The following is a 113,365-nucleotide window of genomic DNA, read 5'->3' as shown; positions in this document are numbered from 1 at the left end:
CGCTGCGCGATCATATCCGCGTCGCCCATCAGGCCCGCGACGAGGACGGAGAGCGGGTCACCGCCTTTTACGCCGATCATGGCATTCGCGCCGAGGTCAAACCGTTCTTTCAGGATGTTCCGCGCCGCATGTCCGACGCGCAGCTGGTCATTTCACGTTCGGGCGCATCCAGTGTCGCCGATATCTCGGTGATAGGTCGACCCTCGATCCTGATCCCGTTTGCCGCCGCCGCAGGCGACCACCAAACCGCCAATGCGCGCGGGCTGGTGCAGGCGGGTGGGGCGATCATGATTCCGGAAAACCTGCTTGACGTTTCCGCGCTGACCGACCAAATCACCGCAGTTCTGACAAACCCCGAAGCCGCACAAAAGATGGCCCATGCCGCCCTCTCGACCGGCGCGCCGGATGCGACCGAGCGTCTGGTGCATCTTGTCGAAGATCTGGCGCAGAAGGAGACTGCATGAATCCCGCAACCAAACTGCCGCAAGACGTAGGGCCGATCCACTTCGTTGGTATCGGCGGGATCGGGATGTCAGGGATTGCCGAGGTGCTTCTGAACTTGGGTTACAGGGTGCAGGGATCTGACCTGAAGGCCTCGAAGATCACCGACCGTCTGGCCGGTTTGGGGGCTGAAATCTTTGTCGGCCAGCGCGCTGAAAATCTGGAAAACGCTGCCGTTGTCGTGGTGTCCACTGCGATCAAACCCGGCAACCCGGAACTGGACGGTGCCCGTGCGCAAGGCCTGCCGGTTGTGCGCCGCGCCGACATGCTGGCTGAGTTGATGCGGCTGAAATCCAACATCGCCATCGCCGGAACGCATGGTAAGACCACGACGACCACGATGATGGCCGAGCTGATGGTAGCGGGTGACTTCGACCCGACCGTGATCAACGGCGGTATCATCCACGCCTATGGCTCGAACGCGCGGATGGGGCAGGGTGAATGGATGGTGGTTGAGGCCGATGAATCCGACGGCTCGTTCAATCGTCTGCCTGCGACCATTGCCATCGTCACCAATATCGACCCCGAGCATATGGAGCATTGGGGCGATTTCGACAGATTGCGCGACGGGTTCTACGAGTTCGTCTCGAACCTGCCATTCTACGGTCTGGCTGTATGCTGCACCGACCATGCCGAAGTTCAAACGCTGGTGGGCCGCATCACCGACCGCCGGGTGCGTACCTATGGCTTTAACGCGCAGGCTGATGTGCGGGCGGTAAACCTGACCTACAAGGGCGGCGTTGCCCATTTCGACATCCATCTGCAATACGAAGACACGGTGATCGAGGGTTGTACCCTGCCGATGCCAGGGGACCACAACGTCTCGAACGCGCTGTCTGCGGCTGCGGTTGCGCGCCATCTGGGTATGAAAGCCTCGGAAATTCGCGATGCGCTGGCCAATTTCGGTGGCGTCAATCGCCGCTTCACCAAGGTGGGTGAAGTTGACGGAGTCACCATCATCGACGATTACGGTCACCACCCGGTCGAAATCAACGCCGTGCTGAAAGCCGCGCGTCAGGCGACCGAGGGCCGTGTGATCGCTGTGCACCAGCCGCACCGTTACTCTCGCCTGTCCAACCTGTTTGATGATTTTTGCACCTGTTTCAACGACGCAGACGTTGTGGCCATCGCCGATATCTTCGCCGCCGGAGAAGACCCGATCGAGGGCGCGTCCCGCGACGATCTGGTGCAGGGGCTGATCCGCCACGGCCACCGCCACGCGCGCGCGTTATTAGACGAAAACGATTTGGAACGCTTGGTCCGCGAGCAGGCCCGCCCCGGTGACATGGTTGTGTGTCTGGGCGCGGGTACGATCAGCGCCTGGGCAAATGGCTTACCCGCGCGGTTGCAGCACAAACAGGCCGTTTGACGTAATAGACTTTCCGGTGACGCAACTTTAAAGTGTGGCGTCGCAACGTCCTTGGAAGGGGCAGCAGGTGTATTCAGTAGTGTTCGCATCCCTATGGGTCGTGGCTGCGACAATCGTGGCGATGCTGCCGATGCGGTTGCAGTTTCCTCCGGGCATTTTGCTGCTGATCTCTGCACCGGTGCTGATCGTCTGGCTTGGGTATGATTACGGCTGGTTCCTCTCGGTGCTGGCTTTTGCGGGGTTTGCGTCGATGTTTCGCAAACCGATCCAATACTACTGGCGCCGCTGGACGGGCAGAGAGGTCGAAGAATGAACTGGTCCATCGCCCTTGCTGCCTTGTGGGGGATTGCCGCAAACGTGCTGGCTATGCTGCCCAGTAAAGACCACCACTGGACGCGCGCCTATTTTCTGATCGCGGTCGGCATTCCGATTTTGGGCTACGTCACCTTGCAGAACGGTCCATGGATCGGGTTGCTCGTACTGGCGATGGGCATGTCGGTGCTGCGCTGGCCGGTAATTTACCTGACCCGTTGGACAAAGGCGAAAATGCAGGGCATGAAGGCGACCAACAAGTAACGGCCGCATTCAGGAGTCACTGCCATGGTCGACGTCGCCACTTTCGCGTATTTGCCACTCATCACGCTGATCCTCGGGACTTTGGCGGGCTTTGTTGCCGGGCGCTGGATCGGCGTCAAAGGTCTGCTGTGGCTGATCGGGCTGACCTCTGCCGTCTCGCTTGCGCTTATCGTGGCACTTGCAAGCGTTGGCACCGGTGAAGAGGAAAAGGCCTTTGGCCCCTTCATCTGGCTGACCGGAGCGGTGCTGCCCTTCTTATTGGCGGTTATCGTCGGTGGTGTCGGCGGGCGCAGCCTGGCTGCAAGAGCAAACACATGATCGACCTGCCCGATGTTCGTGGACGCCTGACGCAGGCCCGAGCGCTGAACGACCTGACCTGGCTGCGCGTCGGAGGCCCGGCGGATTACCTGTTTCAACCTGCCGATATCGAAGACCTGCAAGGTTTTCTGCGCGACCTGCCCACTGATGTTCCGGTCTTTCCAATGGGTGTCGGATCGAACCTGATCGTGCGGGACGGAGGGCTGCGCGCCGTGGTGATCCGGCTGGGGCGTGGGTTCAATAGCATTTCGGTTGAGGGCAACACTGTCACTGCAGGTGCCGCCGCGCTGGACGCGCATGTGGCGCGCAAGGCGGCGGATGCGGGTGTGGACTTGACCTTTCTGCGTACCATTCCAGGCTCAATCGGCGGAGCGGTGCGGATGAACGCAGGTTGCTATGGTAGTTACACCGCTGACGTGTTGCGCAAGGCGACCATCGTCACCCGGCAGGGAGAAGTGGTGGACCTGACCCCCGAGGACCTCAATTTCCGCTACCGCCAGTCTGATCTGCCGGAAGGCGCTGTGCTGGTTTCGGCCACGTTCGAAGGCCCCTCGTGTGATCCGCAGAACCTGCACGACCGCATGACGGCGCAGTTGCAGAAGCGCGACAAAACCCAACCCACCAAGGATCGCAGCGCCGGGTCGACATTCCGCAATCCGGCCGGGTTTTCCTCGACCGGGCGGGCGGATGATGTGCATGACCTCAAGGCGTGGAAGGTGATCGAAGACGCGGGAATGCGCGGGGCGACGCTGGGCGGTGCGCAGATGAGCCCGAAGCATTCAAATTTCCTGATCAATACCGGAGCCGCCACCGCTGCTGACCTCGAAGGTCTGGGCGAAGAGGTGCGAAAAAAGGTTTACGAAACAAGCGGCATAACGTTAGAGTGGGAAATCATGCGGGTCGGCGATCCGCTGAAAGAATAAAGCCCCAACCGTCAGACCATAACAGGCAATTAACGGCGACGGATCAAAGGCATAAACACAGCACGGACCACCACATAAGGTCCGGGGACATTGAGGCGCACGTTGGGTATGTCGAGCAGGACAAACCCCAAAGTGGCGGTATTGATGGGTGGCCCTTCGGCGGAACGCGAGGTGTCTCTCAGCTCTGGGCGCGAATGCGCAGCCGCCCTACGGGGAGAAGGCTTTGAAGTGGTTGAGCTGGACGCAGGTCCCGACCTCTACGCGCGCCTTTTAGAGATCAAACCGGATGTGGTTTTCAACGCCCTGCATGGCCGCTGGGGTGAAGACGGCTGCGTGCAGGGTCTGCTGGAATGGATGCGCATTCCCTATACGCATTCCGGCGTTCTGGCCTCGGCTTTGGCGATGGACAAGCAGCGCAGCAAAGAAGTGTTTCAGGTCGAAGGCCTGCCCGTTGTTCCCAGCGTGATCGTGCCCAAGGTCGAGGTGATCGAGGTCCACGTGATGGAGCCGCCTTACGTGGCCAAGCCCAACAACGAAGGGTCCAGCGTCGGCATTTATATCGTGCACGAAGGTTCGAACGGTCCGCCGCAGCTGTCGGATGAGATGCCCGAACATGTGATGGTCGAGAAGTATATTGCGGGCCGCGAGTTGACCGTAACCGTGATGGGTGACCGTGCCCTGACCGTGACCGAGATCATGACCGATGGCGGCTGGTATGACTACGACGCCAAGTACAAGCCCGGTGGCTCGTGGCATGTGCTGCCCGCCGACGTGCCGCAGGACATCTTTGATCTTTGCATGGATTACGCCTTGCGGGCCCACAATGCGCTCGGATGCAAGGGCGTCAGCCGCACCGATTTCCGCTGGGATGACAGCAAGGGGGCCGATGGGCTGTTCCTGCTGGAAACCAACACCCAGCCCGGCATGACGCCGACCTCGCTGGTGCCGGAACAGGCCGAGCATCGCGGCATGACGTTTGGCCAGCTTTGCGCGTGGATGGTGGAGGACGCCTCATGCAACCGCTGAGAGCCACCCGCGCGCCGGTGATCCACCGCTCGAAACCATTGGCCGGGCCGGATGCCGATTTCGCGTCGGGCGACCGCCACGAGGCTGAGCCGAAACTACGTCTGCGCGGTGCGAAGCTGTTCGGACGCAAATCACAACGGTTCGATCCCGCCCCGTCGCGGATGAGCTATCGCCTGCAGCGTTGGATGCTGACGCCGGGGGTTCGGCGTGGGCTGAAGGTCGGTCTGCCGATTGCGGCGGTCTGCGCTGCCATCGGGCTGTACTTCAGCGCGGAAGACCGGCGCGAGGCCGTGGTGGCTTATGTCAGCGACATCAAGACCTCGATCCAGCAGCGCCCGGAATTCATGGTCAACCTGATGGCGATCGATGGCGCAGGGACCAACCTGTCCGAGGATATACGCGAAGTTGTGCCGCTGGATTTCCCGATGAGTTCCTGGGATCTGGATGTCGAGCAGATCCGCGATACGATCACCGGGCTGGACCCGGTGAAATCCGCAACGGTCCGCGTTCGCCCCGGCGGTGTTCTGCAGGTCGATGTGGTCGAGCGAAAGCCGGTCATCGTCTGGCGCACGCGCAGCGGGATCGAATTGCTGGATGAAACCGGCGCCCATGTCGAACGGATCGCGTCGCGCAAGGATCACTCTCAACTGCCGCTGATCGCGGGCAAGGGGGCCGATGCGTATGTGGGCGAAGCGCTGCAACTGGTGACAACCGCACGGAGTCTGGGAACCCGGGTGCGCGGCCTGGTGCGGATTGGTGAACGCCGCTGGGATCTGGTTCTGGATCGTGGCCAGCGCATCATGCTGCCGACCGAGAAGCCCGTGCGTGCGCTTGAGCGCGTGCTGGCGGTGAACGAGGTGCAGGACCTTTTGGAACGGGACGTGGCGGTGGTGGACATGCGCCTGGGCCAGCGTCCGACCATCAGAATGACCAAAGCCGCCAGCGAAGACTGGTGGAATACAAAAGTGACAGTGGGTAACGGGCAGTAACGACCATGATGACCGATCTTTATCAGTCCCAACGGGCCATGCGGCAGATGCGCAGACAGGCGATGCAACGCGGTGTTGTCGCCATTCTGGATGTGGGCAGTTCCAAGATTGCCTGCCTTGTGCTGCGGTTCGACGGCACAGGTCGGTTGAGCGAGGATAACAGCATCGGCTCACTGGCTGGTCAGACCGGTTTCCGGGTGATCGGGGCGGCAACCACACGGTCGCGTGGCGTGCAGTTTGGCGAAGTCACCGCCATGCAAGAGACCGAGCGCGCGATCCGGACCGCTCTGCAAGCGGCACAGAAGATGGCTGATATCCGGGTGGATCACGTGATTGCCAGCTTCTCGGGCGCAAATCCGCGTTCGTACGGGTTGGATGCGCAGGTTGATTTGGAAGGTCAGGTCGTTAGCGAAGCCGAGGTCGGCCGCGTGCTGAACGCCTGTGACGTGCCGGATTACGGAGCCGGGCGCGAAGTGTTGCACGCGCAGCCGGTGAATTTTGCGCTGGATAACCGCTCGGGCCTGATCGACCCGCGTGGACAGATGGGGCAATCACTGGCCGTGGACATGCATATGCTGACCGTCGATGCGGTTGCGATCCAGAACATCGTGCGCTGTATCAAGCGCTGCGATCTGGAATTGGCGGGGATAGCGAACTCGGCCTACGTGTCGGGGATTTCAGCACTGGTCGAGGATGAGCAGGAGCTGGGCGCGGCCTGTATTGACATGGGTGGCGGCACCACCAGCGTGTCGATCTTCATGAAGAAACACATGATCTATGCCGATTGCGTCCGCATGGGTGGCGATCACGTGACCGCTGATATTTCGATGGGTTTGGGCGTGCCGGCGGCGGTGGCCGAGCGGATCAAGACCTTCAACGGCGGGGTGCACGCCACCGGAGCTGATGACCGCGACCTGATCGACATTGGTGGCGACACCGGCGATTGGGAGCATGACCGTCGCACCGTCAGCCGGGCCGAGTTGATCGGCATCATGCGCCCGCGTGTTGAGGAAATCCTCGAAGAGGTGCGCGTGCGTTTGGACGCTGCCGGGTTCGAGCATATGCCCAGCCAGCAGATCGTGCTGACCGGTGGCGGCAGTCAGATCATGGGGCTGGATGGCCTTGCGACCCGTATTCTGGGTCAGCGTGTCCGTCTGGGCCGTCCGCTGCGCGTTCACGGCCTGCCGCAATCGGCGACCGGACCGGGGTTCTCGTCGGCCGTGGGGCTCAGCCTGTTTGCGGCGCATCCGCAGGACGAGTGGTGGGATTTCGAAATTCCGGTCGATACCTATGCAGCACGGCCTTTCAAACGCGCGATGCGCTGGTTCCGTGACAATTGGTAAGCGGGCAGGGGTCGCGGCGGTGATTGCCCTGACCCCATTCGCCGTACAAGCACAAACCCGGATCACACCCGAGGCATTTCTGACCGCTGTGCAAGGTAAGACAGTCACATTCCATGACTACCCCAGCGGCTTTCTGGTGGGTGCCGAGGAGTTCCTCAGCCCAACTTTATCCGTGTGGCGTATGGAGGGTCGGGGCTGTGTTTACGGACAAATCACCACGCCGAACGGCCAGATCTGCTTTTTGTACGATGATGATGCGGATGGCGTGCCGGTCTGCTGGTGGCCCTTTCTGCACGAAGATCGCCTGATGGTGCGACTGGCCAGTTTCAGTCGCCGCGAAATTCAAGAGGTGCGCAGCATCACCGAGGACGGTTTGAATTGTCCAAGTACCCCAATTAGCTAAAGAAACGGGTTGCGGCCCGTCGTTTTATCCCGCAAGATATCCACAAGGCCCGTCAGAGGCCCTGCGGCAGGACCTGAGCAGTTTTCCGCACTTTGAAAATCGATGGACTCTCCAAGTGACGTGCATGTCGGCTACGGCGCACGCGTTGCTTGCTTTGTGGTGGACTGAGTTTTTTCCGCAACATCTGGCGTTCAGCGCGAAATGCCGTTGGTGACTGCCTTATTTCCTCCATATTTTGTGGAATTTGACGATTTTTGGCGTGACCTTTGCGGTTTGGGTCGATAGAATTGTAAGCGGTTAGGTAAGAAAAACACCGCTTTGGCGGGTCAAAAAAACAGGCGGACAGAGCATGACATTGAATCTTTCGATGCCCGGGCACGACGAACTGAAGCCTCGGATTACAGTATTTGGCGTTGGCGGTGCAGGCGGTAACGCTGTCAACAACATGATTGAGAAACAACTGGATGGCGTTGATTTTGTGGTCGCCAACACTGACGCGCAGGCGCTGCAGCAAAGCCAGTCCTCGGCGCGGGTGCAGCTGGGTGTGAAAGTCACCGAAGGTCTGGGCGCCGGTGCACGACCCACCGTAGGTGCCGCAGCTGCCGAAGAAAGCATCGAACAGATCGTCGATCACCTAGCAGGCGCACATATGTGCTTTATCACCGCCGGTATGGGCGGCGGCACCGGCACAGGTGCGGCTCCGATCATCGCACAGGCGGCCCGTGAATTGGGCGTGCTGACCGTGGGCGTTGTCACCAAACCCTTCCAGTTTGAAGGTGCCAAGCGGATGCGTCAGGCCGAAGACGGCGTTGAATCGCTGCAAAAGGTCGTCGATACGCTGATCATTATCCCGAACCAGAACCTGTTCCGGTTGGCCAACGAGAAGACGACTTTCACCGAGGCGTTCTCGATGGCGGACGATGTTCTGTACCAGGGTGTTAAGGGCGTGACCGACCTGATGGTGCGTCCGGGCCTGATCAACCTCGACTTTGCCGATGTTCGTGCTGTGATGGACGAAATGGGCAAGGCGATGATGGGCACCGGTGAGGCCACCGGTGAAGATCGTGCGGTTCAGGCGGCCGAGAAGGCGATTGCCAACCCGCTGCTGGACGAAATCAGCCTCAAGGGTGCCAAGGGCGTGTTGATCAACATCACCGGTTCGCACGACCTGACCCTGTTCGAACTGGACGAAGCCGCCAACCGCATCCGAGAGGAAGTAGACCCGGAGGCCAACATCATCGTAGGTTCGACCTTGGATACGGCAATGGAAGGCGGTATGCGCGTATCGGTTGTCGCCACCGGCATCGACGCCAGCGAGAAAACCGAAGACGTACCGGTCGCACGTCGCCCCATGTCGGCACCGTTGACACGTACCGTTTCGGCAGAAGAACCGCAGCAGGAAGAGCCCCCCGCCGTTGCGGCCGAATTTGCCGAGCCCGCACCGCAGCCTGAAGTCAACCGCGAACCCTCGCTGTTTGAAACCGCCGAGGAACCTGCGCAGCCGCAGTTTCAGCCTCGGGTAGAACGGGACGACGACGGTTTGCCGCCCCCGGCGTACCAGCCGCGTGTTGCCGAATTCGAGCCAACCCCGGAACCGGTTGAACCCGCGCCCGAGAGCTTTGTTGCACCACAGCCGCAGGCCGCGGCAGGTACTCCGTCCCCCGAGGCGTTGCAGCGTCTGCAGGCCGCTGTTCAGAACATTCCGGCAGCCGAGCGTGGCCATCCCGCGCCTCGCCCGCAGGCCCATCAACCGGCCCCGGCACCGCAGGCAGATGCGCAGGATCGTCCCCGCTTTGGCTTTAACCGCCTGATTGATCGGATGACTGGTCACGCCGCAGATACCCCGGCTCAACCGATGCGCCAACAGCCTCCAATGCGCCAAGCTGACGCTACGGCACCTGCGCATGACGAGGCCGACCCCGAGCAGGACCGCATCGAAATTCCGGCCTTCCTGCGCCGTCAAGCCAACTGATTACGGTAACAATAATATGAAAGAGGGCCACCATTTGGTGGCCCTTTTCTTTTTAATTACAAAGACTTAAAGGCATGTAAGCAGCCTTTTGCCGATCTGTTACATTCATGTTTCATTCAGTTACAAAGAGTGAGTTGAGCCTTTTCTCTACCTTCCTTAGTTGAGTGACCAACACGGACCGAAAAGGCCGGAAACCACTCATCGAGGTTCACCTTGCAACATACGCTCAAATCTCCGATCACGTTTACAGGCGTCGGGCTGCACAGCGGCAAGCCTGCGACGATGGTCCTGAAGCCGGCAGCCGCCGGTCACGGCATCTGGTTCAAACGGACGGATATTGAGCTGGGCAATGCACTGATCCCTGCGATCTATGACGTGGTTGAGCGGACGCCGCTTTGCACCCGCTTGGTGAACGAAGCAAGTGTCTCGGTTTCGACTGTCGAGCATATTATGGCCGCGCTGGCGGGTTGTGGCGTGCATAACGCGCTGATCGAGATCGATGGTCCCGAAGTTCCGATTATGGACGGTTCGTCGATCGATTTCGTACGCGGCATCATGGGCAAGGGCGTGCGTCGTCAAGCCAGCCCGGTTCTGGCCTTCGAAGTTCTCAAGCCAGTGACCGCGTCGCGGGAAGGTGCCAGTGCGTCGATTACGCCTGCGGACGGGTTGATCATCGATTTCCACATTGAATTCGAAGACGGCGCGATTGGCAGCCAGACCAAGAGACTGGACATGCGCAATGGTTCATTCGCGCGTGAGCTCAGCGATTGCCGCACGTTCTGCCGCCGCACCGACGTTGAAACGATGCGTGAAAACGGCCTTGCCTTGGGCGGTACGCTGGAAAACGCTGTTGTCGTACAAGGTGATGACGTACTGACCCCTGGCGGTTTCCGTCACGCGGATGAGGCTGTACGTCACAAGATGCTGGATGCTCTGGGTGACCTCTATCTGGCGGGTGGTCCGATTCTGGGTCATTTCACTGGTGACAAATCTGGTCATGCCATGACTAACACGTTGCTGCGCAAGCTGTTTGAAACTCCCGGCGCTGTACGCCCTGTGCTGTGCACCCCGGAACAAGCCGCGCGCCTGCCGGGGCAGGGGCTTGTTTGGGACGAAATCCCTGAAGTTGCCTGATTAGATCAACTCTGTCGACAATTCCGCCAACAGGCCTACTAAGGCGTTTTGCCTCGGAATTTTATATGCTAAACCGAAGCCCAATCCGGGGCTTACCCCGATAAGCAATACGACAAGGATAGGCGGAATGGTTGGCACCAAAGCGGCAGTCAGAATCGCAGGCGCGATTGTTCTGGCAGCAGTTTTGACGGCTTGCGGCAACAGAGGCGCAGACCGCAATCAGAACCTGGAAGGCTTTACGCCAGAACAGATTTACACACGTGGTGAGTACGAGCTGTCGCAGAATCGCTCGGATGATGCAGCGTGGTACTTCTCGGAGGTGGAGCGTCTGTATCCCTATTCCGACTGGGCAAAACGCGCGTTGATCATGCAGGCGTTTTCGTTCCACACGGACAAGAACTACGAAGAAAGCCGCGCTGCCGCGCAGCGCTATATCGACTTCTACCCGACGGACGAAGACGCAGCCTATGCCCAGTACCTTCTGGCGCTCAGCTACTATGACCAGATTGACGAAGTTGGTCGCGATCAGGGCCTGACCTTTCAGGCGTTGCAATCATTGCGGACGGTGATCGAGGTCTATCCCGACAGTGAATATGCCACATCGGCCGTGCTGAAATTCGACCTGGCTTTTGACCATTTGGCTGGCAAAGAGATGGAGATCGGGCGCTATTACCTGCGTCAGGATCACTATACCGCGGCCATCAACCGGTTCCGCGTTGTGGTCGAAGACTTCCAGACCACCACCCACACCGCCGAAGCACTCTATCGCCTGATCGAGGCGTATCTGTCATTGGGTCTGGTGGATGAGGCGCAATCGGCCGGTGCCATTCTGGGCTACAACTACCAATCGTCGGAATGGTACGACGCGGGCTACACGCTGCTGACCTCGCGTGGGTTGGAGCTTAAGAGCCGCGGCAACAACTGGCTCAGCCAAATCTACCGCCAGACGATCAAAGGTGAGTGGTTGTAATCGCCATGGCTACAGGCGTGGGACGCTAAGACCCGATGCTGCGCGCCCTTGATATCCGCGACATGCTGATCATTGACCGGCTGGAACTGACGTTTCAACCGGGCCTGAACGCATTGACCGGGGAAACCGGCGCGGGCAAGTCGATCCTGCTGGATTCGCTGGGTTTTGTGCTGGGCTGGCGTGGACGGGCCGAACTGGTCCGTCAGGGGGCGGCCCAAGGTGAGGTGATCGCCGAGTTCGAGCTGGGCCCCGATCACGCCGCCCATGCGGTTCTGGCCGAGGCTGGCCTTCCCGGTGGCGAGGAACTGATCCTGCGCCGTGTCAATACAGCCGAGGGCCGCAAGACTGCTTGGGTCAACGACCGGCGCTGCTCGGGCGAGGTGCTGCGGGCGCTGTCCGAGACGTTGATTGAACTGCACGGCCAGCATGATGATCGCGGGTTGCTCAACCCGCGCGGTCACCGGGCGATGCTGGATGACTATGCCGGGGTGGGGAATCATCTTGCTGCTGTACGTGTTGCGTGGACTGAGATGTCACGCGTACGAAAGGCTCTGGCTGAGACCGAGGCGACGCTTGCCTCTATGCGCGCCGAAGAGGAATTCCTTCGCCACGCCGTTGCGGAACTGGACAAATTGGATCCGCAACCCGGCGAGGATGCCGAACTGGATGCGCGCCGCCGGATGATGCAGGGGGCCGAACGTATCCGCGATGACGTGGCCCGCGCCTTTGATCTGCTTGGCGGGGACGGGGCCGAAGGGGCCATGTCCGACGCCGTGCGTTGGCTGGAAGGTGTGTCCGACAACGCGGGCGGGCAGCTAGAGGAACCTATCGCAGCACTAGGCCGCGCCCTGATCGAATTGGGAGAGGCGCAGGATGGTGTGAATGCCTGCCTTCAAGCTCTGGATTTCAACCCGTCAGAACTTGAGGCCGCCGAAGAACGCCTGTTTGCCATCCGCGCACTAGCGCGCAAGCATGACGTGGCCCCGGACGATTTGGGGTCGTTTGCCGATACGTTGCGTGACCGGTTGAACCGGCTGGACGCGGGCGATGCGAATCTGGCGGATCAGCGGGCCGCGGTCGAGGCTGCTCAGGCCGCTTATGACAAAGCCGCCGCCGCGCTCAGTGCCACGCGGCAGCAGGCTGCCGGACGACTGGATGCTGCGGTGATGGCAGAACTCGCGCCGTTGAAAATGGAGCGCGCGGTGTTTCAGACTGAAATCACCGCCTCCGATCCCGGCCCTGAAGGCACTGATGCTGTGGCCTTTACTGTCGCCACCAACCCCGGTGCACCGTCCGGCCCGCTAAACAAGATCGCTTCGGGCGGTGAACTCAGCCGTTTCCTATTGGCGCTCAAGGTCTGTTTGTCTGGTGACGACAGCGCGCGGACCATGATCTTTGATGAAATCGACCGTGGCGTTGGTGGGGCGACGGCCGATGCGGTGGGGCGTCGTTTGGCGTCGCTGGCGCAGGGGGGGCAGGTTCTGGTGGTAACGCATTCGCCGCAGGTAGCCGCCCGTGCAGCGCACCATTGGAGGGTACAGAAACAGGTTACGGAGGGTCAGACATTGTCCACCGTGATCCCGCTGGCCGACCCCGACCGCGTGGACGAAATCGCCCGTATGGTCGCCGGGGATACCATCACTGACGAGGCCCGCGCCGCCGCGCGTGCTTTGCTTGACGCCTGACGCTTTCGAGTGCTCAAACCGTCGCGATCCTACTTTTATAAGGGCGCTCCGTGGCTTACTAAGGGAAAAGACTTGATCCCCGAGGGCCAATGACCCAATCGACCCGCACCGTTCTGCGCAACCAGCTTAATCAGGCTTTGGCCGCGATGAAGGACGCGTGGCGGGTGATGCGGAGGCGCGGTCCCAGTCAGATCCAGTTCTGGTTCATCGCGCTGGCCATCGGGGTCGCGGCGGGGTTCATGGCGCTTGGGTTCCGCAAGGCGATCCGGGCGCTGCAGGCCTATGTCTATGATACCGAGGACATCCTGCTGCTGCACAGCCACGCCGAGAAACTGCCTTGGTTTTTAATCCTGATCACACCGATCATCGGCGGCCTGATCGTGGGTGTGATCCTGCACAAATTCACCGATGATGGGCGGGTACGCTCGGTTGCGGATGTGATCGAGGGCGCCGCGCTGACAGATGGCCGGGTCGAGGGTAAGGCGGGGATTGCGTCCTTCTTTGCCTCGCTGATCACGCTCAGCACCGGCGGGTCGTCTGGGCGAGAGGGGCCGGTGGTGCACATGGCTGGGGTGATCTCGACCTGGGTTAGCGACCGCATCCACGCCGATGGCATTACAGGGCGCGACCTGCTGGGCTGCGCGGTGGCAGCGGCGGTTTCGGCCAGCTTTAACTCGCCCATTGCCGGTGCGTTATTCGCGCTTGAGGTTGTGCTGCGCCACTTTGCCGTACATGCCTTTGCGCCCATCGTCATTGCCTCGGTGGCCGGAACAGTGATCAACCGGCTGGAATACGGCGACGTTACTGAGTTCATTCTGGAAACGCCCGGATCGCTGCAATTCTATGTGGAACTGCCTGCGTTTCTGATCCTCGGGCTGATCTGCGGGCTGGTGTCGCTGCTTTTAATGCGCTCGATATTCTTCGCCGAGGATATCGGCAACCATATCCAAAGCCGTATGTCCCTGCCGCGCTGGCTGCGCCCGGCGGTGTCCGGGGCAATGCTGGGCCTGCTGGCGATCTGGTTTCCGCATATCATCGGAGTCGGGTACGAAACCACAATTCGGGCACTGACCGGAGATCTGACCCTGACGGTTGCGATCCTGTTTGCGGTGATCAAGACGGTGGCGCTGGCGATTACCATGGGCGGGCGCATGGGGGGCGGTGTGTTTTCACCTTCGCTGATGATCGGAGCGCTGACCGGGCTGGCTTTTGGCCTGATCGCCACCGGGCTGTTGCCGGATGTCTCCGGAACCCACACGCTTTATGCCTTTGCCGGTATGGGCGCCGTGGCCGCCGCTGTGCTGGGTGCACCGATTTCCACCACCATGATCGTCTTTGAACTGACCGGAGATTGGCAGATCGGGCTTGCCGTGATGGTCTCGGTTTCAATGTCAACGGCGCTGGCCTCGCGCCTTGTGGATAGGTCTTTCTTCCTGACACAGCTGGAGCGCCGCGATGTGCATCTGGCCGCAGGACCGCAAGCCTATCTGCTGGCGATGCTGCGTGCCGGCGCGGTGATGCGGCCCATCGGCGATGCGAAGTCGATCAACCGGGACGAGGCGCTTGAGCTGATTGAACAGGGCCTCTGCGTGCAAGCCAATGCTACGCTGGAAGCGGCGATGCCCTATTTCGACCGCGATGACATCCCGTGCATTCCTGTCGTCACCATCGAAAGGGATGGCAGCGAAAATCCGGTGGGCGCGCTGTATCACATTGACGCTCTGAAGGCCTATAACCGCGCACTGGCGGCCACTGCAGCCGAAGAGCATTCCTAGCCGCGATACACCGTCGCCGTGTCGCCCAGATAATTGTCCCAGGCGAACCAGTACGAGATGTGGCCTGCAACCCGCGGAAGCCGGGTGCCGTTCGACCCGATCAGGGCCTCTTCGGTCAGGGTCCATTTCTGACCGGCCTGATCCACAAGCCCGCCGTCTGAGGCTTTGAACTGGTGCGATTTCCTCTCATAGGCGCGGACGGCGCGCTTATCGGAATTGCCGATCAGGACCAGAGGTCGATTGGCAATCGCGTCGTTGATCACGCGGGTTTTGCTGAACGCCCTCAACGGCCAGGCCCGCGCTGCGCCGAATTGACGGATGGCAAAGACGTAGTCTTTCTGTCGATGATCGGATTGATCGACCAGCGCCGGGAACATCAAATCCGGCGAGGCAAAGTACTCATTGTAAACCACCCCTGATCCATAGTTGCGCCGGTGCCCTGTTTTCAGCGACAGGACACGGGTTCCGGGGTGCGAGGCCTTCCAGCTTTGCCATGTGGTGATCACCACGGGGCGTTGTTTCAACTCTATCCCGCTGCCCACCAGTGGCCCCACAACGGGCTTGCCGGTGTACTGGTTCCAAAGCGAATGGGTCTCGCGGTCAAACATCAGCTTGTTCGAGCGGTACAGGAACCCAGAGGAACCGAAAACCAGTGGTTTGCGCCGCCCCGTAACCTGGGTTTCGAACAAAATGCCCGAGCCGCAAAGTGTACAATAAGCCAACGCGACCGGCACGCCGCCAATCACCTCGTTGAACATTTCGTGCCAACCCATGATGCGCAGCGGATAGGCGCGTTCATCCCCGTTGATCGTGACGCCAAAGACCAGATCGTCCTCTTTCAGATAATCGGCCCGCGCGGCTGTTATCAGCGTCGGGTTGTCCAGAGACGGGATGCCGTCCTTGCGCACACCGCCCCACGTTATCTCCTCCAACCGGATTTTCATCTTGTCCCGCTGCAGGTACTCGGAGCGCAAGAAGTCGTCGAAATTCTGGTCGATGCCCAGCAGCACTTCGCGCTTGAACGGGATCAGCGAAGGGTGGGGAACCAGTTGCGGATTCCTTTCCTGCCACAGCATCCAGTCGAACCAATCTGTTCCGATGTTTTCACCAGTCAGGGATTGCATAACCTCGACGATTTCATCGCTACGCCGCCGACCAAAGCGCATGCCAGTGATCAGGGCCGGAACCACATCTGGATTGCCGCGTTGAACAAGAAAAGCCATGCCTTGTTCAAACTCGGCGTTGCTGCCAAACAGAGTTGATCTGACGGCTTCAAGCACTGGGTCCTCTTGCGCTGAAAGTATGCTGGGAAAAACGGCCCCGGCCCCCAGCATTCCAGTGAAACTGCGGCGTGTGATCGACATGGCATCCTCCGGTGGTATCCATGTCCAGTGTGCACCGGCTGCCGATCACTTGCATGAAACAGGTGCGTGAGGTTCCGCCCAACGTTCACGTTTTGAGTGCCTCTTTTACAACGCCACGTCTGACTCATTTCGTTTTCACAACCTACCTATCTCGCCCAAAAACAAACAGCGAGTTGAAGTTTGGGGGTTCTGTGTGTCACTCATCAAAGAGCAAACCGTACGGAAAAAGTAACGGAAGCGGAGTCTAATTAAGCGCTATTGGAAGAACCAATTGGCTGCTTCTACTGTTGCTGCGGCGCATTTACTGACAGCGTTAAGAAACTGGGTTCTTTGCGATAGGCTTATCCCGGACTCACAATTAGGATGAACTAGCTATTCACCATCTTCTTGTACTTGTTGTACGTGGGTTTAATTTTGTTACCGTTCGCGATCTTGCCCAGATCAAGTTTATGAAAGTCATTCTGGTCGCGGTGGTCGCTGCGCCACACCTGCCCGTCTTTATCAATCACATGCCGCCAGCAGTTTTTAAGAACTTCGTCTGCTTTATCTTTGCCAGTCCAATGCCAAACGGTCTCGTAACAAAGAGTACCTTTTGAAGTTACGTACCACTTTCCGTCTGTATAACTGACCGCGGGATCGCTTGGGTCGTCGTCCCAAACAGCCTGAAACTGGCCGCCTGAACCCCAATAAGAACCTCCTTTGCTCCAATTCCAGGTCTTGCCCAGGTAAATGTCGATAACCTGTTGAGGATCTGCGTTTTTTGCACCGCTTGGCTTACTTTCGCTGAATGCAGAAGTTGCGAGCAGGGTTGCACCAAGTGCGGTGACCAGTAATGAGTTGAGTTTCATAGTCATACCTTTCAAAACGAAATAAATGCATAACTATTGCAAGTGATTCAAATCTGATCAAGCTTCAGAAGAGAACCGAGGTGCCCCGGTTGCATCTTCCTCGCCTTGTTCGGTGCGGAAAGGAATTTCCAAACTGCCATACGTACACAGACCGTAAGACACGAGAAAGTGCGCCGTCAAAGTGCTAAGAACAAGGACTTTTATGGTCGCCTGAAGGCTGGCCTAAACGTCCAAACGCTGTCGTTGAAACGACTGCTACCATCGGACTTCAACCCTAAAGTTGCTCAATCTTCACGGATTCGATCGGGTAAAATGCCACATAGCCTTTGATTTCGGCCATGTTCGGGATCGGATCCTCATAACTCCAAGCTGCGTTCTCGGTTACCGAGGATTTGTTGACGATTGAGAAATGCGTTGCGTCTCCTTTATGCGGGCAATTCGTAACCTTGTCGGTTGCGTCCAGAAACGCCATCGCGATATCCGAGCGGGGAAAATAGATCACCGGGGTCAGATCACCTTCGGTCAATTCCAGTGCGCCAGTACTTTCGCCCAGAATGGCACCACCTGAACGAACGCTCCATTTGCCCGGCGCCTTGCGGATTGTGATCTCAACCATTTCTCTTTCCTCGTCTCTTCTGGGCCTCTCCTCTGCCCGGTATATGTAACAGTCCGGTGTCAGAGCGGCGCGGTTGCGGCATCCAACCACAGTTGAGCGTCATCGCCCAGCCTTGGTCTGATTTTTTCCGCAACGTCGCGGTGATAGGCGTTCAGCCAGTCGCGCTCTGCCTTTGTCAGGATCTCGGTCGTTATCAACCGCCGGTCGATAGGTACATAGGTCAGGGTGCGCCAGTTCAGCATTGCGCGTTCCGCGTCACCACCCGGCAAGGCCGGGGCTTCTTGCACGACCACTAGGTTTTCGATGCGAATGCCAAACGCGCCCTCGCGATAATACCCCGGTTCATTCGACAGGATCATGCCGGGTTGCAGGGGTACGTGGCTGACTTTCGACAAGCGTTGAGGGCCTTCGTGGACGCTCAGATATGTACCCACACCATGGCCGACACCATGGTTGAAGTCCTGTCCCGCAGCCCAAAGCGGCGCCCGCGCGATACCTTCGATATCGCGCCCAGCCAAGCCAACGGGCCAGCGTAGCATGGACAGATTGATCATGCCTTTGAGCACGCGGGTGAAACAGGCTTTTTCTTCGTCACCCACCTTGCCGATGGCAATGGTGCGGGTGATGTCAGTGGTGCCGTCCAGATATTGCCCACCGCTGTCGAGCACGAGTATATGCCCGTCTTCAAGAAGGCTGTCGGTCTCTTCGGTCACGCGGTAATGCATGATAGCACCATTGGGTCCGGTGCCCGCTATGGTATCGAAAGAGATATCCTGCAGCGCGTTGTCCTTGCGGCGGTTCTCTTCCAGACGGGTCACCACCTGCGTCTCTGTCAGGGTTCCCGGCGTCTGTTCGTCCAGCCAAGACAAAGTCTCGATAACAGCCACCGCGTCGCGCAAATGCGCCTCGGCGCTGCCGGCTATCTCGGCTGCGTTCTTACAGGCTTTGGGCAGGGCACAAGGATCGCCGCCATCTACCATCCTGTCCTGCAGCACATCGGCTACGGCTTGGGGCAGGGTGCTCAGATCGACCTGTACCTGACCGTCTAACTCAGCGATCGCATCCAGAAAACCATCTGGCGCGTGAACATGAACTTGCTTGTCCAGAGGCACAGCCACCTTTTCCTTGGCCATGAACAAATCTACCTTCCCTTCCGCATGCAGTATGGCAAATCCGTGCGCCACTGGGTTATAGCCGATATCCGAGCCGCGAATATTCAGCAGCCACATGATCGAGTCCGGCAGCGTAATCACTGCTGCAGTGCAGTCGGCCTCACGCAGAGCCTCTGACAGACGGGCGATCTTGCTGTCTGCGGTTTCCCCGGCGAATTCGATCGGATGCGCCTTTATCGGGTTCATCGGTGGGGCGGGTTGATCTTCCCACACCCGATCCACCAGATTGTCACAGCGGACCAGTTCGATGCCACTGCCGGTCAGGTCCTTCTGTGTGCTCGTGATCTGACCTGCGGCATGAAGCCAATGGTCAAAACCAACTTTGCCGCCATCGGGCAGTTGCTCTTTCAACCACGCGCTCAGGCTGACTTCGGGCCACGGTACGGGAGTGAAATCTGCCGCGACCTGTGCCTTGACCTGAGTTCGATATCGCCCGTCTACAAACACCCCTGCGATGTCGGCCAAAGCGACGCAAAACCCGGCCGACCCTGTGAAACCAGTCAGCCACGCAAGGCGCTCATCACGTGGGGCAACGTATTCGCCCTGATACGCGTCTGATCGCGGGATCAGAAACCCATCCAATCCCTCGCGCGCGATCTCTTTACGCAAGGCAGCCAACCGTGGCGGCCCCTGTTCCGGGCGCGCGGTTACCTCAAAGGACTGAAACATTTCCTAATTCTCCCAAATCGGGCTTACCCCTTCATCTTTTTGGAAAATACTCCCGCCGGAGGCAAGGCCAGCTTTAGCTGGCCCTCTTCATTCCCATCACGCGAGCCCGCGCCCGCGGGTCGCTGTCGAACAACGCCGCCAGTTGCTCGGTCATCGCACCCGCCAGTTGTTCGACGTCAGTGATCGTCACGGCGCGGTCATAGTAACGAGTCACATCATGGCCGATCCCGATCGCCAGCAGTTCCACCATCTTGCGTTTCTCGACCATGGCGATCACGTCGCGCAGGTGTTTTTCCAGATAATTCGCGGGGTTGACGCTGAGTGTTGAATCATCAACCGGCGCACCATCCGAGATCACCATCAAAATCTTGCGCTGTTCGCGCCGCGCCATCATCCGGCGATGTGCCCATTCAAGCGCTTCGCCGTCGATGTTTTCCTTCAGCAGACCTTCTTTCATCATCAGGCCCAAATTGGGTCGCGCCCGCCGCCAAGGTGCATCAGCGCCCTTGTAAATGATGTGACGCAGATCGTTCAGACGTCCCGGTTGCTGCGGACGACCGTCGTTCAGCCATGCCTCACGCGCCTGACCACCTTTCCATGCACGGGTGGTAAAGCCCAGAATCTCGACCTTCACATTGCAACGTTCCAGCGTCCGGGCCAGAACGTCCGCACAGATCGCAGCAATCGAGATCGGACGACCCCGCATCGAACCGGAGTTGTCGAGTAACAGCGTCACCACCGTATCCCGGAACTCTGTGTCCTTCTCGACCTTGAAGCTGAGCGGCGTGGTGGGGTTTGCGACAACGCGCGCCAGACGACCGGCATCCAGTATGCCTTCCTCGCGGTCGAACTCCCAAGACCGGTTTTGCTGGGCTTGCAAGCGGCGTTGTAGCTTGTTTGCCAGACGGCTCACCGCGCCTTTCAACGGTTCCAACTGCTGATCCAAATAGGCGCGCAGCCGTTCCAGTTCGGCCGGTTCCGCCAAATCCTCGGCCGCAATCTCTTCGTCATAGGTGCTCAGATACACTTTATAGTCCGGATCGGCCTCGGACGCAGGCGGAGGGGCAGGGGGTTCCAGAGGAGCCTCGCCTTCCGGCATTTCGGCCTCTTCACCCATCTCATCTTCGGCCATCTCGTCCATCGAGACCTGTGCCTGAGATTGATCCTGCTGCTCTTCCTGAGTTTGCTCTGGGGTTGCGTCGGCGTCCTGTTCGTCCTGATCGTCCTCACCGGTGCTATCAGGATCGGGCTGTTCCTCGGCGTCGTCTTCGGCCTGCTCTTCCTGCTCGTCATCCAACTCGTCGGGGTCATCCCCCAACTGGTCGCCATAGCCCAAATCCTTAATCATCTGACGGGCGAACTTCGCAAACTCTGCCTGATCCGAGAGGATATCGTCGAGGTTTTCCAGCGTCCCGCCAGCCTGTTCCTCGATGAATCCACGCCACAGATTCATGATGTTCTCGGCCGCAGGCGGCAGATCCCGTCCGGTCGCCAGATGGCGGATCAGATAGCCCGCCGCAACCGCCAAGGGCGCATCTGCGGGCTGTTTGCATTGGTCATAGCCGCGGCGCAGCGCTTCATGCCCGATTTTGACATCGATATTGCTGGCCGTTCCGGGCATGTCCCGCGCGCCCATCGCTTCGCACCGGGCAACCTCCATCGCTTCGTAAAGGTCGCGCGCCATGTCGCCCGGAGGCGCATAGCGCAGGTGCGTAGCATCGTCGTGGTATTTGCGCTGCAATGCCAGGGCATCCGCTGTTCCGCGCGCCAGCAAAACCTCTTCGCGGGTCATCCGACGGCTGACCTGAGGCAGACGCATCGACTCGCCCGAAAGGCCTGACGGATCGACCGTGTATGAGACGTTCAATTCGGGATCGTCGGCCATCACCTTGGTGGCCTCGGCCAGAGCCTTCTTGAACGGATCAGCGGGGTTGTCGTTGGGTTTGGTCATGCTTTGATAAATCACATTCGTCTTCACTTTTGCAAGCAAGATCAGCCTCGGTAAAGGCGTGCGGGTACAGGTCCGTTTTGGGGTGATTTCCAATGTGTGATAGAATTAAGGAATACTCTTTTTTTGATCATTTTTTAGTGGAGGGATAGATGGCCAATTTTGCTGTATCGTCACTCGCGTATGGCGCAAATATGAGAAGTTCCGCTGGCTTCGGAAACAACATTATAGGTTTTTTACCGGAAGCAACGCCGGTAACCCAAACTGGCCCTCAGCAGGGTGACCGCTGGATACCCTGTAAAGTTGAAGTGGACAGTGTCGTGAAAGACGGATTTGTTTCCAAAAACGTTTTGCGAGATGCAGTTTCAGACCCACGGGAAAAGCTGGTACGCACCGCGGTGGCAGAGTGGTTGCGATTTGACCGGGGCAAAGGAAAAGAATTCCAAACACCTTTTTTCAAGTTCGTCGGCGAGTATTGGGACAACTTAAACATGGATTTTGACGGTTTGGACCGAGGGTGGCCTTGGTCCGCCGCTTTCATTTCGTGATGTATCCAGCAAACAGGTGACTACGGCGACTTTAAGCAAGCTGCCGCACATTCACGCTATGTTCATCAGGCAATCCGTCGGCGGGAAAACAACGAAAATGGCTCTTTCTGGGGATTCCGCTTAAATGAGCACAAGCCGCAGATCGGGGATCTTGTCTGTATGGCACGTGGTAGTTTCAGCGCGACTTACGATCATGCAAAAGTCCACGACCGTTTTGCCAGTCACTGTGATTTTGTGATCGCGGTACGTGCTGACCATGTTTCGACCCTGGGAGGTAATGTTGGTCACACGGTCAAACGCAAAACGTTTCGAACAAACTCAAGCGGTTTCTTGCGACCAGAGCAGCGGCTGTATGCAATCATGAGGAATAATTTGTGAGTTCAAGTGTAAGAGCGCGGGCAACGATCGCAGCTCTGGTACTTCTATTGGCCGTGGTTTTTTATGCTGTTCCTCGCGAAGTGACACGCACAGCTAAGCCCGATGAAGAACCTTGCCCTGGTGTTCTAATCGTCGATCAAAAAGCTGTGGCGCTGCGCGCCCGACCAACAGGTTATTCTCGTCGATTAACCACATTAGAGCCGGGAGAGGTTTTGTACCTCTGTGACCAAACATCGGAGTGGTACGGAGTTGTTGCACCGATGGACGATAAACAATGCAAAGAGCGTAGTTCAGGCCAAAATGCACTGCCCCAACGCTGTCAGTCAGGTTGGGTTCGGCAAATCGAAGTTGGCTTTGCAGCGGGTTAGCCTGCGCTGGGATGATCAGAGCAACTGTTAACCCAAGCTGACACTCGCCGCGCTTTCCGGCAGCTCTTCGTCAAAGCAACGCTGATAGAACTCGGCCACCGTCTGGCGCTCCAGCTCGTCACATTTGTTCAGGAAGGACAGGCGGAAGGCATAGCCCACGTCGCGGAAAATCTCGGCATTTTGGGCCCAGTTGATCACGGTCCGGGGGCTCATCACCGTGGACAGGTCGCCGTTCATGAAGGCGGTCCGGGTCAGGTCGGCGACTGTCACCATCTGGCTGACTTTCTTGCGACCTTCGGCGGTGTTGTAATGCGGTGCTTTCGACAGGACGATCATAGTCTCGGCGTCATGGCTAAGGTAGTTCAGCGTCGACACCAGCGACCAGCGGTCCATCTGTGCCTGGTTGATCTGCTGGGTGCCGTGATAGAGGCCGGTCGTATCGCCCAGACCTACGGTGTTGGCGGTAGCGAACAGGCGGAAATTCGGGTTCGGTGTGATGATCTCGTTCTGGTCCAGCAGGGTCAGTTTGCCGTCATGTTCCAGCACACGCTGGATCACGAACATAACGTCGGCGCGGCCAGCGTCGTATTCGTCGAACACGATGGCGACGGGATTACGCAGAGCCCAGGGCAGGATGCCTTCATGGAACTCGGTGACCTGTTTGCCGTCGCGCAGTTTGATGGCGTCCTTACCGATCAGGTCGATCCGGCTGATGTGGCTGTCGAGGTTCACGCGCACTGCGGGCCAGTTCAGGCGCGCGGCCACCTGTTCGATATGGGTCGATTTACCCGTACCGTGATAGCCTTGGATCATCACGCGGCGGTTGTGCGAAAATCCTGCGAGAATCGCCAATGTGGTCTCGGGGTCGAACTTATAGGTCGGGTCGATCGCAGGAACACGGTCGCTGCGGTCAGCAAAGCCTTTGACTGCCATATCGGTATCAATACCGAACACGTCCCGAACCGAGATATCTTCGGTGGGTTTTGCGTTGATGTCGATCGATCCGTCAGCCATGCGCCTTGTCCTTATCCTTTGCCCCGCTCGCCGGGTTTGAACCCGTGTGTGGTGCAACATATTGCGGGCAAGGGCAAGGGAAAGCCGCGCGTGCCGCGGCTTAGGCAAATCTTTCTTTGAAACTGGCCTTATCGGTGCGCTTTGATCAGTCGAGAATCGCGTCCCGCACCCGGATCAGGCTGCGTTCGTCGACAAAGCGTGGGGTGGATTGCATGTAATCCCGGAATGCTTGCCCATAACCCTGAAGTAGCCAACGTTCCTCGTTCAGAACGAAAAGGAAGTAGATTACGAACAGCGTCGCCGCCAAACCCAACGTCATCCACGATCCACTGGCGACACCCAGTCCAACCGTAGCCAGCACCGAGGTCACATATTGCGGATTGCGCGAATAGGCATACATCCCGCCGGTCACCAACCCGTCGCTTTCGCAATAGGTGTTGTCGAGACCCAGAAAGCGATAGCCCCACAGCGTGATCCCGAAAGACAGCAGCATAACCGGCACGCCGATCACATACCGCAGCCAGTGACCCCAGCCATTCATCCAGACCTCGGACAAGGCAAAAACAACAGTGGCTCCGCAAAATAGCCGAAACAGACCAAAGGCCGTGTGATGCCGCCAGCCGCTGGCGCTGGGCCACAGACCCAGATGCGGTAGGCGCAGGTTCAGGGCGAGGTATCCGCTCAGCAACAGGGCCGAAACGATAGCAATCGGAAGAGAAATCGCATGCACGAGGGAAATGAGATGTTCCATATCACGTTCCATTGGGGCAGGTCAGGTACGGTTCCGATATGGGCCGCCACATCGGCCCATGAGAGAGGCCGTAACAAGGGTTTGTAACAAGGTGAGGACGGTACAGAGGGGGGGCTAAAGTGCCGAGCTTACTGTTCCGTGGTCCAGTCGACGTTGTTTTCTATAACGCTGGCCACAGCCAATGCCTTCTCTGACAGGTCCTTCGGGGTGTTTTCGCCAAACGCTACGCGGGTGACCCTGTCGTACAACGCTTTGGATGTATAGAACGCAAAGGCTTTCGAATTACCCGGGCTTTCCCAAAACGCAGTGATCCAGACGGATTCGCGACCCGGAATGCAACTTGCGCACCAGTCGTGCCAAAAACGCTGTACCAATACTGCGTCCGGTGTCTCGGCAACCTGTTCGAACAGCGTCTCTACGGGCCAACCGGCCAGACCAAACATGCAAACAGTGTCGTCGAGATAGCAATTGTCTCGCTCAATCTCGCGTTTGAGATAGGCACGCTGAAACCGATCCAAAACCTGCCATTCATCGTGGGACCAATTGTTCGGGTTGCCGGTTTCAAACCGGTTTAAGCTGACCTCCAGCCCGACGCTGGCAAGGTCTTCGTCCACGGCCAAAACTTCGAGTATCCGCGGCAGGAGGTAACCCCATGTCGCCTTGGAAATGCCCTTCGGATCATACGCGGCGAAAAACCAGTCCTGCAAGTAGTGAAGAGGAAGTTCGGAAATCGACGGGATGAAAAAGTCGGCCTCGATATCCGCTTCCATGCAGCAGCCTTCACAGACTTCGATATTGGTCGGTTTCGTATAGGCAAAAAGCCTGTACGCATCGCTGATGATGTCAGAAAACGGATGATCCGGCGGTATCTTTGCCTTCAGCGGTTTTTGCCGTTTGCGTGCCATGGCTTTCGCATCCAAAGGGGGGCGATACCGCTTGTTTCACCCCGCACGGTACAAAATCCGTTTTGTTGCGTAGAGGCTTGCCAGATTTACTTAAAGTTCCGACTGTCCTTGATCTGATCCCAGGCCCAAACAACCTCTTGCAGCTGTTCTTCCTGCGAGCGGTCGCCGCCGTTCATGTCCGGGTGCAGCACCTTGATCAGTTTCTTGTAGGCCTTACGAACCTCGGCTTTGGTCCAACTGTCGTTGGCCTCAAGAATCTCGATCGCGCGGCGTTCGGTGGGGGGTAGACGACGACCTCCGCCGCCCGAGGTGCGGCCCTTGTTCTGCGTGCTGTTTGCGCCCAGAACCTGATGCGGGTCCTCAATGCCCAGACGCGCCCACGCGCGGGCCTCGGGGTCACCCATGGGTTTGGTTTCACGCTCCCACACTTTGTCCTTGGAGCGCTGTGCGTTCAACTCGGCCTCGGTCGTGCCGTCAAAGAAGTTCCACTTCTGGTTATATTCGCGCACGTGCTGCTGGCAGAACCAGAAGAAATCATCCAGAACATCCGGCGCTTTCGGTGCGCGGAACTTGCCCGGCTCGTTACAGCCCTCATGGTCACAGATTCGGACCGAGGTTTCAGACGCGCCCGACATCCCCCGACGCCCGCGCGGGTTCTTTTTCTTGGCGCTGGAGACGGACATATCGAATCCGAAAGGGTCTGATTTCGTCATGCTGTGATCCTTAAGAACGCATCTTCTCGACTCGGAGGCAGCAGTTTAATCTAAGCAGCCGAAAGTAGAAGAGGGGGACGGCAAAAATTTTGCCGTTGAGCGAAAAAATGAGCGTAACAGACGAAATCCGAACCTGCCTGCAGGCTGCCTTTGATCCGCGCGAGCTTGAGGTTGTCGATGACAGCGAAAGCCACCGTGGCCACGCGGGCTATCAGGACGGGGGCGAGAGCCACTTTAACGTCCGCATCCGCGCCAAAGCGTTTGAAGGCCAGTCCCGAGTCGCCCGTCACCGCGCTGTGCACAAGGCGCTGGGCGACATCGTGCCGCGCATCCATGCGTTGGCGCTGGATATCGGGGTTTAGGCGCCTCGGTGCGCCTACTGAGCGAAGGTAATAACTTCTGTTGTCCTCCGAGCAGTCGCCGCAACTTTCTGGTTCGGAAGCTGTCTTAGGTCATGCGCATTTCTGGTGCTTTGGAATGACGGGTTATGCGCGTATTGGCGGCCAGTATTGGCCGCTTATTCCGAACGCGTGTCAGGTTTTTCGACTTCTGCCCCTTTCAGCGACATGGGCGGGTCTTTCGCCTCTTCCGCGATAGGGGCGGGTGCGATAACGGCATCGGGCCCTGGGACCGGGCGCGCCTGAGCTGCCTCCGTAGTTGTTTCCGCAATATTCAATGCTTCATCCACCTCAGCCGGCCGCCGGAAAACCAGAACATTGCGCCAGTTCACGGTCGAGCTGGTCAGGCCCGCGCGTTCCTCGCTGGGCAGCAGTTCGGCGCGCTGGTATTCCCAGCCGTCCTGAGCCATCTGGTTCAGCACCTGTTCGATCGATACGGCAAACCGGCCTTCTGCGGTTTTCTCGCCCTTGGCTTTGATGCCTTTTTGCGGGGCGGGGACAACTTTGTATTCGTAGCGCTGCATCGGACCTTCCTGGGTGTCGGTTCCCGGCAATCTAACATGCTGGTGATTTTGGGAAAGTCATCATTGCGCCGAAAGCGCGGGAAAAGAAAAACGGCGGGGTTTTGCGCAAACCCCGCCGCTAGCAATTCTTGCTCTGATCGGACTATGAGCCCAGCTTTTGGCTGACCAGTTCGTTTACAGCCTTCGGGTTGGCCTTGCCGCCGGTGGCTTTCATCACCTGACCGACGAACCAGCCCGCCAGCTTCGGGTTCACCTTGGCCTTTTCGACCTGCGCCGGGTTGGCGGCGATGATCTCGTCCAAAGCAGCTTCGATGGCGCCGGTGTCGGTGACCTGCTTCATGCCGCGTTCTTCGACGATCTGCGCCGGGTCGCCGCCTTCGGTATAGACGATTTCAAACAGATCTTTGGCGATCTTGCCCGAGATGGCGTCAGAGGAGATCAGGTCGATAATTACGCCTAGCTGCGAAGGTGAGACCGGCGACTCGGTGATATCGTGGTCTTCTTTCTTCAACCGACCGAACAACTCGTTGATCACCCAGTTGGCGGCCAGTTTGCCGTTTCGGCCCTTTGCGACCTCTTCAAAATAAGCAGCTGATTCCACCTCGGCAGTCAGGACCGAGGCGTCATAATCGGTCAGGCCGAATTCGCTGATGAACCGCGCCTTTTTGTCGTCAGGCAGTTCGGGCAGCTTGGCAGCGATGTCATCGACCCATGCCTGCTCAATCTCCAGCGGTAGCAGGTCGGGGTCGGGGAAATAGCGATAATCATGCGCTTCTTCCTTGGATCGCATCGAGCGTGTCTCACCCTTGTCCGGATCGTACAGGCGTGTTTCCTGATTGACCTTACCGCCACCTTCGACGATGGCGATCTGACGGCGGGCTTCGACTTCGATCGCTTGCTGAATAAAGCGCATCGAGTTCATGTTCTTGATCTCACACCGCGTGCCCAAATGCGAGAAGTCCTGCGTCTCCTGATACTTCTCATAGGCACCGGGCAGGCAGATCGAAACGTTCACGTCCGCCCGCAAGTTGCCGTTCTGCATATTGCCGTCGCATGTACCGAGATAGCGCATGATCTGACGCAGCTTGGCGATATAGGCGGCGGCTTCTTCGGGACCGCGGATGTCGGGGCGGCTGACGATCTCCATCAGACAAACGCCGGTTCGGTTCAGGTCGACAAAGGACATATGCGGGTCCATGTCGTGGATCGACTTACCGGCATCCTGCTCCATGTGGATGCGTTCGATGCGGACCATGCGCGCGGTGCCATCGCCCATCTCGACCAGCACTTCGCCTTCGCCCACGATGGGGTGGTACAGCTGGGAGATCTGATAGCCCTGCGGCAGGTCAGGGTAGAAATAGTTCTTGCGGTCGAAGGCCGACTTCAGGTTGATATCCGCCTTCAGGCCCAGCCCGGTGCGCACCGCCTGTTCCACGCAATATTCGTTGATGACCGGCAGCATCCCCGGCATCGCCGCGTCCACAAAGGCCACGTTCGAGTTCGGCTCGGCCCCGAATTGGGTCGATGCGCCCGAGAACAGCTTGGCGTTGGACGAGACCTGAGCGTGCACCTCCATCCCGATCACCAGTTCCCAGTCGTGCTTGGCCCCGGCAATGGTTTTGGGTTTGGGCATTTCGTATGTCAGGTCGAGCATGGCGCGCCTCATTTCCGCAGAAGTCTAAGCCTGCGTATTAGGCCCGGCTGGGGCGAGGGGCAAGGGGGAATCAGTTCTCGGACAGGCGCAGGCCAGACGGCGTGAAGGTCACGTCGATACCGCTGCGCAGTTCTTCGCGGAACAGATCACCAATGGCGCGCAGGGCTTGTCGTTGGCCACGGGCTGCAAACCGTTCGGCCGAGTTGATACGGACCGAATTGTTGAATCCGCTCGCGGCATGCGCCCAGATCAGGGGATGCAGCTCGGTCATGTGGTCGCGGATCAGCCAATGCGCGGCTTCGTGAATCTGCGAGCGGACCAAGTCGGCCTTGTCGTTCAGACCCAACCCGTTCTGGATCGTTATGGCGCAATAGGCGGACAGCATGTTGACTGTCTGCTGATCCGGGCGGCGGTGCAGGATGTCATGCAGGCCTTCCAAGAAATACTCGACGTCCAGCCGGGCGCAGGCCTCTTCATCCAGCGCGATTGCGTCAAACTGCACCCAAGTGTATCCGCCAGCCCCCCAGATGTCTTGAGTGCGGGCAGCGTTGCGCAGGGCCTGAACCTCAAGCTCTTCATAGCTGCCGAACCAGCGCGGCAGTAGATGCGAGCCCATTGCACGCATGTGCCGTTGATTGTGTGGGTCCAAAGAGATCAATCGTTCGTATTCATCCGCCACGCGGATGTTGGCTTTTCGCTGACCGGCCAGCAGGGCACAACTGGCTGCCGCCACCACGGGACTGTCAGGCAGGGCTTTGCGGCATTTGGGCAATAGCGCAGAGGCCCGGTCAAAGTGTGCGGCACAGCGCGACCGGTGTAGCGGAGGTAGCGTCGCATCCGTTGCTGTTCCGCGCCACGCCCAAGCCAGGTCAATGTGCGCCAGCGCGACCACAAGCGTGATCATCGGGTCATTGGGCTGCGCACGCATTTCGTCTTCCAGTTCGGAAATTCCGCCCAGCAGGTCATATTCGGACAAAGCTTTCCCGTCTGACAGAGCGTGTTCCACTGCCAGAACCACATCTGATCGGGCACCGAAGGCAAGCAAGTCTGCAACGGGCATTCCATCAGGTGCGGTCGCACGGGACTTGTCTGCAACGCGCATCTGTCGGGACAATTCGGCCCAACGGTCCTGTCTGACCAATGTGCGCCCTTGTTCAATGGTATCGCGGCCAATCACGTCCCCGGCGCAGGTGTTTGCAAGCGGAATGTTCAGCTGCCCCTTGTCGGGAATTGAAGCCGTCGCGGCGCAATCGTCAGTGCGCACGTCCTGCGTGAATTGACGGGAAGGCAAAGAAGAACGGGCTTGTCGTGCCCTAAAAAACCGAAACATGGCAAAACTCGAAACCGTAACAAACAACTAGTCTGGCTTGAGATTTTTAAGGAGATTCATCTCAAATTCAAGTTTTTTGCGCTGTGCACAGGCGGAGGGCGGGTGAATGGTGCCCTTAAAAGCCCATTGTTTCAGAAAACGCGGAAATGATGCCGCTCGACCCGGAAACCGGCGTTTTGGAAGACGGTTTCGAGCTCGTTGTGGGGTGGTGTAGCCTCATCCGGCAGTCGAATCCGCTTGCCGGACTTTAAGACCAGTGAGATGCGCACCGAGAAATCCCAGCGGGTGTCGAACCGGAAATAGTCGATGTCGGACAGAACGATCTCGGCCTCGCGACTGCCCGAGAACCACTGTATCCGGTCGTGATCCAATGTCATCCCAGCGCGCGTAGCTTGCACGACGTCCCACAAGGCGGGCAGGGTGGACAAGCCGAGAAGCCCGACCAGCCACCACGCCGCGTCAAAAAAGATCAGCAGTGCCGCAAGTGCCGCGTAGACGCAAATCAGGATCAGGACCGTGCGCGGCGTTCGATTCTGGCGCGTGAAAGTGAACGGGGTCATGCGCCGAGGATACGTGTCACCATCTCCGTAGTGTCGCGGGACAAATCCGGGGTGTTGGCGATACGGGTCAACTGGGTCCGGATCAGGTTCTGACGCTCGGCGTCATAGCGCTTCCATGTCTGGAATGCCGTGCACATCCGCGCCGTTGTTTGCGGATTGATCGGATCCAGTTGGATCAGCCAGTCTGCCAGCAAGGTGTAGCTTTCGCCGTCCGCGTGATGGAAACCGGCGTGGTTCATTGCCAAAGCCCCCATAACCGCGCGGAACCGGTTCGGGTTCTTCCAGTTGAAATCGGCGTGCTCTGTTAGGGCTTGCGTGATCTTCGCCGTGGTCTCGGGGGCCGCCGTAGTCACCTGCAGGCTGAACCATTTGTCCATCACCAGCCGATCATTTTGCCACTGATCGTAGAACGCACTCAGCTCCTGCTGGCCTGTGCCGGCGCGTAGCAGGCAGGACAAAGCTGTCAATTGGAGTGTCATGTTGTCCGCTGCAGCGAAATCTTCTGCTGCTCGCGCACCGCCATCCAGCCGAGACGTCAGGTGCAGCGCTGCACCACCAAGCGCGCGCTTGCCCGCCTGATCGGCATCGGGGCTGAACGGCGCATCAATCAGGGTTTCACTAAGCAGACGCGGCAACAGGTCCTGAACATGCTGCGCAGTTGCCTGCCGCAAGGTTTCCACCGCCCTCCAGATCGCCATCGGGTCAGGGGTTTCGTTGCTTTCAAACAACGCCGCTGCCAGTTCAGACTGCGAGGGTAGCCCAAGCATCAGTGCGCGATAGGCCGGGTCCAGATCGCCGTCGCGCAGAACGGCCAAAATGCCATCCAGATAATCGTTGCCGGGTGCGCTGTCGTTCCGGATCATGCGCAGCAGCGTGTCCTGTGCCAGCGAACGCCCGGCCTGCCAGCGGTTGAACGGGTCGGTGTCGTGTGACAGCAGAAAAGCCCGTTCGGCATCGGTGTGATCGTGTTCCAGAATGACCGGAGCCGAGAAATCGCGCAGGACCGAAGCCACTGGTTTGGCGGCGAGACCGGAGAACTTGAAGCTCTGTTCGGCTTCGGTCAGTTCCAGAACTTGGGTCGCATGTACTTCATCCCCGTTGGGACTCAGCAAACCGACCGCGACCGGGATGACCTGTGGCAACTTTTCAGACTGGCCGGGGGTCGGGTCGGTGCGCTGGGACAAGGTCAGTGTGTAAGTTCCATCCTCATAATCCTCGGCTATTGCCACGCGCGGCGTGCCCGACTGGCTGTACCAACGTTTGAATTGCGTCAGGTCGCGACCGGTCGTGTCTTCGAACACTTTCAGCCAATCCTCGATGGTGCAGGCCTGCCCATCATGGCGCTCGAAATAGAGGTCGAGCGCCTGCGCATAAGCCTCATCCCCGACCAGCCGTTTCAGCATGCCGATGACCTCGGCACCCTTTTCGTACACTGTCGCTGTGTAGAAATTGTTGATTTCCTGAAAACTCTCAGGCCGGACAGGGTGAGAAAGGGGGCCGTTATCCTCGGGGAATTGGCGTGCACGCAGGTCGATAGCGTCTTGAATGCGTTTGACCGGGGCCGAGCGCATGTCGGACGTGAACTGCGCATCGCGGAAGACTGTCAGGCCCTCTTTCAGACACAGCTGGAACCAGTCGCGGCAAGTAATGCGGTTTCCGGTCCAGTTGTGGAAATACTCATGCGCGATGATCGCCTCGATCCGTTCGAAATTGGCATCGGTCGAGGTTTCAGGGCTGGCTAGAACGGCAGAAGAGTTGAAGATGTTCAGCCCCTTGTTCTCCATCGCGCCCATGTTGAAGTCATCGACGGCAACGATGTTGAACACGTCCAGATCGTATTCACGTCCATAAACGTCCTCGTCCCATTTCATCGATTTCTTCAACGCCTCCATGCCGAAGGTACATTTGCCCTCGTCGCCGGGGCGCACCCAGAGGTTCAGTTCTACGTCGCGGCCAGACATGGTGGTGAACTGACCGGGATGGGCGATGAGATCACCCGCTACCAGAGCAAACAGGTAGGCGGGTTTGGGCCACGGGTCGGTCCATTCGGCCCAGCCTTCGCCCTTGCCTGTGGGGTTGCCGTTGGACAGCAGCACCGGAAGGTCTCCGTTGATGCGTACGGTGAAGGTAGACATCACGTCAGGGCGATCGGGGTAATAGGTGATCTTGCGGAACCCTTCGGCCTCGCATTGGGTGCAGTACATGCCGTTCGACATATACAATCCCTCAAGCGCGGTGTTGTTGGCAGGGTCGATCTCGACCACGGCTTCCCAGACAAAGGGCGCATCGGGGACGCTTGCTGTCAGACCCTTGTCGGTGACCTCGGGTGTGATTTCCACCCCGTCAATAACTGCACGGACTAGGATCAGGTCTTCGCCGTGCAGGAAAAAGGTGCGATCCGTGGCCTCGGGGTTTGGCCGAAAGGCAATGCGCGAGGTGACACGGGTGGCATTTGCAGCCAGATCAAAGGTCAGATGCACGCTGTCCACCAGATAGCCGAACGGCGTGTAGTCTTTCAGGTAGATCGTCGTGGGGGCAGCGTCGCGCATCTGGGGCCTCGCATCAGTTGGTTCGGGCGCGACGTTAGGGGCTTCGCCAAGGGGCTGCAACCGCGGCTTCATTGCCTTGTCGTTTTTGAAGCAGCTTCGCACAAAGCCAAAGGGTTTAAACGTGGCGTCGAAAGTTGCTTATCGGAAACATTCAGCCTAAATGCTGACGGCATACAACGGCGCACAATGGCGGAGAGACACCAAATGAGCAGCAGACAGGTACGCAGAGGACTTAAGGTCGATACGGTTCTGGCCGAGTTTATCGAAGACAAGGCCCTGCCGGGAACCGGTGTTACAGCCGATACGTTCTGGGATGGCCTGTCGCGGATGGTTGCCGAGCTCGGCCCGAAGAACCGCGCCTTGCTGGCCAAGCGGGAAAAGATCCAGGGACAGGTCGATGCCTGGCATCTGGAGCGTAAGGGGCAGGCGCATGACCCAGCCGCCTATCAGGCCTTCCTGCGCGAGATTGGATATCTGGTTGATGAAGGCGCGGATTTTGAAATCGAAACCGCCAGTGTCGACCCCGAGATCGCTTTGATCCCCGGTCCGCAATTGGTTGTTCCGATTACTAACGCCCGCTTTGCGCTGAACGCGGCCAATGCCCGCTGGGGCAGCTTGTACGATGCTCTGTATGGCACCGATGCGATGGGTGATCTGCCTGCTGGAAAAGGCTATGACGCGGCGCGCGGAGCCCGCGTGATTGCGTGGGCCAAAGGGTTTCTGGACGATGCTGTGCCGCTGGCCACCGGGTCTTGGGCGGATGTATCCGAGGTTCGGGTTGAGAATGGTGTCCTTGTGCCCGCGCTGGCGGATGCCACACGTTTTGTTGGCTTTGGCGGGGCGGCGGAGCAGCCGGAATTCGTGCTGCTGAAGAACAATGGCTTGCACGTCAAAATCGTGATTGACCCCTCCAGCGAAATTGGAGCCTCCGATCCGGCGGGTATCGCGGATGTTCATCTGGAATCCGCTCTGTCCACCATCATGGACTGCGAGGATTCGGTTGCCTGTGTCGATGCCGAAGACAAGGTGGTGGCATACGGCAACTGGCTGGGCCTGATGAAAGGCGACCTGAACGAAGAAGTCAGCAAGGGCGGCCACACCTTCACCCGAAAGCTGGCGAGTGACGTTGACTACACCACCGCCAATGGTGAGCAGGCCACCCTGAAAGGTCGCTCGTTGATGCTGGTGCGGAATGTGGGCCACCTGATGACCAACCCGGCCGTTCTGGACAGTGAGGGCAATGAGATCGGCGAAGGCCTGATGGATGCGCTCTGCACCACTCTGATCGCCATGCATGACTTGGCTCGCGAAGGCGGCAACTCGGTCACCGGATCGGTCTACGTGGTGAAGCCCAAGATGCATGGGCCGGAAGAAGTGGCGTTCTCGGTCGAGATTTTCGATATGGTCGAAGACATCCTCGGCCTGCCGCGTAACACCGTGAAGCTGGGTATCATGGATGAGGAACGCCGCACTTCGGCTAACCTCAAGGAATGTATCCGTGCCGCTAAATCGCGCGTTGCCTTCATCAACACCGGATTCCTCGACCGGACCGGGGACGAGATTCATACCTCGATGGAGGCTGGCCCGATGTTGCCCAAGGGCGACATCAAAAACACGCCGTGGATTGCGTCTTATGAAGATCGCAACGTCGATATCGGTCTGGCCTGCGGCCTGAAGGGCAAGGCGCAGATCGGCAAGGGTATGTGGGCGATGCCCGACCGGATGGGCGATATGCTGGACGCAAAGATCGGCCACCCACAATCTGGTGCCACCTGCGCGTGGGTGCCGTCTCCGACCGCTGCGACGTTGCACGCGACGCATTATCACAAGATCGACGTTCTGGCGCGTCAGGACGAGCTGGCCGCCGGTGGTGCCCGTGGCACGCTGGAGGACCTGCTGACCATGCCGCTGCTGGGGGGGCGTAACCTTGGCGATGAAGAGATCACGCGTGAGATCGAGAATAATGCGCAGGGCATTCTGGGCTATGTCGTGCGCTGGGTTGATCAGGGCGTGGGCTGTTCGAAAGTGCCAGACATCAACGATATCGGCCTGATGGAAGATCGCGCGACCTGCCGGATTTCCAGCCAGGCGTTGGCCAACTGGCTGCACCATGACATTGTCTCGGAAGAGCAGGTGATGGCGGCGATGCGCAAGATGGCCGCAGTGGTGGATCGTCAGAATGAAAACGACACGTCGTATTCACCGATGGCACAAGGTTTCGACGGTATCGCCTTTCAGGCCGCCTGCGATCTGGTATTCAAAGGGCGGATTCAGCCCTCGGGCTATACCGAGCCGGTTCTGCACGCCCGCCGTCTGGAACTGAAAGCCAGCCTTTAACCTCACAGAACGAGAGGACACATCATGGAAGTTACTCTGCGCAAAGCCCGCACGATCATTCGTAAAACTTTGGAAAAAGGCCGCGAGATGGAGTTGAAGCCTCTTTCCATAGTCGTTCTGGACGCAGGCGGTCACGTCATCGCGTTCGAGCGAGAGGATGGCGCAGCCCCCGGTCGTTTCGCGATTGCGCACGGCAAGGCCTATGGCTCGATCATGTTGGGTATGGCGGGCTCCGCGCAAATGCAGCGGGCCGAGGCGCAGGCCTATTTCATGGCCGCTGTGAACGGCGTCTATGGCGGACAAGTCGTTCCGGTTCCGGGCGGCATTCTTCTTCGGGACCGCAAGGGAGTGATCATCGGGGCGGTTGGTGTAACCGGCGATACCTCGGACAATGATGCGACCGCAGGACTGACCGGAATTGAGGCAGCGGGCCTGACTGGAGAAACCTGATCTCGACCGGTTTTTGCTGATGAGAAATGGCGAATTCAGGATGAATTTCCTGAGTTTTACTTGATTGCCGAAAAAAAGTTCCGGTTTTTCACTAAAAATCAGAACGATATGTGCGTGATTGAACACGTCCTTGCGCTGTCATGCAGGGCGTGTTCTGTTGCACGTTTTCTTCGCTGCGGATAGCTTTCTTGTTAACAAAAAACAGCAAGGAATACGGAATGTCTCGACCTGTCGTCGGTATCATCGGCAACTCTTACCTCATGAACGATGAATACCCGACGCATGCGGGTGGTACGATGAATTCCGAGGCAGTGGCCAACGTTTCGCATTGTCTGCCGCTGCTGATCCCCTCTGATCCGCGCTATGTCACGGTCGAGGAATTGCTTGAGGTCTGCGACGGCTTCCTTCTGACCGGTGGGCGCCCGAATGTGCACCCCGAGGAATATGGCGAGGATGCCACAGAAGCGCATGGTGAGTTTGATCGGGCACGTGATGCGATCACCCTGCCTCTGGTTCGGGCCTGCGTGGAACGCGGTCAGCCCTTCATGGGCATCTGCCGAGGGTTCCAAGAGGTCAACGTGGCGATGGGCGGGACGCTTTATCCCGAAATCCGCGATCTGCCGGGCCGGATGAACCACCGGATGCCACCGGACGGGACGCTGGAAGAGAAATTCGCCCTACGCCACGTGGTGTCCCTAGACGAAGGTGGCGTATTTCACCGTCTTTTCGGCGCGCCTGAGGTGATGACCAACACGCTGCATGGTCAGGGTATTAAAACTGTTGGGCAGCGCGTCGTGATCGACGGGCATGCACCTGACGGCACGCCCGAGGCGATCTATATCAAGGATGCCCCCGGATTTACATTGTCGGTGCAATGGCACCCTGAATGGGACGCGATCAACGATCCTGTTTCCCGACCTCTGTTCGAGGCGTTCGGTGCAGCCGTACGTGCTTGGGCAACGGGATCGGACGCGGATTTGATAAAGCAAACAGCGTAAATTTGGCGCCGGCCCGAGAGGGGGGACCGGACCGGCGCATTGCGATCAGACCAGCAGGTTGAACTGGTTGATCAGCGGTAGGCTGCGGGCGCGTTCGCCGGTCAAGTCGAACAGCGCATTTCCAAGTGCAGGCATCGATGGCGGCGTCCCGGGTTCACCGGCACCACCCATATGACGGTTGGTTTCCAGCACGCGCACTTCGACCTGCGGCGCCGTGTGCATGCGCAGCGCGTCATAGTCGGGGAAGTTGAATTGCTCGACCTCGCCCTCAGCAAAGGTGATCTCGCCGTAGCAGGCTGCCGACAGGCCATACATCAAGCCGCCGAACATCTGTGCCTTGACGTTTTCCGGGTCCAAGGCCAGCCCCATGTCACAGGCAATCCATGCCTTGTTGATGCGGATGGTGCCGTCTTCGTCGACCACTTCGATCACCTGAGCGACCGGGGTGCCGAAGCTGTAGGTGAAGGCCACGCCTCGGCCAACACCATCCGGCGTCTGACCGGTCCAGCCTGACATCTCTTTCACAGCTTCCAGACAACCCGCCGAAGGTGCGTGTTCGGATTTCATCAGTTCCAGCCGGAATTCCAGCGGGTCCTGACCGGCGGCATGGGCCATCTCATCCATGAAGGTTTCGTGGAAGAACCCGTTGTGGCTGTTCCCGACCGAGCGCCAGAACCCGACGGGGACGTCCAGCTTCGCGATGTGGCCGCTCATGCGATAGTTCGGTACCGCGTAGGGTTGGTTAAAGAAGCCTTCGACCAGCACTTTGTCCGGGCCAGCGCCGGGCATGCCCGTGTAGCGACCGACCGCCTGTTGAGTTGGGGATTGCGACGCAACCTTGCCGTCGATCAGAACTGCCTTTCCGTCCTGCACCGCGCCGCGCATCCGGGCAATTGCGCCGGGACGAAAATAGTCATGGCGCATGTCTTCTTCGCGGCTCCATGTGGTCTGCACCGGAGTGCCGGGCATCGCCATGGCAACCATGGTGGCGATTTCGCCAAAGTCCAACTCCCCCCGGCGGCCAAATCCACCGCCCAGATAGGTGGTGTGGATCTGCACGGCTTCGGTGTCCAAACCTGCAGTATTCGCGGCGCGGAAGCGGATCAGGGTCGGGGCCTGATTGCCGCACCACAGTTCCAGCGCGTCGCCGGTATAAAGCGCGGTGGCATTCATCGGCTCCATCGTGGCGTGGGCCAGATAGGGCACTTTGTATTCCGCAGTGATCTCGGTCGCCCCCTCGGGCGTGACGGTGACATCGCCGTCATCTCGCATGGTTGTATTTGGGGCGTCATCAAAGGCTTCGGTAATCTTGGCAAAGATGCCGTCAGTTTCTGGTGGATAGGGGGCGTCACCCCAATCCACGTCGATGGTCTCAACCGCCTGATTGGCCAGCCATGTGTTGTTGGCGATGACCGCAACGCCGGTGCCCAGATCGACGATCTTCTCGACCCCTGGCATGGACTTTGCAGTGCTGTCGTCAAAGCCGTTCATCGCGCCGCCCAGCTTGGGGTTCATGCGTAGGGCAGCGAATTTCATGCCGGGCAGGCGAACATCGACACCAAATTCGGCCGTTCCTGTTGCCTTTTCAACCATGTCCAGTCGCGGTTGGGTCTGGCCTAGATAGCGCCACTCGGACGGATCACGCAGAGGTGCCTCGATCGGCTCAAGTTTGGCAACATCAGTGGCCAGTTCGGTATAGGGGATTTTGTCGCCGTCCGGGGCAATGACATGGCCTGAGGCCGTTTTCAATTCGCTGCGATCAACACCCAACCGGTCTGCCGCAGCCTGTTTCAGCGTTTCGCGGGCCGAAGCTCCGGCCTGACGCATTCGCTCGAACCCGTCTTTCATCGAGGTCGATCCACCGGTGACCTGTAGGCTCAGCACCTTGCCGATCACACCTAACGCCTCGCCCAGATTGTGCTGGAAGTCCGAGATGTCGTAACCCTTGTTGGGCAGGCTTTCCCCCATCAGGGCTGTGTTGTAGTACGCCGCTGCCGCAGGGCCGTGCAGAACGGTGATCTGATCCAGATCCACATCCAATTCCTCGGCGATTAGCGCGGCCCAAGTGGTTTTGACGCCCTGTCCCATCTCAGCGCGCGGGGCAAAGAGGGTCACGCCGTTCTGGTCGATCAGAACAAACGGGCTCAGCGCCGCCTGACCCTCGCCGGGTTTCAGCGGGTTCGCGGCGGGGCGGTTGACGTAATAGGCACCGAACGCCACGCCGCCGACAATCGCGGCGGAGCCGATCAGGAAGGTGCGGCGGAGGATTTTTCCAACAGAAGCCATCGGTTATGCCTCCTTCAGCTTGCCAGCCGCGTCATGGATCGCAGCACGGATACGGGGGTAGGTGCCACAGCGGCACAGATTGCCTTGCATGGCCTCGTCGATTTCTTCGTCCGAAGGGGCAGGGTTTTCCGCCAGCAACGCAGCGGCCTGCATGATCTGACCCGATTGACAGTAGCCGCATTGCGCCACCTGATGATCGACCCAAGCCTGTTGGAGCGTCGTCATAGCGTCGGGCGATCCCATCCCCTCGATCGTGGTCACATCGCCCCAGACATCCGAAAGCGCCACCTGGCAGGACCGCACGGCCTCACCATCGATATGCACGGTACATGCACCGCAGGCAGCGACGCCGCAGCCGAACTTAGTTCCGGTCAGGCCGACCTCATCCCGCAGCACCCATAGCAGGGGAACGTCTTCGGGCAGGTCAACTTGATGTTGCTTTCCGTTGATCTTCAGGGCGGTCGCCATGGCGCACCTCATCTAGCTGTGGCTGGTTTCTGACATAATTGTCGCAAAGTGTCAGTATGTCAATTGACAAAATAAACAAAAACTGTCACCACTTCAGGCATGACGGAAACAGTTGACGATTCACGGCAAAAGGCGATCCTGAACTCCGCTTTTCAGGCCTTTGCCACTTATGGATTTCGAAAAACCTCAATGGATGACATAGCGCGCGGGGCGGGAATGTCCCGGCCAGCTGTGTATCTGCACTTTAGGAACAAAGAGGCGATCGTCAGCAAACTGACCGAATTTTACTACGCTGAAAAAAGCGTGGCAGTCGCCGAGGCTCTGGCGACACCGGGATCGGTGCCCGAGGTTCTAACCCGCGCGATACAGGCCCAGACCGAGGGGATGGCGGCGATTTTGGCTTCGCCTCACGGGCTTGAGATTCTGGACAACACCAAGTCCATGGCGGTCGAGATCATCTCGGAAGGTGAGGCGAGGCTGGCGGGCCTTTATGCCGATTGGTTGACGCAACAGGCGCAAGCTGGACGGGTGCGTCTGTTGGCCGATGCGGCTGAGATCGGTCGGACGATCACAGCCACGCTCAAGGGGCTCAAACTGATCGGGGCAGGGGCTGAAGTCTATGAACAGCAGGTCGCGCAGGTTGCGGCGCTGATCGGAGCGGGGTTGGAGGTCAGGTAACCCGCTGGCGCACCTTGTATTCCGGTGCGTCCCACAAACGGTTCTGCATGATGTCAGTCAGGATTTCGACGGCGCGTTCCGCATCCTGTTCGTCTATATAAAGCGGCGTGAAGCCAAACCGCATGATATCGGGTGCGCGAAAATCTCCGATCACGCCGCGGGCAATCAAGGCCTGCATGGCGGCGTATCCATCAGCAAACCGGAATGAGACCTGACTGCCGCGCAGATTCGGATCGCGCGGGCTGGCCAGTTCCAGCTCGGGGCAGGAGGCTTCGACGCGGGCGATGAACAACTCGGTCAGGTTGATAGACTTGGCGCGCACATCCGCCATGTCGGCCATGTCCCAGATATCCATCGCTGCCGACAAAGCGGTCATTTGAATGATCGGAGGGGTTCCGACCCGCATCCTCTCGATCCCGCTGCCGGGACGATAGTCCAGATCAAAGGCGAAGGGCGCTTCGTGCCCCAACCAGCCCGAAAGGGCGGGGCGCACGTGGTCGGCCAGACGCGGGGCGACATATATGAAGGCAGGCGCGCCAGGGCCTCCGTTCAGGTATTTGTAAGTACAGCCCACCGCGAAATCGGTGTTACAACCGGAGAGGTCCACCGGAATTGCGCCTGCGGAATGGGCCAGATCCCAGACAGTCACCGTCCCGTTGGCATGGGCCAGTTCGGTCAGCGCTTTCATGTCGTGCATCCGGCCGCTGCGATAGTCGACCTCGGTCAGCATCAGGACGGCGACGTCTTCGGTGATGTGAGCGGCCACGTCCTCGGGTGCGACAACCCGCAATTCGTAATCCGGCCCAAGCGAGCGCAACAGACCATCCACGATATACAGGTCGGACGGGAAGTTGCCGCTGTCCGACAGCACGACCTTGCGGTCCGGACACAGTTCAAGGGCCGAAGCCACGGCTTGGTACACTTTGATCGACAGAGTGTCGCCGGTCACGACCGTGCCGGGCTCTGCGCCGATCAACCGACCGATACGGTCGCCCAGCCCGGTCGGCAGTGCCATCCACCCGGCTTTGTTCCAGCCGGTGATCAGCATCTGACCCCATTCCTTGACCAGCATGTCATTCACCCGGTCGCTGGCGGCGCGTGGTAGCGGACCCAACGAGTTGCCGTCTAGGTAAATGACGCCCTCGGGCAGATCGAACATGGCTTTGGTCGCGGCAAAATCGGTCATCTGGAGCTCATCCGTTTGTGTCACGGTACGGTGGTTGTCTTCGGCCTATCCGATCCGCAATTGCCTGTCCATTGATGCGACATACTGAGCTTTTGCCAATCTGTTCCGAAAGCGATAGGAAAGCGCCCAGAAGCGACACAGCTTTACGTTTCGTCAACTGCGGGGAATGAACATGCGCCGGATCGACATACCGCCTGTCTGGCTTGTCGGGTTTGCTTTGCTGGCTTGGCTTCAGGCGCGCCATTTTTCACTGGGGCTGTCCCTGGACAGCGGCCTGACAGATCTGCTGAGCGGCATCCTGATTGGTGGCGGTATCTTGTTTGCGGTGCTGGCAATTGTCGAATTTCGCCGCCACAAAACAACGGTCATTCCACATGAAACGCCTTCGTCGCTGGTGCAATCAGGCATTTACACCCGCAGTCGCAACCCGATCTATGTGGGCGATGTTTTGATCTTGGCCGGTCTGGTTCTGCGGTTTGATGCAGTGCTGTCTCTGGTTTTGGTTCCTGTCTTCGTATGGGTGTTGGAACGCCGCTTCATCCTGCCGGAAGAAGACCGCCTGCGCCGTACGTTTCGCGCGGATTTCGCCCGGTACGAACGTAAGACTCGCCGGTGGATTTAGAATGGCCAAGATCATGACACCACGTAACGATTGCTGCGCTTGCGAAATAATGTTGCGCAGGATACATGTTTGCTGAACGAACATAACCGACCACGCGCTCGGATCGAGTGAGAATTAGGGGGACTGCCAGTGAAGATAGGCACACCAAAGGAAATACTGGACGGTGAAAACCGGGTCGCAATGACCCCGGATTCGGCCGTGCAGTTGCAGAAACTGGGCTATGAATGCGCCATCGAAAAAGGGGCTGGTGCTGCTGCCGGCTTCTCGGACGAGGCCTATGAGGCCGCAGGCGTCGAGATCGTAAAAACCGCTGCGTCGCTGTGGAAAAACTCTGACATCATTGCCAAAGTTCGGATCCCGACTGAGACCGAGCTGAAGCGTCTGACCAAAGGCAAGACCTTAATTTCATTCTTCAACCCGGCGGGCAATGAAGAAGGGATGGAACTGGCCAAGTCCAAGGGTGCCAACGTCATCGCGATGGAGATGGTGCCACGGATTTCCCGTGCCCAGAAGATGGACGCGCTGTCCTCGATGGCCAACATCGCGGGTTACCGCGCGGTGATCGAGGCAGGTAATAACTTTGGTCGGTTCTTCACCGGTCAGGTGACGGCGGCCGGTAAGGTGCCGCCCGCCAAGGTGTTGATCGTCGGCGCCGGTGTGGCCGGTCTGGCGGCGATCGGGACCTCGACTTCGCTGGGTGCGATCACCTACGCCTTCGACGTGCGCCCGGAAGTGGCCGAGCAGGTCGAATCTATGGGGGCTGAGTTCGTCTATCTGGACTTTGAAGAAGACCAGCAGGATGGCGCAGCGACCGGTGGTTACGCCTCGGTTCAGTCCGAAGAATTCCGCAATGCGCAGTTGGCCAAGTTCCGTGAACTGGCGCCTGAGATGGACATCGTCATCACCACGGCGCTGATCCCCAACCGCGAAGCGCCCGAGCTTTGGACCAAGGATATGGTCGAAAGCATGAAGCCGGGCTCGGTCATTGTTGACCTTGCGGCGGAAAAAGGCGGCAACTGCAAGCTGACCGTACCGGATGAGAAGATCGTGACCGACAATGGCGTGACCATCATCGGCTATACCGACTTCCCCAGCCGGATGGCGGCGCAGTCCTCGTCTCTGTACGCGACCAACATCCGCCACATGATGACTGACCTGACGCCCGAGAAAGACGGTCAGATCAATCACGACATGGAAGATGACGTGATCCGCGGCGCGACCGTGACCCATGAGGGTGAGATCACCTTCCCGCCGCCGCCGCCGAAAGTGCAGGCAATCGCGGCGCAGAAAAAACCGGAAGTCAAAGAACTGACCCCGGAAGAGAAAAAGGCGCAAGAGATAGCCGCCTTCAAAGCGCAGACCAAGCAGCAGTTTACGCTGCTGGGTGTAGGTGGCGCGTTGATGCTGTTGGTGGGGCTGATCGCTCCGGCCAGCTTCATGCAGCACTTCATCGTTTTCGTGCTGGCGATCTTCGTGGGCTTCCAGGTGATCTGGAACGTCTCGCACAGCTTACATACTCCGCTGATGGCGATCACCAACGCGATCTCGTCGATCATTATCGTTGGGGCTTTGATGCAGATCGGATCGGGATCGTTCCTGGTCATCCTGCTGGCGGCGCTGTCCGTCTTCATGGCCGGGATCAACATCTTCGGCGGCTTCCTCGTAACCCGGCGCATGCTCGCCATGTTCCAGAAATCTTAAGGAGGCCGGGCACATGGAATTTGGCTTCACTACTGCCGCCTACGTCGTTGCGGCTGTTCTGTTCATCCTTTCGCTCGGTGGTCTGTCGAACCAGGAAAGCGCCAAGCGCGCGGTCTGGTATGGCATCGTCGGCATGGCGCTGGCGGTCTTTGCCACGCTGGTCGGTCCGGGTTCGGGCCTGTGGCTGCTGTCGCTGCTGCTGATCATCGGCGGCGGTCTGATCGGTCAATATGTGGCGCAGCGCGTGCAGATGACCGAGATGCCGCAGCTTGTGGCTGCGATGCACTCGCTGGTCGGTCTGGCGGCTGTATTCGTAGGCTTCAACGCACATTTTGAGATCGGCAACGTGGCGCAGGTCATGGCCATTGCCGACAGCGCGAAAGAGGCGGACCTGAGCGATCTGGGCGCTTTCGCCAAGCTTATCGCCAAGAAGACATCCGCCGAACTGGCGATCCTGCATGTCGAGCTGTTCCTGGGCATCTTCATCGGTGCGATCACCTTTACCGGCTCGGTCGTGGCTTATGGCAAGCTGGCCGGTAAGGTGACCTCGGCGGCGACCAAGCTGCCGGGCGGCCATGCGCTGAATGCAGCGGCGGCTGGTCTCTCGCTGATCTGCCTGATCTGGTACACCGCATCGGGCGGCTTCTTCCCGCTGTTCCTGATGACGCTGGCGGCTCTGTTCATCGGCTATCACCTGATCATGGGCATCGGCGGTGCCGACATGCCGGTGGTTGTGTCGATGCTGAACAGCTACTCGGGCTGGGCCGCGGCGGCTATCGGCTTCTCGCTGGGCAACGACCTGCTGATCGTGGTTGGTGCGCTGGTGGGCTCGTCCGGTGCTATCCTGTCCTACATCATGTGTAAAGCGATGAACCGTCACTTTGTCAGCGTGATCCTGGGCGGCTTTGGTGGCCCACAGGGTGAGCAGATGGCCGTGGAAGGTGAGCAGGTTGCCATCGACGCCGACGGCGTTGCGGCTGCTCTGAATGACGCCGACAGCGTGATCATCATTCCGGGCTACGGCATGGCGGTGGCGCAGGCACAGCAGTCGGTCAGCGAACTGGTCCGCAAGCTGCGTGCCAAGGGCAAAGAGGTGCGCTTTGCGATCCACCCCGTTGCGGGTCGTCTGCCGGGCCACATGAACGTTCTGCTGGCCGAGGCGAAGGTGCCGTACGACATCGTTCTGGAAATGGACGAGATCAACGACGACTTCCCGGATACGGATGTGGCTATCGTGATCGGGTCGAACGACATCGTGAACCCTGCGGCACAGGAAGACCCCAACAGCCCCATCGCCGGCATGCCGGTTCTGGAATGCTGGAAGGCCAAGCAGGTGTTTGTATCGAAACGTGGTCAGGGCACCGGGTATTCGGGCATCGAAAATCCGCTGTTCTTCAAAGAGAACACCCGCATGTTCTACGGCGATGCCAAGCAATCGCTGGACAAGCTGCTACCGATGATCGACTGATCAAGGCTGCAACCAACATCAAAGGCGCCCCACCCGGGCGCCTTTTTTCGTTTTGCTGTAGGCTGTGGGTGCAGGAGGTGAATTATGGAGAAAGTGAACGGCATAGGCGGCGTGTTTTTTCGCGCCCGTGATCCTGAAGCGTTGAGCAAGTGGTACGAAACGCACCTTGGCGTCAATCACTACGACCCGGTGCCCTGGAAGCAGCGTGAGGGGTACACGGTTTTTGCCCCATTCGCGCAGGATACAGAGTATTTTGGACGAGCCGAGCAGCAATGGATGATCAATTTCCGTGTCAATAATCTGGCCGCCATGATCACACAATTGCAGGCCGCCGGGATCACGGTTGAAACCCGAGAGGAATGGGACAGTGAGGTTGGAAAATTTGCTCGCATTCACGACCCTGAGGGCAATCCGATCGAGCTGTGGCAGCCAAATCAATGACATAGCAGAAGTGTATACTTTTGTATTCATGTAAGTATATGAAATAAAAAGAGAATTGATGTATTTCCGGTGTCCCGTATAGTGCCGGGATGAATCGGAGCCCTGTATGACGCCCATCGACGACCATCCCCTGCGCTATGCTTTGGCCAATGAGCTGCACGCACGCCCTTTTCCAGTCGCAGGAACGCCGTGCACCGTGGCCTTTCTGGCAATCAAAAAGCCCGAGGCCGCGGCAGCACGGGATCGGGATGAGGATCTGGCCCATCTGATCAACCTGTTGGATCGGCATGGCGCGCAACACCCTCAACCTCAGGCCACTCACTACGCAGGACAGATCGGTCGCCATTGGTTGAAATGGGAACAGCATACCGAGTTCGTGACCTACACCGCGATCACGCAAAACGTCAGTGACCGGCCTTTTAACCCGGCTGATTTCGAGGTTTTTCCGCCTGATTGGTTGATGGCCAGCCCCGGCCAGAGAGTGACCTCGGCGATGATCCGAGTGGTCGAACGGCGAGAGGATGACTCGGTTCAGGCGGCTTTGGCGGATTGGTTCGAGCCCGAAAGCCTAGCTGTGGCGCGGGTTCTGGACGACGCGGCTATTTGCGCTTGCGACTTCCGCATCGATCCGGCTGGTCACATGCGGTTTGCGCTGTTTGTGACCAAGGGTTCTGGGCGGCGCAGGACCGGGCGTATTATTCAGCGCCTGTGTGAGATCGAGACCTACAAGGCGATGTCAATGCTGGGGTTCGCGCGGGTCAAACAACTGACTCCCCGCATCGGCGAGTTGGACAGCAGGCTGACCGGGTTGATGGGGCAGATGACCGACAACTCGGCCCATCCGGACCAATTGCTGCCCGATCTTCTGTCTACCTCGACCGAACTGGAAACTCTCTCGGCCCAGTGTTCTTTCCGGTTCGGGGCCACAGGGGCATATGAGGCGATTGTGAACCAACGGATCGAAGTGCTGCGGGAGGAGCGATTCGAGGGCCGTCAGAGCTTCGCCGATTTCATGATGCGCCGTTACGATCCAGCCATGCGCACAGTGAAGGCCACGGAACGACGCCTGCAGGCACTGTCCGATCGGGCCATTCGGGCCGGGGAACTGTTGCGTACGCGGGTAGACGTGGAACGTAGCGCGCAGAATCAGGCGCTGTTGGAAAGCATGGATCGCCGCGCCGATCTGGCCCTGCGTTTGCAGCACACGGTCGAGGGGCTCTCGGTCGTGGCAATCAGTTATTATGCGGTCTCGTTGGCCAGTTATGTGCTGTACCCGTTGACCAAAGCTGGGATCAGTAAGGGGATGTTGACTGCCGCAGTGACGATCCCGGTGGTTCTGGCGGTTTGGTTCGCGATCCGACAAATCCGCAAACGGCTGGAGTGATCTGCATTTGCCAATCCGCCCCCAACCTGTAGAACAGGGGCGAGTGACGCTGTCTTCAAAGGAAACCCGGTGATCGGACTTGTGGCCGCGTGGCGGGCCGTGGCTGCCATGTTCATCCTCAACGGTGCGCTGTTCGGCATCTGGGCGTCTCGTATCCCCGCCGTGCGCGACCGATTGGACCTGACGCATGAGGCGCTGGGCTATGGCCTGTTGTTTATGGCCGCGGGGGCAGTGTGTTCCTTTCCGGTGACCGGGCGGTTAACCGACCGGTTTGGCGCCGTTGCGCTGACGCGGGTCATTGCGGTTCTCTACACGCTGTCGCTGATCCTGCTGGCCATGGCGGGCGGGTTCTGGACGCTGGCGGCGTTCCTGTTTGTGTTCGGGGCCTTTCATGGCTCGATGGACGTGGCTATGAACGCCTGGGCTGCCGAGGTGGAACTGGCCTACCGCAAGCCCGTCATGTCCTCGTTCCACGCGATGTGGAGTCTTGGGGCCGGGCTGGGCGCGCTCAGCGGATATGGCGCGGTGCAGATGGGGCTGACGGTTATGCAGCACTTTTTGCTGGCTGGTGGTGTCGTCGTGGCCTTGGCGCTGGCCCTGTCCTGGGTACGCTGGTCGTCCCGCAAGGCGGCGTCGCATGGGGGCGCTGTTCTTGCCTTGCCCTCTGGCGCGCTGATCCTTGTGGGCTTTACCGCCCTGTGCGGCGCATTGGGCGAAGGCGCCGTTGCGGATTGGAGCGCGATCTTTCTGCGCGACGTGACCGGAGCGGCGGAAAGTGTCGCGGCCCTCGGGTACGCAGTTTTTTCCGTGACAATGGTGGCTTTCCGTTTGGCCGGGGGCTTTGTGATCTCACGCTTTGGCCCCGTTGCAACCGCCCGATTCGGTGGCGTTTGCGCGGCGTTGGGCGTACTGGGGGTTGTTTCGGCAGGCGAGGCTGGGCTGGCACTCGCGGGGTTTGCGCTGATGGGCGTTGGTTATGCCGTCATCATGCCGCTGGCCTTTAGCCGGGCCGCCAGTGATCCGCACGTACCGCCTGGGCGGGCCATCGCCAGTGTGGCGACACTCGGTTACGGAGGGCTGCTGATTGGCCCGCCGCTTATTGGGTTTCTGGCAGAGATGCTTACATTACGACTGGCGTTCACGGCTTTGCTGCCTTTGGCCATTCTGATTGTCCTGTTAGCAGGCGCGCTGCGGCCTGCGCCTTTGGATTGACGCCAAAAATGCACGCCGGGGTGAACCTCGGTCACAAGAACAAAATGGGAGATGACCATGCCGATCAAAAATCGCTTCGCCGAGTTGCAAGGTGAAATCACCGAATGGCGCCGCGACATTCATGAAAACCCCGAAATCCTGTTTGAAACGCATCGCACAAGTGCACTGGTCGCGGACAAACTGAGGGAGTTCGGATGTGACGAGGTTGTGACGGGCATTGGCCGCACAGGTGTTGTCGGTGTCATCAAGGGCAAGGTCGATACGGGCGGCAAGGTGATCGGACTGCGGGCCGACATGGACGCGCTGCCGATCCTTGAGGCGACGGGGCTGGACTATGCCTCAAAGACCGAGGGTGCGATGCACGCTTGTGGCCATGATGGGCACACGGCGATGTTGCTGGGGGCGGCGAAATACCTCTCGGAGACGCGGAATTTCGATGGGACGGTTGTGGTGATCTTCCAGCCAGCGGAAGAGGGCGGCGGCGGTGGCCGCGAGATGTGCGAAGATGGCATGATGGACCGCTGGGGTATTCAGGAAGTTTACGGTATGCACAACTGGCCCGGTCGGCCCGTGGGCAGTTTCGCCATTCGTCCGGGCGCGTTTTTTGCTGCCACCGATCAGTTCGATATTACATTCGAAGGCAAAGGTGGTCACGCAGCCAAGCCGCATGAAACTGTCGATACCACAGTGATGGCCGCACAGGCGGTATTGGCGTTGCAAACGGTTGCGGCGCGCAATGCGGATCCGGTCGATCAAGTTGTGGTCTCGGTAACGTCCTTTGAGACCTCGTCCACTGCCTTCAACGTGATCCCGCAAACGGTGCAGTTGAAAGGGACTGTTCGCACGATGAGCCGAGAGATGCGCGATCTGGCAGAGAAACGCATCAAGGAGATTTGCAACGGTGTGGCTGCGACATTTGGTGGGGCCGCCGAGGTGACATATTACCGAGGCTATCCGGTGATGGTGAACAGTGACGCGCAGACCGATTTCGCCGCTGATGTGGCACGCTCCGTATCGGGCAGTTGCGATGAGGCGCCGTTGATCATGGGGGGCGAGGATTTTGCCTTTATGCTCGAAGAACGTCCCGGTGCGTATATTCTGGTCGGCAATGGCGACACGGCGGCGGTGCATCATCCCGAATACAATTTCAACGACGAGGCTATTCCGGCTGGGTGCAGTTGGTGGGCAGAAATTGTTGAGCAGCGGATGCCTGCGGCTTGACGGACAGGGCGGGGGCTCTGCCCCCGCACCCCAGGATATTTTTAGCCAGATGAAGTTGGATCTCGGTCAGACAGGCTGAGTTGGCTGCAGAGCGTTTCGACGATTGCATCCAGCGCGGATTTTTGCGTGTTCACGCAGGATTTTGCGGCTTTGCGTGCTGTATCCAAGGCGTTTTGGTCCGACAGCCAGGTTGCTACGGCGGCGGTCAGGTCTTCGGCGGATTGGACTTGCAGCGCTCCTCCGGATTCGATCAGCGGGGCAAAGGTTTCAGCAAAGTTGAAATAGCCCGTGCCAGTGATCACGGCGGCTCCGGCTTGGGCAGGTTCGAACGGGTTATGGCCGCCGATCTCTTTTAAGGAACCGCCCAGAAACACGACGGGACAGAGGGCGTACCAGGTGCCGGTCTCGCCCAAAGTGTCCGCCACGTAGATTTGTGTTTCTTCGGCGATCTGATCTCCGGTTGACCGGAGCGCTGCGTTTTGTCCAGCTTGCTCAATCAGCGCGACCACGTCTTTGCGGCGCTCGGGGTGGCGGGGGATCAAAAGCAACAGCAGATTGGGCCAGCGTTTGAGCAATTCCGCATGAGCTGCCAGAACGATTTCCTCTTCCCCCGCATGGGTGGAACTGGCGATCCAGACGGGGCGATCTCCGATCTGTGCGCGGATGTCCGATAGCGTGGGCTCATCCACGGGCAGCGGGTCGGACATTGCCTTCAGGTTCGTGCCGGGCTGAACTCTTTCCACGCGTGCGCCCATGTCGATCAGGTTTCTGGCCGTCTTGTCGTTCTGCGTCAGGAACAAGCGGAAGTGGTCGAGAATGAAGCGTGCCGTGTCGGGGCGTTTCTTCCAACCTTCAACGGATTTGTCCGAAAGGCGGGCGTTGAGCAGGGCCAGCGGGATGCCACGGGTCGCGCCTTCGACGATCAGGCGCGGCCAGATTTCGCTTTCGACAAAGATACCGGCATCGGGGCGCCAATGAGCCAGAAATCGCCGGACAGGGCCGGGCATGTCGAGGGGCGGGTATTGGTGGCGCGCGCGGGGCGGCATGCGCTTTTCGATCAGTGCGGCCGAGGTGGGGGTGCCCGAGGTAATCAGAAACTCGGCATCGGGTAGACTCTCGCCTAGCCGTTTGATCAGGCTAATCACCGACAAGGTTTCGCCGACACTGGCTGCGTGGAACCAGATTAGACGACCGTCGGGGCGGGGCAGGCTGGCGTGGCCTAGGCGTTCTTGCTGTCGGATTGCGGGTACATCGGCGGCCTGCAGCTTTTTTCGCACCGTGCGCCAGACGAGCGGACCAGCAACGGCGGTCAGGCCGCAATACAGGTGATAGAGCAGTGTCGACCGACCCGGTTGATCCGGCATGTCAGCCGCCCGTGTGGCTCATGTGACGGCTCATCTGGCCATCAACCGCCTGACGGGAATAGTCGAAATCATGGCCCTTGGGCTTGAGGTTGATCGCCGCGCGGATTGCGTCTTCGAGCGGTTGCTCGGTGTCGGGATGATCACGCAGAGCGCCGCGCAAGTCGGCCATGTCCTCTTGGCCGAGGCACATGAACAACTCACCGGTGCAAGTCAGGCGCACGCGATTGCAGCTTTCGCAGAAGTTATGCGACAGCGGCGTGATGAAACCGATTTTTTGGCCGGTCTCCTCCAGCCGTACATAACGTGCGGGGCCACCGGTGCGCTCGGCCAGATCGGTCACGGAATAGTGGTTTTCGTATTCCTTACGCACGTCTTTCAGCGACCAGTATTGGTCCAACCGATCCTCGTTGCCGATATCGCCCATGGGCATGACCTCGATCCAGGTCAGATCCATGTCACGTTCGGCACACCATTTTGTGATGGCGGGCAGTTCTTCTTCGTTGAAGCCCTTCAGGGCCACCGCGTTGATCTTGATCCGCAACCCGGCCTTTTGTGCAGCATCAATGCCGTTCAATACCTGATTCAGGCGACCCCAGCGGGTGATCTGGGCAAATTTATCTTCGTCCAGCGTATCCAGCGAGATATTCACCCGCCGCACGCCCGCTGCATAGAGATCATCGGCAAAGCGGTGCAGCTGCGAGCCGTTGGTGGTCAGCGTCAGCTCTTTCAACGCGCCGCTGTCCAGATGCCGGGTCATGCTGTTGAAAAAAGTCATGATATTGCGGCGTACAAGGGGTTCGCCACCGGTGATGCGCAGTTTCTCAACACCCATTTTCACGAAGGTGGTGCACATCCGGTCCAGCTCTTCCAGCGTCAGCAGGTCTTTCTTCGGCAGGAACTTCATGTCCTCGGACATGCAGTACACACAGCGGAAATCGCAGCGGTCCGTGACGGATACGCGGAGATAGGTAATCGCACGGGCGAACGGGTCGATAAGCGGAGCAGTCATGCGATATAGGTAAAGCCGGGACATGTCTGCGACAAGGGCGAAGTTTCCTTTGCGCTGGTACAGATGCGCGCAGGGCGGTAGGCTGTCGCCATGAGATATACGCTTTTGACTTTGTGCGTTCTGGTCGCGGGATGCGACACCGTACGATCGACGACAGACCGTGTGTTTGGGGGTGACGAAAAGCCCGCCGAGGCCGAAGAGGTTGTGGTCGAAACGCCGGTTGAGTCGGAACCCTTGCCGGCCACTGCCGCCGGTTGGGTCGGGGCAAAGACCACCATTGCCGGGTTGGGTGACCCGACGACGCCGGGCCGTTGGCTGCAGACGCCGCTGGTTGATACCGAATTCACCGGTCGCGTGGTTGTGCCGAAAACCGGATCGCAGGCTTATATTACCTTGGTTCCCGCGCCGGGGCCGGAGGGTGGCGGCAGCCGATTGTCGCTGGACGCAATGCGAGCCTTGTTGTTGCCGTTCGACGAGTTGGTTGAGCTTGAGGTCTATTCCAACTGATCTTTCAGGTATTTCCCGGCTTCGCGTCGGGCAAAGGGTTTCAATGCCTCGCCGTGTGAGGCCAGAAAGGAAATCACGCGATCCGGGTCGTGTTTCGACAATTCACGCAGCCACCATGCAATGGCCTTTTGGATGAACCAATCGCGGTCAGGGACATAGCCCGCCGCCCAGCCAAGGATACGGTCGCGCCGCGCCAGATCGTCGGGTTTGGGGTGGTTCTGTTTCGTCCACGGGAGCGTGGCCACCAGTACCCCGCGTCGCGCCCACATGTCATCGGACGTCGTCCAGACTTCGACCTGATCCAGCCGGGACGGATCGGCGGACAGGCGTTTCTGCATAGCCATGCAGGCGTGATCGGCCACCGCCCATGCATCGAAATCCGGCAGCCAGCTTTGCAATAGTTCCCAGACCGCGTCATCGGGGCGAATGCGGGCCTGTGTCAGCAGTTTGGCTGCGGCCAGACGGCCCTCGTGGATGTTGGTCTGCCAGAGTGCATCTGCAAGTTCCACGCGCGCAGCCACGTCCAGTTCCTGACGCCAGGCTTTGGTCAGGTCATTCAACATCGGATTTCCGACGCCCAGATAAGGACGATCGGCCTTGTGATAAGCCGCCATCTGCTCAGCGCGCTCGGCATCCGCATGCGCCTTGATCTGTTCCAAATAGGTGCTCAACATCGTACTAGTCGGCGCGGGTTGGTTTGCCGTCGATGGTCTGCTGGTTCTTTTCCACCCAATAGGCGCGGATATCGTCGTCCGACTTGCCGTCCACCCATTTCTGCATGGTGTCCCGATCGGACTGATACTCCATGAACGGCACCGCATAGCCGCAAGAGGTCTGAACCAGATCAATCTCCAGGTCATAGATCTGTCGCGCGCTGCGGTGGTCTGGGAATAGATCGGCCAGCTCATCCCAGCCCGCGTCCCCCACGTGCAACGTGCGCGCGGTCCCATAGGTGCGCAGGATCAGAGGGCGGGTGGTGAAGGAGCACCACATCAGCGTCATGCGATTGGTTTCCAGCAAATGACCAGCGGTTTCATTTCCGCTGCCGGTCAGGTTCATCCAAACAATCCTGTTCGGTCCCAGAACACGCAGCGAATCCATTCCCTTGGGCGAAATGTTCACCCGCCCGTCAAGTGCCGCAGTGCCGACGAAGAAGATGTGCTGATCTGCGATGAACTTGCGCTGGGTTTCATCCAGTTCTGGGAATTGCTTGGCCATGCTTCACTCCACCGTGACGGATTTCGCCAGATTGCGTGGCTGGTCCACATCCGTGCCCTTGGCCACCGCCGTATGATAGGCCAGCAACTGCGCTGGAACCGAATAAAGGATCGGGGCAAGGCTGGCGTGGATGTGGGGCATTCGGATCGTGCTCCAGACACCGTCTTTGGCGTCGGCAATGCCTTCATCGTCCGAAACCAGAATGACCTTGCCCTTGCGTGCCATCACCTCTTGCATGTTCGAAACGGTCTTGTCGAAAACCGCATCGCGTGGGGCCATGACGATCACGGGCATATGCTTGTCGATCAAGGCTATGGGGCCGTGTTTTAGTTCGCCTGATGCATAACCTTCGGCGTGGATATAGCTGATTTCCTTGAGTTTCAGCGCACCTTCCATGGCCAGCGGGTACATCAGGCCGCGGCCCAGAAACAGCACGTCGCGCGCCTCAGACAGGCGTTGGGCGGATTTCTTGATGGCCCGGTTCTGATCTAGCGCAGCGTTGAGGGCCGTCGGCAGCCCGCGCAGCGCAGCTGAGTGATCGGCCAGTTCTTCGTCGGTCATGGTTCCCCGGTCCGCTGCGGCCTTGAGTGCCAGCATCAGCAAAACGCTCAGCTGGCAGGTGAAGGCCTTAGTCGAAGCCACACCGATCTCAACCCCGGCGTGGATCGGCAGAGCCAGATCGCTTTCCCGCGCGATCGAGCTTTCAGGAACATTGACAACTGATACGATTTTGTCAGCTTTGCCCTCGCAATAGCGCAGAGCGGCCAGCGTATCCGCGGTTTCGCCCGACTGGCTGACGAACAATGCTGCTGTGCGGTCGGGGATCGGAGGTTCGCGATAGCGGAACTCGCTGGCGATATCGACTTCGACGGGAATCTTAGCCAGTTGTTCGAACCAGTATTTTGCGGTCAGACAGGCATAAAAGGCGGTGCCACAAGCAACCATGGTCAGGCGGTCAAGATTGGCGAAGTCCAACTCACCTGGCAGGACGACTTTGCTCGCACCGGTAGGCAGGTAGGACCGGATCGCTTCGGCCACCACCACGGGTTGCTCGGCAATCTCCTTGGCCATGAAGTGCTTGTGACCGCCCTTGTCGGCCCGCGTCTGATCCAGTTTGATCTTGCGGGTTTCACGGTTGGCCAACTCTCCGGCCTCGTTGCGGATTTCCAGCGACGTGCGGGTCAGCACCGCCCGGTCGCCTTCTTCAAGATAGGTTATGCGGTCAGTCAGCGGTGCCAGAGCAATCGCGTCCGAGCCCACGAACATCTCGCCATCCCCATGCCCGATGGCCAGAGGTGAACCTTTGCGGGCAGCAACAATCAGGTCGTCCTCTCCATCGAAAAGAAAGGCAAGCGCAAAGGCGCCCTGGAGGCGGTCGATTGTCTTAAAAGCTGCGTCTACAGATGAAAATCCACTGTTAAGGTAGTGCTCGGCCATCAAAGCCACGGTTTCGGTGTCCGTTTCAGTAACGAAATCAACGCCGTGTTCAGCCAGTTCCGCCCGCAACTCGCGGTAATTCTCGACGATGCCGTTATGTACGACTGCCACAGGGCCAGCTTTGTGAGGGTGTGCGTTCGTGACCGAGGGTGCGCCGTGGGTTGCCCAACGAGTGTGCCCGATCCCGGACTTTCCGCGCAGCGGGTTATGTACCAGAAGATCGCTTAGATTCACCAGTTTGCCTACGGCCCGGCGTCGCCCTAGAGCACCATTGTCAATGGTCGCGATGCCAGCGCTGTCATACCCGCGATATTCCAGTCGTTTCAAAGCCTCGACCAGAATTGGGGCGGCTTCATGCTGTCCCAGTACACCTACAATACCACACATGAATTACGCTCCTTTATCTTTGCGCGCTTTTTTCGCCTTCAACATTTCAACCAATTTTTTTGCATAACCCGGCTTGTTGCCTTGCCGTGCGCGACCCATGGCCAATGCATCGGGTTCAACGTCGCGCGTCACAACAGTTCCCGCCGCCGTCATCGCACCATTGCCCAGAGAAACTGGTGCCACCATCAAGGTATTTGACCCAACAAAGACATTCTCTCCAATGACCGTACGGTGCTTCAATACGCCGTCGTAATTGCAGGTAATTGTGCCTGCGCCAATATTCGAGGCTGCACCTACCGAGGCATCACCGACATAGCTGAGATGATTGACCTTGGCACCTTCGGCGATTTCTGAATTTTTGATCTCGACAAAATTCCCAATGCGCGTGTTTTCACCCAGTTCGGCACCTGGGCGCAGGCGGGCAAAGGGACCTACGATCGCACCGCGACTGACGTGGCAGTCTTCAAAATAAGAAAAAGACCGGATCGTTGCGCCGCTTTCGATTGTAACGCCGGGGCCAAAGACAACATTGGGTTCAATTACCGTATCTCTACCAATGACAGTGTCGGCTGCCAGATAAACGGTTTCGGGGGCCATAAGTGTGACACCAAGCTCCAAAAGAGTGGCGCGGGCGCGGCTCTGAAATTCGGCATCCGCTGCAGCCAGATCAGCCCGCGAGTCCACGCCAAGAGTTTCGGATTCGTCGCATTTGATAGCGGTTGCTGTCAGGCCTCTTGCATTGGCTATCGCTACAATTTCAGTGAGATAAAATTCACCTGACGCATTTTCATTGCTGACCTGGTCAATAAGATCGAACAACAGCTTGGCATCACAAGTCAGCAGACCGCTATTGGTGAAGCGAATAGCCCGCTGTTCTTCATTGGCTTCCTTATATTCGACGACCTTTACCAACTTGTCACCATCCATAATTAGACGGCCGTACCGGGGTTGCACTTGGGCAATGTCGAACCCCAGCATCACCAGATCGTGTGAGGCGCGGGCTTCGATCATGCGTTGTAGGGTATCGGGTTCGATAAAAGGTGTGTCGCCATACAAAACGATTACATTGCCTTCGAAATCGGACAGAGCATCGCGTGCCTGCATGACAGCATGGGCGGTGCCCAGTTGTTCTTCCTGGCGGACAACGATTGCGGATTCGTCCTCTGCGATTGCGACTTTCTCAACTGCTTCTGCACCGTGCCCGGCTACAATCACAGTGCGTTCCGGTGATAGGCTAGCCCCGGCGCGCATGGCGTGAACCAGCATGGGGGTTTGGGCAATGGGATGCAGAACTTTGGGGATATCCGAATGCATCCTGGTGCCTTTTCCAGCGGCAAGGATGACAAGGGCAATGCTCATGAAATCGATTTCTCTTTGTGTTTTGTTGCCGTCCGTTTTATCCGCTGAGGTCAAAGGCGCAAGCGGTTCAGCCATCAAACAAGATTGCCGTTTGCAACACGACACGGCAAAAACCCGCCGAGGCAGGAGGCACAATGCGCACGGTAATCTTCGATCTGGACGGAACTCTGGCCGATACGTCTGGTGATTTGCTGGCCGCGGCGAACCACTGTTTTCGCCAGATGGGACACGGAGATGTGCTGGTGCACGAAGAAGACGCCGCGGTTGCGCTGCGGGGCGGGCGGATGATGCTAACGCATGGGCTCAAGCGGGTAGGGGCCTATGACGAGGAGACCGTCCACGCTTACTATCCGACGCTGCTCGAGGCGTATTCGCAGGCCATCGACACCCATACGCAGTTCTACCCCGGCGCACTGGACGCGGTCGAGGTTTTACGGACCGCAGGCTACGGTGTGGGCATCTGCACCAACAAGCCTGAGGCACTGGCCCATCAGTTGCTGACCCAGATGGGGGTGCGGGATGCGTTTGCCTCTCTGATCGGCGCCGACACGCTTCCGGTGCGCAAGCCGGACCCGGAGCCTTTGCGTGAAGCCGCGCGCCGGGCGGGTGGGCATCCGGATCTGTGTGTGCTGATCGGAGATTCAGATACCGACCGCAACACGGCGCGTGCGGCTGGGGTGCCCTCGGTTCTGGTAACATTCGGCCCGTCCGGCGATGACATGGCCGCGTTGGAGCCCGAAGCCTTGCTGCATCACTTCGATGATCTGCATTCAGTGGTCGAAGGGCTGATCGGTGCGGCTGCGTGATCCCTTGACCCTAGACCCGTGCAGCGTCAGAACAAGCTTATGACCGAGACATTTACTGGCAGCTTCACCCAGCAGGAACCTATCCCCGAAGAGGCGATTGAGGCGGCAATGGCCGTGCTGCGCCACGGGCGACTACATCGTTACAACGTCGCCCCTGGAGAGTTGGGGGAGACCGCTCTGTTGGAACAGGAATTTGCGGCGCAGATGGGGGCAAAATACTGTCTTGCGGTGTCCTCCGGCGGCTATGCACTGGCGACGGCGTTGCGGGCGGTCGGGGTGCAGCCCGGCGATCTGGTGCTGACGAACGCCTTCACGCTGGCCCCGGTCCCAGGGGCGATTGCCTCGGTCGGTGCGCGCCCGATCTTTGTGGGCGTGACCGAGAGCCTAACCATTGATCTGGACGATCTCGAGGCCAAGCTGGATCAGGCGCGGGTGCTGATGCTCAGCCATATGCGCGGGCATCTGTGTGACATGGATCGGCTGATGCAGATGTGCGATGCTGCGGGTGTCATCGTGATCGAGGATTGCGCCCATACGATGGGTGCCGCGTGGCGCGGGCAGCTTTCCGGTAGGCAGGGGGCAATCGGGTGTTATTCCTGTCAGACCTACAAGCACGTCAATTCCGGTGAAGGCGGTTTGCTGATCACCGATGACGAAGAATTGGCGGCCAAGGCGACGATGCTGTCTGGGTCGTATATGCTGTATGAACGCCACCTTGCCGCGCCGGGGCCTGAGGTGTTTGAACGCATCAAGTACACCACTCCGAATGTGTCTGGTCGCATGGACAATCTGCGCGCTGCTATTCTGCGTCCGCAACTGAGGGATTTGGATCGGCAGGTTCGGCGTTGGAATGAGCGATACGATGAGATTGCGGCAGGATTGCGCGGAACGCCGGGTCTGACCATTGTCGAGCGCCCCGAGGAAGAAACCTATGTAGGGTCGTCCATCCAATTTCTGTTGCTTGACTGGTCGCCGGAGCGCATTGCCGAGGTGATCCGACGTTGTGCCGTGCGTGGGGTGGAGCTCAAATGGTTCGGTGGGGCCGAGCCGACTGGGTTTACGTCCCGCTATGACAGTTGGCGCTATGCGGACAGTGCGCCTATGCCAGCCAGTGATCGCATTCTGGCAGGTATCATGGACATGCGTGTGCCACTGACCTTTTCGCTGGAGGATTGCTGCCTGATTGCGCGCATCATTCGGTCCGAGGTTGGTGCGGTCTATCAATCCTAATCCAATTGAGTGCATCTGCGGTGCACGCTCTTTTTGACAGCCGCCCTTTGGGGCGGCTGTCCGCATTTTGGGTGGGCGAGTCGATCAGGGTCGTTGACCAGATGCAATCCGGCTGATATCAGTTTATTGAACGTGTGTTCATTTATGCGAAGGAGGAGATCGCGTATGTTCACGGCCACAATGCAATTTGATCTGGGCGAAGACGTGAATGCCCTGCGTGAGATGGTGCATCGCTGGGCGCAGGATCGGGTCAGGCCGATGGCGGCCGAGGTCGACAAATCCAACGCTTTTCCCAATGAGTTGTGGAAAGAGATGGGCGATCTCGGGTTGCTTGGGATCACGGTGTCTGAGGAGTACGGCGGGGCGGGGATGTCATACCTGGCCCATACTGTTGCGGTCGAGGAGGTCGCGCGTGCCTCTGCCTCGGTTTCGCTGTCTTACGGGGCGCATTCGAATCTGTGCGTCAACCAGATCAAGCTGAATGGAACCGATGAGCAGAAGGCGAAGTATCTGCCGCGCCTGATCTCAGGCGATCATGTGGGTGCTTTGGCTATGTCCGAGGCATCTGCGGGATCTGACGTGGTGTCGATGAAATTGCGCGCGGAAAAGCGCAACGATCATTACCGGCTGAACGGCAACAAGTACTGGATCACCAACGGGCCGGACGCGGATACGCTGGTCGTCTATGCCAAGACGGACCCGGAGGCGGGATCAAAAGGAATCACAGCCTTTCTGATCGAGAAAGAGATGAAGGGATTTTCGACCTCTCCCCATTTCGACAAGCTGGGAATGCGCGGATCGAACACGGCTGAGTTGATTTTCGAAGACGTCGAAGTGCCGTTCGAAAACGTTCTGGGCGAAGAGGGCAAGGGCGTGGCGGTTTTGATGTCGGGGCTGGACTATGAACGCGTCGTGTTGGCCGGGATCGGAACGGGCATCATGGCGGCCTGCCTGGATGAGATCATGCCCTATCTCGCCGAACGCAAGCAATTCGGCAAACCGATTGGCAGTTTTCAACTGATGCAGGGCAAGATCGCAGACATGTACACCGCGATGAATTCGGCCCGGGCCTATGTCTATGAGGTTGCCAAGGCGTGTGATCGTGGGGACGTGACCCGTCAGGACGCGGCGGCGTGTTGTCTTTACGCCTCGGAACAGGCGATGACTCAGGCACATCAGGCGGTGCAGGCGATGGGTGGAGCCGGGTTCCTGTCGGATTCCGCGGTCAGCCGGATTTTCCGAGATGCCAAGCTGATGGAGATCGGCGCGGGGACCAGCGAAATTCGTCGGATGCTGATCGGTCGGGAACTAATGAGCGAAATGCTGTGACGGAAAAACGCCCCGCAGACGAGGGAGCCGCGGGGCGTTCTTTCAAAGGATCAGAAGCGATGAACGTAGGATACGCCAACCAGCCAAGGGTCGATCTCGGCCTCGCCGATCTTGGTCCCGTTCAGCTTGACATCAGAGTCGATATCGAACCAGCGCACGTTCAGACGGATGGCGCCGTTTTCGGTGACCATGTAGTCCAAACCAGCTTGTACGGCGACACCGAGGGAGTTTTCGATTTCAAGCCCGGGCAAGTCTTCATCGAAGAAGATGGTGTAGTTCAAGCCCGCACCAACATAAGGTTTCCAGACGCTGTTGGTTGGGAAATGGTAGTTCAGAGACAAGGTGGGCGGCAGATGCTTGACGCTACCAATGTCGAGGCTTCCGCCCAAGGTAATGTCATGTTTAAACGGTGTGGCAGCGAGCAGTTCGATACCCAGGTTGTCTTGGATGAAGTACTCAGCCGTAAAGATCGGGCGAGTGTCCGCATCGACATCGACATCCAGGCCAAGGGCAGTGCCATTGTCGGATTTCGGATCAAGGTAGCCAACACCAATACCAAGGGTCCAGTCACCTTTGTTCTGGGCCATTGCGGGGGCGGCAAGCGCGACAAGCGCGGTGGAGAGCGTCAAAGCGGCGAGTGTTTTGGTCATTTTATGGCCTTTGGGTTTGTTGATGGAGCGGTTTTGCCGAACAACGAAGCCGTCAACTCTGATCTGCATCAAATTCCTGCGAGCCTGACAAAGTGTGGCCGGTCGAAAAATGTCATGAAAACAGGGAGTTTTGCGCATGCGTCCCGTTGGTGACATACCGGGTATGCGGGAATCGGGGGGCTGGGAGATCCCCAGCCGGCTCAACATGGCGCGTCAATGCCTAGCGCATCCCAGCGATACTACCGCCATCTATGACCTGACTGCAGGTTCCAACGATGTGGTCACATACGGCCAGCTTGGGCGCATGACCGACGGGATAGCGCGGGCGTTGCAAAAACAGGTTCGGCCACAAGACCGTGTGGGGGTTTTGCTCAGTCAGTCGCCGTGGTGCGCCGCAGCCCATCTGGCGATCTGGAAGCTTGGTGCAATTTCGGTGCCACTATTCAAGCTGTTTAAGCGCGATGCGCTGGCTTCTCGTGTTGGGGATGCGGGGGCAGAGGTGGTGCTGACGGATGAGGAAGGCGCAGCATTGCTGGGCGATCTGGCGGAACCGATACGGGTCGATCAGATTGCACCGTCCGATAATCCGCTACCCTTTGCCGATACCGGTCCCGAGGACCCGGCGGTCTTGATTTATACCTCGGGTACGACCGGCAGCCCGAAGGGTGCATTGCATGGGCACCGGGTTTTGACCGGGCACCTGCCGGGTGTTTCGATCAGCCATAACCATTTGCGGGACGGTGACTGCCTGTGGACACCAGCTGATTGGGCCTGGATCGGAGGGCTGTTTGACGTGCTGATGCCAGGCCTGGCGCTGGGCATCCCCGTGGTCGCGGCGCGGCTTGAGAAGTTCACGCCCGAAGCCTGCGCCGATGTGATCGCGCGCGGCGGGGTGCGGAACGTGTTCTTCCCGCCCACGGCCCTACGGATGTTGAAGGCGGCGGATCAGAGCCTCCCGGGCCTGCGTTCGGTTGCATCTGGCGGTGAACCTCTGGGGGCTGAAATGCTGGCATGGGGACAAAAGGCGTTTGGCCTGACGATAAACGAATTCTACGGCCAGACCGAATGCAACATGGTCGTGTCGTCTTGTGCCGAGGATTTCCCGGTGCGCCCCGGCTGTATCGGCAAACCGGTGCCGGGGCATGAGGTGGCGGTGATCGACGAAGACGGTCAGCCGACCAACGAGGAGGGCGATGTCGCCATCCGGCGTGGCTCGGCCTCGATGCTGCTGGAATACTGGAACCGGCCTGAGGCTACAGCCGAGAAGTTCCGTGGTGACTGGCTGATCACCGGAGACCGCGGCGTATGGGAGGGCGACTATCTGCGTTTTGTCGGCCGCGATGATGACGTGATCACCTCAGCCGGTTACCGCATCGGCCCTGCCGAAATTGAGGATTGCCTGCTGACCCACCCGGCGGTGGCAACGGTGGGCGTGGTCGGCAAACCCGACCCGCTGCGGACCGAGCTTGTGAAGGCCTATGTGGTGTTGAAACCGGGGGCTGAGACCTCGGAGCAGGAATTGCAGGACTGGGTCAAAGACCGTTTGGCGCAGTACTCCTATCCGCGTGAGGTGGCATTCTTGGAGGAGTTGCCGATGACGGTGACCGGGAAGGTGATCCGCAAGGAATTGAAGGCGCGGGCGGCGGGGGAGGTTGCATGACAAAAGAGGCTGAGACATTCGGTTTTCCTGTTTTCCAGATGATTGATCAAATGGATGTGCAGTTCTATCGTGAGTTCGATCCTTTCTACTTTTGGACCGTTGCAGAATGCGTCCATTCGGCGAAACACGCGTCAATCCGTGTGGTCGATACAGGCACTTCAGAGATACTAAGTGACCATGCTCTAATGAAAAGACTGGAGCGGTCCAGGGAAAACTACGTAAATTACTCGTCTTACCTTGTCAGAGCGCTGCGCTATTTCTGCTCAGAAACTCTAATGCTCTTGTTGTTTTCGGAGGTCGGAAAAAATCCCTTTGCGAGAGTGGCCTCAGTGATGCGAGGCGATCGGCTAATTGACCCCATCAGAAGTATCGCGCAGGGGGAAATACCAAAGGAGCACACTGTCCATTTTGGAGGCGAGATATTGTCCTTTGAAGAATGGATTTCATTTAGGGCATTCGGCTCACCCGATTACCTGAAGAACTATTCGGACACCTCCTTGTTTGAACTAGTCAAGGAAGAAGCGGTTTTGGTTTCTGAAAGAGGCGCCATCAACGCATTTAAGCACGGCAAAGCTGTATCTTTCGGAAGCGGTCTCTCATTGTCTATTGCTGATCATGAGGGGGATTACCAAGCGCTCAATGATAACATTGATGGTTTAAATTGGGTGGATTGGTTTGAAGATCGGAAAAAGAAACTGTTTTCAATATCTTTCAATACAGAAGCTCTAGTGCCCGAAATGGACAAGAAGCGAATTTTTGCGACTGGTTTGTTGATGGATGCAATCGTTGAAGTTTGCAAAGCTAAGATAAGTGGCGAGGACAACGTGACAGTCCAACTTCCATGCGAATTTCCACAGGATTCAGCCGTCAAACGCCAAAAGTTCAAGTTTAGTTTGGGCAGCAAGGACAAGTAATGAAACTCACATCCAAAGCCATATCTACCTCCGAGGGCTTCAAGGCAAACCGAACAGCCCATCTTGACGCGCTGGCGAAAATCTCCGCCGCTGCCGAAGCGGCTCGCATGGGCGGTGGTGAGAAATCCCGCGCGCGGCATGAATCTCGGGGCAAGATGCTGCCTCGGCGCAGGGTGGCGAACCTGCTCGATCCGGGGTCTTCGTTTCTGGAAATCGGCGCAACGGCGGCGCATGGGATGTATGGCGATGTCGCCCCCTGTGCCGGGGTCATCGCAGGCATTGGCCGGGTGCAGGGGCGTGAGGTCATGGTGGTGTGCAACGACGCCACCGTGAAGGGCGGTACTTATTATCCGATGACCGTCAAGAAACACCTCCGCGCGCAGGAGATTGCCGAGGAAAATCATCTGCCCTGCATTTATCTGGTCGATAGCGGCGGCGCGAACCTGCCCAATCAGGACGAGGTCTTCCCCGACCGCGACCACTTTGGCCGTATCTTTTATAACCAAGCGCGCATGAGCGCGAAGGGGATCGCTCAGATCGCCGTTGTTATGGGCTCGTGCACGGCGGGCGGAGCTTATGTGCCCGCGATGTCGGACGTGACGATCATCGTGAAAGAACAGGGCACGATCTTTCTGGCCGGGCCGCCTCTGGTCAAGGCCGCGACGGGTGAGGTCGTCAGCGCCGAGGACTTGGGTGGCGGCGACGTCCACACCCGCCTGTCCGGCGTGGCGGATTATCTGGCCGAGGATGACGCCCACGCGTTGGCTTTGGCGCGGCGGGCAGTCGGGTCGCTGAACCTGCGCAAGCCGCAGACGGTCGATTGGGCTAGCCCCGAAGATCCGGCTTATGATCCCGATGAAATCCTCGGCGTGGTCCCTGCTGACCTGCGCACACCCTATGACATACGCGAGGTGATTGCGCGTCTGGTCGATGGCTCTCGGTTCGATGAGTTCAAGCCTCGGTTCGGCGAGACGCTGGTAACTGGTTTCGCCCATGTCAAAGGCTGCCCGATCGGGATCATTGCCAATAACGGCGTGCTATTCTCCGAAGCCGCGCAGAAGGGCGCGCATTTTGTCGAGTTGTGTTCTCAGCGTCGAATTCCGCTCGTTTTTCTGCAGAACATCACAGGCTTTATGGTCGGTCGGAAATACGAAAACGAAGGTATCGCGCGGCACGGTGCCAAGATGGTGACCGCAGTGGCCACGACGAATGTGCCGAAGGTTACGATGCTGGTCGGCGGGTCCTTCGGGGCTGGTAACTACGGCATGTCGGGGCGGGCTTATCAGCCGCGGTTCCTATGGACCTGGCCAAACTCGCGGATTTCCGTGATGGGTGGAGAACAGGCTGCGGGCGTTCTGGCCACCGTCAAACGTGACGGGATCGAACGGCAAGGCGGCACGTGGTCCGCCGAAGAAGAGGCTGAGTTCAAGCGCCCGACGCTGGAAATGTTCGAGGAACAGTCCCATCCGCTCTATGCCTCGGCCCGGTTGTGGGACGATGGCATCATCGATCCGCGCAAAAGCCGCGATGTGCTGGCGCTATCGCTGAGCGCGGCGCTGAACGCCCCGATTGAGGAGACACGCTTCGGCGTGTTCAGGATGTAATGAGCATGGTTTTGAAAGATGTGCTAGCCCGCTACCCCGGCGCGCAAACCTTCAAATTTGGTGACAGTGCCAAGATGAGCGCAGAACTGCTCGGGTTAGTTCGTACGGGTAAGAAAACAGCAACCTGTGGTGCGCTGCGCGATTATCCTGAAGGTAGCCCCGAAACACCGGTTGTCGGACGGCGCGATATCGCTTTGGAATGGGACGACAGTCCGGCTGTGGTGATCGAAACACTCGAGGTCACGATCTGCCGGTTCTGCGATATGAATGAGGATTTTGCTCTGGCAGAGGGCGAAAATGAAACCCTTGAAGGATGGCGCGAGGATCACCGCAGGTATTTCGAACGCAATGGCGGGTTTGATCCTGAGATGGAGCTGCTTTGCGAGCGGTTCTATCTTGTCGAAGATTTGGCAGTTGAGGGATAAGACATGTTTAACAAAATCCTGATTGCCAACCGGGGTGAGATCGCCTGTCGCGTGATGGAAACCGCTCAAAAGATGGGGGTGGCCTGTGTTGCGGTTTACTCGGACGCGGATGCTACGGCCAAGCATGTGCAGATGGCGGATGAGGCCGTGCATATCGGTGCGGCGGCCCCCGCAGAGAGTTACCTGAAAGGTGACGTGATCATTCAAGCGGCGCTGGAAACGGGCGCGCAGGCGATCCATCCGGGTTACGGTTTTCTGTCCGAAAACCCCGAATTCGTGGACGCGGTTGAGGCTGCAGGTCTGACCTTTATCGGCCCCTCGGCGAATGCGATCCGCCAGATGGGCCTCAAGGACGCGGCCAAGGTGGTGATGGAGCAGGCGGGCGTGCCCGTCGTGCCTGGTTATCATGGCGACAATCAGGACCCCGAGCATCTGGCCGGGGCGGCAGACACGATCGGCTATCCGGTCCTTATCAAGGCCGTAGCTGGAGGTGGCGGCAAGGGGATGCGTCTGGTCGAACGTCCCGAGGATTTTGCCTCGGCTCTGGACAGCGCACGCAGCGAGGCTCGCACTGCCTTTGGCAATGACGCAGTGTTGGTCGAGAAGTTCGTCGCCAAACCCCGCCATATCGAGGTACAGGTATTTGGCGACGGCACCCATGCCGTGCATCTGTTTGAACGCGACTGCTCGCTGCAACGGCGGCACCAGAAAGTGATCGAAGAAGCTCCGGCTCCCGGCATGACGTCCGAAATGCGCGAGGCGATGGGGCAGGCGGGCGTGCGCGCGGCTGAGGCGATTGGCTACAAAGGGGCAGGGACGGTTGAATTCATCGTAGATGCTTCGGAAGGGCTGCGCCCGGATCGTTTCTGGTTCATGGAGATGAACACGCGCCTGCAGGTCGAACATCCGGTCACTGAGGCAATCACTGGCGTTGATCTGGTTGAATGGCAATTGCGGGTCGCCTCGGGTGAGACGTTGCCGAAATCGCAGGACGACTTGGTAATCAATGGCCATGCTTTTGAGGCCCGGCTTTATGCTGAGGACGTGCCAAAGGGATTCCTGCCTGCGACCGGCACACTGACGCATTTGCAATTCCCGCAAGCGTGCCGCGCCGACAGCGGCGTGCGCGCGGGGGATACGATCAGCCCGTGGTACGACCCTATGATTGCCAAGGTCATCGTCCACGGCCCAACACGCGCTGTCGCGTTGGAGCAATTGCACCGCGCCCTGTGTCAGACCGAAGTGGCGGGCACCGTGACCAATCTGGCTTTTCTTGGCGCGCTGACCAGGCATCAGGGATTTGCGGCAGGGGATGTGGATACCGGACTAATCGGCCGGGATTTGGACGGGCTGACACAGGACGCCTCAGCCTCTGCTGCAACATGCGTGGCCGCCGCGATGACGGCGCTGAGGCTGGTCGAGACTTCTGACGAGACAGGCTTCTCTCTGTGGGCCCCGTTGCATCGAGCCGTGCAGTTGATGGCTGACGAGATGATTGATCTGGATGTGCAGGTTGAAGGTCCAAACCGGCAGGTATGGCAGGTCGGTGAGGAAACCCTCATCGCGGAACGCAGCGGTGGGGCTTGGTCGATTGGTGGTGCGCCCATGCCGCGCGTTGTGGTGGCAGGATCACGGATCACCGTGTTTGATAACTATGGGCGGGCTTTCAATGTCGTCGACCCTCTGGACCGTGACACCAGTGCAGCTGGCGATACCAATGCGATCGAAGCCCCCATGCCGGGGCTGGTGAAAGCAGTGTTTGCCTCGGTTGGGCAGGCGGTGAAAGAGGGGGATCGATTGGCCATCTTGGAGGCCATGAAGATGGAGCATTCGCTGCTGGCTGCCCGTGATGGGATAGTGGCCGAGGTTCTGACCGACGACGGTGCGCAGGTTGAGGCTGGCGCCGCCTTGGTTCGGTTGGAAGAGGAGTAGCCTGTTCCTGCGCTGCTTCGCGTGGCACAGTCGGGTCAACATGTTGGAAACGAAACCGGGAGGAGCGCTGCAATGGACGAACGGGTCGAGATTTTCGAGGCGGGGCCACGCGATGGCCTGCAAAACGAACAGCGTGAAATTCCTGTGTCCGAGAAGGTCGCCCTGATCGACTGCCTCAGCCGTGCCGGGTTCAATCGGATCGAAGTGGCCAGTTTCGTCTCACCCAAATGGGTTCCGCAGATGGCGGGCAGTGCCGAGGTTCTGGCTGGGATCAACCGAGCGGACGGGGTGCGCTATGCCGCGCTGACGCCGAATATGCGCGGGTATGAGGACGCACTAGCGGCCAAAGCGGATGAGATCGCAGTGTTTGCCTCGGCCTCCGAAGGGTTTTCGAAAGCCAATATCAATGCCACGATTGAAGAATCCATCGATCGGTTCACTCCGATCCTCGAGGCTGCCCGCCATATTGATCTGCCCGTGCGCGGGTATGTCTCTTGCGTGACCGACTGCCCCTATGACGGCCCGACCCCGCCCGAGAAGGTGGCCGAGGTTGCGGACCAGCTGTTCGCGCTTGGCTGCTATGAGGTCTCGTTGGGCGACACCATCGGACAGGGGACGCCGGATACCATCGCGCATATGTTGTTGGCCGTGCGGGAGCGTGTGCCTGTAACTCGGTTGGCGGGCCACTTCCATGACACCAATGGCCGCGCCATCGACAATATTGACGCCGCGCTGGCGCTGGGCGTCCGGACCTTCGACTCGGCAGTCGGAGGGTTGGGCGGTTGTCCTTACGCGCCGGGTGCCTCTGGCAATGTCGCGACCGAGGCCGTCGTCGCACATCTGGAGCGGCTGGGATATCAGACCGGTATTGATCTTGCAGCTGTCGAAGAGGCCGCTCAGATGGCCCGAGCAATGCGAGCGGAGTAAAGGGCGATGTTCGAAACAATCTCGGTGACGCGGGATGCACGCGGTGTGGCGACTCTGACGCTCGACCGTCCGGAAAAACACAACGCGATGTCGGCGCAGATGATTTCCGAGCTGACAGAGGCGGCGACGCAGTTGGGGGCGGACGAGACGGTCCGGGTCGTGGTTCTGACCGGTGCAGGTAAAAGCTTTTGTGCCGGAGCCGATCTTGGCTGGATGCAGGCCCAGATGGCCGCCGATCTTGAAACGCGATTTACCGAGGCGCGCAAGTTGGCCGAGATGTTGCAGGCTCTAAATACGATGCCAAAGCCTTTGATCGGAGCGCTTCAAGGCAATGCTTTCGGAGGCGGGATCGGGCTGACGGCAGTTTGTGATGTGGCGATTGGTGCAGACGGGATAAAGATGGCGCTCACCGAAACACGGTTGGGCCTGATTCCGGCAACAATTGGCCCCTATGTCATTGCCCGCATGGGCGAGGCCAGGGCGCGGCGCGTGTTCATGTCGGCCCGGGTGTTCGATGCGGCCGAGGCCGTGGACCTCGGACTATTGGCGAAAGCCGTTCCTGCCGCCGGTCTTGGCGATGCCGTTGAGGCCGAAGTCCAGCCCTACCTGTCCTGCGCGCCGGGGGCCGTGGCGTCGGCCAAGGATCTTGTGCGGGCGCTGGGCCCGCGCATTGACGACGCCATGATTGACCAAACGATCCGGGCGCTGGTCGAACGATGGGAAACCGAAGAGGCAAGCGAAGGCATCGGCGCCTTTTTCGACAAACGAAAACCTGCATGGAATACTCAGGTTTAGGGCCCCGCCAGCGCAAAAACAGATTCGCTAAAATGCCATTTTTTCCATTTGTGGAAGCAAGTGGAATATTAAGCCCCTGCGCGTTTGTGTTCGGTTGACCCTCTGACCCGGCACGGATAGAGAATGTCCAGTCAACACGCCAATTGACGGCGCGTCCCTGGGGGGTATGCGCAGGAAAGGAGCTATTCGTGGAAGACCTGCTGCGGGAGTACCTCCCGATTCTGGTGTTTCTGGCCGTTGCCGTGGGCCTTGGAATCGTACTGATTCTGGCTGCTGTGGTAGTAGCCGTCCGCAATCCCGACCCTGAAAAGGTCAGCGCATATGAGTGTGGATTCAACGCCTTCGACGATGCGCGGATGAAATTCGACGTCCGATTCTATCTGGTTTCGATTCTCTTCATCATCTTCGATCTGGAAATCGCATTCCTGTTCCCGTGGGCCGTCGGCTTCAAGGACATCAGCGACGTGGGTTTCTGGTCCATGATGGTGTTCCTGGCGGTGCTGACCATCGGCTTTGCCTATGAATGGAAGAAAGGGGCCTTGGAATGGGAGTGATGACGGGTGCAAACACCGCTGGCGTCGATAAAGAAGTCGCCACCCAGGCCCTGAATGCCGAGCTGCAGGACAAAGGCTTCCTGCTGACCTCGACCGAAGACATTATCAACTGGGCGCGTACCGGTTCGCTGCACTGGATGACCTTCGGTCTGGCCTGCTGCGCGGTTGAGATGATGCACACCTCGATGCCGCGGTATGACGCGGAACGGTTTGGTATCGCACCGCGCGCGTCCCCGCGTCAGTCGGACGTGATGATCGTGGCCGGTACGCTGACCAACAAAATGGCCCCGGCGCTGCGCAAGGTTTACGACCAGATGCCCGAACCGCGCTATGTGATCTCGATGGGGTCCTGCGCGAATGGCGGTGGATATTATCACTATTCCTATTCCGTGGTGCGTGGCTGTGACCGGGTTGTTCCGGTGGACATCTACGTGCCCGGATGCCCTCCGACGGCTGAGGCGCTGCTGTACGGTCTGATGCAGCTGCAACGCAAAATCCGCCGCACCGGCACCATCGTACGCTGAGGAGAGGGCAGATGAGCGAAGCACTCAAGGAACTCGGCGCCCAGCTGGAACTGAAACGGGCTGATTGCGTTCTGTCCTGGGATGTGACCCATGGTGAGCTGAACGTCGATGTGGCCCCGTCGAACATTGTGGAGTTCGTGGAATTCCTGCGGTCTGACCAGAATTGCAAGTTCTCGACCCTGGTGGACATCACCTGTGTGGACTACCCCGAACGCGCCAAGCGATTCGACGTGGTTTATCACTTCCTGTCGATGTACCAGAACCAGCGTATCCGCTTGCGGGTGTCGATACGCGAAGAAGACATGGTGCCGTCGATCGTGGATGTACACCCCTCGGCCAATTGGTTCGAGCGTGAGGTGTTCGACATGTTCGGCATTCTGTTCTCGGGCCACCCGGACCTGCGGCGCATCCTGACCGACTATGGTTTCCGCGGCCATCCGCTGCGCAAGGATTTCCCGACCACCGGCTACACCGAAGTACGCTATGACGAGGCGCAAAAGCGCGTGGTCTACGAGCCGGTCAGCCTGGTGCAGGAATACCGGCAATTCGATTTCATGTCCCCATGGGAAGGTGCGAATTACATTCTGCCGGGGGATGAAAAACAGGAGTAGTCATCATGTTTGAGTTCCTGATCTGGATTGTCCTGGTGGTGGCGACGGTCGTACCGATGACCAAGCTGCTGCCGCATTTCGGGATCAACAAGAACTGGGCGTTTGCATGCATCATCTCTCCGGTCGTGATTGTCCTGCTATGGATGATGGCGATGAAGCTGCAAGAGATGGAGCGACGCTGACATGATGGGCGAACTGATCATTCTGGGCGCATTGGGCGTCTTGCTTGCAGGGGCCGCTGCCAAGGCGGCTGAAGCCGAAAAGGTCCGGGTCCGGGCCGAGGCGAAAAAGAACAAACGAGGGCGTTGATGGACGGCTCAAGATACGATGACGGCAGCACGGACGCGCTGAGCGGAGAACAGAAGATCCGCAACTTTAACATCAACTTCGGCCCGCAACACCCTGCGGCGCACGGTGTTTTGCGTCTTGTGCTTGAGTTGGACGGTGAAATCGTCGAGCGTTGCGATCCGCATATCGGCCTGCTGCACCGTGGCACCGAAAAGCTGATGGAAAGCCGGACGTATCTGCAGAACCTGCCGTATTTCGACCGACTGGATTACGTGGCACCGATGAACCAGGAACATGCCTGGTGTCTGGCCATCGAAAAGCTGACCGGGGTTGAAGTGCCGCGCCGTGGGTCGCTGATCCGGGTTCTGTATTCCGAGATTGGGCGCATCCTGAACCACCTGCTGAACGTGACTACGCAGGCGATGGACGTCGGCGCGCTGACCCCGCCCTTGTGGGGGTTCGAGGAACGCGAAAAGCTGATGGTGTTCTATGAGCGTGCCTGCGGTGCCCGCCTGCACGCCGCCTATTTCCGCCCCGGCGGGGTGCATCAGGACCTGCCGCCCGAGTTGTTGGACGATATCGAGACATGGAGCCACGAGTTTCCTGCCGTTCTCGACGACATCGACGGGTTGCTGACCGAAAACCGCATCTTCAAACAGCGCAATGCCGATATCGGCGTCGTGACCGAGGATGACATCCAGAAATACGGCTTCTCGGGCGTGATGGTACGCGGGTCGGGTCTCGCATGGGATCTGCGCCGCGCGCAGCCTTATGAATGCTATGACGAATTCGAATTCCAAATCCCGGTTGGTAAGAACGGCGACTGCTATGACCGATACCTCGTCCGCATGGAAGAGATGCGCCAGTCGCTGCACATCATCCGCCAGGCCATCGCCAAGCTGCGCGACTGCCCCGGCGATGTTCTGGCTCGTGGCAAAATCACCCCGCCGAAGCGCTCGGACATGAAGACCTCGATGGAAAGCCTGATCCATCACTTCAAACTGTATACCGAAGGCTTCCACGTGCCCGCGGGTGAAGTCTATGCCGCCGTTGAGGCCCCCAAGGGCGAGTTCGGCGTCTATCTGGTCGCCGACGGCACCAACAAACCCTACCGTGCCAAACTGCGCGCGCCGGGCTTCCTGCACCTGCAAGCCATGGACCACGTCGCCGGAGGGCACCAACTGGCCGACGTCGCCGCCATCATCGGCACCATGGACGTCGTATTTGGAGAGATTGACCGCTAATGCTCCGCCGTCTTCATCCCGAACAACCCGAAAGCTTTGCCTTTACTGCTGCCAACCAGCAATGGGCCGAAGCGCAGATTACCAAATACCCCGAAGGCCGTCAGGCCAGCGCGGTTATACCGCTGCTGTGGCGCGCGCAGGAACAAGAGGGCTGGCTGAGCCGTCCGGCGATTGAATCTGTCGCCGACATGCTGGGCATGGCCTATATCCGCGTGCTTGAGGTTGCGTCGTTCTACTTCATGTTCCAACTGCAGCCGGTTGGTTCGGTGGCGCATATTCAGGTTTGTGGTACGACCTCCTGCATGATCTGCGGGGCAGAAGACCTGATCGCAGTCTGCAAGGAAAAAATCGCAGCCAAGCCGCATGAACTGTCCGCCGATGGCAAGCTGAGCTGGGAAGAGGTGGAATGCCTCGGCTCTTGCACCAACGCGCCAATGGCGCAGATCGGCAAGGACTATTACGAAGACCTGACCGCCGAGAGCTTTGGCAAGATTGTCGACGATCTGGCGGCGGGCAAGGTGCCTACCCCGGGTCCGCAGAACGGGCGTTATGCGGCGGAACCCCTGAAAGGTCTGAGCAGTCTGGCCGAGTACGAGGCCGGGAAGCCTCAGTACAACGCAAGCGTCGAACTGGCGACGGATCTGAGCGACACGGTCAAGCGGATTGACGGAACTGAGGTTCCGATCCTGACCCCTTGGCTGGGCAAGGATGGCAAGCAGGCCGGTGCCTCGACCGCTGCGAAACCTCCGAAAGCGCCCGAAACGCCGAAACCGGCTGTGAAGCAGGCCGCGGAGGCCAAAGCCAAACCGGAACCGGAAGAGGCCAAGGAAGACCAGCCCGAAACGCTTACCGAGGCGCGGGATGGCAAGCCGGATGACCTCAAGATGCTGAAAGGCGTGGGGCCGAAGCTGGAAGAAACGCTGAACGAGCTGGGGTTCTACCACTTCGACCAGATTGCTGCATGGACGCCTGAGCAGGTGGCTTGGGTAGATGCGCGTCTGAAGTTCAAAGGTCGCATCGAACGCGATGGCTGGATCGAACAGGCGGCCAAGCTTGCGGCGGGTGAAGAAACCGAATTCGCCAAACGTGCCAAGGAAGACGGCACTTACGAAGACTAAACGACGGTGCCCATCCGGGGCATCCAAGGTGAGATGGACAAGGACAAGGAACAGGCCATAGCCCGAAAGGGCCGACATATCGGCATCGTCATCGCGGTGACGATGGTGATCTGGCTTGCCATGAACATGTTCATCGGCCCCGCAATGGGACTGACGGCGCGCCATGCGCTGTTTTTCGATCTCGCCGCTCTGGCAGGATTTATCTATGCGGGCGTCAACATATTTCAACTCTGGCGCATGCGTCAGGACAGCTGAAGGTAACACGCGATGCTGAAGGATCAGGACCGGATCTTTACCAACATCTACGGGATGCACGAGCGCACGCTGAAGGGCGCGCAGGCCCGGGGGCATTGGGACGGCACTGCTGGCCTGATCGAAAAGGGCCGTGACTGGATCATCCAAACGATGAAGGACTCCGGTCTGCGGGGCCGCGGTGGTGCGGGCTTTCCGACCGGTCTGAAATGGTCGTTCATGCCGAAGGAAAGCGACGGTCGTCCGGCTTACTTGGTTGTGAACGCGGATGAATCCGAGCCCGGCACTTGTAAAGACCGCGAGATCATGCGCCATGACCCGCATACGCTGATCGAGGGTTGCCTGATCGCGTCCTTCGCGATGAATGCGCATACCTGCTATATCTACCTGCGCGGTGAATACATCCGCGAGCGTGAAGCGCTGCAGGCTGCGATTGATGAAGCCTATGACGCAGGTCTTTTGGGCAAGAACGCTGCTGGTTCGGGGTGGGATTTCGATCTGTTCCTGCATCATGGAGCGGGCGCGTATATCTGCGGTGAGGAAACCGCCCTGATCGAAAGCCTTGAAGGCAAGAAGGGTATGCCGCGGATGAAGCCTCCGTTCCCGGCGGGCGCAGGACTTTATGGTTGCCCGACCACGGTGAACAATGTTGAATCCATCGCCGTTGTACCCACCATCCTTCGCCGTGGCGCCGATTGGTTCGCGGGCTTCGGTCGCCAAAACAACGCAGGCACCAAGCTGTTTGCGATCTCAGGCCACGTGAACAACCCCTGCGTCGTTGAAGAGGCGATGTCGATCCCCTTTGAGCAACTGATCGAGACCCATTGCGGTGGTATCCGAGGAGGCTGGGACAATCTTCTGGCAGTGATCCCGGGCGGTTCGTCGGTGCCGTGTGTGCGCGGTGAGAACATGCGCGACGCGATCATGGATTTCGACCATTTGCGAAGCGATTTGGGCTCGGGTCTGGGTACGGCTGCGGTGATCGTGATGGATAAGTCAACTGATATCATCAAGGCGATCTGGCGGCTGTCGAAATTCTACAAACACGAAAGCTGCGGTCAGTGCACGCCATGCCGCGAAGGCACCGGCTGGATGATGCGCGTGATGGATCGTCTCGTGCGCGGTGAAGCTGAGTTGGAAGAGATCGACATGCTGTTCGACGTGACCAAACAGGTCGAAGGCCACACGATCTGCGCGCTCGGCGATGCAGCTGCCTGGCCGATCCAGGGCCTGATCCGCAACTTCCGTGAAGAGATCGAAGATCGCATAAAAGCGCAGAAGTCGGGTCGCATGGGCGCGATGGCGGCGGAGTGAGCTAGATGGAGGTTTTCGCAGAATACAGCCATGCAGTCGCGTCGGTGGTGCTATTCACCCTCGTCGTGCTGTTCCTGGCCCCGTTCTCGGCCCTGGCCAAGCAGGGTAAGGGATTGGCCCCGGGGGCCACGCCCGAGCAGGATTATTCCGACAGGGCCTATCGTTTGAACCGGGCCTACTTGAACGGAACCGAGACGCTACCGGCTTACCTGACGGTGACAGTCGCGGCGATCCTGATGGGGGTCAACCCGTTTTGGGTGAACCTGCTGGCCTCGATCGCGCTGTTGGCGCGTCTGGTAATGCTGTTCGTGCATATTCGCGGTATCGGTCAACCTCACAGCGGCTTGCGGTCGGTTCTTTATGTCGTTGGTTGGGCATGCATGTTCGTCATGGGCCTCATGGCTCTGGTGGCGGCGTTCTGATGATGGTTTGGGGAAAATATAGGACGTTCGGCCTCAGGCACCTTAACAGTCGCGTTGCCCTCCTGAGTGCAGTTTTGGGGCTTGCGGCGGTATCGGCCTGCGGGATTGCCACTCCGTCCGAAAATCGAGTTCTGTTTGACGGTCAGTCGTTTCGCGCAAAGGCGAAACCCGTCGATAAAAAAGTATCACCCGCTGATTTCACTGTCGTTGTGAATGGTGTCTCTGCTTCGTTGGACGGCGCGCGGGAAGCTGGGCGGTTCGAAGGCACCAAATTCTGCATCAAGAACTTTGGCTCTTCCAGAATCAATTGGAAAGTCGGTCCGGATACCGATCCACAGAACCTGCGTATCAGCGACGACAAACTGACATTTGCGGGAACCTGCCAACGGCCATGACGCGTGTTTTTGCATATCAGGCCAAGAAGCGAGGGGTGTTATTGCATAGCGCTCCGCGTGCCCTTCGTCTTGGGTCTCCCAAGACGAAAGGGCTTGCCATGTCTGGTATGAAAACGCTCGCATTGATCTCGGTATTGGCTCTGCCGACCCTTGCCGAAGCCAAACCGCCCTTGCGCGAAGTCAAAGAGATCGACGACGAACTCTATTACATCGCCATCGCAAACGAGATCTCAGAGTATTGCCCGTCGATCAGTGGACGGCGTCTGAAGGCGATTGGTGTGATGTGGGGCCTGAAATCCAAAGCGAACAATCTGGGATACTCGGACACTGAGATCCGGGCCTACGTGGACTCCGATACCGAAAAGGACCGGATGCGCGCCAAGGGCGAGGCGTATCTGGCACAAAACGGTGTCACGTATGAAAATCCGAACTCTTTCTGCACGTTGGGGCAGAAGGAAATCGAAAGAAACAGCGCCATTGGCGTGTATTTGAGGGCGAACTAGACCATGTCTGACCTCCGCAAAGTGAATATCGACGGGCAGGAAATCGAAGTCGATGGTGCGATGACCCTGATCCAGGCCTGTGAAGAGGCCGGGGTTGAAGTGCCGCGTTTCTGCTATCACGAACGACTGTCGATTGCCGGGAACTGCCGGATGTGTCTGGTTGAGGTTGTGGGCGGCCCGCCGAAACCTGCGGCCTCCTGCGCCATGCAGGTGCGCGATCTGCGTCCGGGGCCGGAGGGGCAGGCCCCGGTGGTCAAGACGAACTCACCCATGGTCAAGAAGGCCCGCGAAGGGGTGATGGAGTTCCTACTGATCAACCACCCGCTGGACTGCCCGATCTGTGATCAGGGTGGCGAGTGCGACCTGCAGGATCAGGCAATGGCTTATGGTCTGTCGGGCTCGCGCTTCAAGGAAGCCAAGCGCGCGGTTGATGATCTGGATCTGGGGCCGCTGGTTGGCACCGCGATGACCCGCTGCATCAGCTGCACCCGTTGTGTGCGCTTTACCACCGAGGTCGCCGGGATCACCCAGATGGGCCAGACCGGGCGCGGTGAGGATGCCGAGATCACCTCGTATCTGAACCAGACGCTCGACTCGAACATGCAGGGCAACATCATCGACCTGTGTCCGGTTGGAGCGCTGACTTCAAAGCCGTACGCCTTCACCGCGCGCCCTTGGGAACTGACCAAGACCGAGAGCATTGACGTGATGGATGCTCTGGGCTCGAACATCCGCGTGGATACCAAGGGGCGCGAAGTAATGCGGTTCCTGCCGCGCAACCATGACGGCGTGAACGAAGAGTGGATCAGCGACAAGACCCGCTTTGTCTGGGACGGCCTGCGTCGTCAGCGTCTGGACAAGCCTTATGTCCGCGAAAACGGCAAACTGCGCCCGGCTTCGTGGCCCGAGGCGTTGACCAAAGCCGCCGAGGCGCTGAAAGGCGCTGAGAAGCCTGCCGGGATTGTGGGCGATCTGGCCCCGGTCGAGGCCGCGTTTGCGCTGAAGCAGATGATCGAAGAGCAGGACGGTGTTGTCGAATGCCGTACTGACGGCGCCAAGCTGCCAGCGGGCAATCGGGGCGCCTATGCCGGGACTGCCGCGATCGAAGACATCGACACCGCAGAACGTATCCTGTTGATCGGAACCAACCCGCGCGACGAAGCACCGGTTCTGAACGCCCGTATCCGCAAGGCGTGGGCGCATGGGACCGAGGTCGCTCTGGTTGGTCCGACGGTGGATCTGACCTTTGAATATCACCACATGGGTGACGACCGCGCGGCACTGCAGAAAGTCGTCGACATGGGCGGCGATGATGAGATCAAGGGCAAGCGCTCACTGGTCATCGTCGGGCAGGGCGCATTGCAAGAGGCGGATGGAGCGGCGGTTCTGGCTGCTGCGCAAACCATTGCGACCAATACCGAAAGTGGTTTGATCGTTCTGCATACTGCTGCTTCACGCGTTGGAGCAATGGATGTGGATGCTACCAACGAAGGCGGCATGGACGCCGTCAGCGCCGCGGACGTGATCTTTAACCTCGGCGCGGATGAGGTCGAAATCGGCGATGGTGCCTTTGTGATCTATCAGGGCAGCCATGGCGATCGCGGCGCACACCGTGCTGACGTGATCTTGCCGGGCGCAGCCTATACCGAAGAAAATGGCCTGTTCGTGAATACTGAAGGCCGCCCGCAGTTAGCCATGCGCGCCGGATTTGCACCGGGTGAGGCCAAGGAAAACTGGGCCATCCTGCGGGCGCTTTCGGCTGAACTGGGCGCAACACTGCCCTTCGACTCGCTGGCGCAACTGCGCACTGCATTGATCGAGGCAGTTCCGCATCTGGCCCGCATCGACGAAGTGGCCCAGAACGAGGTTCAGGCGCTGGATGCAGGCCCTCTGGGCAAAGCGACCTTCCGAAACGCGGTCAAGGATTTCTATCTGACCAACCCGATTGCGCGCGCCTCGCAACTGATGGCCGAACTTTCGGCGCAGGCGCAGGCCCGCAAATCCGAGAAGATCGCAGCGGAATGAACCAGACCTGTTTCATATCAAAGGCAAAAGCGGCTGCCGGGTGGCAGTTCGCCGCGCCTGATTTGTGTGTGAAACCCAAGATTAAGGGTGGCGCAATGGCAGCGGATGCTGTTTACACCAACGCGCCGACCCAGCCGCAGTTTGCGCAGGCACAAGGCCTTTGCTTCGCTCGCGGAAAACGGAATACCCACGGTGTGAGGACCAATGGCTGATTTCTTTAACACCCCTGGCGGAATAGCCATCATCATTCTGGCGCAAGTGCTTGCTGTCGTTGCGTTCGTGATGATCTCGCTGTTGTTCCTTGTTTATGGCGACCGCAAGATCTGGGCGGCTGTTCAGATGCGCCGTGGACCCAACGTGGTTGGCGTCTACGGCCTGCTGCAATCGGTGGCAGATGCGCTGAAATACGTGGTCAAAGAGGTTGTGATCCCGGCAGGCGCTGACCGGACAGTGTTCATGCTGGCGCCGCTTACCTCTTTCGTTTTGGCGATGATCGCCTGGGCGGTGATCCCGTTCAACGATGGCTGGGTTCTGTCGGATATCAACGTCGCTATTCTCTATGTCTTCGCCGTATCTTCATTGGAAGTTTATGGCGTGATTATGGGCGGTTGGGCGTCGAACTCAAAGTACCCGTTCCTGGGCTCGCTGCGGTCTGCGGCACAGATGATTTCCTATGAGGTCTCGATCGGCCTGATCATTATTGGTGTGATCATCTCTACCGGTTCGATGAACTTTGGTGACATCGTCCGTGCGCAGGATGGCTCGTTCGGCTTCTTCAGCTGGTACTGGCTGCCGCACTTCCCGATGGTGTTCCTGTTTTTCATTTCGGCACTGGCCGAGACCAACCGCCCGCCGTTCGACCTACCCGAAGCGGAATCGGAACTGGTTGCCGGGTATCAGGTCGAATACTCGGCCACGCCCTTCCTCCTGTTCATGGCCGGTGAGTACATCGCCATTTTCCTGATGTGCGCGCTGACCTCGTTGCTGTTCTTCGGTGGTTGGCTGTCGCCGATCCCGGGACTGCCTGATGGTGTGCTGTGGATGGTCGCCAAGATGGCGTTCTTCTTCTTCCTCTTCGCGATGGTCAAGGCAATCACGCCCCGCTACCGCTACGACCAACTGATGCGGTTGGGCTGGAAAGTGTTCCTGCCGTTCTCACTGGTCTGGGTGGTCTTCGTGGCCTTTGCGGCGAAATTCGACTGGTTCTGGGGCGCGTTCGCGCGTTGGAGCGTAGGAGGCTGATCATGACGCAAATCGACTATACCCGCGCCGCCAAGTACTTCCTTCTGCAGGACTTCTGGGTCGGCATGAAGCTGGGGCTGAAGTATTTCTTCGCGCCCAAGGCCACCGTGAACTACCCGCACGAAAAGGGCCCGCTGTCCCCGCGGTTCCGGGGTGAACACGCCCTGCGCCGCTATCCGAATGGTGAAGAACGTTGCATCGCCTGCAAACTGTGCGAAGCGGTCTGCCCGGCGCAAGCGATCACCATCGACGCCGAACCGCGCGAGGACGGCAGCCGCCGGACCACGCGCTATGACATCGACATGACCAAGTGCATCTATTGCGGCTTCTGCCAAGAGGCTTGCCCGGTCGATGCCATCGTCGAAGGACCGAACTTCGAATTCGCCACCGAAACCCGCGAAGAGCTGTTCTACGACAAGGAAAAACTGCTGGACAACGGCGAGCGTTGGGAAGCCGAGATCGCCCGCAATCTGGAAATGGACGCGCCGTACCGATGAGTGACACGCCGACAAATCCGTTCGAGCTAATGATGAAGCAAGCTCAGGACATGGCCAAGGCGATGAACCCGGCTATGGAAAGCTTCTCGCCCAAAGGGTTCGAGGCGCTGTGGCCGACCATGCCCAAAGAAGTCATGGAGATGATGTTCGGCAACGCCGTCAACAAGGACGGTCTGGATGCCAAGACCCGCCTGCTGCTGACTCTGGCCGGCCTGACCTGTCAGGGCGCACAGGCGGACTCGGCTGTTCGTCAGACCGTGCGTCACGCGCTGGAAGCTGGCGCAAAGAAACAAGAGATCGTGGAAACGATCGGTCAGATGTCGGTCTTTGCCGGCATCCCGGCCATGACCCGCGCGCTGGATCTGGCGCAAGAGGTCATGGGCGACAACGAGGATGAGGATCAATGACTGTCTTTGCCTTCTATCTGTTTGCCATCAGCGCCATCACCGGCGGGCTGTTCACGGTGATCAGCCGCCAGCCGGTGCACTCGGTGCTGTGGCTGATCCTGTCGTTCCTGTCCTCGGCAGGGCTGTTCGTGTTGCTGGGGGCCGAGTTCGTGGCTATGCTGCTGATCATCGTCTATGTGGGCGCGGTCGCGGTTCTGTTCCTCTTCGTGGTGATGATGCTGGACGTAGACTTTGCTGAGCTGAAGGCCGAGATGGCGCGCTATATGCCGCTGGCCCTGCTGATCGGTCTGGTCATCCTGATGCAGTTCGTCATGGCCTTCGGGGCCTGGGACAGCGCGCAGGGAGCGGCAGCCAATCTGGCGCAGCCGGTTCCAGCGGATCGCCACAACACCGAGGCGCTCGGCGTCATTCTTTATGATCAATACTTCCTTCTGTTCCAACTGGCGGGCCTGATCCTGCTGGTGGCCATGATCGGCGCGATTGTGCTGACCCTGCGCCATCGCAAGGACATCAAGCGTCAGGACATCGTCGGCCAGATGATGCGCGATCCGGCTAAGGCGATGGAGTTGAAGGACGTGAAACCGGGGCAGGGACTTTGAGACGATGATCGGGCTTGAACACTATCTTACGGTCGCGGCGACGCTGTTCGTCATCGGCATCTTCGGTCTCTTCCTGAACCGCAAGAACGTCATCATCCTGCTGATGAGCATCGAACTGATGCTGTTGGCGGTGAATATCAACCTTGTGGCCTTTTCCAGCTTCCTCGGCGATCTGGTCGGGCAGGTGTTTACGCTGTTCGTACTGACTGTTGCGGCGGCCGAGGCGGCGATCGGGCTGGCCATTCTGGTCTGTTTCTTCCGCAACCGCGGCACCATCGCGGTTGAAGACGTCAACATGATGAAGGGGTAAGGGAATATGGAAACCACCATCCTCTTTGCCCCGCTTGTGGGCGCTCTGATCTGCGGCTTTGGCTGGCGCTTCATTGGCGAGAAAGCCGCCATGTGGACCGCCACCGGCCTGCTGTTTCTGGCATGTCTGCTATCGTGGATTGTGTTCTTCACCTTTGACGGGGTGACCCAGCAAGTAGAGATCATGCGCTGGATCGAGAGCGGCTCGTTGTCAACAAGCTGGGCCGTGCGCCTGGACCGGCTGACCGCGATCATGCTGATCGTGGTGACGACCGTTTCGGCACTCGTACACCTGTATTCCTTTGGCTATATGGATCATGATCCGCAATGGCGCGAAGGCGAAAGCTATAAGCCGCGCTTTTTTGCCTATTTGTCCTTCTTCACATTCGCCATGCTGATGCTGGTGACAGCGGACAACTTGGTGCAGATGTTCTTTGGCTGGGAGGGCGTGGGCGTCGCGTCTTATCTGCTGATCGGTTTCTACTATCGCAAGCCATCGGCTAACGCTGCTGCGATCAAAGCATTCGTGGTGAACCGGGTTGGTGACTTTGGGTTTGCGCTGGGGATTTTTGCGCTGTTCTTCCTGACCGACAGCATCAACTTCTCTGACATCTTTGCCTCGGCGCCGCAGTTGGCGGATACGCAACTGCACTTCCTGTGGGGTGAGTGGACCGCCATCGAGGTGATTTGTGTGCTGCTGTTCATCGGTGCGATGGGTAAATCGGCCCAGCTGATCCTGCACACTTGGTTGCCGGATGCGATGGAAGGCCCGACGCCCGTTTCGGCGCTGATCCACGCTGCAACCATGGTGACCGCTGGGGTATTCCTGGTCTGCCGCATGTCGCCGCTGATGGAGTTCGCGCCGGGCGCGACCGGGTTTATCACAGTGCTGGGTGCCTCGACTGCATTCTTTGCCGCGACCGTGGGTCTGGTTCAGACCGACATCAAGCGCGTCATCGCTTATTCGACCTGTTCGCAGCTGGGCTATATGTTCGTGGCTGCGGGTGTTGGCATGTACTCGGCCGCGATGTTCCACCTGTTCACGCACGCCTTCTTCAAGGCGCTGCTGTTCCTTGGTGCTGGTTCGGTGATCCACGCGATGCATCACGAGCAAGAGATGACAGAATACGGCGGTCTGCGGAAGAAAATCCCATATACCTTCTGGGCGATGATGATCGGGACACTGGCCATCACCGGTGTCGGCATTCCGCTGACCACAATCGGTTTCGCCGGGTTCCTGTCCAAGGATGCCATCATTGAGAGCGCTTATGCGGGCGGCTCGGCCTATGGCTTCTGGCTGCTGGTTATCGCGGCTGCGTTCACCTCGTTCTACAGCTGGCGTCTGATCTTCCTGACTTTCTACGGCACGCCGCGCGGTGATCAGCACACGCATGATCACGCGCATGAAAGCCCGATGTCGATGCTGGTTCCGTTGGGCGTGCTGTCGCTGGGTGCGGTCTTTGCCGGCATGATCTGGTACGGCAACTTCTTTGGTCACGCGGACAAGGTCGGCAAGTTCTATGGCATTCCGGTTGCCGAAGCGTCCGAGCACGCAGAGGCTGGCGATCACGGTCAGGCGGATGCACATGCAGATGCGGCCCATGCTGAGGACGACCACGCGTCGGATACTCATGCGGATGATGGCCATGGGGATGAGGCCGCACATGCTGACGCCGGTCATGGTGATGAAGCTGCGCATGGTGGGGATCACCACTATGCCTTTGTGGGCAAGCCGGGTGAAGGTGCGCTTTATATCGCACCGGACAACCATATTCTGGACGACGCACACGCGGCTCCGAAATGGGTCAAGGTCTCGCCCTTCGTGGCGATGGTGCTGGGTTTTGTCATGGCCTACTGGTTCTACATCGTGAACCCGTCCCTGCCGGGACGTCTGGCGCAGAACCAGCGGCCGCTGTACCTGTTCCTGCTGAACAAGTGGTACTTTGACGAAATCTACGACGCGATCTTCGTCAAACCCACTGTGGCGCTTGGCCGATTCCTGTGGAAACGCGGCGATGGTAACACTATCGACGGCTTCCTGAACGGTGTCGCCATGGGCGTTGTTCCCTTCTTCACCCGCCTCGCAGGCAAGGCGCAGACGGGCTACATCTTTACTTACGCCTTCTGGATGGTTCTGGGCATCGCAGCCCTTGTCACCTGGATGTCGATCGGCGGAGGCGCACACTAATGGATAATATCCTCTCCATCGTCACCTTCATCCCCGCAGTGGCTGCAGGCATTCTGGCCCTGTTCCTGCATGGCGATGACGTGGCCGCGCAGCGTAACGCGAAATGGGTCGCGCTGGTGGCAACAACGGTGACGTTCCTTGTCTCGATCGGCATCTATACGGGCTTTGATCCGTCCAATACCGGCTTCCAGATGGTGGAAGAGGGTGAGTGGCTTTTGGGCCTGAAATACAAGATGGGCGTAGACGGCATCAGCGTTCTGTTCGTGCTGTTGACCACTTTCATCATGCCGCTGACCATTTTGGCCAGCTGGCAGGTCACCGACCGCGTCAAGGAATACATGATCGCCTTCCTTCTGCTGGAAACGCTGATGCTGGGCGTGTTCATGGCGCTGGATCTGGTGCTGTTCTATCTGTTCTTCGAGGCAGGCCTGATCCCGATGTTCCTGATCATCGGCATCTGGGGCGGCAAGGATCGCATCTACGCCAGCTTCAAGTTCTTCCTCTACACCTTCCTCGGCTCGGTGCTGATGCTGGTGGCGATGGTTGCCATGTATGCGGACGCGGGCACTACTGACATCGAAGCTCTGATGAGCCACCATTTCTCGTCCGAAGGTTTCAGTGTTCTTGGCTTCTATATCGTCGGCGGGATGCAGACGCTGATGTTCTTGGCGTTCTTTGCCTCGTTTGCGGTGAAGATGCCGATGTGGCCGGTGCATACCTGGTTGCCCGATGCGCACGTGCAGGCGCCGACTGCGGGTTCGGTTGTGCTGGCGGCGATCCTGTTGAAGATGGGCGGCTATGGCTTCCTGCGGTTCAGCCTGCCGATGTTCCCTGTCGGCTCGGCGGTTATGACCGATCTGGTTCTGTGGATGTCGGCGATTGCCGTGGTCTACACCTCGCTGGTGGCGCTGGTGCAGGAAGATATGAAGAAGCTGATCGCATATTCCTCGGTCGCGCATATGGGCTTTGTGACGATGGGTATCTTTGCGGCGAACCAGCAGGGTATCGACGGCGCGATCTTCCAGATGCTCAGCCACGGGTTCATCTCGGCCGCGCTCTTCCTCTGTGTTGGTGTGATCTATGACCGGATGCACACCCGGGATATCGACGCGTACGGAGGTCTGGTGATCCGGATGCCCGCTTATGCGCTGGTCTTCATGCTGTTCACCATGGCCAATGTTGGCCTGCCGGGCACCTCTGGCTTTATTGGTGAATTCCTGACCCTGATGGGCGCGTTCCAGGTCAACACCTGGGTGACCGCAGTGGCGGCGACCGGTGTGATCTTCTCGGCGGCTTACGCGCTGTGGCTGTACCGCCGCGTGGTGTTCGGCGATCTGATCAAGGAAAGCCTCAAGGCGATGACCGACATGAGCTCACGCGAGCGGCTGATTTTCGCACCACTGATCGTGATGACGATCCTGCTCGGTGTTTACCCGTCGCTGGTAACGGATGTAATCGGCAACTCGACCGCTGCACTGATTTCGAACTATGACACGGCTCTGGCCGCGGCTGAGGCCGTGACCCAGACGGCCGCTTCGCATTAAGGGGGCTTTGGAGACATGATCCAGGCTGATCTGACAATAATCCTGCCGGAGATCGTTCTGGCCGTATATGCGATGGCTGCTCTGATCGGGGCTGTCTATACAGTGAAAGACGGGCTGGCGCCGATCCTTGTGTGGTCGACCGCTGGCCTGATGGCTCTGCTGGCCATCTGGATTGCCACCAATGGCGATGGTGTCAATGTGGCCTTCAACGGCATGTTCATCGACGACGGCTTCTCGCGCTTTGCCAAGGTTGCGATTCTGCTGTCCGCTGCGGCCGTTCTGGTGATGAGCCAGGACTACATGTCGCGTCGCGGGTTGCTGCGGTTCGAATACCCGTTGCTGGTGGCTCTGGCCGCCGTAGGCATGATGATGATGGTCAGCGCCGGTGACCTGATGTCGCTGTATATGGGGTTGGAACTGCAGTCTCTTTCCCTTTACGTCGTGGCCGCCCTGCGCCGTGACAGCGCGAAATCGACCGAAGCCGGTCTGAAGTACTTTGTGCTGGGCGCACTCAGCTCGGGTCTGCTGCTGTATGGCGCGTCGCTGGTCTATGGCTTTACCGGAACCACACTGTTCTCGGGCATCATACAGACCGTCCATCACGGAGAGATTTCGGTTGGCCTGCTGTTCGGCCTGATCTTCCTGATCTCGGGTCTGGCGTTCAAGGTCTCGGCTGTACCGTTCCACATGTGGACGCCGGACGTCTACGAAGGCTCGCCCACGCCGATCACCGCCTTCTTTGCCACTGCCCCGAAAGTAGCGGCGATGGCGCTGTTTGCCCGTCTGATGCACGATGCTTTTGGCGGCGTGGTCAAGGACTGGCAGCAGGTGATCGTGCTGCTATCGGTGCTGTCGATGTTGTTGGGTGCGGTTGCCGCGATCGGCCAGCGTAACATCAAGCGGCTGATGGCATTTTCGTCGATTGCCCATATGGGCTATGCGCTGATTGGCCTAGCGGCGGGTACGGAGCTGGGCATCAAGGCGATGCTTATGTATCTGGCGATCTACGTGACCATGAATATCGGTACCTTCGCCTTCATCCTGATGATGGAGCGTGACGGCAAGCCCGTCACCGATATCGACGCACTGCGCCAGTATTCCAAACGTGATCCGGGTAAGGCGCTGGCTGTTCTGATCCTGATGTTCAGCCTTGCGGGCGTACCGCCGATGCTGGGCTTTTTCGCCAAGTTTGGCGTCTGGCAGGCGGGTATCGGCGCGGGCCTGACCGGTCTGGTCATCGTCTCGGCCATCGCGTCTGTGATCGGTGCGTTCTATTACCTGCGGATCGTGTTCTACATGTATTTCGGGGAAGAGAACGAAGATCCGATCGAAACACGTTCCACGCCGGTACTGTGGGTGGCTCTGATGGGGTCGGCTGCGCTGATGCTGGTTGGCGTGTTCTATCAGTTCGGCATCGAAGGCGCGGCAGCAGCTGCGGCGGCTACGCTTGTCAACTGACGTGTCGGACATCCAATTGCAGGAGGCTCGGTCAACGGACCGGGCCTTTTTGCCATGACCGATTGGCCCCAAGGATACGGACTGCACATCGTGCAGGAGGTCGACAGCACCCTGAACGAGGCCGCCCGGCTTGCCCCAACGGCGCCGGGTCCTGTCTGGATCATGGCGCACCACCAGACCGCGGCACGCGGTCGGCGGGGTAGGGCATGGGCCAATCCTAAAGGTAATTTGGCAGCGACCCTGTTGATGCGCCCGCAGGGGAACCCGGAACAGGCGGCGCTGCGCAGTTTTGTAGCGGCGCTGGCGTTGTTTGACGCCTGCGTTGCGGTCACAGGGCGGACGGCGGGGCTGTCCCTGAAATGGCCCAATGACGTGCTGCTGAACGGCGGCAAACTGGCCGGTATCTTGCTGGAAAGCACCGGTCAGGGGCGGGAGCTGTCCCATCTGGCCATTGGCATCGGCGTGAACCTCTCTGAGGCGCCCCCGGCCTATGCGGTCGAACAAAGCGCCGTGCGTCCTGTGTCTCTGCTGTCGGAAACTGGTGCGGCCGTTATCCCCGAGGATTTTCTGACCGAACTGGCCGCAGCCTATGCAAGGTATGAAACTCAATTCGTCACCTACGGGTTCGAGCCGATCCGCACCGCATGGCTGTCCCGCGCCGCCATGTTGGGCGAGGTGATCACCGCCCGCACCTCAACCTCCGAGACGGTGGGAACCTTTGAAACCGTGGACTCGAAGGGCAACCTTGTCCTAAAGACCGCCAAGGGCCGCGTCAGCATTCCCGCGGCGGACGTGTTTTTCTAAAGGAGGCGCAGATGCTTCTGGCAATTGACTGCGGCAACACCAACACCGTTTTCTCGATCTGGGATGGCGAGCAGTTCCTGTGCACGCTGCGCACCTCGACCCACCATTCCCGCACGGCGGACGCCTATTTCACCTGGTATTCGACGCTGGTGAAACATTATGGAATTGACGCAGACATCACCGATGTCGTGATCGCCTCGACTGTGCCGCGCGTGGTCTTCAACTTGCGTATCTTTGCCGACCGCTTCTTTGGTTGCCGCCCGCTGGTTGTGGGCAAGCCGGAATGTCTGCTGCCCGTGGCACCGCGCATTGACGAGGGGACCATTCCCGGACCCGATCGTTTGGCCAACGCCGTTGGCGCGTTTGACCGTCACGGCGGCGACGTGGTGGTTGTCGATTTCGGGACAGCGACTAACTTTGACGTGGTCGCCTCGGACGGGGCCTATGTCGGCGGCATCATCGCGCCCGGCGTGAACCTCAGCCTTGAGGCGCTGCACCAAGGTGCAGCGGCCTTGCCGCATATCGACATCACCCGCCCGGAAAAGGTGATCGGCACAAACACGGTTGGCTGCATTCAATCTGGCGTGTATTGGGGCTATTCCGGCTTGATCGAGGGGCTGATTGCCCGGATCAAAGAGGAATACGGGATGCCGATGAAAGTTGTCGGCACCGGCGGGCTTGCGCCTTTGTTCGATCAGGCGGATGTCGGGTTTGACGCGATCGAAGACGATCTGACGATGCACGGTCTGACCGTGATCCATCGCTATAACAAGGAAAATGGCTCGACATGAGCAGTGAACGACTGATCTATCTGCCGCTGGGCGGTGCCGGCGAAATTGGCATGAACGCCTATATTTATGGTTACGGCAAGCCGGGGCAGGAACGGCTGATCCTCGTGGATCTCGGGGTTACTTTTCCGGACATGGATACAACGCCCGGTGTTGATCTGATCCATGCCGATATCTCGTGGCTGCAAGAACGCGCTGACCGGTTGGAGGCCGTGTTCGTGACCCACGCGCATGAGGATCACGTGGGCGCGATTGCGCATTGCTATGAGGCCTTGGGCGCGCAGGTTTATGCGCGCGCCTTCACAGCCAATATCGCGCGCCGCAAGATGGAAGAACATGGCCACCCCGAGGACGCGGTTCAGACGGTTTCAGCTTGGCCCGAGCAGATTTCGGTTGGCCCCTTCAAAGTGGGTTTCCTGCCGGTTTCGCATTCCATTCCCGAAAGTGCCGCGCTTGCGATCGACACGCCCGAAGGCCGGATTGTGCATTCCGGGGACTTCAAATTGGACACGAACCCGGTGGTCGGTGAACCGTTCGATCCTGATCTGTGGGCGGAGATTGCCAAATCTGGCGTCAAGGCGCTGGTCTGTGACAGCACCAACGTGTTTTCGCCCCACGCGGGCCGCTCGGAATCCGAGGTTGGCCCCGAGATTACTAAGCTGGTCGAAAGCGCCGAGGGCATGGTGGTCGCGACCACCTTTGCTTCGAATGTGGCACGTGTGAAGACACTGGCTGAGGCGGGCGCGCGGGCTGGGCGTTCGGTTGTGTTGTTGGGTCGTGCCATGCGGCGGATGATCGAAGCGGCCACCGAAACCGGTATCCTTTCGGATTTTCCCAAAGTCGTCAGCGCTGAAGAGGCGGTGGAGCTGCCGCGCCAGAACCTTATGCTGATCGTGACTGGCAGTCAGGGCGAGCGCCGTGCCGCCAGCGCGCAACTGGCACGCGGCAAATATCGCGGGATTGAACTGAAAGAGGGCGATCTGTTCCTGTTTTCGTCCAAAACCATCCCTGGCAACGAACGCGGTGTGATCTTCATAATCAACCAGCTCAGCGAAAAGGGCGTGGACGTCGTTGACGACAGCTCGGGCCTGTACCACGTGTCCGGACACGCCAACCGTCCTGATCTTGAGAGGGTTCACGCGCTGATCGACCCGCAGATGGTGATCCCTATGCATGGGGAACACCGTCACTTGCGCGAACATGCCAAGCTGGCCGAAGCCGGTGGTCGGACCGGTATTCTGGCCGTGAACGGCACGATGCTGGACCTGAATGGCAACGAACCCAAGGTGGTGGATTATATCGAAACCGGGCGCACTTATCTGGACGGTACCGTCAAGGTTGGCGCGCTGGACGGAATCGTGCGGGATCGTATTCGTATGGCCCTGAATGGGCACGTGACGGTCACGGTCATACTGGACGAAGAAGACGAGCCGCTGGGTGAGCCGTGGTGCGACACGATGGGTTTGCCCGAGATCGGAACCTCCAAGGCCGCGCTGGTCGAAGTGTTGGAAGAGGATCTGAACCAGTTTCTGATGCGCGCCGATGCCAAAACTCTGCGCGACGATGACAAGCTGGAGGAAGCCATCCGCCGCATCGTGCGTCAGACGGCCAAGGCCGAGATTGGCAAAAAGCCCGAAGTAACGACGGTGATCAGCCGGATGAAGTGACGCCTAGTCCGCGTCTGGCATCGGATAACCCTTCAACTGCAGGAACAGGCTTTGTTCCTCGGTATGCAGGTAGAGGGGCACGGTCGCAGGCGGCTCGGGGTTTGACACCCGGGCCGCTATTTCGGCTAGGACTACCTCGGTGATAAAGGGCAGATCCAGATCGCGTGCGCGATCAAGTGGGACCCATTGCAGGTGGGAGAGCTCATCCGAGGCGCGACTGAAATCGTCCAGGTCACCTTGAATCGCGCTGGCATCGACCAAAAAGAAGCGTGCGTCGAACCGGCGCGGGCGGCCCGGCGGTGTCACTGCGCGGAACACGAATTGCAGAGCGTCAGCCGAAGGACGGTAGCCCATGGAGGCAAAGCCCTGCCAGTCCTCAGGCACCAAACTGCCCCAAGTGCCGGGCTCACCCAGTATCAGCCCGGTTTCTTCCCACAACTCGCGGATCGCCGCCGCGGCCAGCGCAGTCTGAAGCCCAGGTTCGGACTTTTCGTCCAGCCGTTCGCGGCAAAGCTCGGGCATGGGTGCGGCCAGGCGAATGTCCCGATCCGCCGCATCAACAGCACCACCGGGGAATACGAATTTGTTGGGCATGAACACGGCTTTTGCGCCGCGCTGCCCCATAAGGATCGATGGTTCGGTCAAACGGTCCCGCAGGACGATGACCGTTGCTGCGTTTCGTATAGCTGATTTGTCTTCTGTCATAAGTTGATTTGCCTGTCCGCGCAGGTCATTACGCTTTTTCAAACCCGTGCATCCGGCGCGCCCACTGATAGGCGATCATAGCGCCTTTCAACCTGGGCAGCAGGAACAGCGACAGGGCCGTGCATCCGATGGCAAAGATCAGGAACATGGTCAGAGGCTCGGGGCGGAACTCGACATATGTCACATGCAGCGCCGGGGCCAGCAGGTGACCGACCAGCAGAATGGTCAGGTAGGCCGGGCCGTCATCTGCCCGATGGTGAAACAGCTCTTGCCCGCAATTGCTGCAGCTATCGTTGACCTTAAGGTAGCCGTGCAACAGCTTGCCCTCGCCGCATTTCGGGCAACGGCCACGAAACCCTTTGATCAAAGCAGGCCGTGTTAGACGGTCATCCTCGGTCGTGGTGTTGATCGTCTGATCTGTCATTTTGAAACTCGCGCGTTCGATTGCGCAGGATAATGCGCTTGTTTTGCTCCGCAGAAAAGGGGGGTGCGGCGCTTTGTGACTTAGGACGACCGCGATGTGCCATCCAAAATTTTTTGATTTTTTGCGACGGAACCCGCGAGCCTATCCGTTTGAACCTATGTGAGCAGCGGCGATGGGGCCGCAAAACAAAGGAAAAACGATATGAAAAGCGCGAAATTCATTCCGGCCATCCTGATCACGGCCGTTGCAGTCACAGGCACCTCGGTTCTGGCGGCTGGGCCGAAAGATCGCGAACCGGTGAGCTTTCAGGAATTGGACGCAAATGGTGACGGCCAACTGACCAAGGAAGAGATGGAGGCCCATCGGACGCAGCGATTCACCAAGGCCGACTCGGATGGCGATGGTCAGCTGAGCGTCGAGGAAATGCAGGCTGCCGCGCAAAAGAAAGCCAATGATCGCGTGACCAACATGTTCGAAAGACATGACGCCAACAAGGACGGTTTTCTGAGCGAGGACGAGTTGCCCAAACCGCGCCGCGCTGGCAAGATGTTTGACCATATCGACGCGGATAACAGCGGTACGATTTCGGAACAGGAATATGCTGATGCAAAAGAGCGGATGGGCCGAAAGCACAAAAAGCACGGCAAGGCGGGCTCTGACGACAGCTGATGAAGGATGGAGGACCTGACCTCCCCACCGCACGAACTCCGCGGCGCTTCTGGCGCCGTGGAATATTCGGACGATGCTTTGCTGCGACAGTTTGCCAAGGGCGATGCTGTCGCAGCCCGCGAATTGACGGATCGGCTGGCTCCGCGGTGTTTGTCGGTGGCTATGCGGATGCTGGGCAACCGGGCCGAAGCCGAAGACGTGACTCAGGATGCGATGATGCGGCTGTGGCAGATGGCACCGAACTGGGTACCGGGGCAGGCCAAAGTGTCAACCTGGCTTTACCGCGTGACGCTGAACCTGTGTGTGGACATACAGCGCAAAAAACGCCCGGACAGTTTGGACGATGTGCCCGAACCCGAAGACGGCGAACTAAGCGCAGTGGATCGATTGCAGGACGCGGCGCGCAAAGACGCGCTGCAGGCTGCGTTGGCCCAATTGCCGGATCGTCAGCGGCAGGCGGTGATCTTGCGGCATATCGAGGAATTGCCCAACCCCGAAATTGCCGGGATCATGGGTGTTTCGACAGAAGCGGTGGAAAGCCTGATCGCGCGCGGAAAACGTGTTCTGATGGCGATAATGGTCGAGCGACAGGATGAACTGGGGTACGAAGATGGCTGACAACGACATGGACCTGAATCAGTTGTTTGCCCAAGCACGGCAAACCCGACCCGAACTGCCCGACGATCTGGCGGTTCGCATTCTTACGGACGCCGAAGAAGTGCGTCTGGACCGGCTGAAACCCGCAGCACCGCCGCGTTCGATCTGGGCGCGGATACTGGATGGGCTTGGAGGCTGGCAGAGCATGGGTGGGCTGGTTGCCGCCAGCGCAGCGGGTGTTTGGATCGGTCTGTCGGCACCGGGTTTTCTGCCCGACCCGGCGACGATCATCTACCCGCAAGAGACCAGCTTTGTAGTCGCCGACCTCGGCCTCGACACAACATTTCTGGAGGACGCCGAATGAGCGATAATGCCAAGCCCAAAAGACGATGGGTAACGGTCCTGTTGACCGTATCGCTGGCGCTGAACCTGTTGGTGGCCGGGGCTGCCTTGGGTACGGTGTACCGGGTCAAGGGCGGGGATCACGGCAAGGCACCTCCGGGGTTTGGACCCGCGATTTATCGGGCGCTGCCCAAAGAGGATCGGAAAGCCTTGCGCGGAGAGTTGTCCGAACGGCATGTGAAAGGCGCGAAACTCCGGTCGCAGGACTTCGCCGCGCTCGAGGCCGCATTACGGGCAGAGCCATTCGATCCCGCGGTTGTGCAGGCGTTGCTGCAGCAACAGGCGCAGGCCATGGCCGAGTTACAAGGCGCGTTGCAGGAGGAATGGCTGGATCGCATCACCGCGATGACTGATGCCGAACGTCAGGATTACGCGGACCGTCTGCAAGAAGTGGTGCAGCGCAAACGCCACGGTCGTAAGCACAAGGACTAATCGCCTCAGGCCGCGCTTTGCCGGACTCGAACCTGATTACGTCCGGCGGTCTTGGCAGCGTAAAGGGCGGTGTCCGCCGATTTGATCAACCTTTCCAGTTCCGCTGGCTGCTGCGATGATGAGCGTCCATCAGGTTGGGTTGCGATCAGTCCGATGCTGATCGTGACCGGGATAGTGACAGCGCTGTCCGGCAGGTCGAAAGGCTTCTCACGGATGCAATCACACAGGCTACGGGCCAGTTTGAGGGCATTGGCCTGCGTGGTTTCCGACAGGCCGATCATAAACTCTTCCCCACCGATCCGGGCAATGAAACCGGCGGCACCCAAGGTCTGTTTCAACCGTTTGGCCGCTTTGATTAGCACCAGATCTCCGCTTATATGACCGAATTTATCGTTAATGGTCTTGAAGTGGTCCAGATCAGCCAGCATCACCGCAAAGCCTTTTCCGGTGCGCGTGGACTGATGAGCGATCTGATCCATCGCACGCATCGCATAGCGGCGATTGTGCAACCCTGTCAGAGGGTCCACCCAGGAGTCGACCAGCCCGCGTCGCAACGAGGCACGCATCTGGTCCAGCTGGGTTTTGCGCTTGATCTGGCTCTCCAGACGCAACAACGCTTCTTCCGCGCAGAATCCGTCCAGGCAAACCGCATCGGCGCCACGATCCAGCGCCTCTGACGCCAGCGCGGCATTCTCTTCCGCAAAAATACCAATCAGAACTGTGTGCCGGGTGGTGCCACGGGATTTCAGATCGGCCAACAAGTTCAGGCCCGAGGAATTTGCGCTGACTTCAAAGATGATGGCGTCCGGCACTGGCCCGGACAAAACGCCCTGCAGGTTTGTCGAGGTATACACCGACAGGCTGTGCCGGGTGCGTTTCGACAAGGCGTTTTGCCACAACGCTCCGGTCCGTGCGGCCTGCGTCAGAATGGTCACGCGGGCCGCTTTCGGGGGCATGAAGGACGCGGCACCGGGTTCCGCAAAGCCCATGGGATGCGAGCTGGATTCGACGTGCAGATCCTGCGCCTCGGCCCGCGCGCGCAACAGGCTGCGCACCCTCGCCAGCAGGAACGTGTCTTTGAACGGATGCACCAGAACATCGTCCAACCCATCCGCCAGGGCCTGCAACCGGGCGGCCTTGTCGTTTTGCGGCGCGATTGCAACCACCGGCACTCCGATCAGGTCCGGATCTGCCTGAACCAGCCTTTTGACATCCACCGCCGTCCCATCCGGCAAGGCCTGAGACGTCAGCACCAGATCGGGCTTGGCGCGCCGCAACAGGCCGGCAAGGCCCTGCAGCCGTTCGCCCTGAACGACGTGGTACCATGCTGCCGTCAGTTGGACCTTCAGCATGATGCGATTGGTCGAGGTCCCGTCGAGGACAAGGATGGTTCCCTGCACGGACATATCAGTCACCATTGATTGCATGCGTTGCCAAAGTGTTTATGAGTCTGGTTAACAAACCCTTTCCGTGACCTGATCCGGGGCAATTTTATGTCAATCTCCGCCCAGTCTGCAGAAACACTGGCGCTCAATGTGTTGGGCTGGCTGGTGGGTAACGACGAATTGCTGCCGGTTTTTCTGGGGTCTACCGGTGCTTCGGCGCAGGACCTGCGCGACCGGGCGGGCGAACCGGAGTTTCTGGGATCGGTGCTGGAGTTTCTTATGCTTGACGATTCGTGGGTGATCGCTTTCTGTGACGCCAACTCCGTGCCCTATGATCACCCCGGTCAGGCCCGTGCGGTGTTGTCCGGTGGTGCCGACGTCCACTGGACCTGATCCAACAACCTTGCAGGAGCATTCAATGCCCATCGACGCGATCCTGTTCGACAAGGACGGAACCTTGTTTGATTTTGCCAATACCTGGGGCGCGTTTGGGCGCAACATGGTGCTGCGTCTGGCCGGAGGTGACCACGCACGCGCCGCCGAACTGGGTCGGCTTATCGGGTTCGATCTGGAGCAGGTAACCTATTCCGAAGACAGCATCGTCATCGCGGGCACCGTTGAGGAAATCGCCGAAGTCCTCGCCCCGCATCTGCCGGACATGACGCAGGACGAGCTGATTGATGTGCTGAACGCCGAATCGGCCGCGGCTCCACAGGCCCAGGCGGTTCCTTTGGACCCTTTTCTCGACAAGTTGCGGCAGGCCGGGCTGAAGCTGGGCGTGGCGACGAATGACGGAGAGATGCCTGCGCTGCAGCATCTGGCCTCAGTCGGGATTCGCGATCATTTCGATTTTGTCGCAGGTTATGACAGCGGCCACGGGTTCAAGCCCGGTCCCGGTCAATTGCTGGCCTTTGCGGCTCATGTGGGTGTGGACCCGGAACAGGTGGCCATGGTCGGTGACAGCCTGCATGATCTGCAAGCCGGACGGGCCGCGGGGATGACCACGATCGGCGTTTTGACAGGGCTGGCTCCGGCCGAAGCGCTGGCGCCGATGGCGGACGTAGTGTTGCCGGATATCGGACACATTCCCGACTGGCTGTCCAAAAACTGATCGCGCGGCGGTCAATTTCGGCGCTTCGAAATAAGAAACCGACATAGTCTGTCGCAGACAGAGCGGCCAGATGCCCACCTTCGGGGCTTGCATAGGATTAAGCAAGTTCCGGAGGATCAAATGGCTGACACGAAAACGCGCAGACGTCGCAGTGGGGGACGGGCCGGTGCCGCCGAGCGCAGAGGCAGTGCGGTCATCGACCAGATGCCGTGGAGCCCTCCGGTCAATATCGACAATCCGACCGAACCGCTGGATCAGGCCGGAATTGAGGCGATCCATGAAGGGGCCATGTGTATCCTCGAAGAGATCGGGATCGAGTTCTACAACGAAGAAGCCATCGGCATCCTTCGTCAGGCTGGGTGTACCATCGATGGCGACAATGTCCGCATGGGCCGCGAGTTCGTCATGGAGATGGTGGCCAAGGCACCGTCACGTTTTACCATCACGCCGCGCAACCCCGACCGGACGATTGAAATCGGTGGCCGGACCATGGTGTTCGGCAACGTGTCGTCTCCGCCGAACTACTGGGACATGGAAATCGGCAACAAGGTTCCTGGTAATCGTGAGAGGTGTCGGAATCTGCTGAAACTGACGCAGTATTTCAATTGTATCCACTTTGCCGGGGGCTATCCGGTCGAGCCGGTCGATATCCACGCCAGCATCCGACATCTGGACGTCCTCTACGACAAGCTGACCCTGACCGACAAGGCGATGCACGCCTATTCGCTAGGCAAGGAACGCGTCGAAGACGTGATGGAGATGGTCAGAATTGCAGGCGGCCTGAGTCATGAAGAGTTCGAGGCCTCACCGCGGATGTACACCAACATCAACTCGACTTCGCCGCTGAAACACGATCATCCGATGATCGATGGCTGTCTGCGTCTGGCTCGACGAGGGCAGGCGATCGTGGTGACTCCGTTCACGTTGGCAGGGGCGATGGCGCCGGTGACGATGGCCGGGGCTGTGGCCCAATCGCTTGCCGAGGCGCTGTGTGCGATTGCCCTGTTCCAATATGTCCGCCCGGGGATTCCCTGCGTGATCGGGACGTTCACATCGAATGTGGACATGAAATCCGGGGCTCCGGCCTTTGGCACGCCGGAATATATGCGCTCGACCCAGATGACCGGGCAGATGGCGCGGTACTACGGCCTGCCCATGCGTTCATCGGGGGTGTGTGCCGCCAACGTACCTGACGGGCAGTCGGTGTGGGAGACGTCGAACTCTCTTTGGGCTGCCGTTCAGTCGGGCACCAACATGGTCTATCATGCGGCGGGCTGGCTAGAGGGCGGGCTGATCGCCAGCCCGGAAAAATTCATTATGGACTGCGAAATCCTACAGCAAATCCAACGCTATATGCAGCCGGAAGTCACTGCGACTGGGCCAGACGAGATTGCCCTTGAGGCGATCCGCGCGGTTGGCAATGACGGCCATTTCTTCGGCGTTCAGCACACGCAGGACCGTTACACCACGGCGTTTTACCAACCCTTCCTCAGCGATTGGAGAAACTACGAAGGATGGAACGTGGCGGGCGGTATCTGGACCGCTGAACGGGCGCATCACATGTTCAAGGAAATCATCACCAGCTTTGAGCCTCCGCCAATGGATGAAGGCATCCGTGAAGAGCTTGCTGAGTTTGTTGCCCGACGAAAGGCCGAAGGTGGGGCGCCGACCGATTTCTAGTTTTTGGTCAATGCCTTCCGCCGTGAGACTCAATCAGATTGTCGGTATCTCACCAACCATCTTGGGGTTTTGTTAAGGATTGTCAGGTCAGATTGGCACAGAAACCAATCTGGGACATCTCATGCATGGTCTGATCAATCGGGCGGTACAGTCTTTTGTTTGCGCGACTTACGGGCAGTCTTGCTGGTTGCGCGTGACCGAGGACGCCGAACTCGGCTTTGTCGAGTTCGAGGCCATGCTGGTCTACGACGATGACATGACCGTTCGGATTCTGGACGCGCTTTGTGCAGACCTGCACCGCCCGCGCGCCGAAATCCTTGAGGATCTGGGAACCTACCTGGTTTCTCATCCGAATATGGAGGATCTGCGGCGGCTGCTGCGCTTTGGCGGTGTCAGTTATGTCGAATTCCTGCACTCGCTGGACGATCTGTCCGACCGGGTGCGGCTGGCCGTTTCCGACCTCAACCTGCCCGCACTTGAACTGAGAGAGAAGGCGCCAACGGAATATCAGCTGTTCTGCCATCCAGGTCTGCCCGGCTATTCCAGCGTGATGGTCGGTGTCCTGCGTGCAATAGCCGATGATTACGGAGCTTTGGCGATGCTGTCTCATGACGGGCAGGAGGGCGAGGCTGAGGTCATCTCGATTGTTCTTGTCGAAAGCGCATTTGCCGAGGGGCGTCATTTCGATCTGGGGGCGCGAAAAACATGATGGATACCAGTGATCTGTCGGCGCTTCTAGAAACGCTATGCCCGATGTTCGTGTTGGTGGACGAAGGCGGGCAGATAAAACGTGTAGGGCCGACATTGCAGAAATTACGCCCCGATCAGCCGATGGCCGGAAAAGATTTTCTGGACGTCTTTGAACTGGTGCGGCCACGTGCCGTGACAACGTTGTCGGGGCTTATGACGCTGGCCGGAGCCAAGCTGCACCTCAAGCTTCACGACACCCCGCGCACAGCGTTGAAAGGGCTGATCTCCCCTCTGCCGCAGGGAAAGGGCGCGGTTATCAACCTGTCCTTTGGTATCTCGATTCTGGATGCGGTGCGCGACTATGCCCTGACAAGCGCGGATTTCTCGGGCACCGATCTTGCCATCGAACTGCTATATCTGGTCGAGGCCAAGTCCGCCGCGATGGAGGCCTCGCGATCGCTGAACCTGCGGCTGCAGGGTGCGATGTTGGCGGCTGAGGAGCGAGCCTTTACCGACATGTTGACCGGGTTGAAGAACCGGCGGGCGATGGACGTCTTGCTGGGGCATCTGGTGTCCGGGAATTCACCGTTTGCGCTGATGCATCTGGATCTGGACTTCTTCAAATCGGTCAACGACCAGTATGGACACGCTGCGGGGGACTATGTCTTGCAGCAGGCCGCCCGGATCATGGTTGAGGAAACCCGCAATGACGATACGGTGGCGCGCATCGGCGGGGATGAGTTTGTAATTATATTCAAAGGCCTGTCGGACGAAGTTATTCTTTCGGCAATTGCGGCGCGTCTGATCGACCGGTTGCAAACGCCGATGGTGTTCGAGAAGAACACCTGCCGGATTTCCGCCAGCATCGGAACCGCATTGTCCACTCAGTTCAAGCCCCTCAAAGCCGCCGAAATCCTGAATGCGGCGGACCTGGCTCTGTACGAAGCCAAAAGGAAAGGCAGGTCCCGCCACTGCCTTTATTCAGCGCTTGTGGGGCGGCAGTAGGGGGTGCCTCTTCCGGGGTGATCGAGCCAACTCCTGCAGTGTCAAAACCCGCGGATGTCCGGACGATCAGGTCTCGTGGAATAGGCGGGACAGGGTGGTTGCAATGTGCTGCTTGATCCGGGGCAGTTCGCCAACCACGGGCATCACATGGCCTTGGAACGCAGCCGCGTTCAGTTCTTGCGGAACATCATCAATCACATGGCCGCCATGGCAGGCAAAATACGGCAGGCACAAGGCCTGATCAGACAGGCCCGTGGCGGCTTCGGTAATAGAGGGGGGCTCTTCGACGAACCCCAGACGCGTCGATTTGAACGCCAGGTGCTGCGCCAGGTCAGTTGCAAAGGCGCGGGCCACGGCTGAGGGGTTGCGGCTGCGGCCGGATCCGTGGGCGGCCAGCACCAGATCGGTCTCCTCCGCGGTCCATTGGTTTTCGTTCAGCGTGTCACGCAGTGCCGCTGCAACCAGTCTCGGCAGGTTCGGGTCCACACCCAAAGGATCGAGAATGCGCAGGTTTCGCCCGGACAGACGCTTTGGCAGGGCGCTGGTGACAAACCAGCCCTTGGCCATGAAAAGCGGATAGATCACGGCGTCATCGGTCAGTTCTGCGACGCGCTTTTCGAAAACGTCCGGTGCAGCCAGCGTGGCAGAACGCACAGTCACGCCATCACACAAGGCATCCACCTCGGCGGCATATTTGGCCAACGCCTGATCAGCCGGGATCGGGTCGGACGGCTGGCCATGGGCGACGATTAGGGCGTGGGGCATTTACTTGATCCTGTCTGCTTTCCCGATAGGTGTTTCCTGCCGCAACAAAGTCAATCCAAACCGTTCTGAGGTCAGCCTAAAAGTGTCAGCCAGAACCAGACTGACAGGATGGAGACCGCTGTTCCGACCAACACGGATGAGGCCGCGACCCGTTTGGCCCGGCCATACATGTTGGCGAAGATATAGGCGTTAAACCCCGGTGCCATTGCCGCGTTCAGCACGCCCGAGCGGAACAGGTCCTGCGGCAAGCCCAGCGACGAGCCGAACAGCCACACAAGGCTGGGGTGCAGCATCAGGGAAATGGCGCAGACATAGGCAATCGCACGCAGGTCACCTTCGGGCTTGTATTTGACCAGCACGCCGCCCAATGCAAACAGGGCACCGGGCAGAGCGGCGCGGGTTATAAGGCCAAGCGCCTCGTCCACTACCGAGGGCACGCCGACCCCGGACAAGTTGACGACAAAACCCAGCGCGATACCAAGGATCAGGGCGTTGCGGAACATCGCTGTCAGAACCGACCGCACCATAAGCCCGCCGCCATTGCCACGGTTGCGGACCACCTCCATCACAGTGATGCCGACAGCATAACAAAACGGTGCGTGGAAGGCGATGATCGCATAGTTGCCGGACAGGTTTCCGGGCCCGTAGGCGCGTTCAGTAATCGGCAGGCCCAGCAGGACCGAGTTCGAGAACAGGCAACAGAACCCTATGGCGACGCAATCCTCCCAGTCGCGGCGAAAGATCAGGCGGGCGCCGAACAGGCCAGCGGTGAAACACACCGCCGCGGCCGTATAAAAACTGGCCAGAAGCCGGGGGTCGAAACTGCTGCTCAGGTCCAGATGCGCGATGGCGAGAAACAGCAAGCAGGGGATCGCGAAGCCTTGGGTGAACTTCATCAGCCCGTCTACATGGACCTCTTTGAAATACCCCAATGATGTCGCGGCGTATCCCGCTCCGATAACCAGAAAAACCGGCAGAATGACGTCGATCAGGCTTTGCAGCATCTTGCCACCCAGAGGGATATCGCAGGCCGCGTCCGCAGCGTCTTACAAAGCCTGACGGATCACCATGCCATCATAGGCAGGAGTGACGTGATCGGCGGTCTCAGATTCGACCGTGGCATAGTCGAGGTCGATATGCATATTGGTCAGCACCGCGCGTTTGGGTTTCAACTGGTCAATCCAACCCAGCGTCTTTTCCAGATGCGCATGGGTGGGGTGCGGCGATCTGCGCAGGGCGTCGATGATCAGACAATCCAACCCTTCCATCAGGGCCCAGGAGTCGTCGTAGAATTCGGCCACATCCGGCAGATAGACCAGCTTGCCCATCTTGAACCCCAGCGAGTCGATCGAGCCGTGGTTGACCTTGAACGGATGAAGCGGGATCGGGCCACCGGGGCCGTCGATTTCGAACGGGCCGTCGATGGTTTTCAGGTCCAAGATCGGCGGGTACGGAGAGCTGTCGGGCTGAATGAACGCATATCCGAACCGCCCCAACAGATCATTTTGGGTGTCGCCATCGGCCCAAACAGGAACACGCGCCTTCATATTAAAGACGATCATGCGCAGATCGTCGATGCCGTGCACGTGGTCCGCGTGGCTGTGCGTATAGACCACTCCGTCCAGCCGCCCGGTTCCTGTGCTCAGCAATTGGCTGCGCATGTCCGGCGTAGTGTCGATCAGAACGGATGTGGTGCCCTCGGGACCGTCGCGCTCCACCAGCATCGAGCAGCGTCGGCGAACGTTTCTGGGGTTGTTCGGGTCACACTCGCCCCAATGCCCGCCCAGCCGGGGCACACCGCCGGAAGAGCCGCAACCGAGGATGGTGCAGCGCAGCTCGGTCATGCGGCCGCCTTGTAGGTTGCGGCTTTGGTGAACAGCTGGTCGAAATTGGCCTGGGTCTGGGCCGCGAAATCGGCGTAGTCCATGCCGAACACCTCGGCCCCCTTGCGGGCGGTGTGGGCAGTATAGGCCGGTTCGTTGCGCTTGCCGCGATAGGGCGGTGGCGCCAGATAGGGTGCGTCGGTTTCCACAAGCACGCGGTCAACCGGAGCGGCGGCGAAGATATCGCGCAACTCCTGGCTTTTGGGGAAAGCGGCAATGCCGGACATGGACAGGTAAAAACCCAGATCCAGCGCGGCTTTGGCCAGTTCCGCCGAGGACGAAAAGCAATGCATGACGCAGGAGTAGGGTGCGTTGCGGTGTTCCTCGGCCAGTATGCGCGCCACGTCATCATCTGCCGCGCGGGCGTGGATGATCAGAGGCAGGCCGGTGCGTTGCGCGGCCTCGATATGGACGCGCAGCGATTGCTTCTGCACGTCGGCACTGTCAGCGGTGTAGTGGTAATCCAGCCCGGTTTCGCCGATGCCCACGAACTTGGGATGCTGCGCCAAAGCGACCAGTTCGTCGACGGTCACCATCGGTTCATCCGCCGCGCTCATGGGGTGGGTGCCGGCGGCATAGAAGACCGGCGCGTGGGCCTCGGCAATGGCGCGGACGGTGGGTTCGTTGCGCAGGCGCGTGCAGATCGTGACCATATGGGTCACGCCCGCCTCGGCGGCGTTGGCGACGATCTGGTCCAGTTGCCCCTCGAAATCGGGGAAGTCCAGATGGCAATGGCTGTCGGTAATCTGGGGCGTGTCGCTCATCTGCTCTGACCGGCGCTTTCCTGTATCTTGAACACCGTATCTAGGACCAGAGCGGCAGGGTCAAGGTTCACCGCCTGACCATGTCGCGCGCGGGCTGTGATTGTCGCCGCGACCTCGGCCCATTGGCGGGCTTGATGCGGAGATGAGGACAAGCGCGCCAGCGTTTCGGCTTCATTCGGGGCGGCCTCTGGGGATGGTGGTGTGCCGGTAGCACCGGTCAGGGCGAGGCGCGACAAAGCGACATCGATCAGCGTGAGCAACAATTCAAACCGGTCGGCTGCACCGCGCTGGGCGGCGGCCTCGGCCAGTTTCAACGCACGTTGGCGATCCATGCGGGGCAGGGTACTCAGAATAGCGATAAGTTCGGCGTAAATCTCCAGCCCGCCCAGATTGATCAATCGGACCGCATCACCCACGGACCCGGCGGCCAGTGCGGCCAGATGGTCGGTTTGTCCGGACAATTCCGCACCGGTTTGCGAAAGCGCAGCTTGCATATCCTCGGGGCCAAGGGGGGATAGCCGCAGGGTGCGACAGCGCGACCGGATCGTCGGCAACAGGCGCGACGGTTGGTGCGAGATCAGCAGCAACGTCGTGCGCGCGGGCGGTTCTTCGAGCATCTTCAGCAGGGCATTGGCCGCGCTGACATTCATCTCATCCGCCGAATCCACGATGACAACCCGACGCCCGCCATCGGCGGACGACAGACCAAAGAACTTCCCAAGCTTGCGAATGTCATCAACAACGATTTCGTTGCGCAGCCGCCCCTGATCATTCAGCGAGCGGGTGATGGCAGCAAGGCCCGGCTCGGCCCCGGCCAGAATACGGTGGGCGACGGGATGGTCGGGATCAATCTCCAGCGACTCGGGCGGCGGGGGCGCACCGAACAGCCCATCCTCTTCGACCGGAGGCGTTGCCAGCAAAAACCGGGCGATCCGCCAGGCCAGCGTTGCCTTACCCACCCCGCGCGGGCCGGTCAGAAGCCAGCCATGATGTAGCCGGTCCGAGGTGTAGGCGCTCAGAAACGCCTGCTCGGCCTCAGCCTGTCCGAACAGGTGCTGGGTTTCACGCGGATGCGGGGCTCCGGGGGCCTGATCCGGGATTGGGGTGTCGTCGCTCATCTATCGCCCGTCACAGTGCTTGCAGGACGATTTCTGTCACATCCTGTGCAACGCTGTCCATGTCCCGATTGCCGTCGATCACCCGGAAACGGTCCGCGAATTCATCGGCCAGTGCCAGAAAGCCTGCGCGCATCTTCTCCTGCAGATCCACACCGAAATCTTCGAACCGTTCCTCAGTTCCTTGCCGCCCCTTGGCGCGGGTTAGGCCGGTTTGTGGGTCCATGTCGATCAGCAGGGTCAGGTCAGGTTCGCGCCCAATCATCAGACTATGCAACTGGTCAACCACCGCGCGCAGGTTGCCGCGCGACAGGCCCTGATACATGCGGGTGCTGTCGGCGAAACGGTCGCAGATCACCACTTTGCCCACTGCCAGGGCCGGTTCGATGGTGCGTTCCAGATGGTCGCGCCGGGCGGCGGTGAACAGCAGCAGTTCCGTCTCAGCCGACCAGCGATCGGGGTCGCCTTCCAAAACCAGACGACGGATTTCCTCAGCCCCAACCGATCCGCCGGGTTCACGCGTCAGAACGACTTCACGGCCCAGATCCCGCAAGCGATCCGCAAGCATTCTTGCCTGCGAGGATTTGCCCGATCCGTCAATGCCTTCAAAGGTCAGAAACAACCCGGGGCTCGTCAAAACGCGTCCAAGGGATTGCCGATCACATCGGTCACAACGATACCGCCCACGGTCAGCATTCGGACAACGAACCCCCCGCTCGGAACGGCTTCAGCGGCAACCAAGGGACGGCGGATTTCCGGCAGACCTTCTGGCTTGATAACCAGCTCAGCCAATTGCTGACCCTTTTCAACTGGTGCGTTGACGGGACCTTCGTAAACAACTTCGGCCTCGATATTCTTGTCGCCCAGCACAGGGAACAGCAGGGTGAGATCCTCTTCAGGAACCAGATCTACTGTCTTTTTTGCCCCCATCCAGATCTTGGCCTGTGCTATCGGCGTGTCCGCGTTGGCAACTGTCCTCTCGACAAAATTTCGAAACGACCAGTTAACCACGGCCTCAGCCTCCTCTGCACGGCGGGCGGTGCTGTCGAGGCCTGTGAGAACAAAGATCACCCGGCGGTCGCCTTGCTTGGCCGAGCCGACAAGGCCATATCCGGCCTCTTGCGTGTGACCGGTTTTCAAACCATCAGCACCGATGCCCAATTTTAGCAGCGGGTTGCGGTTACGTTTGTTCGACGGTGCGCGGCCGTCGAATTCAAATACTTCCTCGGCGAACAGAGGATAATACTCAGGAAAATCAGAAATCAGCCGGTCCGCCAATACCGCAAGGTCATGTACCGACATCATGTGACCCGCTGCAGGCCAGCCATTGGAATTCGCGAAGTTCGAGTTGTCCATGCCCATCTGTTTGGCACGCTGGGTCATGTAGCGGGCAAATCCGGCCTCGGTCCCGTCGGGGCTGAGCGCTTCGGCGATCACCACGCAGGCGTCGTTGCCTGACAAAACGATGATGCCGCGCAGCAGATCCTCGACCCGGACACGATCTTGCGTGTTCAGGAACATGGTCGAGCCGCCATAGCTCATCGCGTGTTCAGAAACCGGTAGTGTTTCGTCCAGTGTCAACCGGCCATCGCGCAACGCCTCGAACGCCACATAGAGCGTCATCAACTTGGACATCGACGCGGGCGGAAGCGGTTGATCCGCCTCTTTGGACAAAAGGACCGTTCCAGTCGTCTGATCCATCACATAGGCCGCGCGGGCCTGTGTATCAAAGGCATGGGCGGGCAGGGCAAAAAGCGCCAGCCCGAGGGTCAAAACAGATGATCGCAGTGAGGACAGCATTAAAGGCCTCCGTTGTTTCAGTTTTTGACGGTAAACGCGTCGGTAAAGCCAAGGTCCTTAACGTCGCTTTGAATCGCTTTGCGTTCAGAACGAGTTGCTGCCGGGCCAACCAGAACGCGCCAGACCGTTTTGTCGCCAGTGTTCAGTTCACGAATATCAGCGGCCATTCCGTTCCGTTCAATCTTTGAGACCGCGCTCTTTGCATTGGCTTGGACATTGAAAGTTCCGACCTGAACATACGGTTTTGTCAAAGAGCGTGGAGCTTTTTCCTGAGACGCTGCGGCGGTTGCAACGACTGGGGTGGGGTCTGCAGCGTCAATGGCTGCGGTTGCGCCTGCGACGGGCTCCAGCGGCGTTTCAGTAATGGCGTCGGGGTCTTTCTTTTGCCACCATTTCCGCTTGGCGGGTTTTTCCTTGGGTGGCGCAACCTCAGGATCCGACAGAGTTGGGGACGGTGTCGTCAGAGTTGTCGATTCAACGACTTCTTCCGCGGCCTCAGCCGTCGCTTCGGTGGTAGCATCTGATGTTGCCGCAACTGCAGCACCAGTTACGCCCGCGGCCGCGACAGGTTCTTTCTTCTGCCACCATTTTCGTTTGGCTGGCTTTTCCTTGGGCTGCGTCACTTCTGCATCGGACAGGGATGGGGAAGTGGTTGCCTGAGGCGTCGCTGCGACGGTTTCTTCCGCCGCCTCAGTTGCAGTATCTGCCGTTGCTGCAGTGGCCGCGGTAGCTACACCCGCGGCTGCAACTGTTTCTTTCTTTTGCCACCACTTTCGCTTGACGGGTTTCTCTTCACCATCCACTGAGGCATTGGCTGCGGTGTCTTGCGATTTGGCGTTGTCATCTGAAGGCGCGTTGTCTGCGGTTTCAACTTCCCCAGTTTCTTCCGGTTCTTTTTCCTCAACCGGTTTGCGCCGCAGGGCGGTAACTTCGACTTTCGTAGGCGCCCCAGCCAAGATGCCCAGTTTCTCGGCGGCTGCCGAGGAAAGCTGCAACGCTGGCCCTGGCAGATTTCTTTCCCGCCGGAACAAAGCGCCAGTGATGGTCTTGTTGTTGGTTGTGTTTTTGATCACTACACGCTCAGGCTGGGTTACGTCGGGGTGGGCAACCCAGATACCACCCAAGGATGGACGACCGTCCCAAAGGCCGGCTTCAACCACGTTAAATGCGTCAGGCGCTTCGACGGAATCACCTGAGTTGTCTGTGTAGTCTGGGAACAGTTCAACTTTGTCATCAGCTTGGGTGTCACCACTTTGGGCGTCTTCCGGAGCTTTGTCAGGGGACAAACCTTCCTCACAACCGGCCAAGGCCGCCAATGCCACGGCCAGCACCGCCACCGATCGCGTTTTTGCGCGTGTCTCAGTCGCTCGTTTCATTTTATCGTCCCTTGCCTGATGGGGCTTTTTTCTGGGCCCCGCTGCCGATCGCCGGTTCTGTGTTGCCGGCCTGCTGCGGTCTTTCTCGCAAAGCATAACGTGGGCAAAGTGTCATGGAAAGACCGCCGCACGCGCTTCGGCAAGATTTCCCTATTTGCTCTTGCCACCAGTTCGCGTTGGCCTTAGACCCGGCCTCACGCGGGGAGGTGGCAGAGTGGTCGAATGCGGCGGTCTTGAAAACCGTTGGGCGTGAGAGCGTCCCCAGGGTTCGAATCCCTGTCTCCCCGCCACTCATACCTGTCTCACTTCATTTGTGTTTTCTGACCCGGAATTGTGCCGCAATTCCCGCGCGTTGGCACGTGGGCTTTCAATCAGAGACTGAGCGGATCGCACGCTCTGAGTAGAATCCAATCCCCAGTCTCAGTGCCGCATTTTGGCGGGGTCGCTTTGGGCGGGATTTCCCTGATACCCGGCAATTTACAGGGAATTTTCGCAAAACGGGTCTGAGTTCCCTCATGTCTCATGCCAACATTGTATGTTTTTCAGAGGTTTATGTTGCAAATTCCCTAAAAAGTGGAACAGGGAATTTTCTCGCGGGAACAGGGAATTGTTCCGCCAGATCAGGGAGGGCGAACCCTGTATCAAGGACGCAGGATCTGGAGGTGTCAGAAGCCGAGCTGGCGTTCCTGTTCGGACCAATCAAGTGGGTGGGTCACGCTGACCAGACGCTTGAGTGTGAGTTCCGGCGGCTGGGTGCCGTCGAGAATCGCCGCTTGAATCTTCGGTGAGAGAAAAGCGAGTTGAGCGCGGGTGCGGATAAAGGCGCCAGGGAGCTTTTCCCGCCGCGCAATGTCCTTCAGTTGAACCCCGGCTTTCAGATCACGGGCCCAGCCATGGGCGCGGATCAGCATGGACCGGAGGTGAGGATCGGGTTGGGGTGCCATGTCCCCGGCGACGACCTTGGCCTCAACGCCGCGGCGGCGCAGATCGAAGGATGCGGTGATAAGTTTGAGATCCGGGTGCAGGTGGTCGGCAGCGATGCCAAGTGCGCTCGCCAAGGTTTTACGGTTCAATTCGAGGCTGATCTGTCCTCGTACAATTCTGCCGTTGGCCAGAAGTTCAGCGCCGACCTGACAGCCTTGGGCTCGAAGTCGGGTCACGAGATCCGCAATTGAGGTCTGGACCGCCTCAGCAGATCCGGCCTCCGGCTGTGCCAGAACTCGATGCGCGGCGGCGGCGTCTTGCAGATGTCTGACGATGACATCAATGACAGCATTTTCTAGCGCAGGGCCGGGAAGTCGCCAGCCGGAGATATCCTTGCCACCCGAGATCAGTCTGTTGGAGATATAGTAGCGCAACCGTCTGCCTTTGCGCGTGGTGTGGGTTGGCGTCAACCGATCCCCGGTGTCGTCGCTGAGCAAACCGGTAAGCCAGGCGCCGGGGTCATTGGAGTGTTGGCGCGCATCGGAGCCGCCGCGTGCCCGGGAACGGTTCGAGGCCTGCCGCATTTTTTCCTGCACCCGGTCCCAGATGCCCTGGTCGATGATCGCCGGATGTTGCCCGTCCCAGATCTTATCCTTGTGGCGGATTTTGCCGAGATAAACCGGGTTGCACAGCAGGTAATAGATCTGACCGCGTGACAGCGGACAATCCCCTTTCACGCTGCCATCCGCCCGAACAACCCGTTTTGACCGCAGCCCTGCTGCCGTGGCCCGTTCTTCTACTTTGCGCAGGCAACCCAGCTCGTCATAGAGCCCAAAGAGATGCCGGACTGTTCTGGCCTCCTCTTCATTTGCCACCAGCGTTCTTGCTTTTGGATCCGGGTGGCGATCATAGCCCAGAGGCATGTTACCACCCATCCAAAGCCCCTTTTTCTTCGACGCAGCAATCTTGTCGCGAATACGCTCTGCGGTGACTTCCCGTTCAAACTGGGCAAAGGACAAAAGTACGTTCAGAGTAAGGCGGCCCATGGACGAAGAGGTATTGAAGGCCTGCGTGACGGACACAAAAGAACACTCCGCCTGCTCCAACCGTTCGACCAGCTTGGAGAAGTCGGCCAGCGATCGGGTCAGCCGGTCGATCTTGTAGACCACCACCATGTCGATACGCCCAGCATCGATCTCTTCCAGCAGGCGTTGCAGGGCGGGGCGCTCGAGTGTGCCACCGGACAGCCCACCGTCGTCGTAGCGCTCGGGCAGCAGGGTCCAACCTTCGTGTCGCTGGCTGGCGACATAGGCCGCGCAGGCTTCATATTGCGCATCCAGTGAATTGAAGTCCTGGTCCAGTCCATCTTCTGAGCACTTGCGCGTGTAGATGGCGCATCTGATTTTGCGGCGCGGGCTCATTTGGCCCCCTTGCCAGAGAGTCCGAAGAAACGCGGCCCTGACCAATGCGCGCCGGTAATTTCTCGGGCGATGGCCGAGAGCGAGCGATAGGACCTCCGGTTCCAGACAAAGCCGTCATCTGTAACGTCGACTACATGGGTCACGCCATTCCACTCGCGCAGCAGGCGCCCACCAGGTTTGAGGGCAGGCCATTTAGGCCGGGGTTTTTTCTCAGAGCCCTTTTCAAGCGTGACTTTGACCTGCCGGGGTAGCCCGCCACGACAGCGCGACTGCATCTCAAAGGCGATAAAACGGCGCAGGAAGGGTTGGCTGAGCATGGCGGGTGCGGGTTGATCAAACAGTTGCTGCCAAAGCGTGACCAGATCCGATCGACCCATGGCGGCCAGATCGGCGACATCGCCAGTCTTCGTCATGACTCTTCTCCTGTTCCCGACGTCAGGTGATATGTGGATGGTCTATTTGGTTTGTCGGATGCCCGCCGGTCAATTGTGACGCCTTTTTTCCGCAGGCCGCTTAGAGCTGCTCGGACCGAATGAGGCTGCCACCCTGTTGTTTTGCAGAGCTCCGCCAGGCTGGCGCCACTCGGGCGGCGCAACAAATGTTGCACTTTGTCAATTTTGGTTTGTTTGGATTTGGACATGTATTGTCTCCTCCGATCTGGGGCTGGCGGAATGCCGAGCCCCGGTGCCGAGGAGCGCCCGAATGGCTCGAGCGTGGGTCCAGTGATGCGTGGTTGGCAACAACAGTCCAGCTCTTTCTGGGGCAATCCCAGGAGGGGTATGTTTTGCGGAGCGCTGCTGCCGCACATCCGATTATTCGTCAACAATCTTAATTGGTTACGATTTGGTTACTTTTGGTTTGGGGGTTGCGTCTCGTATTGATGACACCTACATTTGGCTCAATCGCCCGGACTATCAGGGCGGGAAACTGCTCCCGCAGGCAGCACTCATTGGAAACACAGGTTTCCGCAGAGAGCATTCGAAGGGGCAACGAACCGGATCGATTGGTCCGGAGAGTTGCTGATCGTGCTCTCTCCGAATTCCCAACACGATCCTTTCTTGTCGACGCTAAAGAGCGTCAAGTGAAAGGAGGCGGCTATGCCTGCTAAGAAAACAAACAGCGACGCCAAGGCGTCCAACTCGCCGATCTGGATGGCGGACAATGTCGTCCAATCCCGGATCAGCCAGATCAAGCCCTACGCCAATAACAATCGGGTGCACGCGGCCAAGAATATCGACAAGCTGAAGGCTTCGGTGGCCCAGTTTGGCTTTGTCACTCCGATCCTTGTGGATGCTGCGGGTACCATCATTGCGGGTCATGGCCGCTATGAAGCCGCCAAGGCTCTGGGGTTGAAGTCCGTTCCAACTGTTGTGGCCGATCATCTGTCAGACGCAGAAGTGCGCGCTCTGCGCATTGCGGATAACAAGCTGGCGGAATTGTCCGACTGGAACGAAGCCGCGCTCCAGATTGAGTTTGCCGAGCTGATGGATCTCAGCCTTGATGGCGAGCTGGACATTGATCTGGACATCACCGGGTTCGAGGCACCGGAGATTGACATCATCATCGATAGTGCAGGCGAGGTCACGGAGACTGAAGCGGAAACTGTTGAGTCACCGGATCCTGCGGTGCCTGCAATTACGCAGCCAGGCGACCTCTGGATTCTTGGAGATCATCGCATCTTCTGCGGGGATGCTTTGCAAGCGCAGAGCTGCGAGATGCTCCTGGATGGCGAGAGCCCGCAGATGGTGTTCACCGATCCTCCTTATAACGTACCGGTCAATGGGCATGTCCGCTGTGGCACCGGCGACGATCATCGCGAATTTGCCATGGCGTCGGGAGAAATGTCTGATAGCGAATTCCGAGGCTTCCTCACAGACGCGATCAACCATTTGTTCGACTGCCTGCCGAACGGGGGCATCGCGATGATTTGCATGGACTGGCGTCATATTGAAGAGTTGATTGCAGCGGGCAATGCAGGTGGATTGGATCTCATCAACCTCTGCGTCTGGAACAAGACCAACGGAGGGATGGGCAGCCTTTACCGCTCCAAGCACGAACTGGTGGCGATCTTCAAGAAACCGGGCGCGCCGCATATCAACAATGTCGAACTGGGCAAACATGGGCGCAACCGGACCAATGTTTGGGATTACGCAGGTGTGAACAGCTTTGGGGCAGGGCGCGAAGCGGATCTTGCTGATCATCCCACGGTGAAGCCGACAGCTTTGGTGGCAGATGCCATCATGGATGTGAGCCATCGCGGCGATGTCGTGCTGGACGCCTTTGGCGGGTCCGGCGCGACCTTGCTGGCAGCCGAGAAGACCGGGCGCCGGGCGCGGCTGATTGAGCTCGACCCGGCTTATGTCGATGTCGCCATCCGTCGTTGGCAGGACATGACTGGTGAAAGCGCGGTGCATGCTGTCACGGGGCAAACGTTCGATGCGCGTTCTGCAGCCGTAGACGCCACCTCAGAGCAGGAGGCGGATCATGTCTGACGATACGAAGGACTACGAGGTGGGCTACGGCAAGCCGCCCAAAGTGACCCAGTTCAAGAAAGGCCGTTCTGGCAATCCAAAAGGGCGACCGAAAGGTGCTAAGGGTGTGAATGCCAGTCTGAAACGCGAACTGGAAGCGAAGATCACGGTCCGCGAAGGCAACCGGGAAGTCCGGATTTCCAAGGCGGAGGCAATTGCCAAGCGGCTCACGGCTGGCGCGTTGAAGGGCGACACGAAATTGATGATGGCGCTGCTGAAGCTGGACGCGGATCTGTTCGACCCAAGTGAAATGGACGCGCAAGAAAGCGTCCGTGCGCTTGAACCGGACGCTGTCGACTACGACATCCTCCGGGATTTCTTTTCCAGCCAACTGGACGGTGACGGTGGTCCGGAAAATGAGGAGGCGGAAGATGACGACTCCTGATCCAAAAATCGTCGTGCAAGCCGCTCGCGAGGTTTGCCGGGACAATTTCTTTCCCTTCGTGTGGCGTGTGTTTGGCACGCTGCACCAGGGGACTGACCGCGGCTTTGATCCGGCTTGGCATGTGCGCGCCATGTGCCATGAGTTGGACAACGTTCGCGTCGGCGAGAACAAGCGGTTGATCATCAACATTCCGCCCCGGTGCCTGAAATCTGTCACCGTTGCCGTTGCATATGTCGCTTATCTTCTGGGGCACTCTCCGAGCGCCAAGATCATTGTTGCCAGCTATGGGCTGGATCTGGCGCGCAAACATTCCGAAGATTGTCGACGGATCATGTCCGCACGCTGGTACCGGGAAATGTTCCCTGAAACGGTTTTGGCTAAAAAGGGCAACACCTCAGAAGAAATCCGCACCACAAAGGGAGGCAGCCGTAAGGCTGTCTCCATCGGCAGTTCTGTCACCGGTCATGGCGCCGATTACATCATCATTGACGATCTTCTGAAGGCGGGTGATGCGAGTTCCGAGGCCGAGCTGGTCAAGGCGCAAGAGTTCATTGAAGGGACCTTGCTGTCGCGCTTTGACAACCCGGCCGAGGGGCGCGTTGTCATGGTTGCGCAGCGGTTGCACGAGATGGATCCGCCGGGTTATCTGCTCGAACGCGGAACCTATCGGCATCTGAATCTGCCTGCCATTGCCGAAGAACATGAGATGGTTCCTCTTGGGCGCGGAAATGTCATGCGCCGCAAACCGGGTGATCTTCTGTGTCCGTCGCGCCTGGATCAGCAAACGTTGGATACGAAGCGTCGCGAAATGGGCGCGGCCGTGTTCAATTGCCAGTATCAGCAGAACCCGATTGCGCCGGATGGATCACCCTTGCGCTGGGAGTGGTTCGGCACCTACGAGACAATCGAAGATCGTCGCTGGTTCCAACTGGTCGTTCAGAGCTGGGATACGGGTATGTCTGCGGATCCCCGGTCTGACTTCTCTGTCTGTACGACCTGGGGGTTCCGCGAAAACGCGTGGTTCCTTCTCGACGTCTGGCGCGGGCAGGTGGACTACACGGACCTGAAGTCCAAGGCATTGAACCTTGTCGGTCACTGGGATCCGGATCGCGTTCTCATCGAAGATGCCGCTTCTGGCAAACCGCTTCTGGACGAATTGTTTCGTGATGACCGTCGGCGCTATGAACGCATTAGACCTGACAAGGACAAGGAAACCCGGTTCCAATCAGCTTGCAGCCCAGTTGAAGAGG

113 protein-coding genes and 1 tRNA gene (1 of these 114 cut by a window edge) are annotated in these 113,365 nt (G+C 59.0%); 76 read left to right on the top strand and 38 right to left on the bottom strand.

The window, feature by feature from the left end; genetic code table 11:
• The 15 genes from GOW98_RS10070 to GOW98_RS10000 all read left to right on the top strand — a co-directional run.
• Positions 1–464, top strand: the final stretch of a protein-coding gene (locus tag GOW98_RS10070; protein WP_170331572.1) for a UDP-N-acetylglucosamine--N-acetylmuramyl-(pentapeptide) pyrophosphoryl-undecaprenol N-acetylglucosamine transferase. The gene continues 634 nt to the left of window position 1, outside the view; the window shows 464 of its 1,098 coding nt (coding positions 635–1,098); the start codon falls outside the window, past its left edge; the stop codon is at positions 462–464.
• Positions 461–1,870, top strand: a complete 1,410-nt coding sequence (gene murC / locus GOW98_RS10065; protein ID WP_170331570.1) for a UDP-N-acetylmuramate--L-alanine ligase — start codon at positions 461–463, stop codon at positions 1,868–1,870. Before GOW98_RS10070 ends, murC begins: the two co-directional genes overlap by 4 nt.
• 67 nt (positions 1,871–1,937) lie before the next feature.
• Complete coding sequence (locus tag GOW98_RS10060; RefSeq protein WP_170331568.1) at positions 1,938–2,183, top strand: DUF2484 family protein; 246 nt, start codon at positions 1,938–1,940, stop codon at positions 2,181–2,183.
• Positions 2,180–2,446 (top strand): DUF2484 family protein, encoded by a 267-nt coding sequence (locus tag GOW98_RS10055; RefSeq protein WP_170331566.1) that lies wholly within the window; start codon positions 2,180–2,182, stop codon positions 2,444–2,446. The genes GOW98_RS10060 and GOW98_RS10055 overlap by 4 nt, the downstream gene beginning before the upstream one ends.
• Positions 2,447–2,470: 24 nt before the next feature.
• A complete protein-coding gene (locus GOW98_RS10050) occupies positions 2,471–2,764 on the top strand; it encodes a hypothetical protein (RefSeq protein WP_170331564.1) in 294 nt (97 codons plus the stop codon).
• Entirely contained in the window at positions 2,761–3,687 is a 927-nt protein-coding gene (gene murB, locus GOW98_RS10045; RefSeq protein ID WP_170331562.1) for a UDP-N-acetylmuramate dehydrogenase, read from the top strand. The genes GOW98_RS10050 and murB overlap by 4 nt, the downstream gene beginning before the upstream one ends.
• Before the next feature lie 108 nt (positions 3,688–3,795).
• A complete protein-coding gene (locus GOW98_RS10040; protein ID WP_254437969.1) occupies positions 3,796–4,713 on the top strand; it encodes a D-alanine--D-alanine ligase in 918 nt (305 codons plus the stop codon).
• Positions 4,701–5,702 (top strand): cell division protein FtsQ/DivIB, encoded by a 1,002-nt coding sequence (locus GOW98_RS10035; protein WP_170331560.1) that lies wholly within the window; start codon positions 4,701–4,703, stop codon positions 5,700–5,702. The genes GOW98_RS10040 and GOW98_RS10035 overlap by 13 nt, the downstream gene beginning before the upstream one ends.
• Before the next feature lie 8 nt (positions 5,703–5,710).
• On the top strand, positions 5,711–7,045 hold the full coding sequence (gene ftsA / locus GOW98_RS10030) for a cell division protein FtsA (protein ID WP_170331558.1): 1,335 nt from the start codon (positions 5,711–5,713) through the stop codon (positions 7,043–7,045).
• Positions 7,032–7,448, top strand: a complete 417-nt coding sequence (locus tag GOW98_RS10025; RefSeq protein WP_367646829.1) for a hypothetical protein — start codon at positions 7,032–7,034, stop codon at positions 7,446–7,448. The genes ftsA and GOW98_RS10025 overlap by 14 nt, the downstream gene beginning before the upstream one ends.
• Before the next feature lie 349 nt (positions 7,449–7,797).
• Entirely contained in the window at positions 7,798–9,420 is a 1,623-nt protein-coding gene (ftsZ, locus tag GOW98_RS10020; RefSeq protein WP_170331556.1) for a cell division protein FtsZ, read from the top strand.
• Positions 9,421–9,633: 213 nt separating this feature from the next.
• Positions 9,634–10,554, top strand: a complete 921-nt coding sequence (gene lpxC, locus GOW98_RS10015) for a UDP-3-O-acyl-N-acetylglucosamine deacetylase (protein ID WP_170331554.1) — start codon at positions 9,634–9,636, stop codon at positions 10,552–10,554.
• Positions 10,555–10,681: 127 nt separating this feature from the next.
• Positions 10,682–11,524, top strand: a complete 843-nt coding sequence (locus GOW98_RS10010) for an outer membrane protein assembly factor BamD (protein WP_170331552.1) — start codon at positions 10,682–10,684, stop codon at positions 11,522–11,524.
• 35 nt (positions 11,525–11,559) lie between these two features.
• Complete coding sequence (gene recN / locus GOW98_RS10005; protein ID WP_170331550.1) at positions 11,560–13,209, top strand: DNA repair protein RecN; 1,650 nt, start codon at positions 11,560–11,562, stop codon at positions 13,207–13,209.
• 89 nt (positions 13,210–13,298) lie between these two features.
• Entirely contained in the window at positions 13,299–14,984 is a 1,686-nt protein-coding gene (locus GOW98_RS10000; protein ID WP_170331548.1) for a chloride channel protein, read from the top strand.
• Here GOW98_RS10000 and GOW98_RS09995 read toward each other — a convergent pair.
• The 5 genes from GOW98_RS09995 to cobT all read right to left on the bottom strand — a co-directional run bounded on the left by GOW98_RS09995 (position 14,981) and on the right by cobT (position 21,604).
• Positions 14,981–16,348, bottom strand: coding sequence for a DUF3179 domain-containing protein (locus tag GOW98_RS09995; protein WP_170331546.1), 1,368 nt, complete (start codon positions 16,346–16,348; stop codon positions 14,981–14,983). The genes GOW98_RS10000 and GOW98_RS09995 overlap by 4 nt on opposite strands.
• 368 nt (positions 16,349–16,716) lie before the next feature.
• Positions 16,717–17,202, bottom strand: coding sequence for a DUF995 domain-containing protein (locus GOW98_RS09990; RefSeq protein WP_170331544.1), 486 nt, complete (start codon positions 17,200–17,202; stop codon positions 16,717–16,719).
• A gap of 268 nt (positions 17,203–17,470) precedes the next feature.
• Entirely contained in the window at positions 17,471–17,812 is a 342-nt protein-coding gene (locus GOW98_RS09985) for a DUF427 domain-containing protein (RefSeq protein ID WP_170331542.1), read from the bottom strand.
• Positions 17,813–17,871: 59 nt separating this feature from the next.
• Entirely contained in the window at positions 17,872–19,653 is a 1,782-nt protein-coding gene (locus GOW98_RS09980; RefSeq protein WP_170331541.1) for an aminopeptidase P family protein, read from the bottom strand.
• 73 nt (positions 19,654–19,726) lie between these two features.
• Positions 19,727–21,604 carry a cobaltochelatase subunit CobT gene (cobT, locus tag GOW98_RS09975; protein ID WP_170331539.1) on the bottom strand — a complete coding sequence of 626 codons (1,878 nt, stop codon included), beginning with the start codon at positions 21,602–21,604 and terminating at the stop codon, positions 19,727–19,729.
• A gap of 149 nt (positions 21,605–21,753) precedes the next feature.
• Between cobT and GOW98_RS09970 the strand changes: the two genes are divergently transcribed.
• Both GOW98_RS09970 and GOW98_RS26240 read left to right on the top strand, forming a co-directional pair.
• Entirely contained in the window at positions 21,754–22,149 is a 396-nt protein-coding gene (locus tag GOW98_RS09970) for a hypothetical protein (protein WP_170331537.1), read from the top strand.
• A gap of 3 nt (positions 22,150–22,152) precedes the next feature.
• Positions 22,153–22,527 (top strand): DUF2272 domain-containing protein, encoded by a 375-nt coding sequence (locus GOW98_RS26240; protein WP_170331962.1) that lies wholly within the window; start codon positions 22,153–22,155, stop codon positions 22,525–22,527.
• A gap of 395 nt (positions 22,528–22,922) precedes the next feature.
• Here GOW98_RS26240 and cobS read toward each other — a convergent pair whose 3' ends face one another.
• The 4 genes from cobS to GOW98_RS09945 all read right to left on the bottom strand — a co-directional run bounded on the left by cobS (position 22,923) and on the right by GOW98_RS09945 (position 26,278).
• The gene (gene cobS, locus GOW98_RS09960; RefSeq protein ID WP_170331535.1) at positions 22,923–23,909 is read right to left on the bottom strand and encodes a cobaltochelatase subunit CobS; all 987 of its coding nucleotides are present in this window, start codon (positions 23,907–23,909) and stop codon (positions 22,923–22,925) included.
• Between the two features lie 145 nt (positions 23,910–24,054).
• Entirely contained in the window at positions 24,055–24,660 is a 606-nt protein-coding gene (locus GOW98_RS09955) for a methyltransferase family protein (RefSeq protein WP_170331533.1), read from the bottom strand.
• A 128-nt stretch (positions 24,661–24,788) separates the two neighbouring features.
• Positions 24,789–25,565 carry a hypothetical protein gene (locus tag GOW98_RS09950; protein ID WP_170331532.1) on the bottom strand — a complete coding sequence of 259 codons (777 nt, stop codon included), beginning with the start codon at positions 25,563–25,565 and terminating at the stop codon, positions 24,789–24,791.
• Between the two features lie 86 nt (positions 25,566–25,651).
• A complete protein-coding gene (locus GOW98_RS09945; protein WP_170331529.1) occupies positions 25,652–26,278 on the bottom strand; it encodes a J domain-containing protein in 627 nt (208 codons plus the stop codon).
• A gap of 107 nt (positions 26,279–26,385) precedes the next feature.
• Here GOW98_RS09945 and GOW98_RS09940 point away from each other — a divergent pair, with 107 nt between their 5' ends.
• Positions 26,386–26,640: a BolA family protein gene (locus GOW98_RS09940; protein WP_170331527.1), complete on the top strand. Its 255-nt coding sequence runs from the start codon at positions 26,386–26,388 to the stop codon at positions 26,638–26,640.
• Positions 26,641–26,795: 155 nt separating this feature from the next.
• On the opposite strand, the gene GOW98_RS09935 is transcribed toward GOW98_RS09940, so the two are convergent.
• From GOW98_RS09935 to pepN, 5 genes are all read right to left on the bottom strand, one after another.
• Positions 26,796–27,200: a DUF4177 domain-containing protein gene (locus GOW98_RS09935; protein WP_170331525.1), complete on the bottom strand. Its 405-nt coding sequence runs from the start codon at positions 27,198–27,200 to the stop codon at positions 26,796–26,798.
• Positions 27,201–27,342: 142 nt separating this feature from the next.
• The gene (gene gatB, locus GOW98_RS09930; RefSeq protein WP_170331523.1) at positions 27,343–28,854 is read right to left on the bottom strand and encodes an Asp-tRNA(Asn)/Glu-tRNA(Gln) amidotransferase subunit GatB; all 1,512 of its coding nucleotides are present in this window, start codon (positions 28,852–28,854) and stop codon (positions 27,343–27,345) included.
• 70 nt (positions 28,855–28,924) lie between these two features.
• Positions 28,925–30,145 (bottom strand): hypothetical protein, encoded by a 1,221-nt coding sequence (locus tag GOW98_RS09925; RefSeq protein ID WP_254437968.1) that lies wholly within the window; start codon positions 30,143–30,145, stop codon positions 28,925–28,927.
• 170 nt (positions 30,146–30,315) lie between these two features.
• Positions 30,316–30,744 carry a hypothetical protein gene (locus GOW98_RS09920; protein ID WP_170331519.1) on the bottom strand — a complete coding sequence of 143 codons (429 nt, stop codon included), beginning with the start codon at positions 30,742–30,744 and terminating at the stop codon, positions 30,316–30,318.
• On the bottom strand, positions 30,741–33,293 hold the full coding sequence (gene pepN, locus GOW98_RS09915; protein ID WP_170331517.1) for an aminopeptidase N: 2,553 nt from the start codon (positions 33,291–33,293) through the stop codon (positions 30,741–30,743). The genes GOW98_RS09920 and pepN overlap by 4 nt, the downstream gene beginning before the upstream one ends.
• 204 nt (positions 33,294–33,497) lie before the next feature.
• Here pepN and GOW98_RS09910 point away from each other — a divergent pair, with 204 nt between their 5' ends.
• From GOW98_RS09910 to GOW98_RS09900, 3 genes are all read left to right on the top strand, one after another.
• Positions 33,498–35,630 carry a malate synthase G gene (locus tag GOW98_RS09910; protein WP_170331515.1) on the top strand — a complete coding sequence of 711 codons (2,133 nt, stop codon included), beginning with the start codon at positions 33,498–33,500 and terminating at the stop codon, positions 35,628–35,630.
• Positions 35,631–35,654: 24 nt separating this feature from the next.
• Positions 35,655–36,080 carry a GlcG/HbpS family heme-binding protein gene (locus tag GOW98_RS09905; protein ID WP_170331512.1) on the top strand — a complete coding sequence of 142 codons (426 nt, stop codon included), beginning with the start codon at positions 35,655–35,657 and terminating at the stop codon, positions 36,078–36,080.
• Between the two features lie 218 nt (positions 36,081–36,298).
• Complete coding sequence (locus GOW98_RS09900) at positions 36,299–37,078, top strand: gamma-glutamyl-gamma-aminobutyrate hydrolase family protein (protein ID WP_170331510.1); 780 nt, start codon at positions 36,299–36,301, stop codon at positions 37,076–37,078.
• Between the two features lie 45 nt (positions 37,079–37,123).
• Here the strand turns inward: GOW98_RS09900 and GOW98_RS09895 are convergent, their stop codons facing one another.
• Positions 37,124–39,364 carry a xanthine dehydrogenase family protein molybdopterin-binding subunit gene (locus tag GOW98_RS09895; RefSeq protein WP_170331508.1) on the bottom strand — a complete coding sequence of 747 codons (2,241 nt, stop codon included), beginning with the start codon at positions 39,362–39,364 and terminating at the stop codon, positions 37,124–37,126.
• Positions 39,365–39,367: 3 nt separating this feature from the next.
• Positions 39,368–39,832, bottom strand: coding sequence for a (2Fe-2S)-binding protein (locus tag GOW98_RS09890; protein ID WP_170331506.1), 465 nt, complete (start codon positions 39,830–39,832; stop codon positions 39,368–39,370).
• Between the two features lie 99 nt (positions 39,833–39,931).
• On the opposite strand from GOW98_RS09890, the gene GOW98_RS09885 reads away from it, so the two are divergent.
• Positions 39,932–40,510 carry a TetR/AcrR family transcriptional regulator gene (locus GOW98_RS09885; RefSeq protein ID WP_170331504.1) on the top strand — a complete coding sequence of 193 codons (579 nt, stop codon included), beginning with the start codon at positions 39,932–39,934 and terminating at the stop codon, positions 40,508–40,510.
• Here GOW98_RS09885 and kynU read toward each other — a convergent pair.
• Positions 40,503–41,696, bottom strand: a complete 1,194-nt coding sequence (gene kynU, locus GOW98_RS09880; protein WP_170331503.1) for a kynureninase — start codon at positions 41,694–41,696, stop codon at positions 40,503–40,505. The two genes, GOW98_RS09885 and kynU, sit on opposite strands and share 8 nt — an antisense overlap.
• A gap of 172 nt (positions 41,697–41,868) precedes the next feature.
• Here kynU and GOW98_RS09875 point away from each other — a divergent pair, with 172 nt between their 5' ends.
• From GOW98_RS09875 to GOW98_RS09845, 7 genes are all read left to right on the top strand, one after another.
• Positions 41,869–42,318 carry a methyltransferase family protein gene (locus GOW98_RS09875; RefSeq protein ID WP_170331500.1) on the top strand — a complete coding sequence of 150 codons (450 nt, stop codon included), beginning with the start codon at positions 41,869–41,871 and terminating at the stop codon, positions 42,316–42,318.
• A 129-nt stretch (positions 42,319–42,447) separates the two neighbouring features.
• Positions 42,448–44,019 carry a Re/Si-specific NAD(P)(+) transhydrogenase subunit alpha gene (locus GOW98_RS09870; protein ID WP_170331498.1) on the top strand — a complete coding sequence of 524 codons (1,572 nt, stop codon included), beginning with the start codon at positions 42,448–42,450 and terminating at the stop codon, positions 44,017–44,019.
• 13 nt (positions 44,020–44,032) lie between these two features.
• A complete protein-coding gene (locus GOW98_RS09865; protein ID WP_170331496.1) occupies positions 44,033–45,487 on the top strand; it encodes an NAD(P)(+) transhydrogenase (Re/Si-specific) subunit beta in 1,455 nt (484 codons plus the stop codon).
• 84 nt (positions 45,488–45,571) lie between these two features.
• On the top strand, positions 45,572–45,928 hold the full coding sequence (locus GOW98_RS09860) for a VOC family protein (RefSeq protein WP_170331493.1): 357 nt from the start codon (positions 45,572–45,574) through the stop codon (positions 45,926–45,928).
• A gap of 106 nt (positions 45,929–46,034) precedes the next feature.
• Positions 46,035–47,312 carry a DUF3422 family protein gene (locus GOW98_RS09855; protein WP_170331491.1) on the top strand — a complete coding sequence of 426 codons (1,278 nt, stop codon included), beginning with the start codon at positions 46,035–46,037 and terminating at the stop codon, positions 47,310–47,312.
• Positions 47,313–47,381: 69 nt separating this feature from the next.
• Complete coding sequence (locus tag GOW98_RS09850; RefSeq protein ID WP_367646828.1) at positions 47,382–48,524, top strand: MFS transporter; 1,143 nt, start codon at positions 47,382–47,384, stop codon at positions 48,522–48,524.
• A gap of 57 nt (positions 48,525–48,581) precedes the next feature.
• Entirely contained in the window at positions 48,582–49,745 is a 1,164-nt protein-coding gene (locus tag GOW98_RS09845) for a M20 aminoacylase family protein (RefSeq protein ID WP_170331489.1), read from the top strand.
• A gap of 41 nt (positions 49,746–49,786) precedes the next feature.
• On the opposite strand, the gene GOW98_RS09840 is transcribed toward GOW98_RS09845, so the two are convergent.
• On the bottom strand, positions 49,787–51,109 hold the full coding sequence (locus tag GOW98_RS09840; protein WP_170331487.1) for a 3-deoxy-D-manno-octulosonic acid transferase: 1,323 nt from the start codon (positions 51,107–51,109) through the stop codon (positions 49,787–49,789).
• 1 nt (position 51,110) lies between these two features.
• Entirely contained in the window at positions 51,111–52,118 is a 1,008-nt protein-coding gene (gene moaA / locus GOW98_RS09835) for a GTP 3',8-cyclase MoaA (RefSeq protein ID WP_170331485.1), read from the bottom strand.
• A 90-nt stretch (positions 52,119–52,208) separates the two neighbouring features.
• Here moaA and GOW98_RS09830 point away from each other — a divergent pair, with 90 nt between their 5' ends.
• On the top strand, positions 52,209–52,625 hold the full coding sequence (locus tag GOW98_RS09830; RefSeq protein ID WP_170331484.1) for a hypothetical protein: 417 nt from the start codon (positions 52,209–52,211) through the stop codon (positions 52,623–52,625).
• Here the strand turns inward: GOW98_RS09830 and GOW98_RS09825 are convergent.
• The 4 genes from GOW98_RS09825 to glmU are packed head-to-tail and all read right to left on the bottom strand — an operon-like array spanning position 52,613 to position 57,026.
• Positions 52,613–53,299, bottom strand: coding sequence for a DNA alkylation repair protein (locus GOW98_RS09825; protein WP_170331482.1), 687 nt, complete (start codon positions 53,297–53,299; stop codon positions 52,613–52,615). The two genes, GOW98_RS09830 and GOW98_RS09825, sit on opposite strands and share 13 nt — an antisense overlap.
• A 4-nt stretch (positions 53,300–53,303) precedes the next feature.
• Positions 53,304–53,843, bottom strand: coding sequence for a pyridoxamine 5'-phosphate oxidase family protein (locus tag GOW98_RS09820; protein WP_170331480.1), 540 nt, complete (start codon positions 53,841–53,843; stop codon positions 53,304–53,306).
• Between the two features lie 3 nt (positions 53,844–53,846).
• A complete protein-coding gene (gene glmS, locus GOW98_RS09815; RefSeq protein WP_170331478.1) occupies positions 53,847–55,667 on the bottom strand; it encodes a glutamine--fructose-6-phosphate transaminase (isomerizing) in 1,821 nt (606 codons plus the stop codon).
• Between the two features lie 3 nt (positions 55,668–55,670).
• The gene (glmU, locus tag GOW98_RS09810; RefSeq protein WP_170331958.1) at positions 55,671–57,026 is read right to left on the bottom strand and encodes a bifunctional UDP-N-acetylglucosamine diphosphorylase/glucosamine-1-phosphate N-acetyltransferase GlmU; all 1,356 of its coding nucleotides are present in this window, start codon (positions 57,024–57,026) and stop codon (positions 55,671–55,673) included.
• A gap of 134 nt (positions 57,027–57,160) precedes the next feature.
• Between glmU and GOW98_RS09805 the strand changes: the two genes are divergently transcribed.
• From GOW98_RS09805 to GOW98_RS09795, 3 genes are all read left to right on the top strand, one after another.
• The gene (locus GOW98_RS09805; protein ID WP_170331475.1) at positions 57,161–57,832 is read left to right on the top strand and encodes an HAD-IA family hydrolase; all 672 of its coding nucleotides are present in this window, start codon (positions 57,161–57,163) and stop codon (positions 57,830–57,832) included.
• A gap of 39 nt (positions 57,833–57,871) precedes the next feature.
• Positions 57,872–59,062: a DegT/DnrJ/EryC1/StrS family aminotransferase gene (locus GOW98_RS09800; protein ID WP_170331473.1), complete on the top strand. Its 1,191-nt coding sequence runs from the start codon at positions 57,872–57,874 to the stop codon at positions 59,060–59,062.
• 165 nt (positions 59,063–59,227) lie between these two features.
• Positions 59,228–60,391, top strand: coding sequence for an isovaleryl-CoA dehydrogenase (locus GOW98_RS09795; RefSeq protein WP_170331471.1), 1,164 nt, complete (start codon positions 59,228–59,230; stop codon positions 60,389–60,391).
• Between the two features lie 50 nt (positions 60,392–60,441).
• Here GOW98_RS09795 and GOW98_RS09790 read toward each other — a convergent pair whose 3' ends face one another.
• The gene (locus GOW98_RS09790) at positions 60,442–61,041 is read right to left on the bottom strand and encodes an OmpW/AlkL family protein (protein WP_170331470.1); all 600 of its coding nucleotides are present in this window, start codon (positions 61,039–61,041) and stop codon (positions 60,442–60,444) included.
• A gap of 136 nt (positions 61,042–61,177) precedes the next feature.
• On the opposite strand from GOW98_RS09790, the gene GOW98_RS09785 reads away from it, so the two are divergent.
• The 30 genes from GOW98_RS09785 to GOW98_RS09645 all read left to right on the top strand — a co-directional run bounded on the left by GOW98_RS09785 (position 61,178) and on the right by GOW98_RS09645 (position 90,051).
• Entirely contained in the window at positions 61,178–62,701 is a 1,524-nt protein-coding gene (locus GOW98_RS09785; RefSeq protein ID WP_170331469.1) for an AMP-binding protein, read from the top strand.
• A complete protein-coding gene (locus GOW98_RS09780; protein WP_170331468.1) occupies positions 62,698–63,615 on the top strand; it encodes a hypothetical protein in 918 nt (305 codons plus the stop codon). Before GOW98_RS09785 ends, GOW98_RS09780 begins: the two co-directional genes overlap by 4 nt.
• Complete coding sequence (locus GOW98_RS09775) at positions 63,615–65,219, top strand: carboxyl transferase domain-containing protein (protein WP_170331467.1); 1,605 nt, start codon at positions 63,615–63,617, stop codon at positions 65,217–65,219. The genes GOW98_RS09780 and GOW98_RS09775 overlap by 1 nt, the downstream gene beginning before the upstream one ends.
• Complete coding sequence (locus tag GOW98_RS09770; protein WP_170331466.1) at positions 65,219–65,644, top strand: ASCH domain-containing protein; 426 nt, start codon at positions 65,219–65,221, stop codon at positions 65,642–65,644. The genes GOW98_RS09775 and GOW98_RS09770 overlap by 1 nt, the downstream gene beginning before the upstream one ends.
• Positions 65,645–65,647: 3 nt before the next feature.
• The gene (locus GOW98_RS09765) at positions 65,648–67,576 is read left to right on the top strand and encodes an acetyl/propionyl/methylcrotonyl-CoA carboxylase subunit alpha (protein ID WP_170331465.1); all 1,929 of its coding nucleotides are present in this window, start codon (positions 65,648–65,650) and stop codon (positions 67,574–67,576) included.
• A gap of 72 nt (positions 67,577–67,648) precedes the next feature.
• Entirely contained in the window at positions 67,649–68,503 is an 855-nt protein-coding gene (locus GOW98_RS09760; protein WP_170331462.1) for a hydroxymethylglutaryl-CoA lyase, read from the top strand.
• A 6-nt stretch (positions 68,504–68,509) separates the two neighbouring features.
• Positions 68,510–69,298 carry a crotonase/enoyl-CoA hydratase family protein gene (locus GOW98_RS09755; protein ID WP_170331460.1) on the top strand — a complete coding sequence of 263 codons (789 nt, stop codon included), beginning with the start codon at positions 68,510–68,512 and terminating at the stop codon, positions 69,296–69,298.
• A gap of 188 nt (positions 69,299–69,486) precedes the next feature.
• Positions 69,487–69,852: an NADH-quinone oxidoreductase subunit A gene (locus GOW98_RS09750; protein WP_170331458.1), complete on the top strand. Its 366-nt coding sequence runs from the start codon at positions 69,487–69,489 to the stop codon at positions 69,850–69,852.
• Positions 69,843–70,376, top strand: coding sequence for a NuoB/complex I 20 kDa subunit family protein (locus GOW98_RS09745; RefSeq protein WP_010442777.1), 534 nt, complete (start codon positions 69,843–69,845; stop codon positions 70,374–70,376). Before GOW98_RS09750 ends, GOW98_RS09745 begins: the two co-directional genes overlap by 10 nt.
• Before the next feature lie 11 nt (positions 70,377–70,387).
• Positions 70,388–70,987, top strand: a complete 600-nt coding sequence (locus tag GOW98_RS09740; RefSeq protein ID WP_170331456.1) for an NADH-quinone oxidoreductase subunit C — start codon at positions 70,388–70,390, stop codon at positions 70,985–70,987.
• Positions 70,988–70,992: 5 nt separating this feature from the next.
• Entirely contained in the window at positions 70,993–71,169 is a 177-nt protein-coding gene (locus GOW98_RS09735; RefSeq protein ID WP_170325676.1) for a hypothetical protein, read from the top strand.
• Between the two features lie 4 nt (positions 71,170–71,173).
• Entirely contained in the window at positions 71,174–71,296 is a 123-nt protein-coding gene (locus GOW98_RS26065; RefSeq protein WP_302479263.1) for a hypothetical protein, read from the top strand.
• The gene (locus GOW98_RS09730) at positions 71,296–72,519 is read left to right on the top strand and encodes an NADH-quinone oxidoreductase subunit D (RefSeq protein ID WP_170331454.1); all 1,224 of its coding nucleotides are present in this window, start codon (positions 71,296–71,298) and stop codon (positions 72,517–72,519) included. Before GOW98_RS26065 ends, GOW98_RS09730 begins: the two co-directional genes overlap by 1 nt.
• Positions 72,519–73,637 carry an NADH-quinone oxidoreductase subunit NuoE gene (gene nuoE, locus GOW98_RS09725; RefSeq protein ID WP_170331452.1) on the top strand — a complete coding sequence of 373 codons (1,119 nt, stop codon included), beginning with the start codon at positions 72,519–72,521 and terminating at the stop codon, positions 73,635–73,637. The genes GOW98_RS09730 and nuoE overlap by 1 nt, the downstream gene beginning before the upstream one ends.
• 33 nt (positions 73,638–73,670) lie before the next feature.
• Entirely contained in the window at positions 73,671–73,892 is a 222-nt protein-coding gene (locus GOW98_RS09720) for a DUF5337 domain-containing protein (RefSeq protein ID WP_170331956.1), read from the top strand.
• A gap of 12 nt (positions 73,893–73,904) precedes the next feature.
• Positions 73,905–75,203, top strand: coding sequence for an NADH-quinone oxidoreductase subunit NuoF (gene nuoF, locus GOW98_RS09715; protein ID WP_170331450.1), 1,299 nt, complete (start codon positions 73,905–73,907; stop codon positions 75,201–75,203).
• A gap of 5 nt (positions 75,204–75,208) precedes the next feature.
• A complete protein-coding gene (locus GOW98_RS09710; protein WP_170331448.1) occupies positions 75,209–75,625 on the top strand; it encodes an MAPEG family protein in 417 nt (138 codons plus the stop codon).
• A gap of 493 nt (positions 75,626–76,118) precedes the next feature.
• Complete coding sequence (locus tag GOW98_RS09705; protein WP_254437967.1) at positions 76,119–76,523, top strand: DUF5333 domain-containing protein; 405 nt, start codon at positions 76,119–76,121, stop codon at positions 76,521–76,523.
• 3 nt (positions 76,524–76,526) lie between these two features.
• Positions 76,527–78,548 (top strand): NADH-quinone oxidoreductase subunit NuoG, encoded by a 2,022-nt coding sequence (gene nuoG, locus GOW98_RS09700; RefSeq protein WP_170331444.1) that lies wholly within the window; start codon positions 76,527–76,529, stop codon positions 78,546–78,548.
• Positions 78,549–78,752: 204 nt separating this feature from the next.
• A complete protein-coding gene (gene nuoH / locus GOW98_RS09695) occupies positions 78,753–79,790 on the top strand; it encodes an NADH-quinone oxidoreductase subunit NuoH (RefSeq protein WP_170331441.1) in 1,038 nt (345 codons plus the stop codon).
• 2 nt (positions 79,791–79,792) lie between these two features.
• The gene (gene nuoI, locus GOW98_RS09690) at positions 79,793–80,287 is read left to right on the top strand and encodes an NADH-quinone oxidoreductase subunit NuoI (protein ID WP_170331439.1); all 495 of its coding nucleotides are present in this window, start codon (positions 79,793–79,795) and stop codon (positions 80,285–80,287) included.
• Positions 80,284–80,694 (top strand): carboxymuconolactone decarboxylase family protein, encoded by a 411-nt coding sequence (locus GOW98_RS09685; RefSeq protein ID WP_170331437.1) that lies wholly within the window; start codon positions 80,284–80,286, stop codon positions 80,692–80,694. The genes nuoI and GOW98_RS09685 overlap by 4 nt, the downstream gene beginning before the upstream one ends.
• Entirely contained in the window at positions 80,691–81,293 is a 603-nt protein-coding gene (locus GOW98_RS09680; protein ID WP_170331435.1) for an NADH-quinone oxidoreductase subunit J, read from the top strand. The genes GOW98_RS09685 and GOW98_RS09680 overlap by 4 nt, the downstream gene beginning before the upstream one ends.
• 4 nt (positions 81,294–81,297) lie before the next feature.
• Positions 81,298–81,603, top strand: coding sequence for an NADH-quinone oxidoreductase subunit NuoK (nuoK, locus tag GOW98_RS09675; RefSeq protein ID WP_005984024.1), 306 nt, complete (start codon positions 81,298–81,300; stop codon positions 81,601–81,603).
• A 6-nt stretch (positions 81,604–81,609) separates the two neighbouring features.
• Positions 81,610–83,790, top strand: coding sequence for an NADH-quinone oxidoreductase subunit L (gene nuoL / locus GOW98_RS09670; protein WP_170331433.1), 2,181 nt, complete (start codon positions 81,610–81,612; stop codon positions 83,788–83,790).
• The gene (locus tag GOW98_RS09665; protein ID WP_170331431.1) at positions 83,790–85,334 is read left to right on the top strand and encodes an NADH-quinone oxidoreductase subunit M; all 1,545 of its coding nucleotides are present in this window, start codon (positions 83,790–83,792) and stop codon (positions 85,332–85,334) included. The genes nuoL and GOW98_RS09665 overlap by 1 nt, the downstream gene beginning before the upstream one ends.
• Positions 85,335–85,349: 15 nt before the next feature.
• Positions 85,350–86,792, top strand: coding sequence for an NADH-quinone oxidoreductase subunit NuoN (gene nuoN, locus GOW98_RS09660; RefSeq protein ID WP_170331429.1), 1,443 nt, complete (start codon positions 85,350–85,352; stop codon positions 86,790–86,792).
• A gap of 54 nt (positions 86,793–86,846) precedes the next feature.
• Positions 86,847–87,596 (top strand): biotin--[acetyl-CoA-carboxylase] ligase, encoded by a 750-nt coding sequence (locus GOW98_RS09655; RefSeq protein ID WP_170331426.1) that lies wholly within the window; start codon positions 86,847–86,849, stop codon positions 87,594–87,596.
• Between the two features lie 11 nt (positions 87,597–87,607).
• Positions 87,608–88,387 carry a type III pantothenate kinase gene (locus GOW98_RS09650; protein ID WP_170331423.1) on the top strand — a complete coding sequence of 260 codons (780 nt, stop codon included), beginning with the start codon at positions 87,608–87,610 and terminating at the stop codon, positions 88,385–88,387.
• Positions 88,384–90,051 (top strand): ribonuclease J, encoded by a 1,668-nt coding sequence (locus tag GOW98_RS09645; RefSeq protein ID WP_170331421.1) that lies wholly within the window; start codon positions 88,384–88,386, stop codon positions 90,049–90,051. Before GOW98_RS09650 ends, GOW98_RS09645 begins: the two co-directional genes overlap by 4 nt.
• Before the next feature lie 3 nt (positions 90,052–90,054).
• On the opposite strand, the gene GOW98_RS09640 is transcribed toward GOW98_RS09645, so the two are convergent.
• Together GOW98_RS09640 and GOW98_RS09635 are read right to left on the bottom strand one after the other, a co-directional pair.
• Positions 90,055–90,756: an NUDIX hydrolase gene (locus GOW98_RS09640; RefSeq protein WP_170331419.1), complete on the bottom strand. Its 702-nt coding sequence runs from the start codon at positions 90,754–90,756 to the stop codon at positions 90,055–90,057.
• Positions 90,757–90,784: 28 nt separating this feature from the next.
• Positions 90,785–91,180: a DUF983 domain-containing protein gene (locus GOW98_RS09635; protein ID WP_170331417.1), complete on the bottom strand. Its 396-nt coding sequence runs from the start codon at positions 91,178–91,180 to the stop codon at positions 90,785–90,787.
• Positions 91,181–91,381: 201 nt separating this feature from the next.
• Between GOW98_RS09635 and GOW98_RS09630 the strand changes: the two genes are divergently transcribed.
• Genes GOW98_RS09630 through GOW98_RS09615 form a run of 4 tightly spaced genes read left to right on the top strand, consistent with a single transcriptional unit; the run spans position 91,382 to position 93,280 of the window.
• Positions 91,382–91,849, top strand: a complete 468-nt coding sequence (locus GOW98_RS09630) for an EF-hand domain-containing protein (protein WP_170331415.1) — start codon at positions 91,382–91,384, stop codon at positions 91,847–91,849.
• A gap of 6 nt (positions 91,850–91,855) precedes the next feature.
• Entirely contained in the window at positions 91,856–92,467 is a 612-nt protein-coding gene (locus GOW98_RS09625) for an RNA polymerase sigma factor (RefSeq protein WP_170331413.1), read from the top strand.
• Entirely contained in the window at positions 92,460–92,810 is a 351-nt protein-coding gene (locus tag GOW98_RS09620; protein WP_254437966.1) for a hypothetical protein, read from the top strand. Before GOW98_RS09625 ends, GOW98_RS09620 begins: the two co-directional genes overlap by 8 nt.
• Positions 92,807–93,280: a periplasmic heavy metal sensor gene (locus GOW98_RS09615; protein ID WP_170331411.1), complete on the top strand. Its 474-nt coding sequence runs from the start codon at positions 92,807–92,809 to the stop codon at positions 93,278–93,280. Before GOW98_RS09620 ends, GOW98_RS09615 begins: the two co-directional genes overlap by 4 nt.
• Positions 93,281–93,285: 5 nt before the next feature.
• Here GOW98_RS09615 and GOW98_RS09610 read toward each other — a convergent pair whose 3' ends face one another.
• Positions 93,286–94,686, bottom strand: coding sequence for a diguanylate cyclase (locus tag GOW98_RS09610; RefSeq protein WP_170331409.1), 1,401 nt, complete (start codon positions 94,684–94,686; stop codon positions 93,286–93,288).
• Positions 94,687–94,773: 87 nt separating this feature from the next.
• Here GOW98_RS09610 and GOW98_RS09605 point away from each other — a divergent pair, with 87 nt between their 5' ends.
• The 5 genes from GOW98_RS09605 to GOW98_RS09585 all read left to right on the top strand — a co-directional run bounded on the left by GOW98_RS09605 (position 94,774) and on the right by GOW98_RS09585 (position 99,151).
• The gene (locus GOW98_RS09605; protein ID WP_170331406.1) at positions 94,774–95,058 is read left to right on the top strand and encodes a DUF3572 domain-containing protein; all 285 of its coding nucleotides are present in this window, start codon (positions 94,774–94,776) and stop codon (positions 95,056–95,058) included.
• 25 nt (positions 95,059–95,083) lie between these two features.
• On the top strand, positions 95,084–95,776 hold the full coding sequence (locus tag GOW98_RS09600) for an HAD family hydrolase (protein ID WP_170331404.1): 693 nt from the start codon (positions 95,084–95,086) through the stop codon (positions 95,774–95,776).
• Between the two features lie 120 nt (positions 95,777–95,896).
• Positions 95,897–97,456: a trimethylamine methyltransferase family protein gene (locus GOW98_RS09595; protein ID WP_170331401.1), complete on the top strand. Its 1,560-nt coding sequence runs from the start codon at positions 95,897–95,899 to the stop codon at positions 97,454–97,456.
• 121 nt (positions 97,457–97,577) lie between these two features.
• Complete coding sequence (locus tag GOW98_RS09590; protein WP_170331398.1) at positions 97,578–98,165, top strand: heme NO-binding domain-containing protein; 588 nt, start codon at positions 97,578–97,580, stop codon at positions 98,163–98,165.
• Positions 98,162–99,151, top strand: a complete 990-nt coding sequence (locus tag GOW98_RS09585) for a GGDEF domain-containing protein (protein WP_170331396.1) — start codon at positions 98,162–98,164, stop codon at positions 99,149–99,151. Before GOW98_RS09590 ends, GOW98_RS09585 begins: the two co-directional genes overlap by 4 nt.
• Before the next feature lie 66 nt (positions 99,152–99,217).
• Here the strand turns inward: GOW98_RS09585 and GOW98_RS09580 are convergent, their stop codons facing one another.
• The 8 genes from GOW98_RS09580 to GOW98_RS09545 form a co-directional block, all read right to left on the bottom strand.
• Entirely contained in the window at positions 99,218–99,916 is a 699-nt protein-coding gene (locus GOW98_RS09580; protein WP_170331394.1) for a sirohydrochlorin chelatase, read from the bottom strand.
• 71 nt (positions 99,917–99,987) lie between these two features.
• Positions 99,988–100,920 (bottom strand): AEC family transporter, encoded by a 933-nt coding sequence (locus GOW98_RS09575; RefSeq protein WP_170331392.1) that lies wholly within the window; start codon positions 100,918–100,920, stop codon positions 99,988–99,990.
• Between the two features lie 42 nt (positions 100,921–100,962).
• Positions 100,963–101,760 (bottom strand): MBL fold metallo-hydrolase, encoded by a 798-nt coding sequence (locus GOW98_RS09570; RefSeq protein WP_170331390.1) that lies wholly within the window; start codon positions 101,758–101,760, stop codon positions 100,963–100,965.
• A complete protein-coding gene (locus GOW98_RS09565) occupies positions 101,757–102,563 on the bottom strand; it encodes a TatD family hydrolase (RefSeq protein ID WP_170331388.1) in 807 nt (268 codons plus the stop codon). Before GOW98_RS09565 ends, GOW98_RS09570 begins: the two co-directional genes overlap by 4 nt.
• Positions 102,560–103,681 carry a DNA polymerase III subunit delta' gene (locus tag GOW98_RS09560; RefSeq protein WP_170331386.1) on the bottom strand — a complete coding sequence of 374 codons (1,122 nt, stop codon included), beginning with the start codon at positions 103,679–103,681 and terminating at the stop codon, positions 102,560–102,562. The genes GOW98_RS09565 and GOW98_RS09560 overlap by 4 nt, the downstream gene beginning before the upstream one ends.
• A gap of 10 nt (positions 103,682–103,691) precedes the next feature.
• Positions 103,692–104,315 carry a dTMP kinase gene (tmk, locus tag GOW98_RS09555; RefSeq protein WP_170331384.1) on the bottom strand — a complete coding sequence of 208 codons (624 nt, stop codon included), beginning with the start codon at positions 104,313–104,315 and terminating at the stop codon, positions 103,692–103,694.
• Positions 104,312–105,478: a D-alanyl-D-alanine carboxypeptidase family protein gene (locus GOW98_RS09550; RefSeq protein ID WP_170331382.1), complete on the bottom strand. Its 1,167-nt coding sequence runs from the start codon at positions 105,476–105,478 to the stop codon at positions 104,312–104,314. The genes tmk and GOW98_RS09550 overlap by 4 nt, the downstream gene beginning before the upstream one ends.
• A 17-nt stretch (positions 105,479–105,495) precedes the next feature.
• Positions 105,496–106,854, bottom strand: a complete 1,359-nt coding sequence (locus GOW98_RS09545) for an SPOR domain-containing protein (protein WP_217359509.1) — start codon at positions 106,852–106,854, stop codon at positions 105,496–105,498.
• A 200-nt stretch (positions 106,855–107,054) separates the two neighbouring features.
• Between GOW98_RS09545 and GOW98_RS09540 the strand changes: the two genes are divergently transcribed.
• Positions 107,055–107,144: transfer RNA gene (locus GOW98_RS09540), tRNA-Ser, on the top strand.
• Between the two features lie 375 nt (positions 107,145–107,519).
• On the opposite strand, the gene GOW98_RS09535 is transcribed toward GOW98_RS09540, so the two are convergent.
• From GOW98_RS09535 to GOW98_RS26235, 3 genes are read right to left on the bottom strand one after another with little or no spacing between them, the layout of a single operon-like run.
• Complete coding sequence (locus GOW98_RS09535; protein WP_170331380.1) at positions 107,520–109,199, bottom strand: recombinase family protein; 1,680 nt, start codon at positions 109,197–109,199, stop codon at positions 107,520–107,522.
• Entirely contained in the window at positions 109,196–109,612 is a 417-nt protein-coding gene (locus GOW98_RS09530) for a DUF2924 domain-containing protein (RefSeq protein WP_170331378.1), read from the bottom strand. Before GOW98_RS09530 ends, GOW98_RS09535 begins: the two co-directional genes overlap by 4 nt.
• Positions 109,609–109,839, bottom strand: coding sequence for a DUF3489 domain-containing protein (locus GOW98_RS26235; RefSeq protein ID WP_217359507.1), 231 nt, complete (start codon positions 109,837–109,839; stop codon positions 109,609–109,611). The genes GOW98_RS09530 and GOW98_RS26235 overlap by 4 nt, the downstream gene beginning before the upstream one ends.
• A gap of 457 nt (positions 109,840–110,296) precedes the next feature.
• Between GOW98_RS26235 and GOW98_RS09520 the strand changes: the two genes are divergently transcribed.
• The 3 genes from GOW98_RS09520 to GOW98_RS09510 all read left to right on the top strand — a co-directional run.
• Complete coding sequence (locus GOW98_RS09520; protein ID WP_254437965.1) at positions 110,297–111,691, top strand: site-specific DNA-methyltransferase; 1,395 nt, start codon at positions 110,297–110,299, stop codon at positions 111,689–111,691.
• Complete coding sequence (locus GOW98_RS09515; RefSeq protein WP_170331374.1) at positions 111,684–112,115, top strand: DUF5681 domain-containing protein; 432 nt, start codon at positions 111,684–111,686, stop codon at positions 112,113–112,115. The genes GOW98_RS09520 and GOW98_RS09515 overlap by 8 nt, the downstream gene beginning before the upstream one ends.
• On the top strand, positions 112,102–113,365 hold a 1,264-nt coding region (locus tag GOW98_RS09510; RefSeq protein ID WP_170331372.1), incomplete at its 3' end, for a hypothetical protein. The genes GOW98_RS09515 and GOW98_RS09510, both read left to right, overlap by 14 nt.

It is taken from the genome of Ruegeria arenilitoris, assembly GCF_013032445.1.
In the GTDB taxonomy this organism is placed as follows: domain Bacteria; phylum Pseudomonadota; class Alphaproteobacteria; order Rhodobacterales; family Rhodobacteraceae; genus Ruegeria; species Ruegeria arenilitoris_F.
The sequence above is the reverse complement of the archived record's forward strand: the minus strand, read 5'-3'. Positions and strand labels throughout refer to the sequence as shown.

Excerpts from the sequence above, each read along its gene's own strand:
- murC (WP_170331570.1), top strand. The coding sequence starts at position 461 with ATGAATCCCGCAACCAAACTGCCGCAAGACGTAGGGCCGATCCACTTC.
- GOW98_RS10055 (WP_170331566.1), top strand. The coding sequence starts at position 2,180 with ATGAACTGGTCCATCGCCCTTGCTGCCTTGTGGGGGATTGCCGCAAAC.
- GOW98_RS10050 (WP_170331564.1), top strand. The coding sequence starts at position 2,471 with ATGGTCGACGTCGCCACTTTCGCGTATTTGCCACTCATCACGCTGATC.
- murB (WP_170331562.1), top strand. The coding sequence starts at position 2,761 with ATGATCGACCTGCCCGATGTTCGTGGACGCCTGACGCAGGCCCGAGCG.
- GOW98_RS10040 (WP_254437969.1), top strand. The coding sequence starts at position 3,796 with ATGTCGAGCAGGACAAACCCCAAAGTGGCGGTATTGATGGGTGGCCCT.
- GOW98_RS10035 (WP_170331560.1), top strand. The coding sequence starts at position 4,701 with ATGCAACCGCTGAGAGCCACCCGCGCGCCGGTGATCCACCGCTCGAAA.
- ftsA (WP_170331558.1), top strand. The coding sequence starts at position 5,711 with ATGACCGATCTTTATCAGTCCCAACGGGCCATGCGGCAGATGCGCAGA.
- ftsZ (WP_170331556.1), top strand. The coding sequence starts at position 7,798 with ATGACATTGAATCTTTCGATGCCCGGGCACGACGAACTGAAGCCTCGG.
- GOW98_RS10010 (WP_170331552.1), top strand. The coding sequence starts at position 10,682 with ATGGTTGGCACCAAAGCGGCAGTCAGAATCGCAGGCGCGATTGTTCTG.
- recN (WP_170331550.1), top strand. The coding sequence starts at position 11,560 with ATGCTGCGCGCCCTTGATATCCGCGACATGCTGATCATTGACCGGCTG.
- GOW98_RS10000 (WP_170331548.1), top strand. The coding sequence starts at position 13,299 with ATGACCCAATCGACCCGCACCGTTCTGCGCAACCAGCTTAATCAGGCT.
- GOW98_RS09995 (WP_170331546.1), bottom strand. The coding sequence starts at position 16,348 with ATGTCGATCACACGCCGCAGTTTCACTGGAATGCTGGGGGCCGGGGCC.
- GOW98_RS09990 (WP_170331544.1), bottom strand. The coding sequence starts at position 17,202 with ATGACTATGAAACTCAACTCATTACTGGTCACCGCACTTGGTGCAACC.
- GOW98_RS09985 (WP_170331542.1), bottom strand. The coding sequence starts at position 17,812 with ATGGTTGAGATCACAATCCGCAAGGCGCCGGGCAAATGGAGCGTTCGT.
- GOW98_RS09980 (WP_170331541.1), bottom strand. The coding sequence starts at position 19,653 with ATGTTTCAGTCCTTTGAGGTAACCGCGCGCCCGGAACAGGGGCCGCCA.
- cobT (WP_170331539.1), bottom strand. The coding sequence starts at position 21,604 with ATGACCAAACCCAACGACAACCCCGCTGATCCGTTCAAGAAGGCTCTG.
- GOW98_RS09970 (WP_170331537.1), top strand. The coding sequence starts at position 21,754 with ATGGCCAATTTTGCTGTATCGTCACTCGCGTATGGCGCAAATATGAGA.
- cobS (WP_170331535.1), bottom strand. The coding sequence starts at position 23,909 with ATGGCTGACGGATCGATCGACATCAACGCAAAACCCACCGAAGATATC.
- GOW98_RS09955 (WP_170331533.1), bottom strand. The coding sequence starts at position 24,660 with ATGGAACATCTCATTTCCCTCGTGCATGCGATTTCTCTTCCGATTGCT.
- GOW98_RS09950 (WP_170331532.1), bottom strand. The coding sequence starts at position 25,565 with ATGGCACGCAAACGGCAAAAACCGCTGAAGGCAAAGATACCGCCGGAT.
- GOW98_RS09945 (WP_170331529.1), bottom strand. The coding sequence starts at position 26,278 with ATGACGAAATCAGACCCTTTCGGATTCGATATGTCCGTCTCCAGCGCC.
- GOW98_RS09940 (WP_170331527.1), top strand. The coding sequence starts at position 26,386 with ATGAGCGTAACAGACGAAATCCGAACCTGCCTGCAGGCTGCCTTTGAT.
- GOW98_RS09935 (WP_170331525.1), bottom strand. The coding sequence starts at position 27,200 with ATGCAGCGCTACGAATACAAAGTTGTCCCCGCCCCGCAAAAAGGCATC.
- gatB (WP_170331523.1), bottom strand. The coding sequence starts at position 28,854 with ATGCTCGACCTGACATACGAAATGCCCAAACCCAAAACCATTGCCGGG.
- GOW98_RS09920 (WP_170331519.1), bottom strand. The coding sequence starts at position 30,744 with ATGACCCCGTTCACTTTCACGCGCCAGAATCGAACGCCGCGCACGGTC.
- pepN (WP_170331517.1), bottom strand. The coding sequence starts at position 33,293 with ATGCGCGACGCTGCCCCCACGACGATCTACCTGAAAGACTACACGCCG.
- GOW98_RS09910 (WP_170331515.1), top strand. The coding sequence starts at position 33,498 with ATGAGCAGCAGACAGGTACGCAGAGGACTTAAGGTCGATACGGTTCTG.
- GOW98_RS09905 (WP_170331512.1), top strand. The coding sequence starts at position 35,655 with ATGGAAGTTACTCTGCGCAAAGCCCGCACGATCATTCGTAAAACTTTG.
- GOW98_RS09900 (WP_170331510.1), top strand. The coding sequence starts at position 36,299 with ATGTCTCGACCTGTCGTCGGTATCATCGGCAACTCTTACCTCATGAAC.
- GOW98_RS09895 (WP_170331508.1), bottom strand. The coding sequence starts at position 39,364 with ATGGCTTCTGTTGGAAAAATCCTCCGCCGCACCTTCCTGATCGGCTCC.
- GOW98_RS09890 (WP_170331506.1), bottom strand. The coding sequence starts at position 39,832 with ATGGCGACCGCCCTGAAGATCAACGGAAAGCAACATCAAGTTGACCTG.
- GOW98_RS09885 (WP_170331504.1), top strand. The coding sequence starts at position 39,932 with ATGACGGAAACAGTTGACGATTCACGGCAAAAGGCGATCCTGAACTCC.
- kynU (WP_170331503.1), bottom strand. The coding sequence starts at position 41,696 with ATGACCGATTTTGCCGCGACCAAAGCCATGTTCGATCTGCCCGAGGGC.
- GOW98_RS09875 (WP_170331500.1), top strand. The coding sequence starts at position 41,869 with ATGCGCCGGATCGACATACCGCCTGTCTGGCTTGTCGGGTTTGCTTTG.
- GOW98_RS09865 (WP_170331496.1), top strand. The coding sequence starts at position 44,033 with ATGGAATTTGGCTTCACTACTGCCGCCTACGTCGTTGCGGCTGTTCTG.
- GOW98_RS09860 (WP_170331493.1), top strand. The coding sequence starts at position 45,572 with ATGGAGAAAGTGAACGGCATAGGCGGCGTGTTTTTTCGCGCCCGTGAT.
- GOW98_RS09855 (WP_170331491.1), top strand. The coding sequence starts at position 46,035 with ATGACGCCCATCGACGACCATCCCCTGCGCTATGCTTTGGCCAATGAG.
- GOW98_RS09845 (WP_170331489.1), top strand. The coding sequence starts at position 48,582 with ATGCCGATCAAAAATCGCTTCGCCGAGTTGCAAGGTGAAATCACCGAA.
- GOW98_RS09840 (WP_170331487.1), bottom strand. The coding sequence starts at position 51,109 with ATGCCGGATCAACCGGGTCGGTCGACACTGCTCTATCACCTGTATTGC.
- moaA (WP_170331485.1), bottom strand. The coding sequence starts at position 52,118 with ATGACTGCTCCGCTTATCGACCCGTTCGCCCGTGCGATTACCTATCTC.
- GOW98_RS09830 (WP_170331484.1), top strand. The coding sequence starts at position 52,209 with ATGAGATATACGCTTTTGACTTTGTGCGTTCTGGTCGCGGGATGCGAC.
- GOW98_RS09825 (WP_170331482.1), bottom strand. The coding sequence starts at position 53,299 with ATGTTGAGCACCTATTTGGAACAGATCAAGGCGCATGCGGATGCCGAG.
- GOW98_RS09820 (WP_170331480.1), bottom strand. The coding sequence starts at position 53,843 with ATGGCCAAGCAATTCCCAGAACTGGATGAAACCCAGCGCAAGTTCATC.
- glmS (WP_170331478.1), bottom strand. The coding sequence starts at position 55,667 with ATGTGTGGTATTGTAGGTGTACTGGGACAGCATGAAGCCGCCCCAATT.
- glmU (WP_170331958.1), bottom strand. The coding sequence starts at position 57,026 with ATGAGCATTGCCCTTGTCATCCTTGCCGCTGGAAAAGGCACCAGGATG.
- GOW98_RS09805 (WP_170331475.1), top strand. The coding sequence starts at position 57,161 with ATGCGCACGGTAATCTTCGATCTGGACGGAACTCTGGCCGATACGTCT.
- GOW98_RS09800 (WP_170331473.1), top strand. The coding sequence starts at position 57,872 with ATGACCGAGACATTTACTGGCAGCTTCACCCAGCAGGAACCTATCCCC.
- GOW98_RS09795 (WP_170331471.1), top strand. The coding sequence starts at position 59,228 with ATGTTCACGGCCACAATGCAATTTGATCTGGGCGAAGACGTGAATGCC.
- GOW98_RS09790 (WP_170331470.1), bottom strand. The coding sequence starts at position 61,041 with ATGACCAAAACACTCGCCGCTTTGACGCTCTCCACCGCGCTTGTCGCG.
- GOW98_RS09785 (WP_170331469.1), top strand. The coding sequence starts at position 61,178 with ATGCGTCCCGTTGGTGACATACCGGGTATGCGGGAATCGGGGGGCTGG.
- GOW98_RS09780 (WP_170331468.1), top strand. The coding sequence starts at position 62,698 with ATGACAAAAGAGGCTGAGACATTCGGTTTTCCTGTTTTCCAGATGATT.
- GOW98_RS09775 (WP_170331467.1), top strand. The coding sequence starts at position 63,615 with ATGAAACTCACATCCAAAGCCATATCTACCTCCGAGGGCTTCAAGGCA.
- GOW98_RS09770 (WP_170331466.1), top strand. The coding sequence starts at position 65,219 with ATGAGCATGGTTTTGAAAGATGTGCTAGCCCGCTACCCCGGCGCGCAA.
- GOW98_RS09765 (WP_170331465.1), top strand. The coding sequence starts at position 65,648 with ATGTTTAACAAAATCCTGATTGCCAACCGGGGTGAGATCGCCTGTCGC.
- GOW98_RS09760 (WP_170331462.1), top strand. The coding sequence starts at position 67,649 with ATGGACGAACGGGTCGAGATTTTCGAGGCGGGGCCACGCGATGGCCTG.
- GOW98_RS09755 (WP_170331460.1), top strand. The coding sequence starts at position 68,510 with ATGTTCGAAACAATCTCGGTGACGCGGGATGCACGCGGTGTGGCGACT.
- GOW98_RS09745 (WP_010442777.1), top strand. The coding sequence starts at position 69,843 with ATGGGAGTGATGACGGGTGCAAACACCGCTGGCGTCGATAAAGAAGTC.
- GOW98_RS09740 (WP_170331456.1), top strand. The coding sequence starts at position 70,388 with ATGAGCGAAGCACTCAAGGAACTCGGCGCCCAGCTGGAACTGAAACGG.
- GOW98_RS09735 (WP_170325676.1), top strand. The coding sequence starts at position 70,993 with ATGTTTGAGTTCCTGATCTGGATTGTCCTGGTGGTGGCGACGGTCGTA.
- GOW98_RS26065 (WP_302479263.1), top strand. The coding sequence starts at position 71,174 with ATGGGCGAACTGATCATTCTGGGCGCATTGGGCGTCTTGCTTGCAGGG.
- GOW98_RS09730 (WP_170331454.1), top strand. The coding sequence starts at position 71,296 with ATGGACGGCTCAAGATACGATGACGGCAGCACGGACGCGCTGAGCGGA.
- nuoE (WP_170331452.1), top strand. The coding sequence starts at position 72,519 with ATGCTCCGCCGTCTTCATCCCGAACAACCCGAAAGCTTTGCCTTTACT.
- GOW98_RS09720 (WP_170331956.1), top strand. The coding sequence starts at position 73,671 with ATGGACAAGGACAAGGAACAGGCCATAGCCCGAAAGGGCCGACATATC.
- nuoF (WP_170331450.1), top strand. The coding sequence starts at position 73,905 with ATGCTGAAGGATCAGGACCGGATCTTTACCAACATCTACGGGATGCAC.
- GOW98_RS09710 (WP_170331448.1), top strand. The coding sequence starts at position 75,209 with ATGGAGGTTTTCGCAGAATACAGCCATGCAGTCGCGTCGGTGGTGCTA.
- GOW98_RS09705 (WP_254437967.1), top strand. The coding sequence starts at position 76,119 with ATGTCTGGTATGAAAACGCTCGCATTGATCTCGGTATTGGCTCTGCCG.
- nuoG (WP_170331444.1), top strand. The coding sequence starts at position 76,527 with ATGTCTGACCTCCGCAAAGTGAATATCGACGGGCAGGAAATCGAAGTC.
- nuoH (WP_170331441.1), top strand. The coding sequence starts at position 78,753 with ATGGCTGATTTCTTTAACACCCCTGGCGGAATAGCCATCATCATTCTG.
- nuoI (WP_170331439.1), top strand. The coding sequence starts at position 79,793 with ATGACGCAAATCGACTATACCCGCGCCGCCAAGTACTTCCTTCTGCAG.
- GOW98_RS09685 (WP_170331437.1), top strand. The coding sequence starts at position 80,284 with ATGAGTGACACGCCGACAAATCCGTTCGAGCTAATGATGAAGCAAGCT.
- GOW98_RS09680 (WP_170331435.1), top strand. The coding sequence starts at position 80,691 with ATGACTGTCTTTGCCTTCTATCTGTTTGCCATCAGCGCCATCACCGGC.
- nuoK (WP_005984024.1), top strand. The coding sequence starts at position 81,298 with ATGATCGGGCTTGAACACTATCTTACGGTCGCGGCGACGCTGTTCGTC.
- nuoL (WP_170331433.1), top strand. The coding sequence starts at position 81,610 with ATGGAAACCACCATCCTCTTTGCCCCGCTTGTGGGCGCTCTGATCTGC.
- GOW98_RS09665 (WP_170331431.1), top strand. The coding sequence starts at position 83,790 with ATGGATAATATCCTCTCCATCGTCACCTTCATCCCCGCAGTGGCTGCA.
- nuoN (WP_170331429.1), top strand. The coding sequence starts at position 85,350 with ATGATCCAGGCTGATCTGACAATAATCCTGCCGGAGATCGTTCTGGCC.
- GOW98_RS09655 (WP_170331426.1), top strand. The coding sequence starts at position 86,847 with ATGACCGATTGGCCCCAAGGATACGGACTGCACATCGTGCAGGAGGTC.
- GOW98_RS09650 (WP_170331423.1), top strand. The coding sequence starts at position 87,608 with ATGCTTCTGGCAATTGACTGCGGCAACACCAACACCGTTTTCTCGATC.
- GOW98_RS09645 (WP_170331421.1), top strand. The coding sequence starts at position 88,384 with ATGAGCAGTGAACGACTGATCTATCTGCCGCTGGGCGGTGCCGGCGAA.
- GOW98_RS09640 (WP_170331419.1), bottom strand. The coding sequence starts at position 90,756 with ATGACAGAAGACAAATCAGCTATACGAAACGCAGCAACGGTCATCGTC.
- GOW98_RS09635 (WP_170331417.1), bottom strand. The coding sequence starts at position 91,180 with ATGACAGATCAGACGATCAACACCACGACCGAGGATGACCGTCTAACA.
- GOW98_RS09630 (WP_170331415.1), top strand. The coding sequence starts at position 91,382 with ATGAAAAGCGCGAAATTCATTCCGGCCATCCTGATCACGGCCGTTGCA.
- GOW98_RS09625 (WP_170331413.1), top strand. The coding sequence starts at position 91,856 with ATGGAGGACCTGACCTCCCCACCGCACGAACTCCGCGGCGCTTCTGGC.
- GOW98_RS09620 (WP_254437966.1), top strand. The coding sequence starts at position 92,460 with ATGGCTGACAACGACATGGACCTGAATCAGTTGTTTGCCCAAGCACGG.
- GOW98_RS09615 (WP_170331411.1), top strand. The coding sequence starts at position 92,807 with ATGAGCGATAATGCCAAGCCCAAAAGACGATGGGTAACGGTCCTGTTG.
- GOW98_RS09610 (WP_170331409.1), bottom strand. The coding sequence starts at position 94,686 with ATGTCCGTGCAGGGAACCATCCTTGTCCTCGACGGGACCTCGACCAAT.
- GOW98_RS09605 (WP_170331406.1), top strand. The coding sequence starts at position 94,774 with ATGTCAATCTCCGCCCAGTCTGCAGAAACACTGGCGCTCAATGTGTTG.
- GOW98_RS09600 (WP_170331404.1), top strand. The coding sequence starts at position 95,084 with ATGCCCATCGACGCGATCCTGTTCGACAAGGACGGAACCTTGTTTGAT.
- GOW98_RS09595 (WP_170331401.1), top strand. The coding sequence starts at position 95,897 with ATGGCTGACACGAAAACGCGCAGACGTCGCAGTGGGGGACGGGCCGGT.
- GOW98_RS09590 (WP_170331398.1), top strand. The coding sequence starts at position 97,578 with ATGCATGGTCTGATCAATCGGGCGGTACAGTCTTTTGTTTGCGCGACT.
- GOW98_RS09585 (WP_170331396.1), top strand. The coding sequence starts at position 98,162 with ATGATGGATACCAGTGATCTGTCGGCGCTTCTAGAAACGCTATGCCCG.
- GOW98_RS09580 (WP_170331394.1), bottom strand. The coding sequence starts at position 99,916 with ATGCCCCACGCCCTAATCGTCGCCCATGGCCAGCCGTCCGACCCGATC.
- GOW98_RS09575 (WP_170331392.1), bottom strand. The coding sequence starts at position 100,920 with ATGCTGCAAAGCCTGATCGACGTCATTCTGCCGGTTTTTCTGGTTATC.
- GOW98_RS09570 (WP_170331390.1), bottom strand. The coding sequence starts at position 101,760 with ATGACCGAGCTGCGCTGCACCATCCTCGGTTGCGGCTCTTCCGGCGGT.
- GOW98_RS09565 (WP_170331388.1), bottom strand. The coding sequence starts at position 102,563 with ATGAGCGACACGCCCCAGATTACCGACAGCCATTGCCATCTGGACTTC.
- GOW98_RS09560 (WP_170331386.1), bottom strand. The coding sequence starts at position 103,681 with ATGAGCGACGACACCCCAATCCCGGATCAGGCCCCCGGAGCCCCGCAT.
- GOW98_RS09550 (WP_170331382.1), bottom strand. The coding sequence starts at position 105,478 with ATGCTGTCCTCACTGCGATCATCTGTTTTGACCCTCGGGCTGGCGCTT.
- GOW98_RS09545 (WP_217359509.1), bottom strand. The coding sequence starts at position 106,854 with ATGAAACGAGCGACTGAGACACGCGCAAAAACGCGATCGGTGGCGGTG.
- GOW98_RS09535 (WP_170331380.1), bottom strand. The coding sequence starts at position 109,199 with ATGAGCCCGCGCCGCAAAATCAGATGCGCCATCTACACGCGCAAGTGC.
- GOW98_RS09530 (WP_170331378.1), bottom strand. The coding sequence starts at position 109,612 with ATGACGAAGACTGGCGATGTCGCCGATCTGGCCGCCATGGGTCGATCG.
- GOW98_RS26235 (WP_217359507.1), bottom strand. The coding sequence starts at position 109,839 with ATGTCCAAATCCAAACAAACCAAAATTGACAAAGTGCAACATTTGTTG.
- GOW98_RS09520 (WP_254437965.1), top strand. The coding sequence starts at position 110,297 with ATGCCTGCTAAGAAAACAAACAGCGACGCCAAGGCGTCCAACTCGCCG.
- GOW98_RS09515 (WP_170331374.1), top strand. The coding sequence starts at position 111,684 with ATGTCTGACGATACGAAGGACTACGAGGTGGGCTACGGCAAGCCGCCC.